This is a genomic window from Paenibacillus spongiae (assembly GCF_024734895.1).
In the GTDB taxonomy this organism is placed as follows: Bacteria; Bacillota; Bacilli; order Paenibacillales; family Paenibacillaceae; genus Paenibacillus_Z; species Paenibacillus_Z spongiae.
Genome location: NZ_CP091430.1, coordinates 1,280,001 through 1,395,343, shown reverse-complemented (window position 1 = coordinate 1,395,343; position 115,343 = coordinate 1,280,001). Strand labels below are relative to the sequence as shown.

Sequence of the window (115,343 nt, the reverse complement as noted above, 5' to 3'; positions counted from 1 at the left end):
AGGTAATCCGTGAAGACGAAGAACGTTCCGCCGAAGACGCGCAAGCCGCCGTGCAAGCTAATGCCGTTCATCGCGCAGGCCATGCCGAATTCACGGACGCCGAAGTAGATGTTACGGCCTTCATAGCTGCCCGGTTTAAATACTGGCAGACCTTTAAGATGCGTCATTGTCGAGCTTTCCAGGTCAGCCGAACCGCCGACAAGGCTAGGGACGTTCTTCGCCAGACCGTTCAATGCATTGCCGGACGCAACACGCGTCGAAACAGCCTTATCCTCAGCCGTGTAAACCGGCAGATCGCGATCCCAGCCTTCCGGCAATTGGCCGCTTACAGCCGCTTCGAATTGCGCTGCAAGCTCCGGATGCGCGGATTTGTAAGAAGCAAGCATGGCATTCCAGTCCGCATTCGCTTTCTCGCCTTTTGCTTTCACTTCTGCAAAATGAGCTCTAACCTCGGCAGGCACATGGAAACCCTCTTCATGCTCCCAGCCATAGAACTCCTTCGTCAGCTTCGTTTCTTCTGCACCAAGCGGGCTGCCGTGCGTTCCGCCATGTCCGCCCTTGCCGCCCTTGTTCGGGCTGCCGTATCCGATGACCGTCTTGACTTCGATCAATGTCGGTTTGGAGATCTCCGCTTGTGCAGCTGCAACCGCCTTGGCGAGGGCGTCCAGATCGTTGCCGTCTTCGACGCGGAGTACTTGCCAGCCATAAGCTTCAAAACGGGCCTGTACATTCTCGGAGAACGACAGATTCAGTTCGCCGTCAAGCGAGATATCGTTGGAATCATACAGCACCACAAGCTTGCCGAGCTTCAAGTGTGCCGCGAGTGAAGCCGCCTCGTTGGACACGCCCTCCATCAAATCCCCATCGCCGCAAATCGCGTACGTATAATGATCGATTACGTTCATGCCTTCTTTATTATATGTCGCGCCAAGCTGAGCTTCTGCCATCGCCATGCCGACTGACATAGCAACGCCTTGACCCAGCGGGCCTGTGGTAGCGTCAACGCCGGCAGTATGTCCAAACTCCGGATGGCCTGGCGTTTTGGAGCCCCACTGACGGAAGTTTTGCAGCTCTTCTATCGGCAGATCGTAGCCTGTAAGGTGCAGCAGGCTGTATAGCAGCATGGAGCCGTGGCCGGCCGACAAGACGAACCGGTCGCGGTTAATCCAGCTTGGGTTCGAAGGGTTATGCTTCATGCTTTTCGTGAATAATTGATAACCCATTGGGGCGGCACCCATCGGCATACCAGGGTGTCCGGAATTCGCTTTATCGATCGAATCGATCGCTAGTGTCCGAATCGTATCAATAGAGAGCTGATCGATGGATTTTTGCGTAACTGTCATTGCGAGAACTCCTCCTATTCCTTACTTCTGATCCTTGTATGTAGCACGCGCATCACGCATTGGCTTTGAAATATTGTACCATTAGCGATGTCGCATTTCCACAGGTAACAAAAAATTATGCCGCTTAATGGCGGTTTACGCGCCTAGCGTCAGAAACGCCGGTCGTTACGCCCCGGAAGACGATCGCCGATGCAGAATCCGTTCTTAAGTATGCCATAAAAAAGCGAGGACTACCCGCATGCTGGACGGTAGTCCTCGATGTTAATGCTATGACAAGCAGCAGCTTTCGATTACGGAAGCGGAACCTCTTCGGCAATTACCATCACGACATTGCCTTGCGCGGTTTCCGCCCGGAATTGCCGCGCCAGCACATACCCGTCCCGGTCCGCCCTAATGATGCAGCCGGATCCTGTAATATCCTCGAAGTTGTGAATACATGTGACCGGATCCCCTTTGCGTACGAACGCCCCGATCGGCACAAGCGGCTCGGAAATGCCGGAAACCGGTGCGGTCACCCAACGGTCGATATCCGTATTCGCAACCAGTAAAGTTCGCTCCCATCCGCTGGGCAGTAGGGACACCCTTTCCCCTGCCAGCATGCCGTGAAGCTTCAAAACATTGTATAGCCCCTCGTAACCCCATCTTACGCCGTCCAGATCGGCCGACTCGCCGTAGCCAAGCTCGGTGCCGATCGTAATTTTACCCATCTTCTCCGCTTCTTCCGTCAACAGGCCCGACCCCATATCGCTGGTGTAGATCATCGTGAACGGTGTGCCGAAGGCAAATGCCGTTTCCACGGACGCTTTGAAGAGGGTGGGATCGGCAATCTGATGAAAGCTTGTGCAGCGAATCGTCTCCAGCTCTCTGCCAGCCGAATGAATATCGATCACGATATCGGACCGCGTCAGCACCTCGTCGGTAACGAACCTGGCAATACGCGAGGTAATGGTTCCCTTGGCATCGCCCGGGAAAGCCCGGTTCATGTTCCCTCCGTCCAGTGGCGATTCTCTCCGTCCTGCCTGGAAGGCGGGCACATTCAACACCGGAATAATAATGACCCTGCCGCTCAGCTCCTTATAATCCAATGACGCGATCAACTTCTTCGCTGCAATCGGCCCTTCGTATTCATTGCCGTGCGTCCCTCCGATGACGGTCAGCGTCTTGCCCGGTTTTTCGCCGCAGATGACGCAAAGCGGTACGCGCACGCGCGCCCAGTTACCGTCGCTCGTAAACGGAACATGATAGGTTCGCTTCCCGGGCTGGTCCCAATCCAGCTTCGATACAGGGGTAACATCCAGAATCAATCCGTTCCCTCCTCCTCTCATTCAATCCCTTGCTTCTTCCGTAAGCTTTAGCCTCTCAACTCCGGCCCATTGCTCTGGAGAATCGCGCAAGCAGTGCCTCAACGCGCGGTCCGAACCTTTCCATATCGATCCCGCTCATCCATTCCCGCTGACCTTCATATTCACGATGAGGGGAAGCGGCGACGCGAAAAGCATGATGCAGCGTCCAGCGGAAATGCCCTTCCGGGTTGTAGCCCCTATGGAGAATGTTCGGATAGTAAAATACGGCGTCGCCCGCTTCGAGCTCCACGACGAGCTCGCCGGGCACGGACCCGCTTGGATTTTGCCGCAACGCCTCGTTCTGCTCCTCCGTCAGCTTCCGCAGATGGCTTCCCGGCACTATAGTCAAATAGCGATCATGGAAGAGCGCCGCGTTCATCTGGCATAAGTCTCTTGCATCGCGCAGCAAATCCGTTACTTCGGAGGGGCTATTCAGCGGAACGAGATCCCGATGCCAATTTTGCACATAGCCTTGTCCGTCACCGCTTGCAAGCATTCCGAAAAGACTGTAGCGGATCGGCTGTTCCAGTATACGTTCAATAATCTCGATAATATTGGAGTGTTCTAACGAATCCGCGAGCTCCTGTTGAAAGTAAGCCGGACTTAGCATATTGCCGATGCGATTCACGATGCCCTTCTCCTTGTTGATCCAGGGAACGTCGATGCCTTCTCCCGATTGAGCGCGATCGATGATTTTCTGAATGCCCTGCTTGATCGTCTCTACCTGATCTGCATTATACAGCTGCCGAACAATGAGGTAGCCCTGTTCATAATACTGCTCCTTATCAGCCGCGGAAATCATAGCTGCACCCCTTTCATTTTTCCGGAAATTCTACCCGAACGAGATTGCAAAACCGCCGGCATACGGCGAGTAGTGATAATAATGATAGCGCTTCCTTATTGCATCGATTTCGTTCCCGCTATCCGCATCGATATTAATCGAGGATTCACACCGCTCCCTTCTTTAGTTCGGCGAAAAGCCGTTTCATCTTGCGATTCCATTATTCCGTGATACGATCATAACAAAAAAGGAATAAATAGCAATATATGTTTATGGCTAAATTTCTATTGGACTCGGCTGAACCTATCGAGGACGCTAAACCTGATGAATAGTTTTGAATTTCATCTCCACCGTCAAGCATTCCAGAACGCACCTGCATCAAATTGCATCAAATCGCATCGACAGGTCTGTTATATGCATGTTTTGATCATCGTTTCCCCCATTCGCCCATCAAAAAAAGACGCGCCGGCCAGGTTTCCCCTCCGACACGTCTTCGCAGCTAATATGGATTTAAAACACGACCGTCTTGTTATTATGAACAAGGATCCGGTCTTCTGCATGCCACTTCACTGCGCGGGCAAGAACGACACGCTCGATTGTCCGGCCAATGCGCTTCAGATCGTCGACGTTGTCGCGATGACTGACACGCTGAACGTCCTGCTCGATAATCGGTCCGCCGTCCAGTTCTTCTGTTACGTAGTGCGCCGTTGCGCCAATGATCTTCACACCGCGCTGGTAGGCTTGCGCATAAGGCTTGCCGCCGACAAATGCGGGAAGGAACGAATGATGGATGTTAATAATCCGGTTCGGGAACTGCTCGATAAATTTCGGCGAAATAATCTGCATGTAGCGTGCGAGCACGATCAGATCCGCTTTATCCGAGACGAGCTCCAGCTGCTTCTTCTCGGCCTCCGCTTTCGTATCCGATGTAACCGGAACATGATGGTACGGGATGCCGAATGATTCGACAAGCTCGCGCATGTCAGGGTGATTGCTGATCACCATGGCAATATCCGCGTCGAGGTCGCCGGCCTGCCACTGCCAGAGCAGCTCAAGCAAGCAGTGATCTTCTTTGGATACGAAGACGGCCAGTCTCTTCTTCCGGCTGGCGCGGAACGTGCTCCACTTCATGGAGAAGCGGTCCGCCACACGACCGAAATCCTCTTGAAGCACGGGCAGTTCCTTCTCGAGGTCGTTCAAATCGAATTCGAAGCGGATAAAGAACATGCCGCCGCCCGGATCCATGGAATATTGGTCGGATTGAATAATATTAGCGCCATGCTCATATAGGAAATGCGATACAGCAGCCACGATACCCGAACGATCCGGACAGGAAATAAGCATTCTAGCGCGGTTCCGTTTGTCAGGCCGCTGCGATGGCTGCTGGTGAAGAGGCGTGCTTTGCATAAATAATAGTCTTCCTTCCTTACGAGATAATAGTACGCCCCTGCAGCAAGTAACCGCTGCAGGGGCAGCATGTGTCAATGTTAACGGCAGGGTACTGCAGATGATGTCATGGGCGGTTAGGCGTTCACGAGCATCGTTCTTCCTGCAAACCACCCGGTGATGCGCTGATTGACAGCCTCTTCCGTCAGTTCAGGGAAAAGGCGGTTTTCGATTACCAGGTCGTACAGCCTGTCCATCGGCTCGCGCGGATCGGCTTTCTTGGCTTTTGCGTCGGTTTTGAGAATATCCCAGGTGGAGAGCACGTAAGCCCGATGGTCGATATCCTGCTTCCCGAAGAAGTGGTGAAGCCGCTCGATATCTTCCATGAACGCAGCGCCAAAACGGGTCGCCGCATCGTCGCGAAGCAGAGCGATCTCTGCTTCGTACATCGGACGCTGCGTCTTATCGCTCTGACCGATCCACGGCGTCTCCAGAATGAACGGACGGCCTTGGAGCGCTTCGTGGTGAACGATATTGCGTATGGCATCGTAGCCCAGCCAGCCTGCTCCTACCGGCGCGTGCCTGTCTTTTCCAGCTCCGCGTGCATTCTTGCTGTCATTCACATGAACGACGGCGACGCGGTCAAGTCCTACAATACGGTCAAACTCTGTAAGCACGCCATCGATGTCGTCGATCAAATCATATCCGGCATCATGCATATGGCAGGTGTCCATGCACACGGTAAGCCGCTCGTTATCGCGGACCTTGTCGATGATGGCGGCAAGCTCCTCGAAGCTGCGGCCGATTTCCGTTCCTTTGCCGGCCATTGTTTCGAGTGCGATGTTTACGTTTGTTTCCTTCGTACCCTCAAGAACCTCATTCAGCCCCTCGGCGATCCGGGCAATGCCGTACTCCGCATCCTTGTCCGTATAAGCGCCCGGGTGGAGAACGATATTGCGCACGCCGATATGATGGGTACGTCTGATTTCCTCCTGCAAAAACCGCACGGCCAGCTCGAAGGTATCTTCCTTGTAAGACCCCAGGTTAACAATATACGGCGCGTGCACGACGATCTCATCGATGCCGGCAGCCTGCATGGCCGCCTTCCCTTCTTCGATGAACAGATCCTCGATTGGTTTGCGGCGGGTGTTTTGCGGAGCTCCCGTGTAGATCATAAACGAGCTCGACCCATAGGATTCAGCCTCTTTAGTAGCCGTTAACAAGCCTTTATCAGAGAATGATACGTGAGATCCAATCTTTAGCAACGTAATTCGCTCCTTTCTATTGTTATATAAGTTAAACCATTGATTGAGCACAGCCCGCTGCGAAGGCAGAATGTCCTTCCGGTCGCTGTATCTTACATCGTTCAACTTATACAGGTCCTTCAAATTGCTCTATCAACCCTTAATGTCCTAAATATGCTTGTTCTCCTATTTTACAGGGAATAATGAAATAAAGCTAGAGATTCCGCCGCTGCAGCATGTTTTCACTATCTTCCATCCACATCGGCTCCTATGCGAAAAACCGATAGTCGGTTGCAGGCATGAATTCGAGTAGCTTATAATAGAAGCAAAATGCTCATGACCGTAATCGGGAAGCCGGACTAAGGCTGAACGAATGAACTGTCCGAGATAAGTTATCCTGTTTAGAGGTGAACGACTACAATGAATAATGCGCCGGATTGGTTTATGTACTTCATCTTGTTCTGGGCGTTTGTCATGATTATATTCATGTCGATCGGCGGTTTTTTCATGTTCCGCAAGTTTTTGAAGGTGCTGCCGAAGAAAGACGGCAAGTCGAAGCTTGACTGGCAGAACTATTGGGTAGAACGAAGCCGGGGCATGTGGCCGGAAGAATCCAAGGAATTTCTGGATAAGCTTGTATCTCCGGTTCCAAGCGCTTTCCGCGATATTGCGAAGCATTCCATCGCCGCCAGGATTGCCCAGGTTGCAGTGGAGAGCGGGGCTAAAGAAGTGAACAAAGAGCATTGCATCGAAGGCTACATCCGCGCAACCCCTAAACGCGATTACCGCAGTCTGGTTACGTTCATGAACAAGCAAGGGATCGATTATACGCCTTATCAACACTTATTGAACAAATAAGAAGCCGCCAATTTGGCGGCTTTTGCTTTTGGATCGGGAATCTCCCTGGGTTAAGAAAAACTGCCATCGGGTAAACATATAGTAAAGACATAAGGTGGTGTTTCTCATGAATCCAAAGCACAAGAGATATTCGTCAAACATAGTCGGCATCCTGATTGTATTCGTAGCCGCACTTGCGCTTTCCGGCTGCGGCAGTAAAGGAACGTGGGCGGTTAACGCGGCTCCCGGGGTACCGGTCGAAGTGTACTCGAACGGAAATGGAGGCAATCTGGCCTTAAACGGGCTGGAATCGGAAGAACCGGTTGTGAGTCCCGATAGCCTTGAACCCACTTCAGCTGAGCCTTCTAATCCGCCTCTAACCAATATACATCCGGTCACGGACGAACGAATACGTACTGACAAGAACGTCGTGGAAGCGAAGCATACACCCCCTGCACCCTCGGCGATCAAAAAACCGGTCGATAAAAAGCCTGCTGAATGGAATGGAAAAGGGCTCTATATCGGCCAAATCGATACGCACTCCGTAGAAATTACGATGAATGAAGGTCCGACCGTCTTTCAAATAAGCCAGTATATTTCAAGCCAGCTGGAGAAAATCCCGGATCGCTCTAACGGTACGCCAGTCGTATTCAAATATACGGAGAAGGAAATTATCTTGAGCGGAGAGAAGTATATAGAACGTTGGTTAACAAGCATTGAACCATCGGAAGGGTAAAGGTCAGGAGGGGCGTAGAATGAAAATTGCGGTAACCGGCGGAACGGGCTTCGTCGGCAGCGATCTGGTGAAAGCATTGCTGCGGCGCGGGGATGACGTATGGGTCATATCCCGGCGGTCTTCCTCATCTGCCGGGAAGACAGCTCCGCACTCCGGAGCGAAGCAGATTTCGTGGGAGGAACTCGAACAGTCCCCGAGCCGTCTGGAGGGCGTGGAGGCGATCGTTAATTTGGCGGGCGAATCGATCAATCAGCGCTGGAACGATGAAGCGAAGAAACGAATTCTGCAATCGCGGATCGATGCGGCGCAGCGCATTGCCAATCTGATTGATGCTCTGGACAGCAAGCCAAGCGTCGTCGTGAATGCTTCGGGCATCTCCATCTACGGAACTTCGGAGACGGACACCTTCAATGAAGAGAGCGACGCCCGATTGACCGACTTTCTTGGAACCGTCGTCGAGAAGTGGGAGGCCGCAGCCGACCGCATTCCCGTACCTCGGCTTGTGAAGCTGCGAGTCAGCGTCGTGCTCGGTCGCAATGGCGGTGCGTTCCCTCTCATGGCCATGCCTTACCGGATGTTTGCGGGAGGAAGAGTCGGGAGCGGAAAACAATGGCTGTCCTGGATCCATATCGAGGACATGACGCGGCTGCTGTTGTTTTGCATCGATAATACGAGCATCCGTGGTGCCGTCAACGCTAGTTCACCGGATCCGGTAACGAATGATCACTTCGGGCGGTCTATCGCCGCTGCCATGGGCAGGCCTCACTGGTTTCCGGTACCGGCATTCATGATGAAGACATTATTCGGCGAAATGTCCACCCTGCTGCTGGAAGGCCAGCGCGTTCTGCCGCACAAAGCATTAACGCAAGGCTTTGAGTTCCGTTATCCGTCAATCGCAGAAGCTGCGGAAGAGCTGGTTGGCAAGAGCAAACATAGCAGCGCATAGCCAAAGGTTCGGCACGATTCGATTCCGTACGCATGCGAAAGAACAGTAAGCTATCGTTTACCAGGCGGCTGGCCAATAAGTCCGCCTTGCGGTCCATTCTCTCGCTTGCAAGCTTTCGCGTCCCATTGGCTCTTCGAGGCGGCGCCGTGCGCGAACGTGATCAGAACGCCCGGAATTCCGATAATGGTCTATTCTATCTTCCGATACGCAAGCATTGCGTATCGTTTTTTTATCCATCCTAACCTATCCCATCCGAAACGCGTACTTCGGTCCTTTCTCGCCTGCCAGCTGGAGCACGTCTCCGCTCGCGATGCGGTAGCCTTTATAGGGAATCATCGTCTGTCCGTTCAAGGTGCTGCCGTTACGCGATCCGATATCCTTGGCGGTCCAACAGTCTTCCCCTGCCGTCAGCTCCAGATGAGCCCGTGAAATGCCTGAAGACGTGTCCACGTATTGCGTCCCTTCAGGCGATCTTCCGATAATGAAACGTTTCTCTTCCAGTCCCACTCGTTCCAACTGCCCGTTCATCTCCCTCTCCAGCCAAGGCTCATTTCCGCCGGGAGAGCCGTTATCCGAGTGTTCAGACTGCTGGCCCAGCAGTACGGTTGCCTGATTATGCCCGGTCTCAACCGGTTTAATCGATGGCAATGAGGCGGAATTGTCCTGATGGAATGAATGACTTGAACGATCCGGTTGCTGTCTCTCCGGTACCTGAGCGGCAAACCTGCCGCCGCTGCGGCACTCTTCCGCGGCTGGGTTAGTATTCACCTCCGAGGATCTTGTCCGAGCCTCCTCGCGACCGGTAGCCGCTCTGGCATTCAGCAAGATAGAGTTGGGAACAAACCCTTCCTCGTACCCGGACGACTCCTGTTCGGAACCGGATTGGACTCTGTCTAGGGAATCTCTTCTCCGCTTCTTCCCCCAGTAAGCAATTGCTCCCGCCGTAGCCAGCATGGTCAACCCCCCGCTTATTAACAGGCTAGTTTGCGACGGCGCCTCCAGATACAAGTAGCGCCATATGAGGGCGACGGCAATAACGTATACGGCTATCGTTATGAATGAATGCCGTCCTGCCGGCTTATTCTCCTCCTCTATATCCAGCTCGATCAGCGGAAGTTCCTCCTTATCCTGTCGGCGGATACCGGAATCTTCAATCGTTGATGCGAAGGAGGAAGGCTGCAGCTCGTTATGATAGGCCGCGGCATATTCATTTGTAATCGGGTTAACCCGCTGCCGTTCCTGACTTTCCAAGCGGGTTTGCTGTGGATGGACGCCGGCATTGGCAGGCGGAACCGGGGTCTGTTCATAACCGGAACGGTCCGGCCCGCTTAGCTGTCGTAGAAGCGTCTGACGCAGGCTGCCCCAAGATACCCGTTCCTCCCGCAAATGTCGGAACACGCTTTGCATTCCGTTCCCGTCAGGCTGAGTGACATAGCCGATCCAGCGAATGGCCAAAGCTAGTACCGCATCGCCAGGCGAGCCGGAACCGAAATGGCTTGTATTCCGGAGAGGAACGTAGCAGAGAGCGATATCATCCAAACGTTCGCCGGCAAAGACCGTCTGGTCCAGCAGCAGAAATCCATCCTCGCGCAGCATGTAATGCTTGCAATCATCAAGCGCTTCGACAACGGCAAGGAGCAGCGCATAATATTCGGTCATCGAAATAGGCTGCATCTGCAGCCGATGTGACAGCATCCTTCTACCTGACAATGGATAGCGGAATTGAATGTTCCCATCCATATTGATCCATTCCACCTTCAGCAGCTTTGGGATCGGCTGCCCTTGCAGCATCTGAAGCTCCACTTCATCCAAGTCTGCCCGGGCAATACCGGTTTCCCGGTCGACGACCAGCTCGTGTCCGCGATTCAGCGCGAAGTCGATGCGCAGCGGTACCAGTGACATGATTAAGCCCCCTCCATTTCGATACGTTCATGAACATCAGCTCCCAATCATTAGCCAAGCCGTCACGGCGCCCGGCACAGCCGCAATCATAAAAGGAAAGCGCAGCGCCTTGCCCGCTTCAAGCCCCGGCAGAGCCATACGACCGGACTGCCGCGGTACAAGCAGCATAACGGCCCATGCCATAACACGCTGACTAAAGCTCCTTCTCATCAGAAGAAGCGCAAGTCCGACCGCCCCCGCATAAAGAATGGCATACATCATCGTTTGCAGAACGGAATAGGAGCCGATCCACGCGCCCAAGGCCGCGAAGAGCTTGACATCGCCGGCCCCTATACCCTTTAACAAATGAAGCACGAAGAAGGGCGCAAACCCGGTGAACGCGCCAACGATCGCATAGACGCTTCCTTCCATTCCTTCAACCGCGAGGTGATAAATCAATCCAGCGGCAAATGCAGGAACGGTCAGCGCATTCGGAATACGCATGGTACGTACATCGCTGACCAAGGCAATCAACAATAGGATGGCCGCCCCGGCATCCGTAACCTGAAACATCAACAGGAATCGACCTCCTCTTCGTATTTCTCAAATCCACCGCTTCTGCTAACCGCCCTCTTCTTACTCAAAATCGGCTTTTCGCTTCTGCACGTCAAAATGCCGCGCCGCCCGCGCTCCGCCTTCCCCTGTCACAATGGCCTCCCATATTCCTGGCGTCGTGTTTCCCGATACCAGCCACGTCCACTCCGCATATCCATTCGCATCGGCGGTCGCGTCACCTAAATTTTTCGCTTTGCTTGTGCCGCTCTTATATTCAATCGATAGTGAAATTTGCCGGCCGGGATCGGTTCTCGCGATCAGCCTTGCCGTTCGGCCGGGATGAAGCGGATCAGGCTCAATGGCGACAATTTGCAGCAGAACCTGTTCTTGATTTCCGTCCGATGCGCCATCTCTGGGAGCAGGGACATGATCGGCAATCCATACCCGCTCTTCCGCCTGCTCTCGAATCAGCAGCGTCTTCTTCATGAATGGCAGGCCAAGCGGGAAGGAATATTCCACTTGTACCCGGATGTAAGGATCGCTGCCGCCGGGCAAGCCGGGCAGTCTTAGATGCAGCAGGCGCAGCCGGTCAGTCGACAATAGCCCTCCTTCCGCAGCCTCGCGGAGGAGCGGTTCCAATGCAGCGCGTCCCGCTTCTGCAGCGGAAGCATTCGCAGCCCCCTGCCAATCTCCCTTGACGGCGGCCGCAAGCAGAGGACCTGCCGGCTGCGGGAGCCAGTTTTCCAGCGCTCCTGCAACGGTCTCTATGCCGGGAAGCGGCTGCATAGCATTCACTCGGGACGGCAAAGACTTGGAGAATTGCTCCGCAGCCAGCGCAACAGGGTACATATGAGACGCTGCCTGACGGGTCACCTGGGAAGCGGCGCCGTGCAGCGCCATCTGAACGGCCGATAGCCGGATGAGCAGGATGAAGAATACGATTGCCATAAGTACGATCGGCATAATAAGCGAAGCTTCAAGAACAATACCGCCTGCCTCGCCGTCGCGTTTACCCGTACGACCATCCGATCGTTTTAGTCGTTTCATAACGGCTGCCCTTTACCTTTCCGCCCAGAATGCCAAACCTCGTAAATCCCTTCATAAGCCCAGGCAAAAACCATAAATTGACCGATGCCTGAAGCTCGCCGGATAATCCCGTAGACGTCGTGGAAAGCGTCATCCCCGTGTTCGATTCGATAACCGCGATCATTCGCGACAGTCTCTGCACTCCGCCCCCATGAAGCAGGAGGAATAGGCGCAAATAGTCCCTATAAGTTACATCGACAGTCGCATACTTGGATAACGGTGTCGCTCCTGTCCGGGCGAGCGTCAACATATCCTCGATCGCTTTCTCCAGGCCATATAGAATCGCAGATGCCAGAACGAGCAGCGGATGCCCCATAGCCCGGCATTCGATCAGCCCTTCCATCGTCCGGATGGCTAACCGGACCGCGAACACTTCTCCGTAAGCAGCGGCAACATTGCCCGCCGGGTCGTGAAGACCGTATAGAATGTACTCCGCTTCCTGATTGTTCAAGCTCAGCGCATTGGCAAATTCGCCGCCGTCATTGTTGTGTATAATGGCTTCGAATTTCCGAGGGTCGAATGTCGCGAACCGATGAACGATATACTCGTTCACATAGAGCGGATCGCGAATTCCTTCGAGCATGTCCGCGATTCCAGTAAATATGGTGCCTACCGATCCCATGGCTTCATCGACAGCATCGCCCGGATCGCCGCTCGATTCAATGCTTTCCCTCGCTTCCACGGCTGTCCGGTTGAAGGTCAAATTCGTTTCATAGAGCCGCTTGGCCTCATTGAACATTTCCTGATGCTCGCGAAGCTGGGGAACGGACGTTATACCGTGAAGCAGCCGCCGGACTTCATTCCACTTCGATTTGGCTTTGGCCTCCTGCTTCTTGCGCTCGGCATCGTTTGCTTGACGCGCTTCCTGCTCGCTCGCACGGGCAGTGATGACCGAGCCCGCCGTCCCATACTGCTGGTCATACTGTTCGAAGGCGATTCTCAGCTGAGCCGCGTCTTCCGCCAGCAGAACCGCCGATCCGCTGCGCGAGAGTGCAATCGATATGCTCGATTGGAAGCTCGCGGTCTCCGAATCGAACGAAGCATAAACGGCGGTTTGCTTGGAAATTTCGTCTCGGTACGCCGCGAATGACTCCGACTGCATCAGAAGCTGCTCGGTCGAAGACGCTGCCTGCCCGATATGGGACAGCTCCTCTTCCTGCAAGGCTCCCGGCTTCCCGCCTGGAATCTTCTGCTTGTTCAACCGGTCATAGCCGCTATTCTGCTGCTCCTGCCGCGACTTCTCGATAACGATTCGCATCTCGTCATTGCATCGCTCGGCATCGAGCACTTCCTTCATCGCTTTGTGCTCCAGCTCTTGATGGCGCCGCAGCGCAGCGCTGCTCTTGCTGCGAAGACCGCTTGACACCGTTCTCGCCATCAATTCGTAAGCGGAAATTTCCTTCGTGTAAACCGGTACAGCGTCCTCGCCCAAATTCGAGTCATGCTCCACCCAAGCCGCATACGATTCATAGCCGCTAATAACGGTCATAACCGTATCTGTTCCGATTGCATCCTGGGCTCGTATCGGTATTAGCGCCGCCGGAGCTGCTGTCGATTGTGCCATTTCCCGCTGCAGGGCAAGCGCTGTCTGCAGATGCTTCTCTCTACGGTCATACAGCTTGCGCAGCTGCTCCAGCATTTCGACCGCTGCGGACGCTTCTTTCATTGCGGAAGCCATCGGGGCGAGCTTGGAGGCGACTTCAAGCGTGAAATCGATCGGCGCTTTATATTTCATCTCTTCGAGCACTTGACGCTTGAACACGTCGTGCCGGCCGAGCGTCTCGTAGGCATTCACATGAGACGCGTCGAGCCGGATGTTCAATACCCGGAACGCATCGTCCTCCCTGGCGTCCCAGTTATTCTTCGCTGCGTGCGCGAATATTTCGTTACGATCCGATCCGCCTGTCCCGAACAAGCCATATCGTTCATACAATGCGCCGTCGAACGCGGATAACGAAGAGCGGATACCGGACTGGGCGGCGAGCTCGACTTGCTTCTGGAAGGCGGCCACCCTTGCATAATCAATAAGCATGCTCGTAAACATGAATATTGCGGCTGTCGAAACGATCAAATAAATCGATACGGCCCCTTCTTGTCCCGTAAGGATACGAAATATCCAGTTCTCCCGCCTCCGTCTCCGTCTCCGCTTCTTGTGATCCTGCAGCAACTGTCCCATCGCCTCCCCCTGAGTTTGAGCTCCACCGTGTAAATTGCCGATCCATCTTTTAAGATGGAGAAGGTGACGTTTGCTCCGCCGCCTTCCTACCGTTTAATATTTCCGCGGCATGCGCACGGCTGGCTCCGCCACTGCCGCTTCCTTGCATAAACTTGGCCGTGTAATAACGGGCCAGATCAACGTTCCGGATGAATTCCACCGGATCAACGATGACGGCGCGGCTGCCTGACTGCGGCTCCGTCCTGCCGAACGCTTCGAGCAGCGGAACGGAAAGCGGCTGCCGCAGCCGGACCTCGATCGACTTCTCGATGAAACCGAAGGCATACCTCATCTGGCCCTCGTACGGAGCAGGGACGCGCGATGCGATAAGGTTCATTTTCTTCACCGGCAAGGAACCGTCATCCCCGTCCTGATCATCGACGCTAGGCTCACCGGGCGTTCCTATAGCGACCGAGCTCCCTCCCTCTTCCGCTCCGCCAAGCTGAAACAAAGATTGAAGCGCCCCGTCGCTTCCCATTCGCCAGTACAGTCCGTCATAGAGGTTCGCCGGCGCCATACCGCTTACCGGATCGCGATGGCTGTTGTCCCAGCGATAGACAGTACGTTCTGCTGAGACGGAAGCGACGTAATACAACGCTACCTTCTGGTAGACATACATGCCCAGCAGCAGCATAGCAAGCAGCGCGACGAACAAGCTTGGGAATATCAGCGAGGATTCCAGCGTAAAGCTCCCCTCCTCGCCGCGATTCCGGTATCGCGCCAAAGCGTTAACTAAATATTTTATCCGCTTGATCATCGGCTTTGCCCATCAGCCGCTCGACCAGATCGATAATCCAGTCCTTGAACAGCAGCGCAAGAATAATAACCACAGCAATAATAAGAATAATTTCCAGCGTTCCCAGACCCTCTTCATCACGCCAAAAGTCACGTACTTTCATCATCCCTTGCTTCATCCTTCTCTCTCCTTTTGAATGCAGATTAATAATGTGCCGTACAAACCTATTTACCTGCTACCATCCCATCATGAGCATCGCCGGCGAAGCGACCAGAATCATAAGCACGATAAAAATGCCGACAAGCGGAAAAACGAGCTTCGATGACGCTTCTTCTCCGCGCGATCGCGCGACGGCCTTCCTCTTCTCCCACAATGTGTAGGTCAGCTCTCTTAACGAAAGGACGAGCTTATCGCCGCCGCGCCGGTAATTAAGCAGCATCGTTGTCGTAAACAACGATACCTCCTGGACGGCGCACCGCCTGCTGAACCCTTCCATCGCGGCAGCAAACGACTCCCCGTTGCGTACGGATTCGTTCGCCCGCCTCAGCTCGTCAAGAAGCGGATGAGACGCCTTCGCACCGGCGCCCTGCCGTTCGACGCAGCGGCTTAATGCCCGCTGCACCGTTTCGCCCGCGCCCAGCAGCAGCATCAGCTTGCTCAGCACATCCGGCAGCAAGAGCAGAATCTCCTGCTTTCTCCGCTCCACTTTACGGGAGACATCCCGGAGCCGGGCCATCGGAATAGCGGCTCCGAGCAGCGCTCCTACATACAGCAGGGCAGGCTCGCTGCTCAGTGCGCTCAGCCAGCATGCGCCGGCCATCGCCGCATAGCCGAATCCGACCGCGGAAGAAGCATACCGCCTTGTTGCTTCAATGGACCAAGCAGATCCATGAAGCACAAGCAGCTTCCCATGTACGTTCGTAAGAAACGATTGGAAACGATCGAATAATCCGTACCGGTCCAGCAAGAACCGGAACGGGAGCGTGATGAAGCGAATCTCCTGCGCATCCTTCGGAAAAGTCACACCTTTACTGCCGGACCCCGTTTCTTGGCGCGCGCTCAAAAAAACCGCGGCTCCCCATACTGCCGTTAACAACAACCCTGCGATAATTGCCATACCATCCCTCATTCATCCGGGCACGCTTACACCCGTATATCCATCACTTTGCCCATCAGCCAATAGCACCCGCCCAGCATGAGCAGAGCTCCCGTCAGCAGGACGTAACCGATACCGCTGTAGAGAGGAGCCATATAATCGGGAGCGGCGAATCCAAGAAAAGCGAGAAAGAGAAAAGGAACGCTCATCATAATGCGGGATTCGAACCGCTTCTGGGCAAGCAAGACGGCGATTTCCTGCTGCACGTCCAGCTTCTCGCCAATCGTCTGCGAGGTGCGCCGGATAACCTCAACCAAGTCGCCGCCCGTACGCTTGCAGGTGACGAATACATCAACGAATTGAGTAATTTCATCGATCGCGGCTCTTCTGCCGAAATCGGCAAGCGACTGCTCCAGCGGCTCCCCGTACGATAAACGCGTCCGGATGATTTCGAATTCAATCAGCACCTCGGCGTTCGGATCGGGATACAGCAGCCGCAAGTCGTCCAATACCGAGATGAATGCATTCTCCACGGAACGTCCCGCTGCCAGCGACGAAGTCAAGGAGTACAGCGCCTCCTTGAACTGAAGCGCCAGACGGGTACGCCGCCGCTCAAGCAGCGATGCCCGATAATAACGGGGGGCGACTACTCCCGCAATCGAGAGCAGCGCGGCAGCCGTAACGGAACGATAGAATAAGAAGGCCGCCGCGAACGCGCAGACGCATCCGACTATCGCAGCCGCACCAAATTGCCGCCTTGTCAGCATATATACCGCATAATCCTGCAGGGCGGCTGCCCGGTTCGCCGGCTGCGGCTTGGCTGCGGGCCATTCCAGCCAAGTCTGCAGCCGGTCAAGCTTCACTCGCAAGCTCATCCCATGCATGCCCTCTCTTCCTTCAGCAATCCGGCCATTCTCAGCTTCCAAATCCGTTCAAGCTGATGACCGGTCGACTTTAGGCCCCCAATGATGCTGCCCTCCCGCTCTTCCTCCTCCTCGAACCGGTATAGCGGCCGAAGCGCTACTTCGCCGTTCAAGACACCGGTAATTTCGGCGATTTCGGTCACGCGCCGGGAGTGGTCGCGCAGCCGCGACAGGTGCACGACAATGTCGATGGCCGACCCAATCTGCTGCCGGATAACGGCAATCGGCAGCTCCGCGCCGCTCAGCACCATCGTTTCCAGTCTGGCCATCATATCGCGCGCGCTGTTGCTATGACCGGTACTCAAGCTACCATCATGTCCGGTATTCATCGCCTGCAGCATGTCGATCGCCTCGCCCCCCCGCACCTCGCCGACAATGATGCGGCTGGGCCGCATCCGCAGCGAGGCGCGAATCAGCTCCCGCATCGTTATTTCCCCTTTGCCCTCCGTATTGGCGTTGCGCGTCTCCAGCGAGACGAGATTCGGTACCGTACGGATCTGCAGCTCCGCGGAATCCTCGATCGTGACAATCCGTTCATCGGGCGGGATATACTGCGACAATGCATTAAGAAAGGTTGTTTTGCCAGATCCCGTTCCCCCGCTAATAAAGATGTTGTACTTGGCGGCTACCAGCTTCCGCAGCAATTCCGCCGCTTCCGCCGATAACGCGCCCAGCCGGATGAGATCTTCCATCTGCAGCGCCTTGTCCGGAAATTTGCGAATGGTCATCGTCGGTCCTTTGAGCGCGATCGGCGGCAGCACGATATGAACGCGCGATCCGTCGCGAAGCCTTGCATCCACAATCGGCGACGATTCGTTGACCACCCGGTTAACCCCCGCTACTACCGCTTGAATCAAATCCTCGAGCCGCTCCCGGCTCTCGAAGGATAATGATATCCGGCTCATGCTCCCGGCCCGCTCAACGAAAATTTCGTCGTAGTTGTTGATCATGACCTCCGTTACCGCTTCGTCTTCGATTAGCGGCTGCAGGATATCGAGACCGCGAAACGCATGATACAGCCTTCTGACCAGCTGCAGCTTGTCGCTTGCCGTCAGCGGCTGGTCGCGGCACCAATGGAATACCGTCTGCTCGATGCGCGCCATGAAATCTTCATCCGACATGGCCCGGTCCAAGTCGAGCTGCTCGCGTATGCTAGCTTTGAGCTGCTGAACCGTTTCTTCCCGCATCGTATCCCCCCCTTTCCAGTAAAGCAAAGCGGCTCATCAAGGCTTCGACCGCTCCCCGGTAAGCTACATAGCCGTTCGCATCCGGCATCTGACGGCCTTCCGACCATTCGGGGACATAGGGGATGCTGCCCTCAATGCGCACTTGAAGGGACTCTTCGTAAGCGAATCCCCCTGCACCATGCGCGAAGGATTCGATAAACCGGAATTTCCTTCTAAACCGCTTGAAGGCTTCACCCCACTTCTGATCCCCGTAACGGAGAGCCAGGCTCGTCTTTCGAATGGCGACAGGTTCGCTCGAGATGAGCCAGATCATGACGTCCGCTACCTCGAAGACGGCCTGATGCACCGGATCCATACCGCTGTCCAAATCCACAATGACGACATCGTATTGGCCCGAATCGGCAATCGCGGCGATAATCTGCTTCGCTTGCTCAGCCGACATCGTCAGCCTCTCCTCGGCATTGCCGCAGGGCGCAATATAATCCACCTTCAGCGCAGGATGCCTTCTGCGCAGCTCGGTGAGCACCGATTGCGTCTTATCCGGGTGAGCCTGCACCGTATAGAGCAGCCGGGAGAAATCGTCCTTCCCTTCTTCGCCGAACCAAACCGAGGTTGCATTCCACTGCTCCAGGTTCAAATAAAAAACGCGCGCTTCTCTCCCGCCAAGCTGCTGGGCCAGCTGGATCGCCAATGTCGTCTTGCCGATCCCACCGACAGCCGCGTATACAGCCGCGATCTTAGCCCGCCCGCAGCTGCGGGCGGCATGCGCAATAACGCCGGAAGAGGCCGCATGAACGGCTTCCAGAGCGTTCAACAGCTGCGGCAAAGGCTGAAACTGCAGCACCTCCGCCCGCTCCGGATACTGCCCGCTCCTCCCGACCAGCAGCGCCGTCGGTATCCCCTGTGCCGAATCCCCGGTCTCCTCCAGCAGAGCGGGATGGATAGCCAGCAGATCGATCGGGTACCCGGCCCGTATGAACTGCCGCAGCGCATTCGAATTCGTGAATGCCGTCAGCTGCCACTGCTCGCCGAACGGGCTCTGACGGATATAATCGGCCAGCCGCTCGATATATCCCGCTTCCCTCACGGCTACGATTAATTGTTGTCTGTTCAAAGCCGACAGCTCCTTCCGGCATCAGAAACGCCATTATTGAAAACAAAAAAAAGCACCGTAAACCGCGCATCATTCATGCGCAATTTACGGTGCTTCCGTAAGTTCATTTGATTTGACCACAATTTACCATACGCGCCCGCAATCCGTCAACAAGCAATTTAGTCAGGAGCATAGAATGCCGCATTTCTGTACTAGATGTGCAGCATTTTATATTCCTTCGGCGAGACGCCGGCAATCTTCTTGAACACGCGGCTGAAATAGGACAGATTCTCGAAGCCGACCAGCGTCGCGATTTCCGTAAACGTGAAATCCTCCATGCGGATCAGCTTTTTCGCCTGATTGATTCTTACGTTCGTGATATATTCAATCGGCGTCTGACCGGTCGCCGCTTTAAATCGGGATATAAAATAATTAAAGTTCAAATTGGTCATTCTCGCCAGCTGCTCCACCGTAATCTTCGTCGAGAAGAAGCGATGGATATATTCCACCGCCTTATTCACATTGACATCGCCGAACTCCGACTCGGAACCGGGGCCGGAAACGATCCGATTCCGGTATACCTCGATAAGAACCGCCTGAAAATATGCGCGCGACGCCATCTCCCAGCCTTCCTTCTCCATCAGCAATTCCTCGATAACCGCATTGATCAGACGGTGAATCAGCTGATGATTGCCGGGCTTCATGACCGTCGGCAGATCCAATAATCGCTCCTCAAGCGTCAAGGCAGAGGACTTCAGCTGGGAATAATCCTGATTGTTGGAGGCTCCAAGATCCAAGCTGGGCATAAGCAAGCGGTAATGAACCCATGTGTAGCCCATCGGCAGCTGGCCCGATTCAATGCGGTGCAGCTTATTCGCAGGGATATGGATAATCGTATCTTTGTCGGCAGGGATCGCTTGACCGTCGATATCGAATATGACCGAGCCCGTCGTTACATAGACCAGATAATCATAAGGCAAGGAACGGTACAGCTTGCGGTTCTCCCCATATTCCGTATGCGTAATATTCCCCAGCTTATACTTCTCAGGAGGAAAGTACCATGCCTCGCTCCTGTATTCCTTGCCCGAATGGTAAATAAAAGGCGCAATAAAGCTCGGATGAATCCGCCCAGCACTTAATTCTACCATGATAAATCTCTCCCGCGTTCGACATCGGCTCCTGGCAACCCACTCCCTTATTGTATGCGACAAGCGCGCTTCCGAACAAGCTTACGGAGCCTGCGCCGACGCTATTTGGATGTTAAGCTATGCGGTCCGCGCGGCCATAAATCCTGCTCGGCCGGCTGCAGATAATCGGTGAGAAACTGCACCGGATTCGCCCGAAACCGCGCGATCGCCCGGTCCATCTCTTCATTGCTTCCCTGATTCTCGAGGTCCAGCTCCAGCAGCCGGTCCATCTCTTGCAGAAACTGGCCGGGAATCGGTCTATTCTCGCTCGTATACTTCCTCATAATCGCCGCCAAATTGGTTTCGCGCAAATGATAGACATACGACAAGACGCGCGTTCGCATAGCTTCCAAATCGCGTAAGCCTTGGGCGAAATCGCCCTTCAGCCGCTCCGGTATGACCGGCTCAAGCTCTCTTCCCAGCCGGATCGCATCCTCTAATTTGGCTGCGGATATATCGCATCGCAGCTGAATATCCTCAAGCAGCCACGCATCCGGCTGCTGATCGTCCGTCTTCATGAAGATCGCTCTCCGAGTCGAATCCCAGCTTGGCGTATGGCACTGCTGGCCCCTGATAAATGCGGCATTCATCGTATGCTTCGGGTCGCACTGCCCCAGCTTCCGCACATACCAGGAGATATCCCAAGGGAACAGCTCCATCGCTTCGGAGCTGACGGACCAGAAGCGGATGACCGATTCACAGCTGTCCGCATAGAGCTCGGCAACAACTGCCATAATTTGATCCTCGGTTTGCTCCGGATTCGCGAAGAACTGCGCAGTTGCCCGCAGACTCGGATCTTCTTTGGACGGCACCAGGCCGAAGTACTCCTTGATCCCGCTAATGCCGGGCAGGCTGTAGATCGCTTGCAGCTGGCGGACGGTCACCTGCGGGAATGCGAGATGGTTCATCGGCTCCAGCTCCTCCGTCGGTCCCCCGAGGAAGCCTTCCACGATAACGGGCAGCCCTCTGCTCTCCGCCAGTCTGCACGCGTTCTTCAGGAAGCGGTCTACCGGCAGAGTAGCCGTAACCTCCGCAATATTCGAGTGCAGCATAACGCCCGTTGTTTGCGGATTCAACCGATTGATTGATTGCAGCACCTGTCCGGCCGAGAGCTCCCATGGCTCCCACCATAACCGCCCGTTTGGATTGCACGCCTGCCAGGCCTCGGCCAGCTTGTGAATAAAGGGAACCACCCGCTCATGCAGCGGAATTCCGCGGCAGCTTTCACACACGCCGAATTCATTGCACAGCCAGGCATCCTGGTCGTACGTATAGATGAGGACGTCGTCTACACCCGGAAACTGCTCGTGGAACATCGTTAACAATCTTACGTAGCGTTCCGGGGTCTTCCCATCGAGCAGACAGTTCTGAAGCTGCAAATCCCGGTATCCGTCGCCGCCGTTATAAGGAGCGCCAAAATGAAACAAGGACCGCAAACCGGCATTCCTCGTCCACTCGATCCGGTTCCGAAGATCATTTCTTCTCCGGTTGAACGCCTCTGGCGTCTGATCCGAAGCAAGGGCGACGCTCTGCCGGAGCAGCGGATCCTGATCGGCAGAAATGTCTACGACATCCTCCAGGTTCAGCGGTTCATCCCCGGGACGGCATCCCCAGGCAATGTTCAATTGAAGCATGTTAAATCCATGGGATTGGATACGCGAAACTTGCTCTTCATTCCAAGGCTCCAGCAGCGATGGACACCCCAGCAAACCTACCTTGTATTGTAATTTCGGATTCATAGGAACGCCTTCCCCTTTCACAATCAATTGAATTCTCCGATTGGAGCGAATGAACCTATGGCTCATTACAATAAATTGTATTATGAAAACCTGCTCATAGATTTGCACTAATCTCACCAATTATTGTCCTAATAACAGCAGCTGCGACCCTCCGGATTATATAAAAAGACGCTCCGCGATTGCCCGCGAAGCGCCTCCGTAGCGGTCACCAATCCAACCCTGGATTGTCCCCGATGAAGAATTTCTTCTTATTCGTTCGGGTGATGGTATTGCTGCCTGTCAGCTGATTATCCTTGATGATGAACGGTCCGCCGTTTGGCCCATCCGCAATGGACAGCGAGGCTGCGGCCGCGGAGAACATATTGCCCTTGATTGTCGTGCTGCGGGACTGATCGATCTTGATTCCTGCGTGATGGACATCGGAAATCACATTGTTGCTGATATTCACATTGCTTGCATTGCTGTTGAATACGATGCCGTACCCGTTATAAGAAATCATATTGTTCGTTATGACCGAATTGGTAACACCTTCGTTCTTCAATGGCGCATGGATGCCGATTCCTTCCTGCTGGTTTTGAGCGGCCGAAATATAATTATCGTCAATGAATACACCGTTTAACGCAAGCCCTTCCGGATCCAGCAGAATGGCCGCTCCCGAGCTTTGGTCCAGCATATTGTTGGAGATATCCACATGCAGAATGGTTTTCAATGTGATCTGCTCGACCCCGGTCAGGATAAAATTATTGCGGCTGATTTTGAGACCTTCCGGTCTCGTGCCAGGCGCCGCGTCGACAAGTATGCCTTTGCCGGTGCTTCCGAAGCCGTTATCGAATATGTTGCTGTTAATATTCAGCTGCGTAGGGAGCGAGGTGACATGAAGCGCATAAGCGGTCGGCTCGTTGTTAATGAAGCCCGAGCTTAAGATTTGGGTGAAGGCGCCGATAAAATAGACCATGTCCGACGTATTTCCGGGGGTATTCGTCATCCGCACATTCTCGATGCTGTGGGACTCGCCGGACGTAAACGAAACAATTCTTCCCGAAGAGCTGTAATTGTTGATCGCCACATCCTTGAATTTAACCAGATAAGAGGACGTCACTTCGAAGACATTACCCGATGCGAGCGTGGCATTGATGTTGGATTGCATCGTCGTGCCGCCGGCGCCTTGAATCGTAATGAAGCCGGCGCCGCCAATATTGATTTGCGACGTTACGTTATAATCCCCTGACGGCAAATAGACGGTCCCTTTCTTGGTCAGAGCCTCGTTGACGGCTTGTTGAATGGCGCTTGTATCGTCATGTACGCCATTGCCAACCGCTCCGTAATCCTTCACGTTCAGCACGGGAACAGATCCCTCCTGGGGCGCATCGGCATAGGACCGATTGCTTGGTATGGATTGACTTCCGATCAGACATCCCAGCAGCACGGCTGCGAAGATACCGAAGCTAAAGCGCTTGCTGATTTTTAGCCTTCCCATTCGTAATTCCTCCTTGTTATACGTCTCCTTCCGGCCTGTAAGCTTGCTGAACCTTCATGGTCTCCTTTCTTTTTTACTGTAATCCGACTCTTCATTATGGAAACTTATGGATAATCCTTGCAGTTAGATTATACAATGTAAGCGCTGTCTTGCGATTTACACAAATCTCAGTATTTCTATTCAAAATATCAGCTTACGAGCCCCTGAGATTAGACCGCGACGATTAATCTAGGCCTCACATTAAAAAGATGTAGAATACCGCAGCCAACGCGAACCGATAGAATGCGAACCATTCCAGCCGCAAACGTTTGATCAAATTCAGGAACGTGACAACCGCGATCATCGCCACAACGAAGGCGGCAATAAATCCGATCAGGAAGAGAAACAAGGCATCCGATGTCAAAAACTCAGCTGTCATACGCAGATTGGGGCAGCCGTCAAACCGGCGCCCGATACTTGGGAAAGGAAGATGGCCGCTGCGCAGAGCAGCTTTTTCCAAATCCCCTCGGTTATCATAACTCGCGGCCGGCGCCCGTAACGATCGATTTCGATGACAATCCCGCTTATTTACATTACAAATCTGTAATCAATCGATTTAAACGGGTCTGCTAACGCGCACGACAAAAAACCTTCGTACGTACGGCAGCAGGTCCGTACAAATACGAAGGTTAAGTTATTGTCCAACTCCCGTCAGCCGAAGGAGAAAGCGATGACGATAACGAACTAATGCAGCGTCTCCGCAGATGGTTCGCCTTGCATAAAGCCCATGATCGGATTCATCGGCAGCTCCTGATCGAAGAACAGGCCAATCTCTCTTCTCGCGCTTTCAGGCGAATCGGAGCCGTGCACGATATTGCTCGCCACATCCATGGCATAGTCTCCGCGAATGGTTCCAGGCGACGCTTCGACCGGGTTGGTCTTGCCGATTAAGGCTCTTGCATTCGCTACGGCATTCGGGCCTTCCCAGATCATCGCGCATACGCTGCCGGACGTCAAATAATCGACAAGCTCGCCGAAGAACGGCTTCATCCGAAGGTCCCTGTAATGCTCCTCCGCAAGCGCGTGATCGATACTCATCAGCTTGATGGCGTTAAGCTTGAAGCCCTTTTGTTCGAAACGGTTAATAATCGACCCGATCACACCGCGTTGAACTCCGTCCGGCTTTACCATGACAAACGTACGTTCCATGCAGACGATTCCCCCTTCTTCAATACGAATTCATATGGATAACTGGCGCATAGCCGCAAAATCGCATCGTCTGCAGCATCTGCCCCTATAGAGAAAAGCATTCCAGTTTTATCCACATTTCATTCATCTACGGAGGAATCCACGCGATCGAGACTGCTATCCGTTCGTCAATTCCAGGAAAGCTTCTACATCCGCTGTCGTTACCGAGACGGCTCCGCGCCAGAAATCCGGCTCGTCAAGACGGACGCCGAGATGCTTCTGGGCAAGCTCCTCCACCGTCATCCGCCCCGTATCGCGAAGCAGTGCGACGTAGCGCTCCGCGAACGAAGGCCCCTCCTTCTTCGCCACCGCATAGATGCCGCAGCTGAACAAGAAGCCGAACGTGTAAGGGAAGTTATAGAACGGAACATCCGTTAAGTAAAAATGCAGCTTCGACGCCCAGAAATGCGGGTGAAGCTTGCCTACGGCGCCGCAGAACGCCTCGTTCTGGGCTTCCTCCATAAGCCGGGACAGCTCTTCGTGGCTGACCATCCCCTTCCTGCGCTGCTCATAGAAGCGCGTCTCGAACAAGAAGCGCGCATGAATGTTCATGAAGAAGGCGGTCGACCGCTGCAGCTTGTCTTCAAGCAGCGCCAGCTTCTCATCCGGGTCAGCGGCGGCCTCCATGGCGGAATCGGACACGATCAGCTCCGCGAACGTCGAAGCCGTCTCCGCCACATTCATCGCATACTCCTGCGCAAGCGGCGGCAGATCGTTCATGACATGCTGATGGTAGGCGTGGCCAAGCTCATGCGCCAGCGTCGAAATATTCGAAGCCGTGCCGGAATAGGTCATGAATATGCGTGTCTGCTCGCTGATCGGAAATGCCGTACAGAAGCCTCCGGGCCGTTTGCCCGGGCGGTCATCGGCCTCGATCCAGCCATCACGGAAGGCGGCTTCGGAGAATTCGGCCAACTCCGGGCTGAAGGCGCGGAACTGCTCGACAATAAAGTCGGCTCCCTCGTCGTAAGGCACCGTCCGCGCTGCCGAGCCGATTGGCGCCTCCACATCATGCCAATCCAGCTTGTCGATTCCAAGCAGCTTGGCCTTCCGGTCCAAATACTTCACGAGGCCGGCTTTGCCTTCATTCACGGCTGCCCACATCGCGTCCAAGGTCGCTTGGCTCATCCGGTTCATCGCAAGCGGCTCCTTCAGAACCGACTGCCAGCCGCGCTTCTCATACAGCTTGAGCCGGAAGCCCGCAATCCGGTTCAGTGCTTCTGCGCACAGCTCGGCCTGCTCGCCCCACTCCCGCTCCCATTCGGCAAAGGCGGCTTCGCGAACCGCTCGTTCCCCGTCGGACAGCCGATTGTGCATCTGTCCCGCCGAGAGCGTCTTCGTTGAACCGTCCGGCTCCTGCGCCTCGAACTTGGCACGGGAGACGACCGTATTATAGAAGTCGCCCCATCCATGATATCCGTCGACGGCAAGCTCGCCGGCCAGTGCTTCAAGGCTCGGCGGCAGCTTCTCCTTGGCCGCCTCTCTGCGTTCACGGAGGGTAAAGGCGACCGGAGCGGTATCTTCTTCCTTGAGCCACTCATTCCAGAGCTCCTCCGGCACTAGTCTTAGCTGCTCATCGTAAGCCGTAAGCGCGCTGTTGAATTTCGCCGCCGTCGTCTTCACCCGTTCATTCAAGCCGAGCGCCGCGGAGTCTTTCACCTGCTGGGCGACCAGACAGGAGACGAACGACTCCGATTGACGGAGACGCAGAATGACGGACTGTACCGTCGCCGTCCAGGCCGACAGCTTCGCAGTCGAGACATGCGAGGTGCTTCCTGCCGAAGTCTCCTCGAGCTCGCGGACAAGGGCATCGATATCCCTCTCCATCCCCGCCAGCTCTGCCGCAAATGCCGGGGAGGCCGACCCTCCTTCATAAAATACGTCTAAGTTCCATTGCTCCGGATACTTTTGTCCCATCGGTTGTTCCTCCTCAAAGTTGTGTGAATGCTTGAGCCTCACGGGTTTTCGCCGCACATGCCTATCCTTCTTAGCTGAACGGTGTAATTCGAACAAATATGCCTCAGAACCGCTATGTACATCTTAGTTGATCTATCTTGGGACGTCTTTCACCGCCGCAGCCTGCCGCTTCGCGTTGCGTATTCCACTGCAGCGGTGTATAACTGAATTATATCGAATCCGAGGTCCTCATTTCCACGTTGTTTAAGATGCGGCGAACCAGCCGACGTATAAAGGAGTGTTCCACGATGTCCAGACCGTTGCAAATATCCCCCGAAACCGCCATAAAGCTTTCCAAAGAGCTCAATGTGCCAATCGAGCATCTCATGCATATGCCCAAGCATATTTTACTGCAGAAGCTCGCCGAGCTGGCTGCCAAGCCGGATCAGACGCCGGAAGCCGATAATGGCACGACGGGTAAAGGAGACGCAAATTAAGTGATTCCGTTCGAACGCACATGGCCTTACGATATTCAAATGAAAGACGTCTATGTCCCCTCCTGCCCTTTCTGCGGACAGGATCACGTGCTTCTATCCCTTACCCCCGCGGAAATCCGCGACATTCAAGAGGGCAGCAAACGTCTGGTCATCTTCCCATGCTGCCGGAATAAAGTGACCGTTGTCGATGCCGACCAAGACTACCTGCTGACCAACACGCGCTTGCGCAAAGGATAGGGCTGGAACGCCGGTTTGTTCAAACGTGAAGAAATAGGGCACAGTAAAGGCATCCTTTTCTACACGTTTTAAGGCAGGTGACTTAACCTTGTTCCAGCTCTGGCGGATTGGCGCTTCAGTCGTTCTTGCAAGCGGGGTATTCGCCCCCGGGCTCCCGGTACCGCCGAGCGAGATCGCGGGCGTCATCGACCGGTTCAAAGAGATCTACAGCATTCCAGGCAAATTGGACGAGCTTAAGGAGCAGTACGTCCAGATGCAGGCCGTCCTTGCCGAGCAGCAGCGGCAGCTCGAGGAAGCCAGGCAGACAGCTCAGCAGTATGCCATGCGCCAGCAGGAGCTGATGGAGCAGAACGAAGCGTACCGCAAGCAGAATGAGCTGCTCCTGCAGCGGATCGACAAGCTGACCCGGGACAAGTCCGAGCAGCGGCGGCTCTTTCGAACCATCGTCCTCTCCGTAACCGTAGTTGCGGGCATGGTACTGCTATATCTCCTTTCTGTCCGTGTCTGGCGGCATTGGTCCTGGTTCAAACACCGTAACGGCGGAGGAGGTGGCCCATGAAGGTGACCGCACCCGCCCCAATCGGCCATGCCCTGGTTCAGCTCGATCATGGGGAAGCCGTTCATCTCCTCCATCCGAAGTCCATTATCGCTTACCAGGGCGCCCCGCATCTGCGGGAGGACCGGTTCATGGACTGGGCCGGTATGTACCGGAAGAAGAAGTGGATCCGGTCGCGCATGCAGGGGCCTTCGCAGTTCATTCTCGGTCTTCCGGCCGGCTGTATGTTAGAGACGATGAATATCGCGCCGGACAGCAATTTGCTGTTCGACTTCCGCCACGTTCTGTTTTATTCGGACGGTATGATGATGAAGAGCCGTATTCAAAAGATCCAGACAATCTGGATTACGCATGAATGGGTACGCATGCGCTTCAGCGGTCCCGGCTCGCTAGGCATACTCTCGGCCGGCGACCTGGGCATACTGCAGCTTGACCCCGTGAAGCCGTTATATGTGGAGAAGGGCTCTCTTATCGCTTATCCGGAACAGGCCCATGTCAATCTTTCTGTCTATGGGAACCAGCTAGCCAGCCAGCATATGCAAATCCAATGGGAGCTAAAAGGGTCAGGCCCGGTTCTGATCCAGACCGGCTCGCGCGATTCGCAGTTGGAAGATCAGCTTCAAGGCGGCGGACTAATCAAACGGATTTTTCGCGAGCTGCTTCCGTTTGGCGGCATCTATATCAAATAACCAGTTATTCTCCGCTGCAGCCTGCCCTGCACGACATAAAAAGGCCTCCAACTCCACCGTGACAGTGATGATGTTGGAGGCTTCTCTTATTTTGTGCTGACTGTCAGCCGTCTTAATGTGCGCTAACCTTAGTGGGACAAGACCACTGCTTCAACGGAGTCAACTAAGCGTATAGTTCGCCCTGCTGCGGATTCGAGTGTACTTCGGGAGCCGACTGCTCCGCCCGAATTAACTGCCATTGTTCACGGCTGGCACGGATCATCGAAGCATCCGCAATCCGCTTGTCGTTCACGACCCTCGAGAACCAGCGCACGGCTTCGTTCTTTTCCCCAACCCGCCGATACAGCTCGCCGATCAGAAACATCAGCTTCGCATTATTGAGGGAGACGCCTTCCGTCTCATAAACCTGAATATAGGAGTCCAGGGCATAGCGCAGAAACCGTTCCTCCTGCTCCGTATTATCCTCATAGCGATAAAGCCACGCAATGTGATGCAGGATGCCGGCTATGACGCGCTCCTTCTCTCCGACAGCCTGTCCGCATAGAAGCGCAAGCTTGTAGCATGTCATCGCTTGCTCAGCGGTCCGGTTCCCGCCATAATCCCGTTTCACCCACTGGGAGCCGATCCGGTCATAATACTGCTTCCGCTTCACATCAGCAAGCTGATCCATACCGTTCTCGGTCGTTGCGAACCCGCAATTCGGACAAACCCGCACGACGTAGAAGTCCGGATTGATGTCCTCCCGGTAATATCCGCAAAAATCGCTGTCCCGCGACAAAGCTTTCTTAAAGCTCGGTCTGACCCGCGAGGTTTGGAAGGTCTGCTCGCAGCAGATGCAAGTAATCGTTGACTGGTAGAGCGGCTCCATAAGGATCACGTCTCCTGTTCGTTAGTAGTGTTGACGAAGTGGCGCGCAGGCCCCGATAGCCTGTCCAGGACGAACTGCTGCAGCTCGCCTGGCAGATCCGTCTCCGCGAGCGCCCGCCTCATACAGTCGAGCCAAGCGTCCGCGTGCGCCGGTGTAATCGGGAATGGCAGGTGACGAGCGCGCATCATCGGATTTCCGTATTCATCAGTATAAAGGGAAGGCCCTCCGAAAAACTGTGATAAAAATTTCATCTGCTTATCCTTGACCGGCTCAATATCCTCTGGAAACAGCGGCGCCAGTAAAGGATGCTTCTGAACGTTAGTATAAAAGACCTCCGTAATTTGTCTTAACCCTTCGAGTCCTCCAACAGCATCATAAGTAGTTCTATAGTTATTCATCGACAGATTGTCCTCCATTTTATAGGTCTTTGGTATTATAAATTTCTTGCAGGGGGAAGGACGCTTCAGATCATGGGCGTTTTCCTTGCCAAATCGCTGCAAACAACAAAAAAATGCCCTTCAAAAGAGGGCATTCTGCGACTATTAGAACAACTCAAGCAGATCCACTAGCTTTCACAATCCTCTTCGCCGGGAGCCAATAGCGACTCACGGATCACGTAAACAAAAGCGCAAACGAGGATGCCGGCAATAATACTCATTAGTGATCACCCCAGCGTCTGAATATAGATCTATTGTATCACAGCTTTGTCGAAAACACATCATTCTTTGCAAGCGTTTTCTCATTTTTTTAATAAAAATTTTTTATAAAGATGCGCTTTCCGGTTAGGCATCATTTTTCCTTCGGGGTACTTGTTTGTCCACCTCCATACATATAGTTATAGAAGATCGACCTTGTTCATGACACTAACCTGTGCGAATGGAGGGGAATTTGTGCAACTCGTCCGATTCTTGTTCCGTCCTGCGGTCATTCCCGCCTGGGCTGCCGCGCTGCTCGTTCTGCTGCTTGCCTTATTTCCCGCAGCGGCCCTGCATGCCTCGGTTCGAGGGCTGTCCATCTGGTGGCAGGTTCTGTTTCCCGCACTGTTCCCATTCTTCGTCATCTCGGAGCTGCTGCTCGGCTTTGGCATCGTTCATTTCTTCGGCACGCTGCTGGACCCGCTCATGCGGCCGTTATTCAGGCTTCCCGGAATCGGCGGTTTCGTCGTCACCATGGGTTACGCGTCCGGTTATCCCGTCGGAGCGAGACTGACGGCTCAGCTGTGGGAGCAGCGGCTTATCACGCGTGCCGAGGGCGAGAGGCTCGTGGCCATTACCACCACCTCCGATCCGATCTTTCTGATCGGAGCCGTTTCCGTCGGATTTTTCAACAATGCGGCACTTGCGCCGCTGCTCGCCGCCGCTCATTACGGCGGAGGCCTCATCATCGGACTTCTCATGCGCTTCCACGACCGGAAGGGTCCCGAATCGTCTCCTCCCCCCGCGCCCGCCCAATCCGGGACGGGCAGGCGTCCAACGCGGCTCAAGCAAGCCATAGTCGCCATGCATCAGGCCCGACTGCTGGACGGGCGCGCGGTCGGCACGCTGCTTCAGGAAGCTGTTCAGGCTGCGCTCCGGCTCATGATCGTGGTCGGCGGGCTTGTCGTTTTCTTCTCCGTCGTTATGGAGCTGCTTACGATGGTCGGCGTAATCGGAATGATCGCCGAGCTATTCCGGATCGTTATGAGCACGTTCGGAATGCCGGCATCGCTCTCGGAAGCGGTCGTGAACGGCCTGTTCGAGGTTACGCTCGGAGCTAGAACGGCAGGGGAGTCAATAAGCAGCGGTCTGGTCCATCAGGCTGCTATCGCCGCTTTCATTCTTTCCTGGGGCGGCTTGTCGGTTCATGCACAGGTGGTCAGCTTGCTTAGCCGTACCGATTTGCGCTATCGCCCGTTTTTGATCGCCCGTCTCGTGCATGGCGTTATCGCGGTTATACTCGTGTATATTCTCTGGAATAGTTTGGCTCCGGCCGGATAACATTGTTTTTACCGGCGTTTTCCGATATGATCGACTTATTATAAGGTACGTAAAGGAGCTTATTTCATTGAACTACGTCGTAGTGGACAGAGGAGATGAGCTGTCCAAGCAGCTAGCTGAGCAATTTCACGAGCTTGCGGCCGCCAGGGGGCTTACGTTTAACGAGGATTCACCGGAGATGGTCGTCTCGATCGGCGGCGACGGAACGCTGCTGCAAGCCTTCCACTCCTACAAGGACCGCTTGGATGACGTTGCTTTTGTCGGCGTGCACACGGGACATCTTGGTTTCTTTGCCGATTGGAAAGCAGGCGAGCTCGAAGAGCTTGTCCGCATGATGACCGAGAGCGAGCCTCATATCGTCCGTTACCCGCTCGCCCAGATCGAGCTGGAGACCGCATCGGGTGTTTCGAATCATATCGCGCTCAATGAATTCACGATTAAAGGCGTGGATAATACCATCGTCGCTCAGATCAACATCAATGACGAATTGTTCGAGATGTTTCGCGGCGACGGCATCGTCGTCTCCACCCCGTTAGGCAGCACAGCTTATAACAAGAGCTTGGGCGGCGCCGTCATTCATCCTTCGATCGAATCGCTGCAAATTGCAGAGATCGCTTCGATTAACAACCGGGTGTACCGGACACTCGGATCTGCAGTCGTGCTGCCGCAGCATCACCATTGCGACATCATCTCGCGCAAGGAGCAGCGGCTGCTGCTGTCGTTCGACCATTTGAATATGACCCGCAGCGATATCCGTTCCATACGCTGCAGCGTAGCAAGCCGTAAAGTAAGCTTCGCCCGGTATCGGCCGTTTCCGTTCTGGAATCGGGTACGGGAAGCATTCCTCGGCTATGATGTCAAATAACGATGAATGCTTTCCGAGCGTACTTAAAGGTCGTTAAGCCCTACCGGTGGATGATCGCTCTTACGCTCTTGATAGGAGCGGTCAAATTTGCCATACCGCTTACGCTTCCGCTCTTCCTCAAATATATCGTCGACGGGGTGCTGCTAGCCCCGATAGCTGCGGAAGTGAAGATCGAGAAGCTGCTCAAGGCAATCGGATGGGCTTTCCTGCTGTTCGTCGTCGTCCGGTATCCGGTGGAGTATTACCGGCAATATTTTGCGCAAATGACGACGAGCCGCATCTTATTTGATTTACGGGGCAAGCTGTACGCCCATCTTCAGAAATTATCGATCCGTTATTTTCAAAACCGGAAATCCGGTGAAATCATATCGCGTATGATGAACGATGCGGAGCAGACCAAGTCGCTGGTCGAGACCGGGCTGATGAACATATGGCTGGATATGTTTACGCTCACCGTCGCGCTGGTCATCATGTTCCAGATGAACACCGTGCTCACGCTCGTCGCGATCGTTATCCTGCCTTTCTACGCCATAGCCGTCAAGAAACTGTACAAACGGCTGCGGAACTATTCGCGTTCCCGGTCGCAGTCGCTTGCCGAGATGCAGGGCTATTTGAACGAGCATGTGAACGGCATTCCCGTCGTCAAGAGCTTCACGCTGGAGACCCATGAGGAGAACCAATTCCGAGACCGGAACTCGACGTTTCTTCAGAAGGCGCTGGCTTTAACGCGCTGGAATGCGCTGACCCAATCCATTATTAACACGCTGACCGAAATCGCGCCTCTCCTTGTGCTTGCATATGGAGGTTATTTGGTTGCTGTCGGAGACCTCTCGATCGGAGCCTTCGTCGCCTTCTACAGCTACCTGGATCGTCTCTACTCCCCGCTTCGCAGGCTCGTCAACGCATCGACCGAGCTGACTCAAGCTTCGGCTTCGCTCGAACGGGTTATGGAGCTGATGCATGAGACGCCGGAAATTCAAGACCAGCCCGGCGCGAAGGAGCTGCGCGATGTGCGCGGAGAAATCGGGTTCCGAGACGTTTCGTTCCGTTATCTTGAGGATGGGGAATGGGTGCTGCGCGATATCGACCTGAGCATACCGGCCGGCCAAACCGTAGCGCTTGTCGGAATGAGCGGCGGCGGCAAATCATCGCTCGTCAGCCTGCTCGCCCGCTTCTACGACATTCAAGAAGGCTCCATTACCATCGATGGGCGCGACATACGTTCGGTGAGCCAGCACAGTCTGCGGGCGCAAATCGGCATGGTTCTGCAGGATAGCATTCTATTTAGCGGAACGGTTCGGGAAAACATCTTGCTCGGCTCCCCTGAAGCCTCGGAAGAATCCATGGTGGACGCCGCCAAGCAGGCCAATGCGCATGAGTTCATCATGTCGCTGCCGGAGGGCTACGATACGGAGATTGGCGAGAGAGGCGTTAAGCTGTCAGGCGGACAGAAGCAGCGGATCTCCATTGCGCGCGTCTTCCTCAAGAACCCGGCTATCCTGGTGCTGGATGAAGCGACTTCAGCGCTTGATTTGGAGTCCGAGCATGCGATACAAGAATCGCTCGGCACGCTCTCGCAGAATCGCACAACGCTCATCGTGGCTCACCGCCTATCCACGATTACGCATGCCGACAGCATCGTCGTCATCGAGCACGGCACGGTCGTCGAACAAGGCTCTCATCACGAACTCATGGCCAAGGATGGCGTATACGCACGGCTTTATAATGTTCAGCATCTCTAAGGCGGATCAGAGCCTATTGTATTGGCCAGCCAGATCCATAAAGGGCAGTCCCTGACGTCATCGAATATGACAGAGGGACTGCCCTTTGTATGTTGCCTGTTCATTCCGGCGCGGCAATACAAAAACCCGAAAGACAAACACTTTATTCAAGTGTACGTCTTTCGGGTCGCAGTTCAAGATTATAAGTCTGCCGATCAACTGCTGCAGAAGAAAGCTCTTCTAGCTCTTGTGGCTGCCGGAATCCTTGCCGCCGCGCGGAGCCTGAGCCGTCGCAGGCGTCTCGGACGCAGCCGCCACGGGAGCCTTGGCAGAAGGGAATTGCTGCTTCTTCGGACGCGCTCCCTGCTGCGGACGATCGCCTCCATGCTGGCGGGGCGGACGTGCGCTCTCCTTGTCGCGATCCTTGTCATGCTCTCGATCGCGATCCTTATGCGCCTTGCGGCCGCCGCTTGCGGTCTCCTTATCCGAATCGCGATTGTGATCCTTCCGGTTCGGGTGCGAACGACCGTAATCCCGCCGCTGCTCGCGATGGTTACGCGGTACGGCCCGGATATGCTCGCGCTTCACAGCCTCTTCGCCTTCCGAAGCCGCAGCTACGGGAGCCGACGCCGCATCGTAAGCGACCTCGCCATCTCCATTCTCGCCTTCCGGCCGGTCAGAGTCCTGGAACTCGGCCGCATCCAGATCGATGTCGTCCTCGCCGCCATCCTGCCTGCCGCCCGGATGCTTCAACAACACGAAATAAGCGCAGCCGAAATTGCAGTATTCGTTAATGTAATCGACCAAACCCGAAATCGTGCTGCCCGGAGTCGCTTTCGGGTGATTATCGCGAAAGAATCCTTTTAGCCGCAGTTGATTATAGCCCCAGTCGCCGATGACGTAATCGTAACGTTCCAGCACGTCGCTGTAACGGTCGCGGAACGCCTCGGGATTCCATCCGTTTTTGTGATCGTGAACAAGTTCATAGGATCTCCCGCCGATATGGATCAAAGCTGCATGTCACCCCTTCTACATAGAAGCCGATTTAGCCTCGCTCGCTGACTGTACCTGCTCATGCGCGTGATAGGAACTGCGGACAAGCGGGCCGGACTCCACGTGGCTGAAGCCGCGCCGCAGTCCTTCTTCTTTCAATTTGGCAAATTCATCCGGATGAACGTATCGATCGATCGCAAGATGATTGCGCGTCGGCTGCAAATATTGACCCAGTGTCAAAATATCGCAGTCCACAGCACGCAAGTCGTCCATCGCTTCCAATATTTCTTCGAAGGTTTCGCCGACGCCAAGCATAATGCTCGACTTGGTCGGAATGTTAGGCTGCATTGCTTTGGCCTGCTTAAGCAGCTCCAGCGAACGATCGTATTTGGCCTTGGCGCGGACGCGATTGGATAGCCGCTTCACGGTTTCGATATTATGGTTCAGTATGTCCGGCTTGGCGTCCATGACCACTTGCAGTGCTTCCCAATTGCCCATGAAATCCGGTATGAGCACCTCAACGCTGCATAATGGCAGTTCTTTGCGAATCGCCTTGATCGTTGCCGCGAAGATCGAAGCTCCGCCGTCCTTCAAGTCATCGCGTGCTACGGACGTGACAACGCAGTGCTGAAGTCCCATCTGCTGCGCCGCTTCCGCAACGCGCTCCGGCTCCTGCAGGTCTAGCTCGGTGGGCATTCCCGTCTTCACCGCACAGAAGCGGCAAGCGCGGGTACAAATATCGCCCAATATCATAAAGGTTGCCGTACGGTTCGCCCAGCATTCGTAAATATTCGGACAGCGGGCTTCCTCGCATACCGTATGCAGCTTCTTCGAACTCATCATATCTTTAATCTCGGCGTAGTTGCCGCCTGTTGTCAGCTTGATTTTGAGCCAGTCCGGTTTGCGTTCCGGCTTCTGCAAGGTCTTCATGATGGCATACCTACTTTCTGTTCATTCCTGCGTCTTATTATAGCACGTTTCGGATAAAAACCAATTATTTTGCGGATGATACAGGTGAACGTTTCTTCCTAGAGGTGACCTGAATGAAATGCACCCATATTCGCCGCACGATGCTTATCGCTTGCACGATCGGCTTGCTGACATCGCTCGGCCTTGGCGCAGAATCCGCTCATGCGCAGGCTCCAGCCAAAGCCAATACCCCCGTTAATCGTGCGTCAGGGAGCGCAAGCACCGGCAATAGCAGCCAGGCGTTCGATAAACGAAGGGAGCTCTTTGACCAGATGAGCGCCATAAGCGGTATCCCCTGGTACAGGCTTGCGGCCATCGATCAATATGAGCGTACGATCACGAAGGCCCGGTCAAAATCGCGGCAGCAGCTTGGGGAATGGATCGGCATCTATATGACGCCGTCCCAATGGACCGGCCTGTTAAACCCCGACGACGAAGATCAATTCCCGCTCTCGATCCGCTGGTTCAGCGGCGCCGGCAAGGACGGCGACGGCGACGGTCTGGCCAAACGCACCAGCGACTCCGACCTGCTCTACGCTGTCGCCAGTCATCTCATGAAATTCGGCCCGTCCGAGGACGACTTCTCAATCGGAGTATGGCAGTATTATCACAATAGCCGGGCAGTCCAGCGAATCCGACAGTTTTCCCGCATCTACGCCGCGTACGGGCAGCTCGACCTGTTCGAGCATGCCTTCCCTGTACCTGTTGGAAACAATTATTCCTATAAGGGAACATGGGGGACCAAACGCAGCTGGGGCGGCTACCGGATTCACGAAGGAACGGACATATTCGCCAATCATGGCGTTCCCGTCCGCAGCACCTGCTACGGCATCGTCGAAGTAAAGGGCTGGAATCCTTACGGCGGCTGGCGGCTGGGAATACGGGACTTGAACAATGTATATCATTATTACGGCCATCTTTCAGGCTATGACAAGAACATCTCCGTAGGCACGATCGTGAAGCCCGGCCAGCCAATCGGCTGGGTTGGAAGCTCAGGTTACGGCAAGCCCGGCACGCAGGGCAAGTTTCCCCCGCATCTTCATTATGGCGTCTACCGCGACCGGGGATTGATCGAGTGGTCCTTCGATCCGTATCCGATGCTCCGGCAATGGGAAAACGAGGAACGGCGCCGCCTCAAACGGCGTTAGACATTCCATCCAGAAAGGAACGGCAGCAAAGCGCAGTACTGTGCTTTGCTGCCGTTTTTTCATTTTACTTCAGACGTATTCGGTTGCTGGATCTCCCCCGATCCTGCCCCCTCATTGCCGCCTTGCTCCTCGGTTCCGGGCTCGGCCGGCTTAACCTCCGCCGGCGGGCTTGTCGTTACGCCGTTCATGCCGGGCTCGATCGGCAGGGAAATGTTCGGCGCTCCCGGAGCCGAATCGCCGACCGGGTTGCCTTTGTTATCGTAATAATACATCGGCACATCGCCTACAACGAGCAAATAGGAAATCGGGATCTCCGTCTCCACCAGCTCAGGCCTTGTGTCGAATGGAATGATGATGGATACCTCCGCCGTGATCCTCATATATACTTCAACCAAGATCATATTGATGCCGGCATCCTTCTGCCTCGTATTCAAATCGACCTTCACCGCCCCGAGCGGTTCGAATTTGACCGGCACACGAGGTCCGAAGGATGTAATAATCGCACTGTTAAGAGCCCGGCCGATCGGAATATGCTCCGGAATGTCGCCCAGCTCGGTCAATGTCCCCTGTACGGTATCGATGGTCTGGGATGTTATTCGCATGTGCTCCGCATAGTTCAGCATAAAGCCGGAGATTTTGCCGCTTGCGTTCGTCTTCCAGTCGATCAGCTTCTCGGCGGCATCCGTCTGGTGTGCGACCTGCTCCGTTATGGATTTATTAATCGCCTGGGTAGCAACCTGTTTTACCCTGATCATCGCAACATGCATCAGCGGCTCGCGCAGGTTCCGTTCGATGAAAATAAAGAATTGGAACAAGAAAAACAAACCGACGAGCGTTATAATTAGAAACACTTTCCCGCGGCTCAGCTTCTTCCCCTTGGGCCGGCGGCGGCTGCGCCATCCTCTTCTACCCCATCTTGACATGCGGCGATCCCCCTTCCACACTTCGTCCGCATCCCCTTTCCAAGCTTATGCAGCGTTCGTCCAAAAAAGAAGAAACACCCTGCGCCAGCGGGTGCTTCGATTCATTCCTATCAAGAAAACGGAGACGGCTTATGAGCCGTCCCCGCATCCGGTTGCAATCTAGCGTCTATATATGTGCAGGTGTATTTATGCCCTTCCCTGCATCCGCGCCGTCATTCTTGTTGTCTTTCTTGTGGAACAGCTTGCGCAGCAGCGGCAGCAGGTAATAGTCGACGCCGAATTTGCCGGCATTGATTCCTCCCGCCAGGACGATTGTCCCGATGAGGACCATCCAAGGATTCGTGCTGATCGTTCCGGCAAACAGGAACATGAAGTTCATAAGCAGTCCGAAGAATGCCGCCGCCGTCGTTAGAGCTCCCAAGATAAGTCCCAGGCCGACCAGCGTCTCACCGATCGGGATGACAATATTGAATATTTTTGCATTCGGCAGCGCGAAGTGTTCAAGAAATCCGGTGAAGGTTGGGTAAACAAGTTCATTCGTCGCTTTGTCCATGACCGGTTTGGCGACTGCTCCCTTCAAATACCCTGTGGCGTCGAATCCGCCCGTCAGCTTGTGGATCCCTGCCGTCATCCATTGCCAGCCCAGATACACCCGAAAGATAAGCAGTACGCCGGCTGCATACACATTTTCTCTCCAAAATTTCATCATGACCATACACTCCTTTGTATTTTAAAAAAGGTGCATTGCTTGCAGGTTGTTCAAGCTGCTTGATTACTTCCTGATCACACTTTCACTATACCCCCTTATCCAAATCATGTATGTGAAATAAATCACATAATATGAAAAACATTTGCGTTATTTTTTCAACCGCACTTTTATGCGGCGCATAACAAAAAGACTCCGGAGATGAATAACCATCTCCGAAGCCTTAAGGTACTTATAGCTCGATCTCAGATCCCGCCGGTCGCGGTCCCGAGCCCGGATTAATCCCATGCCTGCTCAAGGATGGGCCTCACTCCCCGCGAAGGCTGAGGCTGTCGAGCTCCGGATGACCAGCTCCGGCGTTAGAATAGTCCGGGCTTGCTCTTCCGCCGTGGAGTCTCCTTCCAATAAGCGTATCAGCGTTTCTACCGCAATGCTGCCCATCTTCTCGGTCGGCTGCGAAATGGTTGTCAGCGCCGGTTCCGTTACGGATGCCAGAATCGTGTTGTCGAAACCGACGATCGACAGCTGCTCGGGTACCCGAATACCAAGCTCCTTGGCCGCCTGAAGCGTGCCGATGGCAATCAGGTCGTTGCAGCAGAAAATCGCCGAGGGCGGATTAGAACCCGCAAGCAGCTCGAGCGCCCTGCTTTTGCCGTCCTTCAATAAATTCTCCCCGGTCTTCTTCACCATCTCGTCGGGCAGCTCTAAGCCTTGACTCATGATCGCGTCTCTAAATCCGCGGAGTCTTTCCCGGCTGCTGCTTACCTTGGTCGGCTCCGTAATAATCGCCATGCTTCTATGCCGGAGCCCGAGCAGATGCTCGGCCGCTTTCTTCCCGCCTGCATAATCGTCAACGATGACGGTAGGCAGCTGAATGCCCGGCATTTCCCTGGCGATCATGACGATCGGAATCGATTTGTGAAGCAGCGGGGTCAAAAGATCCCGATCCTCGACGCCGGTGCCGATAATGATGCCATCGACGCTCTTCTGCTGCAGCAGCTCCAAATAACCGCTCACCTTCTCGTCCTTGTTGTCCGTACTGCATATGACCAGACTGTACTTGCTGCGGCTGCCGCAATCCTCGACGGCTCTGGCCATCTCCGCAAAGAAGGGATTCGATATATCCGGAATGAGCAGCCCCAGCGTAAACGTGCTCTTGCCGGTTAATGCGGACGCAATGACGCTTGGGCGGTAATTCAGCTCCTCCATAATACGGTAGATCTCTTGCCGCCGCTTGTCGCTGATCTTTCCCTTTCCGTTAATCACTTGCGAGACGGTCGCGATCGACACGCCGGCTTCGCGGGCTATATCATATATCGTTGCATTCGACATCTCATCCACCCGTTCATTAGTCCAAATCTACGTACCTCTCATTATGTGGGGATGGAAGCCAAGTTGCAACCGCCGGTCACCCGCGCGGCTGCATAATCCACGCATGGTCCGGATCATTATGGAATTTCCACGTGCGCGCCGGGCCGGCCATCACGTTCAAATAGTACACTTCATATCCGGGGGGCGCGCTTACCGGATGGTAACCCTTCGGCACCAATACGGTCTCGCCGTCTCTTACAGCTAATGTCTCATCCAGCGTCCGGTCGTCGGTGTAGACGCGCTGGATCGCGAAGCCCTGCCGCGGCTGCACGTGATAATAGTACGTTTCCTCCAGCAGCGACTCGTCCGGCAGCGCGTCCCGGTCATGCTTATGCGGAGGGTAGCTCGACCAGTGGCCTTCCGGCGTGAACACTTCCACCACCAGCAAGCTGTCCGCCTTCTCGCTCTCCGGCAAAATGTTATGAATCCGGCGTTCGATATGGCCGTATCCGCGCATCTCCACGCCAACCGCAGCCGGCGGGATCAGTCGGGCTTCGCCGCCTCCTTGGTTGCCGGGCGCGGCACAAACCGCCAATTCAAGCTCCGTCAAGGCACCCACTTCAAGTCGGTCGCCTGCCGGAACATAGACCGAGTAAGGAGGGATTTTCTCGAATACGTTCATTCGCTGTCCGATGTTGTCCCACTTCTGCGTCTCCGTATGGACGTCCGCCCTGCCGCTTAGCAGAACAAGACAAACCTCCTGTTCGCCGGTTTCCCGCCGGTACGATTGTCCTTCCTGCAGCTTCACCACCTGAAACCCTACATGGCTCCACCCTGCGGATTCCGGCGTTACCGTAAGCACGGTCCCATCCGGGCCTGGGATTGCGGCCGGCTTGACGATTAATTCTGACATGTCGCTCCTCCTAGCTCGCTTAGTTTGACCGGCCGGTTCAACCGGCTGGACAGCTTGGCCGCCAATGCGATCCGTTCCGCCTGCAGCGCATCGCTCCCCGTCACAGGCAGCGGCTTGCCGCTCAGCAGACATTCAATAAACAACCTCGTCTCCCGCACATAGGCATCATTGTACCGCTCCAGAAAGAAGTGCAGCGGCTTGTCCCGCATTATCCCTGAGGACGTGCTGATCTCAGCCGTATTCGGATGATCGTTCGTCACATTCACGCTGCCCTTGGAGCCAAATACCTCAACGCGCTGATCGTAGCCGTAGACCGCCTGACGGCTGTTGTCGATGACGCCTAACGCGCCGCCGCGGAATTTGAGCGTGACGATCGCCGTATCGACATCCTCATGCTCGGCGAAGATCGGATCGATGCGCACCGCTCCTTGGGCATATACCTCTTCAACCTCATCGCCGGTCAGGAACCTGGCCATGTCGAAGTCGTGAATCATCATATCGATAAAGATGCCGCCGGATACTTTGATGTAATCGGGATGCGGCGGATTCGGATCCCGCGACGTAATCTTCACGACATGCGCTTCACCCACCTCACCCGTCTCGACCAGCTCGCGAACGCGCCTAAAATTATGATCGAACCGGCGGTTAAAGCCGACCTGAAGCTGGACGCCCGCTTGTCTGACCGCTTCCAATGCCTCCTCGGTCTGGGCTATATCGAGACTGACCGGCTTCTCGCAGAAGATATGCTTGCCCGCTGCGGCAGCTTGCTTGATTAGCGGCACATGCGTGTCCGTAGAGGAGCAAATAAAGATGGCGTTAATGTCAGGATCGTCTATAATCGAGCCGCTGTCCTTGGTAACCCTGGCTATTCCCCTGGCCTCCGCCCATGCCTCAAGCTCGGGACCCGCATATAGATCGCTGATTGCCGCAACCTCGGCTTCAGGTAAACGAAGTAAATTATCGGCGTGGATTTTCCCGATCCGCCCCGCCCCGATAATCCCTATTTTTATTTTCTTCATGATCCTCTTCCTCCCGTTTGTCCGGTCCTGCCGTGTTGACGCTGCATTACCAGCGGGCGGTCACCATTTTTTTGCGCGTGTAAAATTCGACGCCGTCGCTGCCGTTCGCGTGCAAATCGCCGTAGAAGGATTTCTTCCAGCCGGAGAACGGGAAGAACGCCATTGGCGCCGGGACGCCCAAATTAATGCCGAGCATGCCGGCATCGATCGTCTCGCGGAATTGACGGACGCTGCTTCCATTCGAGGTGAACAGGCAGGCGCCGTTGGCAAATTCCGACCGGTTGGATATTTCGATCGCTTCCTCCAACGAATCCGCTCTGATGACGGACAGGACAGGTGCGAATATTTCATCCTTCCAAATTTTCATATCCGTCTGCACGTGATCGAAGACGGTCGGACCGACGAAATAACCGTCGCCTTGCGAAGCGGAGTCCTTGCGTCCGTCGCGGAGCAGAAGCGCGCCTTCTTTCTCCCCGGTTTCGATGTAGCTGAGCGTCCGCTCTTTATGCGGGCCGCGGATGACAGGACCGAGGAACGTGCCTTCTTCCATGCCGTTCCCGATCGTAATCTTATCGGCAGCTTCCTGCAGCTTCCGTACGAAAGCATCGCCGATATCGCCGACCGTCACGACGACGGAGCAGGCCATGCACCGCTCGCCGGCGGAGCCGAATGCCGCGTTGACGACTTCCTTCACCGCCAAATCCAAATCGGCGTCAGGCATGACGATCGAATGGTTCTTCGCGCCGGCCAGAGCTTGAACGCGTTTGCCATGCGCTGAAGCCGTTGTATATACATACTCCGCCACTGGCTGCGAGCCGACGAACGAGATAACCTTCACGTCAGGATGCGACAGGATCCCATTCACGACTTCGTGCGCGCCGTGGACGATGTTCAGCACGCCGCTCGGCAAGCCCGCTTCATGGAACAGCTCCGCCAGCCGGCACGCGAGCAGCGGCGTACGCTCCGATGGCTTCAGCACGAAGGTATTGCCGCAGGCAATCGCAAGCGGGAACATCCAGCAGGGCACCATCATCGGAAAGTTGAACGGCGTAATCCCGCCGACAACGCCGATCGGGTAACGGTACATGCCCGATTCCAGGTTGGATGCGATATCCGGCAGCTGCTTGCCCATCATGAGGGAAGGCGCGCCCGCGGCGAACTCCACGCATTCGATGCCGCGCTGCACCTCCCCGTGCGCTTCCGCGACGCTTTTGCCATTCTCGCGGGTAATCAGCTTGGCGAGTTCATCCCAGTTGTCGACCAGCAGCTGCTGATATTTAAACAGGATGCGCGCACGTCGTGGAACGGGCGTACGGCTCCATGTGCCGAAGGCCTGCTTCGCCGCTTGAACGGCGCGGTCAACATCCTCCGAAGTGGACAGCGGCACATAGGCCAGAATCTCTTCCGTCGCCGGATTAACGACGGGCTCCGTTCGTTCTGTAGCTGCATCTACCCATGAGCCATCAATCCAGTTTTTCAATACGGTCATTATCGTTCATTCCTCTCTGTAGGTCTGCTTGTCTCATGTTGCCGTAATTTCACCGCGTTCGCAGCGGCGGATATAATCCTCCACCTGCGGGACCGTCGGCATCGCGTCCGAGCAGCTATGGCTCGAGATGACAATGCACGCCGCCGCGCTTCCGAAGGCCATGCTCGACTCGATATCCCAGCCTTGCATAATGCCGTACAGGAAACCGGCCGCATACGAATCGCCCGCTCCGAACGTCTTGACCACTTTAGCCGGATAACTCTCCGCCCGGTGGCTGGCGCCATCCGGCGTATAAGCGATCGAGCCTTCCTTGCCGTGTTTAATAATGACGATCTTGGCGGAATGGTTGAACCACTTCGCAGCCGTGATCCGATCGCTGCGCTCCGGATTTTGCTCGAAGCGCTCCATCATATCGAATTCCTCACGCGTGCCGAGAATGATATCGCACCATTCTGCCGCGAGATTGTAATAGATCGCCGTCTCTTCCGGCGAGATCCACGTATAAGGCCGGTAATCCAGATCGAATGCGATAATTGCTCCGTGCTTGCGCGCGTATTGGAGCGCCTGAAAGACCGCTTCCCGGGAAGGGCTTTGCGCCAGCGCCGTTCCCGAGATCAGGAACACCTTCGCACCGGCGATAATATCTTCGCGCACTTCTTCCGCCGTCAGCTTCAAATCGGCTGCATTATCGCGGTACATCAAGATGCTGCAGTCGGTCGGGCTCTTAATTTCAGTAAAGGCCAGCCCTGTTACCGCTCCTGTCCGGTCCGTCACCACCCCGGCCGTATCGATCCCGTTCTTGTGCAAATAATTCGCAATGAAGCGTCCCATCTGGTCGTCTGCGATTTTGCCGACGAAGGCGGTCTTCATGCCCAACCTTGCCATTCCGATCGTAATATTCGCAGGCGAGCCGCCGACATACTTCGTGAATGTCATCGTCTCTTCCATGGGACGGTTAATTTCATTCGCATTGAGATCGATACATAAGCGGCCGATGGCGGCAAAATCAATCGGTTTATCCGCCGGTATCGTAATCGGGTTCATTCCGCTGCAGCCTCCTTTCCGTCAATAATGGAATCGATAAATTCCAGCGATCGCTTCGCATATTCATAGGCCGGATGCAGCCCGGGATCCTGCTCTCCCTCCAGCATCGCCCATCCGCTATAGCCCCGGCCGAGCAGCTCGGCGAAGATAGGGCCGAAATCGAGGCAGCCGTCTCCGGGTACCGTGAATACCCCTTCCCGGATGCAGGTGACGAAATCTGCGCCGCTTGCACGCGCGCGATCCAAGACATCTTGCCGGATATCTTTCAGGTGAACGTAAGCAATCCGGTCGTAATGCTTGCGGAGCACCGACAACGGATCCGCTCCGCCGTAATACGCATGTCCAGAATCGAACAGCAGATAGACGAGCGACGGGTCCGTTATCTCCATGAGCCGGTCGATTTCTTCCGGACGCTCGATGGCCGTTCCGCCGTGATGATGGTACGTCAGCTTGAGCCCGTATTCGCGCGCAATGGCGCCCGCGGCATTCAAGCCTTCCGCCAGACTGTTCCAGCCCGCCTCGTCAAGCGGTATGATTTCCTTCTCATGGGGCGTTCGTCGAGGGTCAAAGTGAAGCGAGCCCCCGACCTCGCATGTGCTGATGACGGTGCTGCCCATCGATTGAAGAAAAGCCGCATGCTTCCGGTACGCTTCCAGCTCCGCATCGCGGTAAGACGGGTCGGAGAATAAAACCGATTTCCATTGGGACACCAGCTGAATGCCCCGCTTGCCGAGCTCTTCCTTGAGCACGGCAGGATCCTGCGGATATTTGCGCCCCATCTCCGTTCCCGTCAACTCCAGCAAACGGATCTCGTCGAGAATTTGCTCATACGTCGTGTCCGCACCATGCTCTTTCACATCTTCGCCCACCCAGTTGATGGGATGAATACCTAATTGGAAAGGAAGCTTTCTCATTTGAAGGATCCCCTTTCGGCTATTTAAATGAGTGTAGTCGACTTAATCCGCTTATCCATTTCTTCATGAGCCTTGCGCACCTTGTCGGACACGGAGACCTCCGGCACCCCGACATTCCACCACGATTCGTAGCCGTCCGTATTCGTTCCCGGCACGACCGGAATTTCAATGAGCGTCGTGACCGTCTCCCGCTTCGCGGCCTCAAGCGCCTGCTTCAGCTCTTCCGCCGATCGCACCTTGTAGGCGGCCGCCCCGAGGCTGCGCGCATTAGCCGCAAAATCGATCGGCATATATCCGCCGGTCAGCAGCCCGCTGTCTTCCGAGCGGTACCGGAACTCATTGCCGAAGCCGTCGCTTCCGTGGCCCCGCTGCAGGTTGTGAATGCACTGGAAGCCGTGATTGTTGAATAACAGGATCGTGATCTTCCGCTGTTCCTGAAGGCTGGTAACCAGCTCCGAATGCATCATCAAATAGCTGCCGTCGCCGACGAATGTATACACCTCTCGGTCTGGCTCGGCAAGCTTGGCCCCGAAGGAGCCCGCAATCTCGTAGCCCATACAGGAGAACCCGTATTCCATGTGATAGGTCTTCGGCTGAACCGGTCTCCACAGACGGTGCAAGTCGCCGGGAAGACTCCCTGCGGCGCATAGGACGACGGCGGACGGATCGATGCTTTCGTTAATGACGCCGATCGCTCTCGTCTGTGCGATCCCATCCGGATGCTCCGTGGCATACAGACGGTCCACTTCCGCATCCCACTGCTCCTTCAGCCGTGAAACCTCCTGCTCATAGCCGGAACGGTACCCGGCCTTGACCAACAATTCGTGAAGCGCTTTCAATCCTTCCCTGGCATCCGACGTAACCGCAACGCCGCTTAGCTTATAGGAATCGAAACCGCTAATGTTCACGTTCAGAAATTGGACGTCCGGATTCGCAAAAGCCGACTTCGAGGAGGTCGTAAAATCCGAATAACGCGTTCCGACGCCGATAATCAGGTCGGCCTCCTTCGCGAGCAGATTAGCGGCCAGCGATCCTGTTACCCCGATAGCGCCAACTTGAAGCGGATGGTTCCACGGCAGGGACGACTTGCCGGCCTGCGTTTCGGCAACGGGAATGCCGAATGCTTCGGCGAAGGCCGCTAGCTGCTCGGATGCCTCCGAGTAGAGAACGCCGCCGCCAGCAATAATGAGCGGCTTGCGTTTACTTACCATTAGCTCTGCCGCGCGTCGGAGCGAATCTTCCGCAGGCGGGCGCCGGTCTATGTAGTGAACGCGCTCTTCGAAGAAAGCGAGCGGATAATCGTATGCTTCCGCCTGGACGTCTTGAGGCAGAGCCAGCGTAACGGCGCCGGTTTCGGCCGGATCGGTCAGCACCCGCATCGCTTGCTGTGCCGCGGTCATCAGCTGCTCGGGACGAACGATACGGTCCCAGTAGCGGCTGACCTGCTTGAACGGATCGGTCGCCGACACCGTATAATCCGTCACCGATTCCAGCTGCTGCAGGACAGGATCGGGCTGCCTAGACGCAAAATTGTCTCCAGGTAGCAGCAAGACCGGAATCCGGTTTACCGTTGCGGTTGCCGCTGCCGTCACCATATTCAAAGCGCCGGGACCGATGGAGGACGTGCAGGCATAGATTTGTTTCCGGTTCGACTGCTTGGCGAAGGCGGTCGCAGCGTGAACCATTCCTTGCTCATTCTTGCCTTGAATGTAAGTCAATGAGCCCGGGCTCCGCTCCAAGGCCTCCCCGATCCCGGTTACGTTGCCGTGACCGAATATGCCCATAACGCCCTTCACGAACTTTGTTTTCTTCCCGTCCATCGAAATAAACTGATTGTCCAGAAATCGAAGCAAAGCTTGAGCCATCGTTAAACGAACGGTATTCATACAAGCGTTTTCTCCTTCCGTTTGACAAGATAGGTAAAGCGCTTAACCTTAAGACAAATATATGGCGCTCCCATAAGTGAAGCGCTTAACCTGAAGTTTACTATGTCCCCTATGAATATGCAATCTGAATCTTTCTTATTCTCTTCTTTTTCTATTCTACACCTCGTCATATGGGCCCTGACCTTTGATCGGATGCGGCAGCTTCAACGGATGGTGCCACCTACTCTCTTAAGCGCGGTGTCGATACGGAGCTTTCCGTCGAACGGCTTTATGCTACCGTTCTCCAGCCTCTAAAGTCAGCATGTTAGCACTAAACTAAACACGATGCCATTTCGAGCGTCGGAGCTAGTTCTGGACACAGGATCCGCTATTCGCCGAATATCGTCTGATTTCCACTGGTTGCGGACATCAGATCCGTTATTCGCCGAATATCGTCCGATTTCCACTGGTTGCGGACATCAGATCCGTTATTCGCATTAGATTCTTCCATTTTGGCGTGTTCTGGCTTATATAAGGGCTCTCATGTCCGCTACACTCGTAAAATCCCTGAATAGGCTGTATAACGGACTGAATGTCCGTTAGCATGGCAGCGCTGCACGGTGCTGGCTGGGGAGTTACTGGTTACAAAACGACCCTTTGTCTTATGCGACTTTATTCGAAGATGAGTTAGTGTGAACCTAAAAATCTCGATGGTGCTCCATATTTCGGATGAGTTGCTATGAACTTAAAATCCCAGCAAGTCCAATATATAATGAGGGCTGTGAGCCGAATGGATGCGAATCGGATTTATCGCACTGTACCGTCTTGAAGCCGGTACTTGGAATGCAGGTCTCGTCGCGGTCATAAATCGAAGCCAATGAATACTGTCGCCGTTACCGGCTTGGCCAGGCTGTCCCCGACCGCTGCTTGCCGGTCATGCAAATCTGAGGATTCCAACAACATCTACTGCGAACACCAAAACTAAAATTAGTCCGGCGGACGAAAGGTTTATTCTAGAACAATACGATGCCCGCCAATCCGGAGGCAACGATAACCGTTACCGGATGGAGCTTGTATTTAATCATTCCATATAGAGATCCGGCACATATGAGCAGCGTCGCCAGCGTGGACCAGTCCAGCAGCGGCGCGCTTTTCCCCATAAAGCCAAAATGTAGGGCAGCATAGGCGATCAAGCTCGCAATAATCGGTCTTAAGCCGTAAAAAGAGGATTTTACCCATTGGTTATGATGAATGCGGGAGAGGAAGGTGGCAACAATGACGATGATGAAGAATGATGGAAACACGACACCAAGCGTCGACAATACCGCCCCATAAATCCCTCCGATATGATAGCCAATCAGCGTCGCGCTGTTCGTGGCAATGGGGCCTGGCGCCATCCCGGCAATCGACACGATCTCTTGAAACTCCGCCGCTGTCATCCAGTTATGCGATTCGACCTCATATTGAATCATGGCGATCGCGGCATAGCCGCCGCCAAAGGAACTAAATCCGATCTTCAGGAAGGCAACGAACAACTCCCATAGCATGATCAAACGCCCTCCTCCTAAATGTAGTATTCCGGATACATCGGTTCTTCTTCCTTCAGGTGAGGCGGCTGCTTCTCGGTATATACCTTGATCCCAAGCAGCATCTTGATCCTTACGAGAATGATGCCGATGAACAAACCCGACACGATTGCAATTACCGGATTGATTTCCGTTAACAAGAGAACGGCAAGCGCACTGAGTGCAATCGCAACGGTTGTTTTATCGAAAACCGAAGATTTGGCCATCTTGTACGCGGCAATGAGAATCAATGCGATAATCGCCCCGTGAATGCCTTTGAGCGCCGCTTCAAGCTTCGGATGATCTCCGAATTGGACATAAAGGTAGCTGAGCAGAAACACAATCAGGAAGGTGGGCAGCGTAATCCCGATGATCGCCGCAACCGCGCCTGCGATTCCGCCGAGCCGATGTCCGATAAAAGCCGATGCATTCACGCCGACCCCTCCCGGAGCAGAGCCGGCAATCGAGATCAAATCGCTCATTTCCTGCTTATCGATCCACTTTCGCTTCGTAACGGTCTCCCGTTCGATCAGTGGAATCATGGCATATCCGCCCCCGAAGGTTGCAGGTCCGATACGAAAAAAAGTCCAAAATAATTGGAGAAGAATTTGTAATTTATTCGTCGATGATGGCATCATGCTGTTCTCCTCCCTTGTCTTCTCTATTTATTATACCATCTTTATTTCATTTTGGAATTAAGTATTCACGGATACCATCATAAAATTTGTTTATATCCTCATATTCCCAAGAAAACATTTAAAAAACCATATCGAGCATGAAATGTCGAATTTTAAAATACCAAATCGAATTAAAGTTTATGACAGCCCATGTTTCTGGCAATGAAATACGTACTAGGGTATAATGAAACAAAATTTCTTAACTGATTGTTGGACAGCGAGGTAATCGCATGGATAAACGACCGAAAACCATTCCGACGCCCAAGCGGCTCATATATGACCGTATTGCGGAGCAGGGCGTCGTCTCCAAAGCTGAATTATTGTCCGCCTTCTCCATGACCAGCAGCACGCTAACGCGCGTGCTGGAGGAGATGCTGGCGGAACGGCTGCTGCTGGAATCGGGCCTTGGGAATTCGAGCGGCGGCAGAAGACCGATTCTCTATCAAATCAATCCGACATACGGCTACATCTTCGGGCTGGAGATTTCACGGCTGTACTCCTCCTTGGGCTTATTCGATATGCAGATGAACCCGCGCTCCTTCACGCGCTGGCAGATGGATGAGGCTATGACGCCGGACCGGTTCATCGACCATGTCGCCAGCAATATGAAGGCCTTCCTGCGGGACCACCATATCGATCGGGAGCATGTGCTCGGCGTCGGGATCGGTGCGGTAGGACCGCTGAGCCGGGAGAAAGGCATCATTTTGAAGCCGCTTCATTTTCCGGCCAGAGGGTGGACGGACCTGCCGATCTGCGAGCTGATGGAAGCGAGCACCGGCTTCAACTCCTATCTGGAGAACGGTACGAATACCGCGCTTATGGGCGAACAGTGGGCGCACCGGCAAGAGAATGTGCAGCACATGATATATGTCCATGCCGGGGCCGGTCTCCGCTCCGCAATGATGTCTCATGGCCAGATCGTTCACGGAACGGTCGATATGGAAGGCTCCATCGGCCATATGATCATTCAGACCGACGGCCCCAGACTGCATGATTACGGCAATTATGGCGCTCTCGAAGCTTATGCGTCCGTACAGGCGCTGGAGAAGCAGGCCCGTTCGCAGCTCAAGCGCGGAAGAGCCGATCTGCCGGACTATTTGCAGGTGCCGCCGGAGCACCTGAATTTCAGTCTTCTTGTTAAAGCGTTGCATCAAGACGATCCTTTCGCCAGAGAGCTCTTCATTCAATCCGCCACCTATTTCGGGATCGGCCTGGCCAATTTGATCAATGTCTTTCATCCCGAGAAAATCATCGTCGGCGGCGCACTCATCAATTCGCATGATATTTATTACCAGACGGCCATTGAAGTGGCGCAGCGAAATACCTACTATTCCTCCGATTATCAACCGGTCTTCTCGAAGGGCACGCTGAGGGAGGACGCCGTCGCTACCGGGGCTGCCATCATGGTATGGAAGAATCTGAATCTGTAAGAAGCCAAAAAAGACAAGAACCGTCAGCGGTCCTTGTCTTTTTGCTATTCCACGCCCCGGCCGGGACGATCCTATTAACCCACTCTAATGGAGAATCGGCGGGGAACCCCGCGATCGCTTCAATCAAACAGCCGCCTAAGCCACCTGGCCGCCGGCAATATCCCCTCTTGATAGAACCAGCGGAGAGGAGGATGGAAGACATGGCTCCACAACCACGACAGCGGCTTCCAGAACAAATGAACAATCAGCCACACGAAGCCTTTCCACAGCCATCTCAACGCGGCGACGCTAAACTCCGCTACAGGCGTCAGCACCTCGTATACCAGCCAGCGAAGCACATGCTTCCACAGAAAAACAAGCGGGTAATACACGCCGTAACGCAGCAAAGGATAGATGACATAAGACCATAGAAACTTCCCCAGCGGACGGAGGATATGATGCCAGAGTACGCGGAGTGACGGGCTGAAAATGTGGTTCCACAGCCAGAGAAGCGGCTCCACGATAACGTATTGGATAAACGGAATGATGATTTTCTCGAATAAAAAACGGAGAACGGGTTCAATAATATGCTTATACAACCATGACATCACCGGGCGAAGCAGATAGATCCAAATCAAACGAAGCAATTGATAGAGCAGATAAAACGGAAAATAAATGATAAACGCAATGCCGCGCAGCGCATACTTTAACCCTGATTCGAGCACGATCCGGACATCACCCCATTCTCTGATGCAGCTGCCGTTCGCACTTACATCATTTGTAATATATTCATACGGCAGCCGCAATCATATGTCTCCAAATTCAAGGAAGATTTAAACACAAATAAAAAAGCATCAAAATCCTTGCAAGAACAAGGAGCTTGACGCCATCCGGCTGCCTTTTATCCGCTTAAAACATCTCGATATAACTCTTCTATTATCGCAATCTATGTATTCGTATGTGAGTTAAAAGATCAATTGAGATAAAAACAGTCAATTTCAGGCTGTTTTTATAACGTTTTTTAAGACAATTTATAACATCGGTTTAGACAAACCATATATTTTTTATAAGATATTTTTATTATTCCGCTCGTTCATCTAAGTTGATATTAATTGGTTAGCGCAATAACGGTTAGGAACCCCAATTCTTCTGACTGCGGAGCGGACCTAATTTTCAATGACACATACCCCGATTAGATATGATCTCTTCACGAGCTGCCTGTCAGCTACAAGGCGGCTAGGCTCTTAGCTCGACCGGACTATAACAGCTGGTTGTGCCTGACTTGGTTAGACACGCAATAATAAAAAAGAGCTAGCAAAAATACCGCTAACTCTCGTATTGATCAATTGGCCTAATTACAATCTTTGAATCAACCAATAAAATGCCAGCACAAAAATAAGGCAAGACGTTGAAATCATCATTTTACGGTACCACGGGAACCTTTGCAGCCAAATCAAGAGGGGCAGCAATAGGCATAAGACCATCAGTTGACCCGTTTCTACTCCTAAATTGAACGCCAGGAGCGTGCCAATCAGATTGTCCTTTGGAAGTCCTATTTCGGCTAATGCCCCGGCGAAGCCCATACCGTGAATCAGGCCAAATATGGCTGTCATTACCCACCGCCATTTCGCCTTTTGAACAAACATATTTTCCACGGCCACGTAACAGATCGTCACCGCAATCAACGCTTCGACCCAAGACGGGATGACATGAATGCGCCCCGACGCCACCAAGAATAGTGTAATGCTGTGGGCGATTGTAAAAGCAGTAACAATTTTCAATGCATCCTTGAAGCGAGATGCGATTAATACTAAGGATAACAAAAACAGCAAATGATCATAACCTATCAAAATGTGTTCGATTCCAAGCTTAAAGTATTTCCACAAAACAGCGCCAAGCTTAGGCTGGGGAAGGTCCTGTGCTGGGTCCTGTGCTGGGTCTTGGGGAAGGTTGATCAGAAAATCTTTATTCGTTCTATCAATTACTTCCTGCTGGAAATATTCCCCGTCATGAATCATTAGTACACTTGTAAGAGGAGGCGCATCGTCAAACACCACATCGTAATGAAGATTAAATTGTTCGATTTCTTTATCGGCGGTAAAAGTCAGATGAAATTCTATGCCTCTTACGGTACCTTTATTCGCCATGCTCATCGAATCAAATTCCATCGTTAAGGGCTTCGAATCCACTTCTATGCGAAGACCTTTCTGTAGAATGGATTCGATTTCTTGCGAGAACAGTTCCTCGTTCACCAGATTATCCAAGTCAGTACCGAATTGTTGAATCAAGTCTCTTTGATCAATGAAAAGATCATAGAGAATCTCGTTCCCTTCAATGTTTAAATCCGAGTAATTCATACTTAGGGAATGCGCATGTGAAGTTGTGGCAGTCCCAAAAAATAATAAGATCATTAGGATGAACAAGGACAGAAATGAACGCTGCCTCATAGCGGAACCTCTTTTCATGAAATGCTAGTATTACAATCTGCAATATAGTTTATCCGGTTACGAACGTTCATTCTGGAACTTGAATCGGATCAAATAAGCCATTGCCATTGCCGCTGATGATGCCCGCTTTTGCCGCATCCTTTGATTTGATTTGCTGCGTGAGAGCTTGCGCTTGCTATATCCGCAAAATTGCCTTTGGAAGCATCTTTGTCCACTTTAATTAAGTCTACAATACGGGATAAAATAATGACTATTTCTTCACGGCTGATCGTTTTATCCGGTTTGAACGTCCCGTCTCTATATTCGGTAAGCACTCCTGTGCTAGCGAGTTTCTCAATGGCGTCTTTAGCCCAGTGTCTATCAATATCTTCCACAACAACCGACTGGACAACAATTAAGTTAATTTCTACACCGACGGCGCCAGCGACCGTCACATTACATATGAAATATGAGCCTGTATCCCGTTGCAGTATACCTTTGGTACCATTAATCACCCAAATCGATGAGGGGGAGAAAATTGATCTCCCCCCGTTTCATTACCGATCCATCCTAAATTTCGCTAATGTAATGGCATCTGCATTTATTCTCTTGGTTTCAAACACTTGAATTGCTCTACTTTTGTGTCAATAAATATTGAGCGTCCCGCAGCAAATATTGAGCCGCTTTGCTTGAGATGCTCTTCCCGCTTTGAGCTTTCACATCATTCATAAAGCCTTTCAGATTGTTGTTTGCCAATTTTTCCAGCAGATTAGTGGCAACATCGGCTTTAGCGATCTCTTTGTTATTAGCAAAGCGTTTCACCAATGCCTTTAAAGAATCGATGCTGGTTACCGTCGTAAACTGAACGGTCTTGCTTGCCTGGTTGCCGGCCAAGTCGCTGGCGGATACAACAAGCGTATGCTGACCAAGCGGCAGCGTATAAAGCGGGATCGTCGTTCCGATTTGGTAAGATTGCGAATCGAGCGTTACCATCGTCTTGCTGGTATCCACACCCGACAAATTATCGGTCAGCTTAATCTGAGGCGTCAAATCCCCGGAATCTTCATAAATGCTGTTATCTCCCGGTACGGTCACGTCGACCTCAGGAGCCTCCGTATCCACCGGCGCAAAAATTTTCATTTCCGACAAACCGACATTTGGCCCGCTTCCACCGGATACCTGGAATTTGACCCATGTCACCGTCTTGTCAGGGAAAGTTACAGAATAAGCGCTCCCGTCATTCGGGATTCCTGAAACCGTCACAGTACTTCCGTCACTGAAGGTAAGCGTTCCGCCGGGCGCCCAGTCCCCTGGGTTGGGCCGATCATAGAAGACAATCTTGTTGATCGTTTGATTCGTCGTCCAATTCACCTGGATCCATGGATTCTGTTCTCCCTTGGAGGCCCATTCGCCATTAACCGCTTGCCCTATGCCGTCGAAGACTTTGTCGGGAGAATAAGCGTCACTGTAAGTCGATGAAGCGGTAACTGTGGCGGTCGACGCTGGGATCTTATTAACAGTTACTCCAATGCTTGTTGTCAAAGGCACGTTGTTCGGATTTGACACCCCTGTTGGCAAAGATACCGTTCCATTAACAGTGAAGGTCTGCCCTGTCTTTACATTGGGATCATAGTTTGAAGCATCTACATTCCATGTCACATTGGCATCCACGCTGTATGCATCGGTATCCAAGGATACTGTCTTGGGCAATCCAAGAGCGTCCGCTGTCTTTGCCGTTCCGATGTCCACTCCTGTGATGGCTGCCGGCGCTTTGATGCTCACGAGATTCAACGGTAACCCAGCCGGAACAACCCATTTAAATTCCATTTCCGACAAACCGACATTTGTCTTTGCATTACCGGATATCTGAAATTTGACCCATGTCACCTTCCTGGTTGGGAAATGTACAGAATAAGCGCTCCCGTCATTCGGGATTCCTGAAACCGTCAAAGTGCTTCCGTCGCTGAAGGTAAGCGTTCCGCCGGTCGCCCAGTCGACTGTGTTGGGCCGATCATAGAAGGTAATCTTGTTGATCGTTTGATTCGTCGTCCAATCCACCTGGATCCATGGATTCTGTTCTCCCTTGGACGCCCATTCGCTACCCGGATTGCCATCTAACACTTTGTCGGGAGAAGTATTGGCATTGTAATACGATGAAGCGGTAGCTGTAGCTGTAGCGGTCGACACTGAGTACTGATTAACAGTTACTCTAATGCTTGTTGTCAAAGGCACGTCATTGGGATTTGCTACTATAGTCGGCAAAGTTACCGTTCCATTTACAGTGAAGGTCTGTACAGTCTTTACATCGGGATCATAGTTTGAAGCATCTACATCCCATGTCACCCTGGCATCCATCCTGATTGCATCATCGGTGACCAAGGATAATGTCTTTGGCAATCCAAGGGCGTCCGCTGTCTTCGCCGCTCCGAATGGCACATCTGTTACGTCAGAAGGCACAGCGATGCTGTTTAAATTAACATTGTGATCCATAATGTCAATGTCCTGCGACGAACGGTTATACATGGAATCGTCGGCGAATACCCTGATTATATATGGAGTATTTGGCGACAAACCTGTAACCTTATATGTCTTGGATTCCTCGTATGGTTTCTCCATCGGCATCGAAAGGCTGTTAAACGATTTGTCCACTTTCCCGGTGAGCTTGTTGATAAGCTCAATATTATATTCCAAAACGCGCACATTATCAGTTGCTTGCTTTATTGTAAAACCAACTCCGTTGTTATTGAAGTCCAAATAATCGACCTTAATAGAATCCTCATCAAGCTGCGGAGCTATGAGTTCTCTTGTATCGCTCCTGCTATAGGTAAAGGCATCTTTGCCTTCGCCAACGATTTTTACAGTAGGTACGCCTACATATTCATCTGTAGCTAAATTATACTGTTTGATGATCATTTTTGAACCGTAAACCTCTAAGAAATTCACGATCTTAGGTGTGGTAAGATAATTGATATACGAGCCTTCTAAATATCCACCGTATGGACCGTCATCAATATAACTGGAATATGAACTCGCACCGCTGTCGAGAAACGTAGCCGAACCTTGATAGTGAGAACGTTCGTCGGTCGGGTCGTATTGCGTATGACCAGACATATATACCACCTGCGAGAAGTTATTGTTGGCAATAAATTGTCCCATAGCATTACTTGCCCCGCTGCTCCATCTCGATCCCCACACGGTTCCGCTTATAGGGTAGTGAGAAGATACAAAAATAGGTTTGGTTGGATCGTAATCCGCTTCATTTTTAATTTGGTTGAGGAAATTGGTGGCTTTCCCCACCGTAGTGCTGCTGTTAATATTTCCGTCAAAACCCACAAAATTATATCCTTTTACCTTCACCCTATAAGCATCGTTATAGAAATTGTTATCGTATGAATTCGTTGACTCGTTCCACGCGCCCGCCGAACCGACAGGTATAAACTTTTCGGTGCCGGGCACATCATGGTTGCCTCTTACCATATAAAACTTCGTATTGTTCAACAAACCTTCATTTGTAAGCTGAGTGTGTATGGCTTGCATACCTTTCATCAACACATCATCTTCGGCATTCCAACCGGGGGTAACGTCGCCAGGAATAAAGATTACGTCGGCCTGTGGGAATAATCTCAGTTCTGTTCTGTAATGTTCTACTTTGCCCGCGATTGCTTCAGGACTATTACCGACTTCCGGGTCGCTGTCTACAATCACATTTAAACCGGCGGGAGTTAATGTTTTATTGCTTTTTTGATAGATGAATATGGCGTTGCTTAGTTCACGTTCGTAATAATTGACGGTTTCCTGTGTATATAATTTTACGTTTTGCGTTGTTGCAACCGTAGATGCCGTATTCAAAACCTTTTTCAAATAATCAAAATCGGTTTGGCTGAAGCCGTTGCCGAGACCGCCTGCTATTAGTGTATTTGCTTCGTATATTGTGTCGTTAAGCGCGTTCATATCTACTTTATTTACACCGTAACTTTTATAGTTAGCTTGAACTTCATCACTGCTTAATGCGCCTTTCCAAACATTCAGATCAGCGATATCGAATGAATTACCACCATTGCCGCCCACTCCGTCGCTACCTATATTTAATGGGTTCGGTGTATCTAAAGTTCCTACCCCCAGTGAAGTTTCTGTCATTTTGTATCCATCAATATACAACGATCCGAGCATTTTATCTCTGTCTACAACAAATGTCACATAACGCCAATCGGAAGCATTAAACGTGTCGCGCCCAAAATTTACTGATGTGGTCGGGAATCCTAAATTCATATTGACCGAATTGGCTGATGTATAAATCGCCCAGCCTGCGTTAGAGCTCTTTGTAAAATCCTTGTTTGATAATATGACCTGATTCTCCTTAGTGTCGCCCTTATACCAGAAGGATACGGTAAAACTGTCCTCACCAAAAGTCAAGCTATCCGTCGTACCGACATAATTGCCGTCTCCGCTTTCTAAGTGCAGAGCTTTGGTCCCGGTTAATACACCGTCTACATAACTGTAATTCCCATTTGCCGTCAAATTCTCTTGGTTTGCATCGTCCATTAAATTATTATCGAATTTAATCGATGCAATTAGGGGGTTGGCATTGTCGATTTCGACTACGTCACTATCTGCATTTACTGCCGTGTTCGATAACATACCGAATACCATCGTTAATACGAGGGTAAAGGAAAAAATTCTTTTCATTCTTTTCACTACAGAAAACCTCCATACTTGAAGTATTTTAAGAGTCTGTTCAAAAAGCTAAGTGATGCGGCCGCTCATAGAAATACCTTTACGTCCACTAATCACTCCTCAATCCGACGATCACGACGATACAAATGGAAGCGCTTTCCAACATATCGCCATTAGTGTCCCGATCAATTTCCTTTACTCAGAGACAATTCGTACAATGACGAACAGGGCCAAGTAACGACATGATCATACACAGTCTATTGCGATAATTAACGGCCATTTCAATCCGTAAGCAACACCCCCCAAAAAATTGTCTCATCCCTACGGAAACCAATTGCATTTCGAACTCGATCGAGTCTCTAACGCGCATTCGAACGGCTTGCATTTTTGTTCAATATTTTTTTAACAACATCTATATTTTTAGGATAAGGACCGTTTTTCTGTTTATGTACAAAATATACTGTACAATACATCCATTATTAATAGGTTAATTACGTGTAAAACTCAAATGAAGATTGTGTAAAAAGCGAACGTCCCTGCAAGTAATTTACTTGAGTATTGTCATAAATCCAAACCTGAACCTATAAATGGGTATAACGTATCCGGCTGAAAGGGCTTAAGAAACGCTTGCATACGCGACGCCGGCTTCCATGTAAGACAGCGCAAAGTTAAGCAAGGTAAAACTGCAGCCGTACAATACAAACATCAGCACGGACTACCAAAACTGGTGAAGCCGGAGGACAGCTTCATGAAAGTGGTGCCGGATAATTCGGAGACCGTCACCTTCGCATCTTTAAACGAACATTCGCCGGCAAGCGACTCTTCCGCGCCAACGATTCCTATTGTCATGGCAAAGCCTGCGAAATTCCCCATCTGCATATCGCCGTGGTGCCCATTGTTTATTCTCCTTTTTAGTTTCAGCAAGGTAATGGTGGGGTAACGAACATCCCTTAATCCATATTTTATACAATATTTATTGTACATTAGCTTTCCTTTTCGTGTGTCAAATGACTGCTAATAGAGCATCAAGATTATGTAAAGTCTCCTCTTCACTATTCGCCAACTTAATGATTTTGCTATAATAGAAGGAATCGATTCAAGAAATTTTGTACATCTGCAACGAACCTATAAACGGTGATGGGGAAGTGAACAGTCCGGTGTCCCAAGAAGAGGAAAGTCAGCACGCTGAGCGACGGCTTCGCATCAGAAACAATATGATCGAAGCCATAGCGGAAACGATGGATTTATACGGCGGCACACATTCGTCAGGTAAGCTGTATGGCATTATGTTCTTTGAGAACCGGCCAATGACGCTCGACGAGATGAAGACGCAGATGAACATGAGCAAAAGCAACATGAGCTATGCAGTAAGGGCGCTTGTTGAATCCCGGATGGTCAAAAAGCTGGATGAAAAGCAGGAACGAAAAGAGCTGCATGCTGCAGAGGTCGATTTTTTTCTGGCCTTTCGAAATTTCTTCTCGCATAAGCTGCAGCGTGAAGCGGATGTGATGACGGAGGCTATCGATCAGGCTCTTCCCGAGTTGACCGAGCTAATTCTTAAGGAGCATATTACCGACGAGGAACGGAAGCTTGCGCTTCAGGATCTGCATAAGCTCCGGCATGCGAAGAATTATTACGAATGGCTGCAGCAGTTTGTCGATGCCTTGCGCCGAGGGGATTTTTTTAAAGACGGCTCCGCCGAAACATAAGGTAATCTACCACCTAAGTGAAGACCACACTTCCCGTAACGGTTCTCATTTATGGACCGAGCATAAGCAGCGACCGGGTGTTACATTATTCCTAAGCCGATTGTGCGCAAGGATTTCCGGCAATGACAAAAACGGTTCTCCACTCCCTCGGAGCGAAAGAACCGTTTACTTTTTGTTTGGAACTGCATGCGGAAACTCGCTGGTAGCATAGCCTTTGCGTATTCCGCGTCGTCGTTATATGGGCAAGGTCATGCAAAATCGGAAACCATTGCGGTTTCATGGCCGCTATCCGCGTCGCGCTTCGCCTCGATCGTCTGCTTCATGACTTCAGCTCCCCGTTCTACGCGCATCCGGATTTCCCGGGCGATGCACCGCACCGACATCGCGCAAATCAAACCACTTTTTCTCAAGCTTTAAATTCATTTAAATATTCTCCGGTAAGATAATCCGGTTCCCCATCCTGCAAAATGGCAGCAAACCCTTGAATAAACCAAGGACTTTGATGCCATCTGATTGTCTTATTAAATGATATAAACCATCTCAAAAATTCTTATATGTAGTGTTAATTTACGTTATAACTTACATCGTATCATAACCTCACTAGAATGAATATCGCCTCTGACGCAGCGCCTCATACAGCACGACCGTCGCCGCCATCGCGACGTTCAGCGATTCCGATCGCCCGTGCATCGGGATGATAATGCGATCGTCTACCTGCGCGAGCGTTTCTTCCGACAAGCCGCTGGACTCATTGCCTAGCAGCAGCCAGGTCGCCCCGCGCCAATCGTAGCTGTAGCAGGTATCCTCTGCCTGAAGGCTTGTCCCGGCCAGACGGATTCCATGCTCCTTCGCCGCGGGCAGCAGCTGAGCCAGATCGCCTTCCATGACGGGCAGATGAAACAAGGAGCCCATCGTCGAACGGACCGTCTTCGGGTTATAGAGATCGACGCAGCCCTTGCCGAGCACGACAGCATCGGCGCCGACTGCATCCGCGCTGCGGATGATCGTCCCCACATTGCCCGGATCGCGCACGCCATCCAATACGACAACGAGCGAGGAGGCCCCATACAGCGTACCGCTATCCACGTCCTTCTTGGCGACAACGCCGAACACGGGCGGCGGCGTATCGGTCGCCGTACACTTCGCCATCACTTGCGGCGAGGCTTCCACCAGCTCACAGCCGGAGTCTGCGATCAGATGCTCTAATTCGGACGGCATTCCCCGCTCCGCATCGAATACGACAGTCTCCACCGCGGCAGCGGCCATAAGAGCCTCCTGCACGAGGTGAACCCCTTCGATTAGAAACTTCCCGCTTCTGTCCCGGTGCTTCTTCTCCAGAAGTGAAGCGTATGTCTTCACTTTCTCGTTCTGCACGGAATTTATGGTTAAAATACGGTTATTACCCACGATATATGTTCAGCCTTCCGCATAAGTTATTTCTAAATTAGTCAAATCTTCGTTCTTGCCCACGATTACAAGGGTGTCCTGCTCATGGATAATATCCTCCGCATATGGGGAGATGTTCATGGAATCCCCTGTCTTGATCGCCAGAACGTTGCACTTGAATCTAGCCCGTATATCGAGCTGCTTCAAGTTTTTGCCGACCACCTGGGCGGGCGCCTTTATCTCCAGAATACTGTAATCGTCCGAAAGCTCAATGTAATCCAGGATGTTCGGTGAGATCAGATGATGCGCGACACGCAGGCCCATATCACGTTCGGGGTAGACAACCTTATCGGCCCCGATCTTGCTAAGAACTTTGCCGTGCAGCTCATTCTGCGCTTTCACAATCAGCTTCGGCACGCCGAGCTCCTTCAATATAAGCGTCGTTAAAATACTGGCCTGAATATCGGCGCCGATCGCCACCACGACGACGTCGAAATTCCGGACGCCAAGCGCGCGCAGCGCCTCCTCGTCGGTCGTGTCTGCCGATACGGCATGGGTAACGATACTGGCAACCTCCTGGATTTTCTGCTCGTCCGAATCGATGGCCATCACTTCGAAACCAAGGTTCGATAAAGCGGAGGCCACGCTCGAGCCGAAACGTCCCATTCCGATGACTGCATACTGCATCTTCGCCATGCGTCGCACATCCTTTTCTGATTAATCGCAGCTTTAGCTTTGCTTATTATACCACAATTCCGATTGCTCTTTTTCGCGCCCGCCTCGCCGGATGAACGGCCGACAGCAAGGACATATTAAACGCGATAAAACGTGTGATGGAGGGATTTTAAGTTGAACAATCTCGATTTGCGCCAGGCCATCGTCCAGCGCGTACAGAATAAATCCGGCGTCGAGCTCACGGAGGTTATTGAAGACTCCATCGGCAGCGATGAGCGTGCTCTGCCTGGACTCGGTGTGCTGTTTGAAATTATTTGGCAGCACAGCTCTACACCCGATCAGAATAAAATGGTGCATGCGCTGCACAGTCATCTGCACAACGCCGAACCCGCACCGCCAAGCCCAAGCTGACCCGTGCTTGCGCGGCTTCAACGAACGAACGTATATCTTATATCGTTCTCCATATTGTAAACCAAATCCAATCAAAAAACAGCTTGCCCGTGTGGGCAAGCTGTTTAGTCATATTGTTAGGATCTGAAAATGATTCACGTGTATTATTTCGGCTGCGAATCCAATGCCGGCATAGGCGCGGGCCGGTCGCATGTGCTCGCCATCACATAATGCTTGCCGTCACGGGATGCATCATGGAAACCATGCATCGCTTCCAGCACATGGTAGGCCATCTCCCCGCTGGCACGGTGCTCCCGCCCTTCGGCGATCGCGCGCGCCATATCGGCTACCCCGATCCCGCGGTTATTGTCGGTATTGCCGTGCGTGAGCTGAATTTCTTCCCAATCGCCGCCATGTCGGCGCAGCTTCACGACGCCGCCGAAGCCGTTCGGATCCGGCACAAGAAGCGTCCCCGCACTGCCATGAATCTCGATATTCGGCAGCGCCGTGCCAGCCATCGTATCGAAGCTGGTAATAAGCGTTCCTACTGCCCCGTTATGGAAATCAAGCACGCCCGCGATATGGGTTGGCGTCTCTACCGTAATCTTCTTGCCGTGTTTCTTCTCGCTCGTAATGGTCCGCTCCGGATAGGTGATGACGGCCGAACCCGTCACGCGGCGAATTGGTCCGAGCAGGGTTACGAACGCCGTCAGGTAGTACGGCCCCATATCAAACATCGGCCCGCCGCCGACTTCGTAATAAAATTCCGGATCCGGATGCCAGTTCTCGTGACCCCCGCAGAGCATAAAGCCGGATGCCGATACCGGCTGGCCAATGGCTCCTTCATCGATCAGCTTACGGCAGGTTTGTATGCCGCCCCCAAGAAAGGTCTCCGGCGCGCTTGCTACGCGCAGCCCCTTCTCCGCAGCAAGCTTCAAGACCTGCTGTCCTTCCTCGCGGGTGACCACGACCGGTTTCTCCACATAGACATGCTTGCCTGCTTCCAGTGCCTGCAAGCACACGGAAGCATGCGCCTTCGGAATGGTCAGGTTGACGACGATTTCGATTTCCGGATCGGCAAGCAGCTGCTCAACGGTGTAGGCTTTGGCAATACCGAACTCTTCGGCACGCTGCTGAGCGCGTTCGATATCCAGATCCGCGGCGGCTACGAGATCGATCTCCGGGTACTTCTTCAGGTTTGTAAAATAGATGCGGCTAATATTGCCGCAGCCGATAATACCGGTTTTAATAGGCTTCATGGGATACTGTTCCTCCATCTTCACGCAAAATTAGTATAATGAATGCTTAATAATTGACCGCTTTCTTCAGCGGACTCATGTCCCTAGCGTGCAGCCCATAAAAATCCGCGACGCATTAATTCAAGGGTTTGCGGCATCTCGACAATATTCGCCTGATGGCCCAAAGTGTTGTAATACACGCGGCCTTGCCCCCACGTTTTCGTCCAGACGACAGGCATCTTCACTTCACCGAATAAGGTGGTTGCATGCACTTGTATCGCCGGATCGACATGCATGTAATATTGCTCCGAGCGCACCTCGAAATCGCCAATCCCCTTCGTTAACGGATCCTCGGCATCGGTCATATTCACTTCGTACAGCACGCCGTCGTTGCCCGGATGCGCCACCCACTGTCCTCCGACCATGAACTGGTAGTCGACCTCATTCCGGAAGGAATCTCCCATGCCGCCATGGCAGCCTGCAATCCCGCAGCCGGCATGTACCGTATCCAGCAATGGACGCAGCTGGCTCTGTTCGATCGAGCCCATCGTCCACACCGGAACGATCAGATCGAGCTGGGCCATCAGCTCCTTATCGCTGTAGGCATCCAGCGTATTGGATACCGTAACGTCAAAATTCTCCTGACGCAGCGTTTTTTCGAATATCGCAGCCACTTCCTCCGGTTGATGGCCGTCCCATCCGCCCCAAACAATCAATGCTTTTTTCATGCTACACATCGCCCTTCAATAAAGTAGGTTAAACGAAACTCTGAACATAAACCGCCGTGCTGGCGGAATGTTACGATCGGTTATTCAAACTCACGGAGAGAAACCCAGCGGCGTTCTTGAATCGACAACTCAACCGCTTCGAGAACCGCCTGACACCGAACCCCATCCACAAAGTTAGGGACCGGCTGCCTGTCCTCTGCGATAGCCGTCATCAGCTCGTGCACCTCATGCGTAAACGTATGCTCGTAGCCAATGGTATGCCCGGCCGGCCACCACGCATCCATATAAGCATGCGACGGATCGGTCGCGAGCACGCGGCGGAAGCCTTGTACGTCTTCGGCATCATCGGCGAAATAAACCTCGAGCTCGTTCATGCGTTCGAAATCGAACTTGATGCTGCCCTTGCTTCCATTGATCTCGAACGAGTTCGTGCAGCGGTGTCCCGGCGCAAAGCGCGTCGCCTCGATGCTTCCCAATGCGCCGCTCTTGAAGCGGGCCAGAAACAGCGTGGCGTCATCCACAGTTACAGGTCCGCGCGGTGCATTCTCGTCTCCTTTGGCGCTCAATCCTGTCATGGACGAAGGCAGCGGGCGCTCCTTAACGAACGTTTCGCTCATTCCGATAACTTCATCGAACTCGCCGACCAGGAAACGCGCCATGTCGACGACATGCGCGCCAAGATCGCCGTGCGAGCCGGAACCGGCGATTTCCTTCTGGAGGCGCCAGACGAGCGGAAAGCTCGGATCGACGATCCAATCCTGAAGGAAGAAGCCGCGAAAATGATTGATAGTGCCGATCCGGCCTTCCGATATCAGCTTCTTCGCCAGCTGTACGGCAGGCGCAAACCGGTAATTGAAACCGACCATGTGCTTCACGCCCGCTTTCTCGGCGGCTTCGAGCATCTCGACAGAATCGGCATAAGTAAGTGCCAGCGGCTTCTCGCAGAAAATATGCTTGCCTGCTGCCGCTGCCGCCAGCGCGATCTCTTTATGCGCATCGCTTGGAGCATTAATGTCAATTAAGTCGATATCGTCGCGGCCGATCAGCTTCCGCCAATCCGTCTCCGCGCTCTCCCATCCGAATTGCGCGCGTGCCGTCTCGACACCTTGAGGATCGCGGCCGCATATGGCCTTCATCACCGGTCTGTTCACCTGCGGAAAAAACATCGGAAGCGCGCGGTAGGCATTGCTGTGCGCCTTCCCCATAAATTTATAGCCGACCATGCCGATTCGTACATTGCTCATTATGCAGGTTCCACCTTTCAGATCTGATCGAAAATCTCACTTCATTCTGCTTGACTTCATTTCCTTTACACTTCGGACGATGCCCGCGCCACAAGACGCACAGGCAGCTTGACCGTGAACGGAACGGGCGGTTCCGTCTCCGCAAGCGTTCCCAGCAGCCTCGAAGCCGCCTCCGATCCCACTTCATAGAACGGTACGGCGATAGACGTCAGCGGCGGGTCGGTCAGCCGGGCTCCGTCGGAATCATCGCATCCGACAAGCGCATAATCGGCCCCCGCACGAACCCCCTTCTCCTTCAGCCCTTGCAGCAGACCGATCGCCATCCGGTCATTGGCGGCTATGATTGCATCCGCCTGACCGGTGCGAATCAGTTCGGCGAACGCCTCCGCATGGGCGTAACCGCTCTTGCGGCTGTAATTGCCGGCCAGCACCCGGTCCGGATCGAACGTCATGCCGGCCGCTTCAAGCGCCTGACGATAGCCTTCAAGGCGGTCCAAGCTGTTCGAGAACACAGGAGGGCCGTTCAAAAACCAAATACGTTGACATCCCTGCTGCATGAGATGGGTGACAGCGTCGAAGCTTCCCATTCGATGATCGGCATCGACGGTATTGTACGGCTTGCCGTCAAATCGTTGATTAATAAGGCAGAAGGGATGGCCCTCCAACTGAAGCTCTTCAAGCGCATCATAATCGGTAGGGATATTCTGCGCGCCGAGAATAATGCAAGCGTCGACCTTCTGCGTCCGAAACAAATTGGCGTATTCCCGCGGCTCGCCCGGTTCCCGGAACAGCATGAGCAGGTCGTAACCGCTATGTTTGGCCGTATGGCCGATCCCGCTCAGAATCTCGGAGAAGTAGTAGGTGGAGAACACGTTCACCTTCGGGAGCAGCGGCAGGATCACGCCCAGGTTACCGCTCTTCTGACGGGCAAATCGTTGAGCAAGCGCATTGGGCACATAATTCAGCTGCTTCGCAGCTTCCATGACGCGTCTGCGCGTCTCCTCCTTGACCGGTCCGACACCGTTCAGAACGCGGGATACGGTCGCTTCCGACACGCCAGCAAGTTGAGCAACTGCTTTTCTGCGAATAAGTCCTTCCTCCAGCCTGATTCATTCTTAATAGCCATCGTAGTAAACATGCATCATGTACATGCAATATGTACACGCGTACATTTTCTCATGACCGCCCGCCTCTGTCAACGCCGAATAATGTCGAAGAAAGCGGCCTTTTGCAAAGCGGATGCCATACTTTTTACCTAATTTTTATCCAAACATATGGAAATAAGTGTTGTCGAAACAGTCTGGTTCCATTATACTAGAAACGCAAATATGGATCATTTCATGGCAAAAAGGAGACTGTTTCCCACAATGAGCTACAATATCGCAATGAAGAGTCAGCTTGACGCTCGCGAGCTCCTCATTCTCGAGCAAGAAGTAAAGAATAACGGCAAGAACATGGTCGTCGCGTACATCCTCTGGTATTTCCTCGGGCTGTTCGGCGGACACCGCTTCTACATGAAGAAGACCGGATCGGCTGTCGCGCAATTGATTTTGTCGATTACGGTGATCGGCATGATCGTGACCAGCATCTGGTGGCTAGTGGACGCATTTCTTCTTCATACTTGGGTGAAAGAGCGCAACCGCGAAGTAGAAGCTCAGGTCATGAACGAAATTATGTCCCAAAAACATTTTGAAAACGCGATGAATCGCTAGGGCATCGCATATGCTCACGAAACAAGACCTAACCTTAAATGAGCTGATGGTATTCTCATCCGAGATGAGATCGGTGGAGAAATCCACGGCAATCGCCTATTTAATGCTGCTGGGCGGCCATCTCGGTCTGCACCGTTTCTATTTAAAGAGGAAAGGCAGCGGTGCCCTTCAGCTCATTCTCTTTATAGTGGCTACCATCTTCTATGTGTTTACCGCCATCGCATCCTCATTGGAATCCGATGCGCTGACGATTATTTCGGTGCTCTTGTTCGTTCTTCCCGCCATCGCCCTGTTCATCTGGGTCATCGTTGATTTATTCCTGCTGCCAGGCATGATTCGACAGTACAACGGGGCGCTCGAACAAGAGATTCTGCAAGAAATCGTCCGTTATCGCCATATGGAGCAGCTGATGGGCAGAGGCAAGCTTCAGGACAACTAATCACGAGACCTGCTGCATGATCGGCGTTCACGGTTAAACCGCGATCTCTATACGAATCATTCTATAAGCTGACGCATCTGTTACCCACAGACGTCAGCTTGTTTAATTACATACAATAAAGCAGAATATAGTCATAGAACTCATAAGGGGTAATCCGATGAAAAAAGAAAACGTGAAAAGCTTTGCGGACGCCTCGCTCGTGGCGTCCTTCCTCGGAACGCTGGCTGCCTTTCCCTTTCAGCATTCCTTTATCGGTGGCTTATTCTTCTCCGGCTTCAGTGCTGCAACGATCGGCGGCATTGCGGATACGTTCGCGGTCAGCGCCCTCTTCCGCCACCCGCTGCGCATTCCGTGGCCGCGGTTCATGGGAACGCGGATCATTCCCAGAAACCGCGATCGTCTTGTGAATGAACTCGTCTCGATGGTTCAGCATGAGCTTCTGTCCATTCCGAATATTCAGCGAAAGCTGGATCACTACCACGTAGCCGGATTGCTTATGACCTACCTCAAGGAGCGCGGCGGCGAACAGGATATGGAACGGCTGGCGCAGCGCTTCGTATCCGATATCATTCATACGGTCGATGTCCGGGAGATGGCAGAGAGTTTGCAAAACTTTCTTCTCGATCAAGCAGGCGAACTGCAAATCTCCGACTTACTCGCCGACATCGGAGAATGGACCATTTCCAATGGATATGACGATAAACTGATCGAGTTTTTCGTGCACGAACTGGTACGCCTCGTCCAAACCGACGAGTTTCGCGAAATGGCTGAGCGGATCATTAATTCTGCCATCGAAACGTACGAGAATGGCCGGTCAAACCGTAAATTCGTCAATTCGATGGCCGGCATAAGCGGCGATAACCTGAGCCAGATGGTTCAGGAGAAACTCTCCCTATTTCTTCTGGAGATGCTCTCTCCCGAGCATCCGAATCACCTGAAGCTGAAGGAACAAGCCGCCTCCATCGTTCAGCGTCTCCGCAGCGATGAAGCGCTTCGGGCCCGTGTCGAGAAAGCGAAGCTTACGCTTCTTTCCTTTTTGCGGGAACAGTTGGACTTGGGGACCTATCTGGAGAAGTTCGCCCAGGTCTATCGCCAGAAAATCGCGCAGCAGCCGGACGATGCTGTGTTCCCATGGCTTGCGCCAAGCATCCATGCTCTAATCGGCAAGCTTGATAAGAACGAGGCGGCCGTTGACCGGCTGGACGCTTTAATTAAGAAGAATGTCCTCGGATGGATTGAGAATAAGCATGACAGCATCGGCAAGCTCGTACGCGACGGCCTGAATGCCTTCTCGGAAGAGGCGCTCTTGCAATTCGTCCATGACAAGGCAGGGCGCGATCTCCAGTTTATCCGCCTGAACGGAACCTTTGTGGGCGGATTGATCGGGATCATACTCTATTTGGCAACATTCTGGATAGGCAGGTGACGGACAAGTGACGCACAAACGAAGAGCAGACCTTATTTTACTCGCTGTCGCCCTTTGCTTCATCGGATCGTCCATCACTCTTTATCTATATCCGGAAGTCTGGTGGACGCGTCTGTTGTTCTATATGACGGAAGCGGGAGTGGTGGGCGGCTTAGCCGACTGGTATGCCGTCACGGCGCTGTTCCGGCATCCGCTGGGCATTCCCGGCAAGCATACGGCGATCATCCCGCGCAACCGCGTGAAATTGATCGACGGAGTCGTCACAATGGTCGAAACGCAGCTTCTTCCGCCTGAGAGGCTGAAGGAGAAACTCGAAGAAGCCTCTATTATGAATACGGTCATAGAATGGCTCGATGACCGGTTCCCGCGGGGGGCATTGGCTCAGCAGGGCTGGAAGTGGGTCGCCAGTCTGTTGAAGCAGCTTGATTTCTCCAAAACCTCGAGAGATTGGGACGAACAGCTGAAGCAGCTGCTCAAGCGCAAGGACATCACGCCCTATGCAGGAAAAGCGTTACAGGCCGTTCTCGATCACGGCAATATTCACCTCTGGCTGGATCGGCTTGTCGATCAGATCGCCCTGCGGGCAGATACGCCGGCCACCAAAGATTTCATTCTGCAGCTGCTCCGCAATGAGCACGAGAAACAGCTCAACCAAGGGAGTGCCATAACCCGCTTTCTCAAAAAAGCAGCGTCCATCTTCGCGGAAGAATCCGATGCCCTTAATTTGGATGATGCAGCCGAAGTGCTCTATCGCGATTTGGTCCAGCTCGTGAACGATCTGCGCAGCCATGATCATGAGCTGAGGATTCTGCTCATCGATATGCTTCGCCGTCTCGCCGAAGACCTTGGCCAGCGGCCAGACTTATCGGCAACGGTTGAATCATGGAAGCTGGAGGTGCTGGAGCGCGTATCGTTCACTCCTTCGATTGAGGCGCTGCTTGCATCGCTGAACAAGCTGCCGGAAGAAGTGCAGGAAGACGGCACCTTCGGCACAGAAACCGTTAGCTCGGGATTAGCCGGATTACGGGAATGGGTCGGCGGCTTCATTGAGGATTACTGGGAACAGTTCAAGCAGGACGAGAGCAAGAAAGCGTGGATTGAACGGTATATCAAGCTTTTCCTCAATAAAGTGATCGATACCGAGCACCGCCTGATCGGCCAAATTGTCCGGGACACGCTGGATGCATTCACCGAGAAGCGATTGATCGCCTTCATTGAAGATAAGGTAGGCGAGGACTTGAGCCGGATCCGGATCAACGGCTCCTTGGTCGGGGCCGGAATCGGCGCCCTCTTGTACGGGCTGCTGCACGGCATCTACGAGCCGATCCTGCAAGCTTTCGGCCGCTGAGGCGGACTAGCCTGAAGGCGGGCCCGAAAACCCGAAACGTCATCTTCGATGACTTTCGGGATCACTCCTACGGGATGTGGATCGTGATAAAAAACCGTTCTCTCGTAAGTGGAGGTGCACCCCGCCATTACGAAAGGAACGGTTTTTTCATGTAATGAATTTATCTGTTTTTGAGAGCAAGGTGTGTGGTGTGTGATATTCTAGTTTCCTTCTCAACCGTGCCATTAATACAGGCGCTAATTGCCTCTTCGGCTATCAAGCTGTCCCATGTTACGTCCCCTCCGTAAGTCCCATAAACGGCCTTACAACTTTGCGCGCCTCTCCCCGCGATGGTTGCAACGCGTTTTTCGGCGTTACAACGGCGGGGTTGCCATAAAACTCACTCGACAGCTACTGCTGCCGCCGTGGAAGATTGTCGCCATCCGCATCCAGCCTGAGTTTAAAAAGAAAAATGACGCACAAAACTGTTGCCAGTTTGTACGTCATATATGAGTTACGGTGCCATCTCCAAAAACTTGGACGATGGATTCTTCTCCATAGCGGTTCGCATCGCGTACTCGTTCTCGAACAAAGCCACGTAGTTTTCCTTCTTGTCTTTAACAAGCGTGGAGTTAATCCGGTACTTGGTCGGATCGATTTTATCATCTACAATCCAGCGGGCGAATTGGAACGGCATCCGCTGCAATTGGATTTCGACGCCGTACTCGGCGCGCATCCGGTATTCGAATACTTCGAACTGCAGCTGCCCTACAACGCCGAGAATCGTATCGTCGAAGCTCGTCGTGCGGAACACCTGGATCGTGCCTTCCTCGGTCAGCTGATCGATCCCCTTCTGATACTGCTTATGCTTAAGCGCATTCTTCACCGTTACCTTCGCGAACAGCTCAGGCGAGAATGTCGGCAGCTCATCGAAAATAATTTCACTGCCTTGCGCCAGCGAGTCGCCGATCCGGAATATGCCCGGGTCGAACAAACCGACGATGTCGCCTGGATATGCCGATTCGATAATATCGCGATCCTGCGCCAGAAACTGCTGAGGTTGGGACAGCTTGATATCCTTGCCTGCCCGTACATGCTTCACGCTCATTCCCCGGTCGAAACGGCCCGAGCAGATCCGCATAAACGCAATCCGGTCGCGGTGAGCAGGGTTCATGTTCGCTTGGATCTTGAAGATGTAGCCGGAGAACTTCTCGTTCGTCGGCTCGATTTCCCCGTTTATGCTCATGCGGGAAGTCGGCTGCGGCGCAAGCTTGAGAAAGTTCTCAAGGAATGTCTGTACGCCAAAGTTATTCACCGCGCTGCCGAAGAATACCGGACTCAATTCGCCGGCCCGAACTTTATCGAAATCGAACGGATCGCCTGCAACGTCAAGCAGCTCCAAATCTTGAATAAGCTGCTCGTGCAAGTATTCGCCCGCCATCTCGCGAATGATCGGGTCTCTGTAGTCCTCGACCTTGCGTACTTCGATCTTGGAATGGTCGTTGCCCTGGAACAGCTCCACCTGATTGTTCATCCGGTCATATACGCCGCACAGCTCGCGTCCCATACCGATCGGCCAGTTCATCGGAACCGAGCGTATACCGAGCACCTGTTCAATCTCTTCCATCAGCTCGAAAGGGCTGCGTCCTTCACGGTCGAGCTTGTTAATGAAGGTGAAAATAGGGATTCCCCGCTTGCTGCAGACCTGGAACAGCTTGATGGTCTGCGCCTCGACGCCTTTGGCGACGTCGATCAGCATAACCGCGCTATCTGCAGCGGTTAACGTCCGGTACGTGTCTTCACTGAAGTCCTGGTGACCGGGCGTATCCAGAATATTAATGCGGTGTCCGGAATAATCGAACTGCATGACCGATGAAGTAACGGAGATCCCCCGCTGCTTCTCGATCTCCATCCAGTCTGATGTTGCATGACGGCTAGCTTTGCGCGCCTTGACCGAACCCGCCTCGCGGATCGCGCCGCCGAAGAGCAGCAGCTTCTCGGTCAGCGTCGTTTTTCCCGCATCCGGGTGAGAGATGATGGCGAAGGTCCGCCGTTTCTCCACTTCTCGTTTCAGTTCATCTGTTAACGTTTTGCTCATGGTAAAGTCCCTTCGTTAAATGCATGCCTGACGGTTCGGAGCATTCCGACCGCCGCGGCTCATTCGTTTCCTATTAGGATATGCGAAAAGGTGAATATGGATTTACTTACCGTTCCCCGAAATCCAGATCACGTTATCCTCGTCCTGTCCGTTCACCGGCCACCAATGGAAGCCGTCTTCCGCCAGCAGCTCGTCCGTTCTTGCCGGCCCCCATGAACCCGCTGCATAATTATGCAGCTTGGAGCTGTCTTCCCGCCACGCCTCGGCAATACGGTCTACGAACGACCAAGCCTGCGCCACTTCATCCCAGCGGGTGAAGTACGTGGATTCGCCGCGCGCCGCATCGTAGATCAGACGCTCGTACGCTTCCGGTGTATTCAAGCCGATCTGGCAGCTTTGGCAAAATTCCATCGACACTGGCTGTACGATATTGTCCGAGCCCGGCTTCTTGGCATTGATCTTGATATAGATGCCTTCCATCGGGTTAACCCGAATGACGAGCAGATTCGGTGACAAATCGTGACGGTTCGCGAATAGGACGTTATCCGGTACATTCTTGAACTCGATGACGACCTCCGTCGTCTTGACAGGCAGCCGCTTACCCGTACGGAGATAGAACGGAACGCCGGCCCAGCGGAAATTATCCACGAATACGCGTGCCGCAAAATAAGTCTCGGTTACCGAATCCGGAGAAACCGAATCCTCTTGGCGGTAGCCTGGCAGCGGCTTGCCCTTCAGGGAGCCTTCCGTATACTGCCCGCGCACGACGTGCTTCGCTACTTCATCGCTCGTCGGATAAGGACGGAGCGAACGAAGCGCCTTCACCTTCTCGTCGCGGATATCCTCCGGATGCAGGCGGCTAGGCGGCTCCATCGCGATCATGGCAAGCATCTGCAGCATATGATTCTGCGCCATGTCGCGAAGTGCGCCGGATTTATCGTAATAACCGCCGCGTTCTTCGACGCCGACCGTCTCCGATAGCGTGATCTGAACGTTAGCGATATGTTTATTATTCCACAATGGCTCGAAGAAGGCATTCGCAAACCGGATGACTTCAATATTCTGAACCATTTCCTTGCCGAGATAGTGATCGATACGGAAAATCTCATTCTCCTTGAACACTTGGCTAAGCTGCTCGTTCAGCTTGCGCGCGGATTCGAGGTCATAACCGAACGGCTTCTCGATTACCAGGCGCTTCCAGCCACGGCTTTCTAACAGACCGCCGTCGCGGAGATTGAAAGATACAGGGCCGAACAGCTCCGGCGCGAGCGCCAAGTAGAACAGCCGGTTCCCGGGGATGCCGAATTTCGCATCAAGCTCTTCCGTCAGCCGGCTCAGCTCGCGGAAACCGTCTACATTATTAATATCGAGCGACATGTATACGAAGTGCTCGGCGAACTTGTTCCATTGCTCCGCGTCATCCGATTTGTGACGGCTGAACTCGCCGATGGATTCGTATACGTCCGCGCGGAATTGCTCGTTCGTACGGGGTCTGCGGGCAAGTCCGACCACCGCGAAATCCTCCGCCAGTTTGCCTTCCTTATACAAATTGAACAGCGCGGGAAACAGCTTCCGTCGCGCCAGATCACCTGTTGCTCCGAACAAGTAATATACCGCTCCCGCTGCGGCGATCGATTCTTGTTTGCTCACTTGGGTCATTCCCTCATTCTTTCATAATGGATTTGTATAGGTTCGGTATACCCGAATATGCAACAATCATGTTATGTAGTTTAGCATATTGACCGTCCAGATGCTATTCATCGAACCATAAAAAAATCTAATCAAACGGCCAACAATCGCTAATCCTGTTCCAGGTAGTCGCCGGTTATAAGCGGTACCCCGACGATGATTTGAGGCTGCGTGCCGGGGGCTCCGTTCACCCCGGCGATCTGCAGATTGATCCGCTTGCCGCCGCTCATGACGGAGGTCTTCAGCTTCTGGCTCGCATAAGCAATACTGGCCGTATGTCCGTCGTCGTAATCTTCTTGTACAGCAGCGGCAGCCTTCCTTGTAATCCGCTTCGTTGCAGCCTTGTCCTTCGGCTCTCCGCGGACGGCAAAGCTGCCTTCATACTGCGCGTTCGCTCTTCTCACAGCTTGTTCGACCTTCGCCACCGCTTCTTGAATCTGCGATCGCAGACTGCCTTCGGGGAATTGAAGAAGCAGGACGGCGTCACCTGACGGAGAGGTTCCGGCTCCGCCATCCGCGGATTCTGTCCCGCTGTCAATCTGCAGCAACATCCTGAGCGTATAGTCCGCGAGTTCAAGCTCCCCGCGATAGACGGCTTCACCGGAACCGGCAGCATGGTCTTGCGATGGCTCAAGCGTCAGCTCAAGTAGAGCCGCCGCTTCATTGGCCTGTTCCATCGTCCATCGCCCATTGAACCGGAAGGACCAGTCCCCCCGCTCCGAACCGCCTGTCAGCTCCGGCTCCATCCATGTCCATACCGCAGAAAAATCATGCTGAATCGCTGATTCGCCGTCAGAAGGCTCTGTAGTTCCGGTTGTTGTCTTGCCGCTCCACAGCGCGTAACCCGCCAAAGCGAGCAGCATGATGACAGCCAATAAGGTACCCGTCTGCTTCCGGATACGGGGTCTCTTCGTCTCTACTGTCCGAGGCACCGCTCTCCCACCTCAAATCCTTCGTCATTTTACGCGTCAAACAAACGCGAATTGGGTATATATCCATACCCATCCGCCTCTAGGTGAATATATTGCTTACTAGACCATGGAGGAGGTGTCAGCGACGAATGGAACCAATTCCGCTCCAAGAGGAGCATATTCATAATTTTCGCGGCATGCCGGTATGTATCGTTACGAAAGACGGGAATCGACATGTCGGCATCATAACAAGCTGCAGGGATGGACGCGTCTACCTGAACGAAGGCTACGGGGAAGATGAGACCGGCCCCGTAACTTCCGAGTATCAAGGCGAAAAGCCTTATCTGCAAGGCAAGGAAAGCAGGAAAGGGCGTAAGTCCGGGAAGAATTTATCCGTCAAAAAAGCCGAGAAGGCCGAGACGAAAGCATTCCCGTTTAATCCGTTTTTCCCATTCGGCAGAGCGTTTGCAATCGATCTCGCTCTAATCGCATTCTTGTTCCTGCTGATTTAACGTCCGTCGAGCCTGTGCCCCAAGGAATCGTGATCAACGTTCTGCGAGGTGCGGGCTCTTTTCCGCCGGGTGCAGGTCAGCGAGTGCTCATTTTATATACATAAAGGAAGCAAGTATTTAAAATGGAAAATATAGATTCGCGAAAAAGGAGGCAATGATGATGAAGGTTCCCTCCACGACCGGCTTAAGCCGGAACAGCAGGATCGATCGCATTTCTCATGTTGTGCCTTATGCTTATTACCCTTATTTAACGGACGACCCCGAATCGCTCCGGGATGAAAGCTATGGCGGTACGGGCTGCGGCTTGCCCCGGCATGTGTTTCAGACGCTGAAGGAAGCAGCCGATGCGGCTGCGGTCTGGCTCGAGGAAAGCCGGCAGCTAAGACGTGCCGCCGACCGCTTCAAGAATCAGGACCGCCTGGCCCGCAGTACAGGTCAGAAGGGCTCCCCTTTTGAACCGGAGGCGTCTATCCGGACATTGGTCTATCATATGAATCGCTTGCATGCCGCTTATAATGCGGGAGAGGGTGTATTGGATCCATCCTTGAAAAAGGCGGTCGGTCAGGCGCTCAGCCGTATCCGTTACGAGCGCATCGGCTTGTCCGAGCTGCCGGACGGCAGTTGGGCGCTGCATGACGAGTCGTTTCAAGCCGCCTTGGAAGATAGCCCCGATGATATTCGAAGCCTGATTGCGAGCCGGACGGACGGCATTGCCGCCTGCCTCGTTCAGACGCTGGATCGTTACGACCGGATGCCGCTCACCGAATTGTTGAACCCGATGGCCCCAGGCCTCGAAGCGCTTATTTCCTACCGTTCATCTATGGAAGCCTATATGCAGTCGCAGCTCTCCGGCCTTGTCGTCAACCACCGGGCATAAATTTCGGTACGCTCCATGAGATGGGATGCCCGTGTTTATACCGACAAGCGTAACGTTCCTGATGATTCTTAGTATCGTTCAAGAAAACCACGTGCTTAGCGTTTCCTCACAGTAAGCGATTATTAAGAAGAATGACTTCGACCAGCGTTCCGCTTGCCGCACCGCTTGCGCCTGCCGGAATGCGGATAAGCCCGTCAGCGTCAGGTATTGAAGCCATCATGCTCGATTTGCCGAAAGCCAGCGGATCCGCATGGAGGACGCCGCCGTCAACGTAGAGGCGAGTACGCACAAATCGCTCGTGGGGACTGCCTTTATCGAAATCCGCGGCAAGCTTGGCGGTGACCTGAACCGGAAGCGATGCCTCCGCTTCCACGCCCTGCAGCCGCTGCAGGGCTGGACGCACGAACAGCTCGAAGCCGACGAAGCATGCGCCGGGATTGCCCGACAGCGCAAACAGCAGCTTGCCGTTCATGACGGCCGCCGATGTCGGGCTCCCTGGCCGCATAGACACTTTATCGAATAGCGGCTTATTCGCATGCGCTTCGGAGCGGTCCTCACCGATGCCGCGCATGATAGCCGCCATAACGTCATAATCGCCGACAGATACGCCTCCGGTCGTGACGATGACATCGGCATGCCGCATCGCATCCGCAAGCGCGGCCGAGACGGCTGCGGGCTCGTCCTCCAGGCGGCCGAGCAGGATCGGCTGGCCGCCGCACTGCTCAATCAGCGCCGCGACCATGGCGCTGTTGCTGTCGCGGATGCAGCCCGGCGCGAGCGGCGCCTCGACGGGCTGCAGCTCCGCGCCCGTCGCGAGCACCGCGACGCGCGGGCGCGCATACACCGGCACGTCGGCATAGCCGAATGTGCCGAGCAGCGCGGCGTGGCCCGGCCGGAGCAGCGTGCCGGGCGCCGCGATCGCGCTGCCGCGGCGGAATTCCTCGCCGGGCTGCGCGATGTTCTGGCCGGGCAGGGCGGCGCGCTTGACCAGCACCGCCGGCCGCCCGTCCTCAAGGGCCTCTGCGGTCTGCTCCAGCATGACGACCGCATCGGCCCCTCCGGCACCGCCCCGCCGGTCATAATCCGGACGGCCGTGCCGGGCTCTACGGTCGCCTGGGCAAGCTTGCCAGCCGCGACCGTCCCTACAACGCGCAGCATCGCCGGAGTCTTCGGCGATGCTTGCGCCGAATCCGCGCTTCGGATGGCATAGCCGTCCAATCCCGAGCGCGCGAACGGCGGCCAGTCGCTTGTCGCAGACAGCGACTGAGCAAGCCGTCTGCCACTGGCCTGCCCGAGCGGCACCGTCTCTAGGCGGCCGGGCGCAGCCGCCTCAAGAACGAGCCGCTGCGCCTCGTCCACTTTGATCGCACGCCGGTGAAAACGTGATGCCCCTTGCAAATCATCCACGGTCTTTCGTCTCCCTTGCCGGCTGCCTTCAGCGGCACATACCTCCGCGTCAGACAAATTTACCAGCTTCTGTTGCATTTATTGTAACAGATCGCCAGGAGCCGCTCCACATGAAATGCAAGCGGAAATAACATTAATGGTTGAACATTCCTCTCACGCCGGCACCATTTCCCCATACTGCTCACGCTTCTGATAAACCCTAACCCTCCTGCGGCCTCTTATGCAACTTGAGTGATCTTGATTGCCAGTCCTTCTCATTCATCCTGCTGACAGCACACGTTCATCCAACTCGCCCCCGTATGGGCGCCTATCCGAAGAGAGCATCCGCGCAATTATCTATACTTCTACTTACGAGCTCTAACCCTTTCATGTGACTGCTGTTGCGAATGTACGATCAGAACGCTAGTCCTGTCACTAATCTCACTTGCAAACCCATTAATTCGAACACGTTACGGACATTGGATCTCTTATTTGTAAAATTCGCGTCGTTGTCGGATTGTTGCGGACATGAGTTCCGTTATTAGCTAATCATTCAGGGTTTCTGTGTCGTTCAAGCTCAAATAACGGCTGTCATGTCCGCAACATGCACCAGAACCAAAATAATTCATAAATAACGGAACCTATGTCCGTTACCCTGACTTACAATAACCGCTCATTTACATCCGGACTGACTGCAGCTGAAATGTATACTCTTCCCGAGCGACTTACGTCTATAACAGCTGATCAACCACTCATGCCATTATGAGCCTATCAGGCTGTCATCCCCTTTCAAACGCAATGTGATGAAAGAAACATAGGCTGGTGACGGCATTCGTTGTGGCCAGTCGGGCCTATCAGGCCAGTCAGGCCGGTCAGGCCGGTCAGGCCAGTCGGGCCGGTGTGGCCAGTCAGGCCAGTCGGGCCAGTCGGGCCGGTCAGGCCGATCAGGCCAGTCAGGCCGGTCAGGCCGGTCAGGCCGGTCAGGCCGGTCAGGCCGATCAGGCCAGTCGGGCCGGTCAGGCCGGTCAGGCCGGTCAGGCCGGTCAGGCCGGTCAGGCCGGTCAGGCCGATCAGGCCAGTCAGGCCGGTCAGGCCGGTCAGGCCGATCAGGCCAGTCAGGCCGGTCAGGCCGGTCAGGCCGGTCAGGCCAGTCGGGCCTATCAGGCCAGTCGGGCCTATCAGGCCAGTCGCGCCGGTCAGGCCAGTCAGGCCGGTGTGGCCGATCAGGCCGAGCCATTAGCGCAGTTCCGACAAAGACACCTAAAAGACGGCCTCCCGCCAGGAAGGCCGTCTTCTCACTTATTCTACCTTCACGCCCACAGTTACGATCTCACAAGGACCGACCGCCAAGGTCGACGTCTTGCCGTTCGCCTCAAGCGTCTCGCCCTGCAGCTCCAGCAGATCGCTCTTGTAGGTTCCGCCGCTCGCCATTGGCGAGGTTAGCGCAAGCGTCGTCGGCGCCGCGTTCATATTGTACCAGCGCAGCATCACGTCGCCGGAATCGGCGCTTACCTTCAATGAGGAGAATGCGAGCCGGCTGCCTTCCCAGTGAAGCGGCGCATGCAGCGGCTTCAGCTTTCCTTCGTGCAGCTCCGTCTGGCATGTCGTCCATGGCACCTGGAACTGATAAGCTTCCGCGTACGCACCCGACGAGGCGCCGTCGCCGTCATGCGGCACCAGAAGCAGACTCGCCGTCTGCTCGCCGAGGCATTGCGCCTCCGGCGTCGGGAACAAGCCCCAGTCGCCGAGCTCGCCCGTCGAGCGAAGCAGCGTCACCGCGATCGTATTACGTCCGTCACGAAGCACTTCATACTCGTTCAGCCCCAGATTCGCGACCGTCAAGCCGGCGCCGGCGCCACTTACGTCGACGAACGCCTGCTGATGCTGGCAGTTGCTTGGATTCATCCACTCGGCCGACGGCTCGTTGTCGCGTACGGCAACCTCGAAGATCGAGTCGGCGGCATGCGTGCCAGCCGCCAAGTCGGTTGGGAACAAGGCGCGGACGCGATGATCCTTCGCCTGATTATTGAAGGATGTACGAATCTCCACCCCTCGGCCGCTCCGGTTCAGGCTGACCAGCGTACGAATCGTCATCGGCACCGTCCGGCTGACGCGCTGCGCCTTCCGTTCCGGGAAATAGACCAGGTCCCGCTGCTCTTCCGCAAGCAAATCGTCCGCGCCGGCCGGAATCGCCCATTCATGCACGATTTCGAAGGTCGCGCGGTACGGTTTGTTCTCCACGACGCGAATGTCTGCCGTGAGCCCTTTGGTCGTCAGCGCTTCCTCTCCATTCGGCTGCTTGTACATATATTCGTTCCCGATATCCCCGGTATCCTCGTACACGCACAAATCGCGGAACTCGCGGCCGGTCGACTTGTCCGTCAAAGCGAACGAACCGTCATCGGCTATCTCGATCCGGATCCGGTCGTTCTCCATGATGCGGTCGCCATTCAGCAGTGAATAGCTGGCCGAAGCGGAATCCGAGACCGCATTCTCCGCGGCGCCGCTCTCCGCCTTGCGAACCCAGGCGTATGTCCGGTGTCCAAGCGCAGGCACTTGCTCCGCTTCGAACGTCAGGCGCACCCGGCGGGCCTGGTACGGTTGACGGAACTTGTCATCCGGCAGATCATAGCCGAACTGCAGGCCCAAATCCTCCACCGTGCAAGGTATGATCCGGCCGGATTCATCCACCAGCACGCGGCCGGTCAGATCGACCGCCTTCATGCGGCGGTTAATCTCGGGGAGAGGCACGCCGTCGCGGAAGTACAGCCGCTCGGCATCCGCCTCGATCGTAACGACGCCCGTTCTCGCCCAGCCGGTCGTGTTGAATGCGACAACCGGCAGCGCATCGGCCCCGTACGCCGCGAATGCGGTCGTATCGATTGCCGAGGCAATCGCATGCTTGCTGTCGTCCACGATCGTTTCCGCCACATGGCGGCTCTTCTCGAAGCGCGTCACCATCTCGCGGTGCACCTCGTCCACGCTGCAGCCGCAGATACTGTCATGCGGATGGTTCTGCATGAGCGTCTTCCACGCATACGTGAACAGGTGATGCGGATAATCTTCCCCGAGCAGATAAGCGTAAGCTGCAAGCGGCTCGGCCACTTTCTCCAGCAGCGCCTGACCGGCTTGATTCATCTGCTTTAGATAGACGCGAGAGGAAGCGGTATTAACCAGCGTAGACCAGCCGTCCGTCCGCTGGCTGCGCAGCTCGCCCTTGACGACGGACAGCTCCCGACCAAGCGAGCTGCGAACCGATGCCAAATAGTCCGCGAAGTTCGAATGGACGAACTCCGTATCGGGGTAAAGTCTGCGGGCCGTCCGCAGCGCCTCGGCCAAATCCCGCTGAATCGGCTGATGGTCGCAGCCGTTCATGTACAGCAGCTGCCCGGTCGACGCATACTTCTCCGCATCGGCCAGCTTGCGTTCCCAGTACAGCTTCGCTTCCGTCTCGTCCGCCGGAATTTCGTTGCCGTTCGAGTACCAGTTCGCGAACAGGATGCCGAGCACCTGCGAGCCGTCCGGTCCTTCCCAGATCAGCTCGGAGAACGAAGATTCGTATTCGGAATCGGCCACGGTATTATTGAAGCCGGTCGGCTTGACGCCCCTGCCGAATACGGCGTTATCGATGCCCGCCTGGCGCATCATCTGAGGCGCTTGTCCGATATTGCCGAACGTGTCGGGGAAATATCCCACCTTCGCGATCGTCCCATAACGCGACGCGTCCTGATGGCCGATCTGCAAATTCCGCGCGTTCGCTTCGCTGCTCGTCAGGAACGCATCCTGCAAAATATACCACGGTCCGATAAAGATGCGGCCGTCCCGGATTAACCGTTCGAGGCGCTCCCGCTTCTCCGGCCTCACCTGCAAATAGTCCTCCAGGATGATCGTCTGACCGTCCAGATAGAAGCTTCTGTATTCCGGATCGTTCTCCAGCGTGTCGATAAGCGTATCCATCAGCTTCACGAGCAGTACGTGATGCTTCTCATAAGGCAAATACCATTCCCGGTCCCAGTGGGTATGCGAAATAATATGCGCCTTCCGTTGTTTGTTCATGTGCGTGCTGCACTCCTTTCATTAAGCCGCGTTTCTGAAAATAAAAGCCGGCGCCGCCCCTGATCGGCGCCGCCGGCTCTGCCTGAATCAACCTTCATAACGAATTAGTTCACCCGAACGTTAACCTCGCCGGGACGGTACACGGACAGAAGGCGTCCGCTGGCGTCTGTGGCGAACAACACGGAGCGTTCCCGCTCGAGGACGAAGGAATAGGTTGCGCCTGTCTGGCTATCCTTCACTTCGATGTCGGTATCGTAAGCAAATTCAGACACGAACGTGAACAGCGCGCCATCCGCAAATTCAAGCTTCCGCCCGAATACCCCGGACAGCTCACCGCCGCGCAGCCATTCCAGCCCGGAGCCGACGTTCGCCGTTTCCGCCGCGTAGCGGTACAACGACTCAACCGGCTCCGTCCGGTCGTTCAATTCTACAGGAAGCGGACTCCATATCAATCGTCCGCGTCCAAGCGGCACGTCGACGACCGCATCGCCCCGCAGCCCTGCCGCAGCAGCCCCGCCGCTCCGGACTTCTTTAAACACCTGCGCAATCCGCCGGTTTCCATAGGATACCGGAAGCGCCTGTCCGTCGAGCAGCAGTGCCTCTTCGCGAAGCACATTGCGCAGCTCTGCGGAACCGAGGGCATCCTCCAGACGCTCGGCCGGCTTCCAATACGCATCGATGCCAATCGGGCCGGTAATAAGCAATACGGCTCCAGTCCGCTTCACATGATCGATCAGAGCATCGAAAGCCGCATCATCCACATTATGTGCGCTAGGAAGCACGATCAGCTTGGCCGGCTCCCGTTCCAACGCATCCAAATCATATTCGGACACGCCGCGGACCGGCATGTTCAGCCCATAGGTCCATACGCGCACCGACCGGGTCGTTGCGTCGAAGGCCAGCTTGCGATTCGAGAAATCGTTCGAATAAGGATATATAATCGCCGTCTCTTCCAGCTTCCGATCGCGGAACAGGTCGCGAATTTCGGCCATGAACGTACCGAAGTCATAGGAAACGTCCGCTTCCGGCTTCTCCGTTCCGTCGGCGCGAAGCGCACCGATATGGGATTCGTTCGCATTATCCATGTAGAAGTTCGTGTTCCAGATCCACTGAACCGCACCGGCTCCGCCCGTTGCGAAAGCATAGGCGTATTTGCGCTCCAAAATATTCCGAAGCTCCGCTTCCGACCGTTTCGCCCGGCCGTCCGGCGTTTCCACGTACATGATGCCGGTCTCCTGAACCAAAGTAGGCTTATCCAGTGTCTTGGCAAAGACGCTGTCCCATACCAGATGATCGTTCAGCCACCACGAGTGAACGGTCGTATAATCGACAGCTTCCCCATAGAACAATGGAGACGGACGCTGTGCGCCCAGCCCTTCGTCCTGACCGACCGTCACCATATGATCCGGGCATTCGTCCTTGATCGCTTCATAGAGCTGCTTGGCCCAGCGGTTATGCATCTCCATGGAGAACAGGCAGTAATCCAACCAGCGCGTGCCTTTCTTCCCTTGGTGCATATCCTGTACGTCGAAGTTGATCTCGCCTGGCTCCGGCACTTTTACAGCCGCAAACGAAGGCAGCTGCTCCGGCGACATATTCCAGCGCTCCTGAAGAAGCTCGATCGACCCATGCCGCTGCTCCAGCCATTCCTTATAAGCGGCCAGCTCGAACGGATCGCGGCATGAACGCGGCCCATTCGAGAAAATCTGCGGCGGATCGAACATGGACGGTTCGTTGATCAAGTCCCAATCGACGTTCTTCGTGTCTCTATGGCGTGAAACGATGGAACGGACGAACCGCTTCTGCGCTTCCACGCTGCGAGGATCGAGGTAGGGGTTGACCCCTTCCCATGTCTCCGGCGTGAAGGAGAAGAAGGTGAATGTCAGCTGAAGATCATTCTTCTTCGCCGTCATAATAAAAGCGTCGATGGAACGGAGCACTTCTTCCGACGCGTGGCCGTCTACCTGCATCACATTGCGGTACGCCGTCCATATGCCCGTGCGGATCCAGTTGATGCCGGCTTTCCGCATGGCAGCCATATCCCGGTCCCACACATCCGCATTAGGCAGAAATAGAAACTTGCGCGCCACATCCGAAGTCATATACGTCATGCCGACTACAGGCAGCGGACGCCCGTCCTTCTCAAAATAATCCCGGCCGCTGCGGACCGGCGCGCCCTCGCTCAGCAGCTGGCGGTCGATGCCCCAGAAGCCTTGGCGAAGGATGCGGATCTCGCCGTCTTCCGATTCCGCTCTGCATATGAGACGGTAATAGCCGCTCTCTACCTTAACCGGTACCGGAATTCGCACAATGTCGAGCTTGCCGGCAACCTCCATATTCACCTCATGGGACCAGCACGATGACGTATCGCCTTCCTTGGTCAACGCAAGGCTGATCGTCCAACGCTTTGTACCTGCTTGTACCTCCGGCAATCTGCCGGAGCGTGCGAGCGACTGCGCCTGAAGCGTCAGCATCGGACGTTCACCAGGCTCGAACGAAGCATAATTCGGCTTCACCCACAGCTCGGTTACGCCCTGTCCGCAATATTGCGCCCACTCTGCGAGCGCATTCGCCCCGCCGCGTCCCCAGAATTCAGGCGCAAGCGGCACGTTCACGAACAGCCATCTGCCGCCGCCGAACGCGCCGTTAATGTTCTCCCACAGGACGGCAGGAGCCGCCACTTCGCGACCGTCTCCGGACAAACCCTTCAATAACGGGTACAAGCGGGCATCCATCGGACCGGCCGATCCCATCTGAAGAGGCAGATCGCTGGTCTTCGTCACGTGAGGAACGAGATTCCACGTATCCGCGCCGGCCGCAAACAGCGATTCATAACCCGAGAACAGCGGAATATCCGCATGGGCGGCAAGCGTCTCCACACGGCTTCCGTTCACGGGCAGCGCCTCGTGAATGTTCAGCTGCTGATGATATGCGGTCTGCTCCGCCTCGACCAGCCACTGCCCGGCTTCCATGCGGACCGGGCGCTTGAACGGCGCGCCGCCGACGCTAACCAAGCCTCCGCCATTCCGAAGGAAGGCGAGAATGCCTTCCCACGCCGTCTTCGGGAAATAAGGCGCATGCAGGTTAATGAAGCACCCGCTTGCGCCCTCTCCTTGAACGGCCTGCAGCGCATCCGCCAGGCCTGCGGCATCCACTACGGTGCCGATGCTTTCCAGAGCGGATATCGCCGAATCCCCGTAACCTGCACCTGGGAAAGAAGAATCGTGAAATATTATAATCGAACTGCTCATAGTATCCCTTCCTTCATCGCGCGATAGACAAGAAGCGAGAACAAACTATTGGACCATGCGAACCAGCTTCTCGTGAATTTGGCCGGATCATCGGCATGGAAGCCTTCATGCATATATCCCGTATCCGCATCCGTAGACTCGAGCAGTGCGATCATCGCCAGTTTCTCCTCGGCCGTCGATGCCGTCAAGCCCTGCATAGAGAGCGCCATATGCCAGATGTAATCCGGCGGCGTATGCGGGCTGCCGATCCCCTTCGCTTGCGTCCCCTCATAATAGAACGGATTTTGTTTGCTCAGGGCAAACCTTCTCGTATTCTGGTAAATCGGATCGTCAGCGGTCGTATACCCCAAGTACGGAATCGAGATCAGTCCGGGCGTTCCGGCATCGTCCATCAGGCAGTAATTGCCGTACCCATCCGTCTCATAAGCATAGATCGGGCCAAATTCCGGATGGCGGTAAATACCGTACAGTTGAATCCCGTGGTCGACCTCGTCCTCCAGCCGTTTAAGCTCCTTGACGAGCGTCATATCCCGGAATACCCATTCCGCGATTTCACGCATCTGGCGCAGCGATACAACGGCGAACATATTATCCGGAATATTGTAATGGAAGTCGCATGCATCGTCGCTTGAACGGAAGCCCGACCAGATCATTCCCGTATAATTAACCGGCATCCCCAGACCGTTGTTGCGAAGCGAGTCCGTCGGAATGCCGTTGTCGCGCGTAAACCGGTAAGGCGATTGCTCGAAGTGGCTCTGCTCCGTCTTCCACAGCTCGACGATCCGCAGCATGGCGGCCTTGAAGTCGGTATCGAAGATATCCGAACGGCCCGTCTCCTTCCAATAGTGGAAAGCAAGGCGAATGGAGAAGCAGGCCGAGTCCAGCTCGAACTTGCGCTCCCATACCAGCGGAGACATATCGGTCTCGTCATCGGTGTTCCAGTGCCAGTCGTTCGCCGTTTCATTGAACGCATTGGCATACGGATCATGCAGAATGCATTGCATATGCCGCTTGATTAACCCGCCGATAATCCGCTGAAGATCAGCGTCTTCCTTCGCGAGCGGAACGTACTGGATGACCTGCTCCACGGAGTCGCGCAGCCACATGGCCGGAATATCTCCGGTAATGACGAAGGTCGTTCCATCGTCCATGAGCTTGGTCGTCGTCTCCAGCGTATTCGGAAAACAGTTCTTGAACAGCTTCAGCAGCTTTGGACGGTGGGCAAGCTTCGCCTCCGCCTCTGACAGTACATCCTGAACGGCTCGAGGCAGTTCAAGCGGCGGCATCGGAATTTTAGGCAGTCTAAATTGCTCCATGACAGATTGCTCCTTTGTTGGTAATCCTAACATAGCTGTACGCTATATATTTCGATCATCAAACCGGGTTCTCCTACTTAGGCCGTCATTATTCTTTTACAGCGCCGATCGTCAAGCCTTGAACGAAATAACGCTGGAAGAACGGATATGCCAGGATGATCGGCCCTGTGGCCAATACGACCATCGCCATACGCGACGTATCCTGCGGCATATTTTGAAGCAGTCCGGTACTGAGCGAGCTGTTCTGCGAATTTTGCAAAATGAACTGCATGCTCGTTTCAATCCGCATCAGCATCGATTGCAGCGGCACCAGATTCGGATCGTCAATGTACAGAAGCGCATTGAACCAGTCGTTCCAATAGCCCAGCGTGCTGAACAGAGCAATGGTGGCCAGACCCGGCAATGACAGCGGAAGAACGAGCTTCGTGAAGATGCGCAGCTCTCCGGCGCCGTCTATTTTGCCTGACTCGATGAGGGCGTCCGGAACCATCGTGCTGTAGAACGTCCGCATAATCATGATGTAGAACGCATTGACCGCCATCGGGAGGATAAGCGCCCAGATCGAATCCTTCAAGCCGAGCAGCTGCGTAGCCACGATATAAGTCGGCACGAGACCGCCGTTAAAGAGCATCGTGAAGAAGGCGAAGAACGAGAAGAAATTACGGAATTTAAAGCTCTTTCTTGAAATCGCGTAAGAGAACAGCGATATGAAGATCAAGCTGATCACCGTGCCGACAACCGTCGTGAAGATGGTGACGCCATAGGCGCGAAACAGTGAATCGCCCGTTTGAAACACATATTTGTAACCCTCAATGCTCCATTGGTCCGGAATCAGCTCGTAACCGTTTTTGGCCAACGTTTTTTCATCCGTAAAGGAGATGATGGTCACGAAGAGGAAGGGAAATACGCATGCGAATGCGAAAATACCCGCGATAAGATTAAACAATATATTCCATGCCGGCGTTAGCTGGTGGAAATCACGTTTTCTTTTGCGAAACACGGCCCAATCTCCTTTCATGTTGAAATGACGCTTATTTAGAATAGGGCGTTGTCTTTATTGAATCTCCGCACAATATAGTTGGATGTAATGACGAGAATGAAGCCGACGAACGATTGATACAAGCCTGCCGCTGTCGTCATGCCGATTTCACCCGTGACCTTCAAGCCTCTGTATACATACGTATCGATAACGTTGGTTACCGAATACAGCGCACCCGAGTCGCGCGGAACCTGGTAGAAGAGCCCGAAGTCGGCATAGAAAATCCGTCCGATCGCCAGCAGTGTCAGAATCGTCATAATCGGCGCGAGCATCGGAATCGTAATGCGGCGGATTTGCTGCCACTTGTTGGCGCCGTCGATCATAGCCGCTTCGTACAATGATTTGTCGATCCCCATGATGGCTGCCAAATAAACGACGCTGTTATAGCCAATGATCTTCCAGAAATTGATCAGCACCAGAATAAGCGGCCAGTACTTCGCCTCCGAATACCATTGAATCGATTCGAAGCCGAAAAAGTTCAAAATTTGATTCAGCATTCCGCGGTCCATGCTGAGGAATGTGAACGTGAAGTAACCGACGATGACCCAAGACAGGAAGTAAGGCATGAACATGCCGGTCTGATACAGCTTCGCCAGCCGCTTGTTCACGATTTCGGATAAAATAATGGCCATCGCAACCGCCAAAATAAGCCCGAAGATAATAAAGACAATATTGTACAGCAGTGTATTGCGCGTAATGATATACGCGTCCTCGGTCGCGAACAGAAACTTGAAGTTATCGAAGCCGACCCACTTGCTGTTGATAATGCTGTTCAAAAATCCGTCGCTGAACCGGTATTCCTTGAAAGCGATGACGGTCCCGAACATCGGCAGGTAGGAAAAGAAGAGAAACCAAACCGTAGCCGGCAATACGAAGAGCAGCATGGCTCTGTTCTTGATGACGTCTTTCAAAAATCGCCCGATCGCGTTCATAAGGTCCCTCCTAAAAAGTTTCTATCTATGCTAATCCTTCGATAAAGCCTGTGGTAAACTTGCACCCGGACTCTGCCGTGCAATATGGAAGCATACGCTTCACCTGTCATATGCTTCCCAAGGGAGTCACCGCAAGGCGAGAACTCGCTTCGGAAGCATACGCTTCACTTGCCTTTAATTAAGATCAGGCGAATGATGCCATTCGCCCGATCGGTTCATCTTATTACTTCGTTGCTTTCCAAGCGTCCACTTGCTTTTGAGCTTCCGCGATGATTTTGTCCAATCCAGCCGCTTTGAACTTCTCAATGGCCTTCGGCAGATACTGGTCCGGATCCACGCTTCCTGTCATCAGAGCCGACCATACTTCGGCTTTCACGTTCTGAACGGATGCCAGCTCTGTCGTTACCTTCGAGGTGTCGAAGTTGAAGCCCAGCAATGGTGCAGGCTTGCCGGAATCATTGAATTTCTTGAACTCTTCCCACTTGTTCTCCGGATCGCTCGGATTCAAGTAAGTCAGCATGACGTTACCGAGAGCGAATGTAGGCATATCGTAGTTCTTCGATTCAGGCAGGTTCTCCATGACGTTTTCACTAATCTTCTTGTAGTGCGTACCTTCGATGCCCGAGTCGATCATGTTGCGCAGTTTGACATCGGTATTGAGCAGGTTCAGGAATTTCATCGCTTCTTCAGGGTGTTTCGAGTTCGCCGAAATCGCCTGCATGGAGCCCATTACCGACCAGTTATAGATGGTTGGTTCATCAGCCGGCGTCGATACGACCGGATAACCGTAGCTTTGCGACCAAAGATTGTCAGCGAACGGCTGCGTTGAGGCGCGGTCCGCGAACCAAGTGCCGGCAGTTTGCAAATCTGATGTCGATGAGGTAGTAGCCGCTTCAGGCGACACGTAACCCGCTTGATAGTACTTGCGCATCGTCTTCAACGCCGCTTTCAATTCCGGCGATTCAAGAACGTTAACAACCTTCAGATCCGTCGATCCTAATTGAACCGCCATCGGAAGACCTTGAATGACGTAGTCGTACGGAATTAGCGGGCCATAATCTTTATTGATAGCAAATGGCGTAATATTCGGCTCGTTTTCTTTGATTACCTTGAGCAGCGGCTCCAGGCTTTCCAGCGAGTTCACATTCGTAATGTCCAGCTTGTACTTATCTAACAGATTCTTGTTGAAACGCCATACTTCTTGAGCAGGCAGTTCCTTGTTGGCCGGAATGCCGTAGTTATGGCCGTCGACCTTGGATCCTTCCAGGAAGGCAGGATCCAACACTTCCTTGATGCCTTGTCCATGCTTCTCAAGCAATTCGTCAAGCTGCATGAATGCGCCCTTGCGCGCATTCTGAACATAATCGAATGCCCACGACGATGTGAACAGGATGTCCATCGGCTCGCCGGATGCGGCGTTTACTTGCATTTTTTGCGTATAATCGCCGAAATCGAGCATTTTCATTTTGACCGTAACGCCGATCTTTTCTTTCGTATATTTGTTGACCTCTTCCATAACTTTGTCCGTATCCTTTTGAGGAGCGCCAATCGTATACCAGATCAGCTCTACAGGCTCTGCGCCGCCATTACCGCCGGAAGCATTGCTTCCTTTGTCGTTAGCCGCGTCGTTCTTCCCGCCTCCGCAGGCGCTCAGTACGAGCGTAAAGGCTAGCAGCAGCGACAGAACGGATAACATCTTTTTCTTTTGTCTCATGGTCCATCCTCCTTGATGTTTTACGAAGTCAAACCCGCCTCGTATGCGTGCTCTTAATCTTACTGAACCATCATTAAGGGCTATATTTAGATTACCTGAAGAAAACACTTACAAATAGACGAGGAACTAAAGCTATAAGGTACAAAATAAAGAAAAGAAACTGCTCCAATTGAAATTAGAGCAGCCCTTTATAATCCGTAGGAGAGACTCCCACATATTTTTTAAATTGCTTATTGAAATAACCGGATTCCCAATAACCCACCTGCCGCGATATTTCATGCACCTTAAGCCGCGAGTCCTTGAGCAGCTCCTTCGCCTTCTCGATCCGGTATTTATTGATGTATTCCGTGAACGTCTCATTCGTTTCCTTATTGAAGAGCTGACCCAGATAGACAGGATGGATATTATATTCCAGTCCCAAGGCCTTCAATGATAAGCTCTCTGCATAGTGGGCATGAATGTGATGAAGCACCTGCTGGATGACCGGACTTTTGACATCCCGGACCAAGGCGTCGATCGTCATGTCTGCCATTTCTTTGACGGCAGCAGCAAGCTCGTCGATCGTATTGGCGTTCATAACCCGCTCATAGCCCGCTTTAAACATATCGGACTGGTCGGTATGCCGGATCTCCTCCAGCTCCATCTTAAAGCGTACAATCAGCTCAAGCGTGATTTCACGCACTTCACTCGGCGAGACGGCATTCATGCTGCGAAAGCGCGCGTAGTCTTCGTCAATCCGCGTGAATAGCTGCTCCTTATCCTTGGTCACAATCCACTTGGCATATTCCGGCCAATCGATCATAAGGCGGGATATGGCCTCTCCTCTTCCGCTCGGCAAATGGCCATAGTCCATCAGTTCTTTTTCGGGAAAGAGAAAAAAGTATTCCTGAGCCCGCTTGGCGTTCGTATAACTGATCGCCGCGGTTTCCAAAGGCTCGATGCTGCCAATCGAGATTCGTACGGCGGACGGCGTCTGTAGTGCGCTCCTGGCCCGAAGCAGCTTCTCTTCCAGAATCGGCTTCTCTTGTTCCGGATCGTTCATCGTGCAGACCAGAATCAGCTCGCCCTCTACGTTATGAAGCGGAATAACCTCCGGCATGTCCGAGAAGAACCGTTCGACGGCTTCGGCGGCATCGGCTGCTTCCGGATCGGTTCGAACCAGCACCGCCATCATATACGGCTTGGATAAATCGATATTCAGCAGTTCCGCACGCTCGATCATGATGCCCGGAGAAATCTGCCAGGTTAACCACCGGTACAGGACGTTATCGCGGATAATGCGGTTGTCGAACTCAGCCAGTGCCCGCTGCATCTGCAGGGAATTCATCTTCCGCACGGTCCCTTTTAAGGTTTCCCTTAGCTCGTCGATATCAATCGGTTTGAGCAAATAATTTTCAACGCCGAGCGTAATGCCTTCCTTTACATATTTGAAATCGTTATAGCCGCTCAAAATGATGACCTTCAGCTCCGGTAGAAATTTGCGGGCTTCGCGGATCAGCTCGATGCCGTTCATCACCGGCATCGAAATATCGGTGATGAGAATGTCGACCGGCACGGCTTGCAGAGCTTCCACAGCCGCGCGCCCATTCTCGGCATGCCCCGTAATCGTCAGTCCAATATCCGCCCAATCGAGAATATCGTATAGACCCTCGATAATAAACGGCTCGTCATCGACAATAAAGACGTTATACATCGTCGGTTTCATCTCCTTCCGTGGAAGGAAACCAGACGGTAACCGTCGTCCCTTCTCCATCTGTGCTTTGAATATCGATGCCGGCATTACTGCCATACATCAATTTGATCCGTTCTTGAATGCTGCTTAGTCCAAATGATCCGCTCTCCGGATCGGGGTGAATAAAGCTTTTGCGGATGCTTTGGAGCTTTTCCTGCGTTATACCCGAGCCATTGTCCTGCACTTCGAGCCGAAGCATGCCGTCCTCCTCGGTGACGCGGATCGTCACCAAGTTATCCGACCACTCCGAACGGAGGCCATGCACAATATAATTCTCTATGATCGGCTGCAGCGACATGCGCATGATCCGCCGGTCTGCGAGAGCTTCATCCCATATTATTTCGTAAGCGAACTTGTCCTTATACCGGATCCGGAACAGCTCCAGATACAGCCTGCAAGCCTCAAGCTCGTCCTGCAAGGTGTAGACGGAGCGGACCCGGACGTAATTTTTGAACAGGGCGGACAAGCTGTAGATCATTTCCCCGACATCTCTGGCCCCTTGCGAGATCGCCCGCATCCGGATCACTTCCAGCGTATTATACAGAAAGTGCGGGTTGACTCTCGCTTGCAGCGCAGCCAGCTCCGTATGCTTCTGTTTGATCTCGGCCTTGTACACCCGGTCGATATAACGAACCAGATCATCGAGCATTTCATTGAAGCTGCGCGAAATTTGCCCCAGCTCATCTTCACGGTTATCGTGTATCCGGGCGGTCATTTCGCCTGACTTCACCTTGCGCATGAAACGAATGATGTTGTTCGTCCGCTTGGCCAAATTGACGACCAATATAGCGGGCAAAATGATAGCAGCCAGCATGCAGGCGGCGCTGATCAAGAGAATGGTTTGCTTGAGATTATGGTAAGAAGACTCGATTTTACTCTTTGGCGCAACGCCTACAACGATATAGCCCGCTTTGCTCTGCGTAAGCGTCGTGACGTAGGACTCTTCCTCCAGCATAGCCGTTTCGTTCAGCGATTGGATTTTTTCCGCATACGGATAACGGCCGCCGTAATAACGCCCCGATGAATCGAAGATAACCTGTCCATCCGTCGTCATAACCAGGATATAACCCTTGATCGGTTCATCGAATCTTTCAAGCGCTCTCATAATTCCTGCCGAATCAAAGTAGACGACGAGCTGGCCCATATTCTTTAGTGTCCTCATATCGGTAATGGGCGTCCGAATGGAATAAATTTCGGGATTGTTCTGTCCGATCGCCTTGCGAATCCATGGATTCGGCGCCGTTACGCTTCCCATCTCCATGGTCATCACGTCGGGAATATACGAGTGGGCGGCATTCGTTTCGATAAGCCGTGAAGACGAATCCTTCGTATATACGTACATATACTGCTTCTCTGCGCTGTACACCAGCATGTTCTGGATATCGGTATCCTGCTCCATTTTTCTCTGGAAATAATCCAATCCGTTGCTTAGGCTATTCTTGACATCGTCGGAGTAATATTTATCCAGCCGGAATTTGATATAATCCTCAAAGGAGTTTTTGAGCAGGTAGTACACGTTCTGCGATAAAGACGGATCTCGGTAAACATCCCTCACGATCGATTGAACCGATTCATATTTTTCGTTGATGAACGCATCCACGCTTTCCATCGATTGCTTCTGTTTAGCCAGCTCATTCCGGGTTATGGACTCCGCCATATTCTTGTATAGAAAATAGGACAGCGTCAAGATCGTCAGGACCGCAATGCATGCGAACAGCAGAAACAGTTTCATGAACATGTTGTTCTTATAATAGTGCCTGTATAACATCCGTAATTTCATAGCTGCTCCTCCGTAGGTTGCGATACGTCCATCCGAATTGTACCACAAGCGTGCTTCCTTACCACCTGTGATATAATACCTGTTAATGAATATAATGAAGCGACAAGAAGGAGCCGCCGAAATGACAAGAAGAGAAGCGGGACCCTATATATTGCAGATCGTCGGGTATAAGAAGCGCGGAAAAACAACGCTGGTGGCCGCTTTGACGAGACGCCTCAAAGCAGCCGGCTATTCCGTCGGCACGATCAAACATGATGCGCATGACTTTACGATGGATTCCCCGAATACCGATACCTGGAAACATCAGGAAGCCGGCGCCGATATCACCGCGATCAGTTCCTTGAGGCGCAGCGCCTTCATTCGAAGCCGGCCTCAAACGCTGGATGAGCTGCTCGGTTATATGGACGATATAGATATTGTACTCGTCGAAGGGTATAAATACGAGCGCCATCCTAAGCTTGTCCTTATTCGCTTCGAGGAAGACTGGCAGCTGCTTCAGGAGCTGGATTCTCTCCTAGCCGCGGTAGTCTGGCCTGAGATCAATCAAGCTGCCGTGCTTAATCGAACCGGCGATCAGGCACTTTCGGACAACAGCGATGTTCATGGGGATGAGGAGCTTCCTAATTATCTTATCGATGATATCGACGGGCTCGCCGATTTCGTTAACCATCGTCTGCATACACATCGAAAAGCCGCTCCGTTGAAGTCATAACGGAAGCGGCCTTGGGTCTATATAATCCCCTTCATCAAAATAAGGGGCGACGATTGCGCTATTCGGCGATCCCATGCTTGTGTGCGTAGATGGCAGCCTGCGTACGGTCATCTACGCCAAGCTTCGCAAAAATATTCGTCACATGAAACTTGACGGTTTTAATGCCGATGAATAATTCTTCCGCAATTTCCTGGTTGGACAGGCCTCGCGCGACCAGCATAAGCACATCCATCTCCCGCTCCGTCAACTGCTCATGAGGCGCGGCCTTGCGCTCCGTCTTCGGCTGACGGAAACGGTTCATCATCTTCATGGCGACCTGCGATTCCAATACCGATTGTCCGCGTGCCGCCGCCCGGATCGCATCGGCGATTTCCGACGCACGGGATGTTTTGAGCAGATAGCTGAATGCGCCGGCTTCGATGACCGGATACATCTTGCTGTCGTCCAGGTAACTGGTCAGTACGATCACCTTGCAATCCGGATACAGCTCAAGGAGCTTCTTCGTCGTTTCGACGCCGTCCATCCCTTCCATCACCAAGTCCATCAGAACCACATCCGGTTTATAGGCATTGGCAAGCCGGATGCCCTCCATCCCGTTGCTCGCTTCTCCAACGACCTCGATGCCATCTTCCGTATTTAACACTGCGGCTAATCCGATCCGAACCATCTCATGATCATCTACCAGCAATACTTTAATAGGTTGTTCGATTGTTTCCATCAGATCCATTGCCTCCATTCGTACCGGAGTCCCTCCCTTCATGGCTTACTAAAGGTATCCATATATCAATGATAACACCTTGACCGGGGGATGTAATCAATTTCATTGTACCACCCAGCACATTCACGCGCTCATCCATCGTAAGCAATCCATATGAGGTTTGTTTCTTGGCTTCCAAGTCAAAGCCGACGCCATTATCCCGAATCGTAAGCCGTGCATCGTTTCCGTGACGCTGAAAATAAATATCCAAACGGTCAGCCTTGGAATGCCGCAGCGAATTGGACAAAGCCTCTTGAACGATGCGGAACAGATGATCCTCCGCTTCCGTGGCGATCTTGACGGAATCATCCACTTCAAGCGATATATCCATCGGTACCTTCTGTTTCAATTCGTCCACCAGGCTGCGCAATGCTTGAGCTAAGTTTTTCCCGTCCAAATGCACCGGCCGCAAATGCAGCAGCAGCGCCCGCATCTCGGACTGCGCTACCGAAGCCATCTCTTCGATGAGATGCACCTGACGCTTCGCCCGCTCCCAATCCTTCTCCAGCGTGCGGCTAACGGCTGTCGCGGTCATCGAGATGGCAAATAGCTGCTGGCTTACCGCATCATGCAGCTCGCGCGCAAGCCGCTGCCGCTCCTCGATCACGGCGGAGAACCGGACCTGCTCCGTGCGGACATCGTCTTCCACCTTATCGCCCTCAAGCTCAAGCTCCCCTTCGGCGGGCGGCAGCGTGACGCGCTTGTTCCGCCGCTGCTGTTCAGTGAGCCGCTTAATTGCGGCACGCAGCTTAATCCCCTGCAAATAACTATATGCAGCCGCTACCACCAGTGCCCCGGCAATAACAGTGAGTCCGAACGCAGCCGCTTTACTCTGCAGGGCAAAAAGCTTAAAGTAGCCTGTCCCCTGCATGACCAGCACGATCAGTCCGAGTATGACGAGCATCCAGATGACCGTTTCTACCGCATTGCCCCGTTTGGTTTGCTCGCGCTGTGGACCGCCCTGTCCGGACGGGTAACTCGGCAGAGGGGGCAAAGAGTCATCGCCGCGCTTATCGGCTTGCGCTGAAGGCGGCTTCTTGTCCGTTCCAGAAGCCTCTTCGGGCATCGATAGGTTGGCCTCTTCTCCCGAAGCCCGCTCCGAAGACGATCCATATGACATTATTGCACACCCCTCTCATCTGTGTATGTATGTCTACAAACAGCCAGAGGCAGGCGTTAGAAACGCCTGCTGGCTTTCGTGCACGTATTCGTTTGGCGAAAGGCCGCCTCGGCCTTTTGCTGGACCGTTTCGTTTCTTGTTACTCTGCTGCTGGAGGGTTCAGCTTTGCCTTCAAAGCTTGCAGTTGCTCTTCCACTTGCAGCTGCTTCGATGGGTCAACCGATCCGATCGAGGCTGGCTTGTTATAGGATGTGTAAGGAGTACGCATGACATCCGCTTCAGCTTCCAACTGCATGATCTTCTCTTCCATCCGGCCGAAGCCTCGCGAAGCCTTGCCGCTCTCGATGGAATGAACCGAGGTTACCTGCGCCATCTGCTTCTTCGCTTTGGCCATCTGGGCGCGAGCAGCCAGATCGTTGCGCTTGTTGCGCAGCTGGTAGAACTCGTCCTTCATCCCGTGCAGCTGCTGCATCAGCTCTTCAGCTTGCGCTTGTGCTTGACTGTGAAGCTCCGTATACTCCGCAACCTTCTGGTCGAAGTAAATCTTCTCTTCAAGCAGCTTGCGGGCAAGCTCTTCTTGACCGGAACGGATCGCCGTTTCCGCTTTCGCTTCGCGATCGGCGGCGCTGCGAACCGTCTCTTCCAGTCGCTGCTTCATCCGGCGCTCGTTGGCCATTTGCTTGGCAACCGTTACTTCCGCGGTATGAATTTCGCCCTCCATATCGCGAAGATATTGGTTCAGCATTACCACCGGATCTTCCATCTTATCGAGCATTTCATGCACAGAAGCTTTCGTCATATCTTTCATTCGTTTGAAAATATTCATAGTTAAACGTCTCCCTTCTCAAGCTTAGATAGTTTCGCACGAAGTTCTTCAATTTCCTTGCGCAGTGCCTTCTTCTCCAGATCATCCATCATCGAATCCAGGTTCGAAGCCGATTGCCCATGAGCCTGGCCCTGTCCTTGCGCGTTCTGCCAGTTGGTAAAGCTTCCCGTAGGACCCGGCTGCGGCGGCGTATTGGTGTAAGGACCACCATACCCTTGCCCGCCATGAGGAGGCGTTCCAAATCCTCCGTTATAACCGCCGTTATTGTATCCGCCATATCCGCCCGGTCCAAAACCGTTATAAGTCGGCGGTTCCTTCGGTACGACAAGTCCGGCCAAGATATAGACAAGAATCATAGCTCCGCTAGTGAAGACGGTCAAGACGATCAGAAGAATCCGCAGCAGCGTCGCGTCGACATTCAGCATTTCTGCGACGCCGCCGCAGAGGCCAAACAATTTCTTGTCGCGGCGCGACCGATACAGTTTCTTCATGGCGTTTTCCATCCTTCCTGTTGAAGTTTACGTTTGAGCTGTTCCATTTCGCGTTCAATCGCCGATTGTACGGTTGCTCCCGCTTCGGCTAGAAATTCTTGACCGCTGCGGCGAATGTCTCTTAAGCTCTTCGCTTCGAGCTCCATATCGCTGATCCGGTCTTCCAGGCGGCGGAACATTCCCGCCGGCTGATTGGCTTCCGTGCCGATGCCGTTATTCGCATATCTGGCGTTCATGCGCTGCTGCAGCCGGAGCGACTCCATACGGGCCGCATAGTATTCACGCTTATCGTAAACCGCTTGATACTCGCTGCGCAGTTCGCGCAGATGCTCTTCGAGTTCAACGACGTTTTGCCGCGTTTGTTCATAGAGATCGCGATATTGCGCTGACCTCTCCTCGCTGGCTGCCTTTTCGTGCAGGGCGATTCGCGCCATATGCTCTTCACCGGCTTTGAGTGCCGTCATTGCTTGCTGCTCCCGCTTTTCTTTCAACTGCTCAGCCTGCAGCCATTGCGACTTTAAATTATTACCATGGGCGGAGTACTGCTGATACAGGCGCTCAGCTCCGATTATATCTTCTCTCGTTGACCATAAGAATTGATCGATCAGCTTCACGGGATCTTCCGCTTTTTCCAGCCGCTCGTTTAACGTTGCGACCGTAATATCGCGGACCCGACGAATAATACTCATGGCATATCCTCCTTCACCTAATCTGCTTACCTATGTGTATATTAGACACGCTTCTCGCGTTTGAACATGGATACTCCCCATACGATCACGCCGATCGCAACCAGCAGCGTTATAATTCCAGCCACCTTCGGGAGAAGCATAAACGCGCCAATTACAATCATAATGCCGCCAATTACCTTGCTGTTGTTCTTCAGCCCAACCACACCGAGACCGATGAGGATGAAGGGCATCAACAATCCGATGATCCAGCCGAAGCTGACTCCCAGGAATTTCAACACCATCAAACCGCCTAGAACGACTAGCAATGCACCAAGAGCCGATTTACCGTTCATAGTTAAGTCACCGCCTTTCCGTTTCTTCTTCATATCCGTTTGCCGAACCTGCCGTGCTGCAAGTTGTTGATCTCTTGCTTATGTACTTATTGTAGGTCTTTTCAGCGGCTTTCAAAACGGACCCGCGACGGTTTTGGCACCTAGACCTCGGTCTAGTATGCGGCCCACCCCCGGACTGACGGCGGTTTTCCCGTGTTTTTGCCCCCTTTCCGCAAACCATTGAAGGCCCCCTCTTGATAGAGGAGACCTTCGTTATGGATTATGGCTCACCTTAGTCCGAACCTTATTGTGCGCATGACCGCAGACATAATGGAAATCATATTAACGCGAGCGGAAGTGAAATCCACCTTATGATAGCTTGATCAGCTGACCGCCGTCGACGACCAGACAATGACCGGTGATATACCTGGATTCGTCACAAGCCAGAAACAGCGCGGCGTCTGCAATTTCCTCCGGTTGCCCGACCCGTCCCATCGGAATCGTCTTCAAATAAGCTTCAATGGCTTCGGGCTGATCGATGAGCGGTTGGGTCAAGCGCGTTGCGATAAAGCCGGGGCAGAGCGAATTGACCCGGATCCCGTAACGGGCCAGCTCCACGGCCATCGACATCGCGAGGAGGTTCATTCCTCCCTTGCTCGAATTGTAATGGGCCTGATCCGCCTCTCCGGCAAGTCCATTGACGCTCGACATATGAACGAACGTTCCGCCGGTGCCCGCTTTGACCATCTCTTGAGCGGCACGCTGCGATACGAGGAAGGTGCCTTTCAAATTGATGGCCATATGCCGCTCCCATTCCTCTTCCGTAATCTCCAGGAATGGTGCCGGACTGCAGATGCCTGCATTATTGACAACGATATCGATTCTGCCATACTCGGCGATGACCTTATCGATCATTTGATCAACCTGCTGCTTATATTGTACATCAACATTCATCGTTTGAATATGCCCGCCTTGCCCCGCAATACTGGCCTTCGCTTCGTCCAGCGCCTGCTGCCCGCGTCCGGAAATGATAACGGTCGCCCCTTCACGGGCAAACCGGTCCGCGACGGCCAGCCCGATACCTAACGAGCCCCCGGTAATCAACGCCACTTTATCCTTCAGCCGCATACTTATGAACCTCCTGTAGATACGCTAATGATCGATAATGACCGTACAAAGGCTGCGTCCGTACTCCATATGGAATTTCGATTCGTTAGAAGCAGCTATCGCACCTTGTCGGCTCCTTGATTAAACGGTGGCATCGAGAGGATATATCGGTCTTCTCACCTTCTCGTAGGCGAAGTCCGTTATGCTCGAACCGGTACAGCCCGGCGAATCGACGGGAATAATCCGTTTGCAGATCGAGCCGAACGATGTCCGCCAAGCAATCGCCGCTTTGACGACGATCACATGATAGGTCTCGGCTCTAATGCCAAGCGATACGACATGGCCCGGATCCCAAGGAGCCGTCCGCTTCTCGGTCAGCACGACGGTCAGATGGCCCGCTTCGACGACGGCCGTCAATCCCATATCCGCGCGCTGGCCTGTCATATAAGCGCCCATATGCGTATATTTCCCGTCAGATAAGAGTCTGATCTTACCGCTGACGAACACGGGGTCACCATGCAGCCTATCCGATTTGCCGCCTATTGGCGCGGCGAACTGCGCGCCTACGCCTAATTCGTGCGCCAGGGCGGCCGCTTCCTCGTCGCGTATGACAATAAGGCTCTTCTTCGGTGCATGGATCAAGCGCTTCAACACATGCGTAGCATCGGCCGGACTGCCGCCGCCCACATTGTCGGACCCTTCCACCAGGATAACGGGGCCCTCCTCTTCGGCGAACGCAAGACGTACCGCTTTGGCTGGCTGAATATCATTCAGCACCAGACGCTCCCGCCGCTCCCAAGCGGCCGCACGGAGCGCTTCCGCATAATTGCCCGCGAGTTCCCGGTCTCCGTCCGTCGTCACAATGAACGCTATTCCGGCATCGGGCACATCGCTGTATGGAAATCCGCCAATAACGGTGACATTCAATACGCGGGCATCCTGTTCAATTGCGAATGCCAGATCCATCAGCTCCCGGAACGGCCCTTCCGTCTCGGTCACCATTACCTGCGGTACGACCAGCATCCTTGGATGCGCCAACGCCCGTACCGGATTGATTTCCTTGCGGATCGTCCGGATCAAGAGCCCGACCGCTTCAACGGCCCGTTCATACATGTCCACATGCGGGTAAGTATCGTAACCTACGATCACATCGGCATATTCGACCATTTCGGCGCTTACATTCGCGTGCAGGTCAAGCGTCATCGCAATCGGCTTAGACGGTCCGACCGCGCTTCGGACACGCCGCAGGATCTCTCCCTCCATATCGGGGTAACCTTCGGCCACCATCGCACCATGCAGGATCAGCACGATGCCGTCCGCCGCAGGATCCAAAGAAGCGACAAGCGCGTCCATCATGAATTCCGCCGCTTCAGCCGTTACTATTCCGCTTGGTGTCGCAGCCGTATACACCCCGCATGCGAGCTCCGCTCCAGAATCGCGTACCGCATGGATAACCCCGCCCATTGACGTTCGTGTGTGCTCATAGTAATTATGAAAGATTTCACGATCCGAAGCCCATTCCTTATCGCGAAAGTCATCCGTGCCTGTCGTCCCGGGCGCGAAGGAATTCGTCTCATGCAGAATGCCGGCTACCGCTATTCTCATCTTTTTCCCGCTCTCCATCGCCTTCATCCCTTCGCATCTTCAATGCCGCACCAATCCACGATAATTTCCGCATACCAGCGGATGAGCTGCTCATAGCCCTTCAGATCCAGAAACTCATCGGCTGTATGCGCATTCCCGCCGCTCGGTCCAAGTATCAATGCCGGCGTATCGCTGTACAGATTAAACATGAAACCATCGCATGCGAAAGGCGACCCTTGCGGGGGAGCAAGCGGCCGCTCGAGTACATTCGCGCCGCCATTCATAACCGCATGCAAGAACGACTTTCCCTTCTCATCCAGCTTCATCTCGCTGGCGCTCAAGTAGCGGATGAGCGGACGGATTTGCGGCGGACATTGCTTCAGCCGCGGGTAGCGGCTCTCGTGCGCTGCGAGGTACTCGTGCAGCTCCTCCATGATGCTTTCGCCCGTCATGCCGGGGTAGCCTTCGATCCAGAAGTTCAGCTCGCCCGAAGCCGGCGTCTTCTCCTGAATCTCCCTCGTGTGGTCGCCGGAATAGATCGTAAGAAGCGAAGCTTCGGCAAGCCTCCGTCCCTTCCACCAGTGCGGTGCTTCAAGCTTCTCTTTACGCTCGTTATTAAAGGCAAGCAGCATGTTAGCAAATTCAACCGTCGCTTCCAGCGCGCTGACCAGCTCTTCGCCGGCGAAGCCGATTCCGCTCTTGCCTTCGAAGGTCGCCTTCCAAATTCCGCCGCCGAGATGAGCCGGATACAGGACCAAGTTGGAAGGCTCCGGGATAATCGCCATATCGGCGTGAGGCCCGTGCAGCCGTCCGGCTAACGTTCCGTTTGCGCCGCCGTGCTCCTCATCGACGACGCTTTCCACGTAGACGTCGCCTTTCACGGCAACGCCCAGCTCCTTGAGGCATTTGACGGCCATCAAGGCCGCCGCCATTCCGCCTTTCATATCATAGGAGCCGCGCCCATACAGCTTGCCGTCTTCTACCGCTCCCGAGAATGGCGGATGCGTCCAGGTTTCCGTACCTTCGTACACGACGTCTGCATGCCCCGAGAACATAAGCGATTTTCCCGCACCGCCGAAGAATCGTCCGACAACGTTCGGCCTGCCTTCATAATTGCGCGTATTCATGTAGGCCGGATGCTCGGTCAGCCCCGCTACCTCGCTCAGCTCGTAACTCTCCACCTCCGCGCCTTCGCCAGCCATCCACTCCGCAAAAAAACGTTGATACTCCGCTTCGTTCCCGTCAGGCGGATGATTCACGCTGGGGATGCGCACCAGCTGCGAAACAAGCTGCTCCGCTTCCTCCCGATGATCGGCCACCCATCGCTTGATCATGCCGGTCAGCTTCTCTCGATCCATGCTTCCCTTCCTCCCAGCCTCAGCGTATTTAGTTGCCTCTTACCGACTTGCTGTAAGCTACGACGTCGATCTCGACTAAATACGCGCCAAGGTCGCACGGTACGCTCGTTCTCGCGGGGAACGGCTCGTTGAACGATTCCCGGTATGCGGCGTTATAGCCCGGGAAGCTGTCCGCACGTACGTATGCGTTCACCTTGACAACATGGTCAAGCGTCAATCCTTCCGCTTTCAAAATAATCGCGATGTTTCGCAGACACTGCTTCGTCTGTTCTTCAATGGATTCCCCTACGACTTGCCCGGTGGACGGATCGACGCCTACTTGACCGGACACATATACGAAATCCCCCGAACGGATTGCATGAGAGAACGGAAGCGGAAATTGCGGCGCTTGATCGACTTGGATTGCTTTAGACATGGAAGATCCTCACCCTTCAAATAAGATTAAAATAATTTTCATCGGCAACGGTACAACACTCGCTCATTAACGGATTTGTCCTCTGGCATCGACGGTAATCATACGCTCCGCCCGATCTCCGCGCACGCCCTGCAGACGGTCATGCAGGTTCGTCACGGCGCAGCAGTGGTTGGGAAGCAGCATGATCCGGTCTCCCACTTGGAAAGCGAGATTGTCCGGTATGCGGACATTCGCATGCTCCTCGCTCAGCCGCTCGGCATATACCTCCCGATTGTCTTTCATGATGCCGAAGCCGGGCCAATGAGAGCTTGCGTCGCCCGACAATGTCTTGGAGCCGGCATCGATAATGATCGTTCCCTTCCGAGGGGCGCTCACCACCGTCGTAAGCACATGCATCGCACATTCTTCCGGCGTAATGACACCGATGGCCAGCTGGCTTATATCGCCGAATACATAGGCGCCCGGCCGAATCTCGGTCACGCCCTCCAGCTCCCCGATAAACTTGGAAGTCGGCGTGGAGCCAACGCTAATTTCGCGGATTTCGATGCCGGCGTCAGCCAGGAGACGTTTGGTCAGAAGAAGTCCCTCTGCTTCCTGTTTGGCGGCCGCTCTTAAGCCTTCCACCGTTTTCACGCCGTAAGCGTAACCGCCGTGCGTCATCAGGCCGATCACTTCCACGCCGGGCAGCTTGGCAATATTCTTCACCAGCTCGGCGCTCTCTTCCCCCGGCTCCTGACCGCATCGGTTCAAGCCGGTATTGACGTCTACATAGATTTCGATCCGCTTGTTCAACGACTGACCAAGCTCCGACAGTCCCTCGGCGCAGGGCAAATTATCGATACCGACGATAATGCGGGCGCGTTCCAACAGCTTCGCGAGACGGGCCAGCTTAGCCCGCCCCACGATCGGGTAGGCGACAAGAAGATCGTCGATGCCCGCATCGACAAGCACCTCCGCTTCGCCCAGCTTCGCCACCGTCAAGCCGCAGGCGCCGTATCGGAACTGCTCCTTGGCGATCCAAACGCTCTTATGTGTTTTGAAATGCGGGCGCAGCTTTACGTTCGCATCCCGCGCCAACCCTGCGGTTTTTTGCAAATTGCGGTCCAGCACGTCCAGATCGATGATGATAACAGGTGTGTCCAGCTCTGTATAAGCTGTCGAATGCAGCTCTCCCATGCCAATCCCTTCTCCCCTTGTGAAGTAAGTATGATCATTATCATTACAGCCTAAATAAACGGACGAACCTTATAGCATGATTTCCTTGCCCGTTGCGGCAGATTGTACGATCGCGTTAGCCACTTCAATGCCATGTACGGCATCCTGGAACGACGTGTACACAGGATCCGCTCCCCTGCCGATACATTCGCATAGATAATGGAGCTGATCCCGCAGTGCTCCGGCCGCGCTCCCGTTCATCACGCGATGGATGTTTATATCCGGTGTCAGTCTCCCGTTCCGGTCCCAAAGCTCGAGCCCGCTACCCCGGTTGTCGAATTGAGCCGTTCCTTCCGTGCCAATGACCTCAACGGAATCGTTCATGACGATTCCGGCTTGATCGGGCGTCATCCAATTGCTGTTAAAGCATGCGGCCGCCCCGCTCTCAAATTGAAGAAGCGCCCACAGAATATCGGGGGAATCCGCCCCCGTAACCCAATTGCCGACGGCTTTGACGGATTTCACCCGGCTGGATGCGTACCAGATCGCCAGGTCCAGGTCATGCACCGTCGATAGATATGCGGTATGAGTGCGGTTATAAATCTCGAACATGCCCTTGGTCCGGGCTCTCTTGAAATACATACTTTTCGGCTTGCCGATTTTTCCGGATTGAATGCCCTGGTAAATCTCCGCATATCGGGGATCGAACCGGAGCAAGTGCCCGGGCACGACATGCCGTTGATGCCGGTCAGCCGCTTCCAGCATCGCCTTGGCTTCCTGCAGCTTCGTCGATACCGGCTTTTCCACAAGTACATGCATACCGGACCGCAGAGCTTCGAGGGTTGATGCCAAGTGATTCTCTTCAAAGGTGACAACGCTTACTAAATCGATATCGCGCCGCTGCAGCAGTTCCATGCTATCGGTGTATCGGCCTTCGATTCCGAAGCGTTCTCCTACTTGCATCAACTGCTGCGGTCTCGTATCGCATATGGCCACAACGTCAACGCCGGGAATGGAGCGATAAGCTTCCACATGGCATTCTCCCCAACTGCCCAGACCGATCACGGCAACCTTCACTTTCGTCACTTCCGGTCACCTCCCTATCCTTTCTTAAGAGCGGCTAAGAACGGCAATCAAGCTGTCGATATCGTTGGAATCGTTGAAAAGATGAACCGATGCCCGTATGCGGCCGTCCCCCCCCCACAAGTAAATATTATGCTCCTGCAGCAGTCTGTTCGCCGTTTCTTCGCCATTCTCACATACAAAGCTAATGTTGCCCGCCCGATTCTTCTCTTCGACAGGCGTCATGACACTGCGACCGGACTCCAGCAGCCGTTCAATCAAATAGCCGCCCAGCTGCACAATATGCCGCTCGACCTGATCTATTCCCGTTTTCAGCAGCAAACCCGTCGAATACTCCATCGTATAAATGGCCGCATAATTGGGATAACCAAGCTCAAACCTGCGGGCGTCCGGATAATATTCGAAGGAGCTGAAGCGCTCCGGATAGAACAGCTCCGTCACACCGCGCCAGCCGGCAGATCCCGGTAATAATCGTTCGGTACGTGCCGGATTAAGCGCGAGCAGCCCCAGCCCATGAATCGACATGAGCCATTTATAGGAGCTGCACACGACGATATCCGCAGCCTGCAGATCCACCGGCACAGCGCCAAGCGACTGCGTGACATCCAGCAAAAGCAGCGCATTCGTTCGCAGCAGTCTTCTATGCAGTTCTTGATAGTCCAGGCGGGCACCGCTTACAAAGCTAACATGGCTGGCCATCACCAGCTTCGTGCGCTCGTCGACCATAGCCATCATATCGTCAACGGAAACTGTCCAGTCGGTATGCTCCACCAGTCGTACCTCAACACCATGCTCCCTCAGCAGCAGATATGGGAGCACGCCGGATGGAAACTCAAGCGTATTGATGATGACATTATCGCCAGCTTGCAGGCGCAGTGCCTGCACAATCAACGTAATCGCTTCAGAGGCATTCGATACGAGAGCGACATCCTTCGCGCTGCCATTAATAAGCCGGGCGATATTCTCCCTTAGCGATTGCTCAACCTCGCTGTTTCTTTCACGGCCTAGAGGCCCGCCCTCGCGATTTCGCATATATTCTTGGAGCGCTTCGACTGCACCGGCCAGAGGGGGCGTCTCTGCACCGTTATACAGCCATGTGCAGCTATCCAATCCATGAAAGGCTTGCTTGGGCAGTAATGACTCGATAATCAGATTAATCCCTTCTTCCGTCTTCCATAATATGCAGCGCTTACATAATCAATAGGCGCAATGAGTTTAAAACATCTTTTTACATGCAGCCGCCATTATTGACCGTCCCCGCCCGGAGTCATTGCGATTTCAGAGCCGCTTAAGTCGTCCCTTGTCATTGCTCAGTCATCACCGCGGCAGATGAAAGCTAAGAGCCAATTGATAATAAAATTGTGCAGCCCTCTCGACCTCATGCACCGATACCCATTCCTCCTTGGAATGGGCCTGGGCGATCGATCCCGGACCATAGACAATCGTAGGGATGCCTTTACGCTGCAGCTTGCTTGCATCGCTTCCATACGTGACGCCCAGTAAATCAGTCCGAAGCTCCAGCGCCTGTGCCACCTTCTGTGCATGTGCAACGATCTCTGAATCCTGCGGCGTCTCCAGCGCCCAATCCAGCAGCAGCTCCCGGAACGAAATATTCACGTGCAAGCCTTCCGAATCGATATATTCTTGCAGCCTCCGTTCAAAATCTGCAATCGCATCCTCCGGCAGTTCGCCGGGAATGATGCGCCGGTCCAATTCAATAGAGCAGTGTTCCGGTACGATATTGACCTGCGTACCTCCGGCAATCGTGCCCGCCACAATCGTAGGCGAACCGCATAAGGGGTGACGTTGCTTAGCTAACTCCGGCTCCATCACATGCTTGATAAACTGGAGAACGTGCACCATCTGATACACCGCACTGTCGCCCTCCTCGGGCATAGAGCTGTGTGCGGCTTTACCCAATGTCTCTACTGCAAATCTGGCGCAGCCCTTATGCGCCACTACGATTCCCAGCTCGGTCGGTTCGCCGACAACTGCGCCGGCTACAGGCATGTTTCGATCCATAAATACGCGCAGCCCCCGGTATTCATGCTCTTCGTCGACAGCTGCGCAGAGAACAATGTCCGACATTAACCGTTCCGGGTGCTTGGCACATTCCTCGATTGCCCAGATCATACCGGCTAACGAGCCCTTTGCATCGCAGGCGCCGCGGGCATAGAGACGATCCCCCCGGTAGATGGGCGTTACCGCATCCGCCATCGAGCCGATGGAGACCGTGTCCATATGCGTTTCGAACAGGAGAGTAGACTCCGGATGCCCGGTCCTTAATTCGATAAGAAGATTATCCCTGCCGGGAAATACTGGCTGCCTTGTAACCCGCACATTCGTTCCCTGAAAGCGCCGCTCGATATAATCGGCAACCTCGCCCTCCCCGCATGCTCCATTTCCGTAATGCGGATTGACGCTTTGAATAGAGACAAGATCCTCCAAAATTTTCAGCGCGGGATGCTTGCCGTCTTGTTCGGTCATTGACATTCCTCCATCATTCGAAAAAATAATTCAGAATTATTCCCGGCCCAGTAACTACAGTCGGATTGCCTTATCGAAATCAAATTCCATTATATAATATAGATATTTATTAAATTATATATAATTAATGATTATGCGTCAATAAAAACCACTTTTCTGATCGTGCTGTACCGGCAGTCAGTCTCGCCCATCCATCTAAAAAAGAGCTGTCCTTCAAGTAGATGCTCTACTATGGGACAGCTCTTCTTATATAGCGGTAAAATTCATTAAATCCATTCATTCTGGGCAAGGTCCGTGCGGTCAAACATACCAATATCGACGAATTCCCGATAAGAACGATGGATATGCTCCCTCATCACCTGCTCGGCCCGGTCCGGATCTCCTTGTTTCAGCGCATCGATCAGCTCCCAATGCTCCGAAACCTCTCTCTCCTTGCTGAATTTCTTGCCGACAATTCGATTGACCAGCTGAATACGGAAGGAAATGTATTCAAACATGTTTAGCAGCACCGAATGTTTGGACAATTTAAAGATGTAGTGGTGAATATATCCCGAATCCTGCTGTAAGGACGGAATGGAGTCATCCAGCAGCTTCTTCTTCATTTCTTCATAAAACTGCTCCAAATGCCGAATGTCATTAATAGAAGCATTCTGAACCGCAAGCCGGATCGCCATCCCTTCCAAGACGGCGCGGTACGAATAGATTTCAAAAATATCCGCCGCGCTGAATGTTCGCACAAGCGGTCCTTTATTAGGAACAATGGTAACGACACCTTCGCCGGCCAGCTGGCGGATCGCTTCGCGGATCGGAGTCTGGCTGATTTCAAGCTCCCGTGCCAGCCGCGTCTCTACAATTCTATCCCCAGGATTCAGCTCGCCTGCAATAATCTTTTGTTTAATAAGCGATACGATTGTCGTACTTAAGCTGTGCTTATCTGCAGTCTTTACATCTATGGAGCTAAGCATGGTCATTCACCCTTATTTTGTAGTCAAATTCCGATTTTTATATATAATTAAATTTTATTATATATAGAAATACATGTAAGTGTCAACATCGCCTCGCTTCCTTTTTCCTTTTATACAGTTATGCTAACATGAAGATAACTAAACAAAATAATATATAAAAAATGATTTGCTTAGGTTTTTCATATATGGAAGAGGAGTGTATGCGACGTTGGACATCAGGCAACTGCGATATTTTATTGCGATCGTGGAGGAAAGAAACATTTCGGCAGCTGCAAAAAGACTTCATCTCTCTCAACCGCCATTAAGCCAACAATTGAAAGCAATGGAAGAGGAACTCGATACAGCATTAGTGGAAAGAAGCGGAAGGTATTTTGAAGTAACTGAGGCAGGAAAAGCTTTATATCGATATGCTTTGCAAATGGATCGGTTAATGGAAGAGGCCAGAATGGAAGTGAAGGAAGTTGGTAACGGGGTGAACGGTAGACTTACGATAGGCGTAAATACGTTTTCGTTTGCAGAGCTGCCCGAAGTTCTTCATCATTTTCAAAGGCAATACCCTAAGGTGACCTATAAAATTCAGCAAAATGAGTCCGCCCGTCTTTGTCAATTAGTGAAAGACCGGGCAGTCGAACTGGCGATTATTCGACTGCCCCTTGTGCTGGATGACTTCACTGTGCTTCACCTGTATACCGAACCGTTCTACTTCATTACGTCCAACAAACAGCATCCGCTCAATTATGAAGTATCGCTTGCGGATATTCAAAACCAACGGCTTCTATTGCCAAGCACTCCGGGATTAGGCGTGCATTATTTGATTCTGGAAGCATTTTCTCGATTCCATCTGCATCCCAACATTATTGGCGAATGTTCCGACATTTCGCTATTGATGGATTTAATCTCCACCGATTTTTGCGCATCAATCGTTCCGGAAACACTGCTTAAACGATACAAAGGATTTGCGATACACGCATACAAAATATCTCATCCAACTGAGATGTCTGCTCCGGTTGGATTAATATGGCTGAAGGATCACCGCTTATCCCAGGCGGCTCAAAATTTTGTTGATTTATTGCATAAGGAAGCACTGTAGTTGCAATACCATCATGCCTGCATAATGGCGTGGTATGAATAATCCTCTAAAAAGCTGCGGATGACGATTTTCTTTTCAATCCCCTCATCGCCACAAAGCCGCTCACAAGCAGCACGAATGCACCGAACGTATAGGGCAAGCCGATATGGATATCGTATAGAATACCTGCCAGCATCGGTCCGAATATCGTGCCGAGGCTCGTATAGGCATTATTCATCCCTGCTACGAATCCTTGTTCCTCTCCAGCTTCCTTGGACAGCAGGGTATTAATCGTTGGACGCAATATATTACCGAACGTAAAGAAAAGCATCGTTACAAACATGACATAATAGAAATTTCCCGAGAATAGCAAGAACACCAGCGATACAGCCGATAACAAAAGCATTGCGCCAACAATCCGTTTCTCCCCGAATCGTTGCGTGATCCGATTGGTCAGCACAATTTGGTTAAACGTGCCGATTAACGAACATATGGTAAGCAAAATGGCGATTTCACGCGTAGTGAATCCGTAGCTCTGTACGACGAAGAGTGGAAAAATCGCTTCAAAATGCGTAAGACCGAACGTGAGCGCGAAAACAATAAGCAGCAGGATGAAATAGCGAGATTGAACGGAAAGCGCGATTTGACGAAAAATATTATCCTTCTTCTCCAACGCTTGCTGACGCAACTGGCGTACTTCCAGTGACAGCGATTCAGGCAGCATCCACAGGCTGCAGATCATAGCCAGTATCCCGACCAATGCGGATGCATAGAACGGCGCCTTGATGCCCAGCTCTGCAAGCAATCCCCCGGCACCCGGCCCGATAATGAAGCCCGATGTCATCGACGCCCCTAACCAGGACATAGCTTTACTTCGCTGATCATCCGTTGTTATATCGGCTACATAGGCGATAATGGCTGGAATCAAGGCGGCTGAGCCCATTCCGCTGATTAACCGCGAGACGAATAATAACGTTAAGTCGCCTGCTAATGCCGCCATTAAATTGGAGAGCGCGAACAAGAACAAACCAATGATAAACATCGGTTTACGGCCGTATCGATCTGACCAATTACCTGCAAGGGGCGAGAATAGAAACTGTGTCAGACCGAAGCAGGATACCAAATATCCCGCCGCTTGACCGCCTGCCTCATATTCCTTGAGAAGCTCGGGCAATATCGGAATGACAAGACCCATGCTTAGATTTGCGAGAAACATGTTCAGCAGCAATAATGGAAACGCTGACTTGGATAGCATCTATGATCTCCTCTTAGACAAGATAATGAGAAATAGGAAACCACATCTCTATCTCCTATTTACTGTATCTTGTCTATGTTAGCATGTGTCCGTCCCCGTGAAAAATATGAAAATCATTGATGATTTGAATTTTTTTAATATACATGATGGTTATTCCTGTATGAATCTAACTGTGCTATCCTAAGTGTTATAATCGCAATTTATCCCAAATAAAGGTATTCCGGCGTAAATCTAAAGATAGTTGCTCGGATGAACCTTAATATCGAAATGGAGGTATGATTTTGTCTCATCTCGATTTCATTCGCAAAGCGGTACAATTAGCCAACGATAATCCACGCCAATATGGCGGGCCGCATGGAGCGGTTATCGTTAAGAATGGGGAAATTATCAGTATAGGCGTGAACGAAGAGTACCTTTCCAACGATCCTACAGCTCATGCGGAAACATTAGCGGTCCGCAAAGCGTGCCAACATTTGAATACGTCCGATTTATCAGGTTGTGTGATCTATGCAAGCACCGAGCCATGTCCAATGTGTTTAAGCGCGATTACTTATGCAAAGATCGAATCCATTTATTATGCGAATCGCGGCAGCGACAGCATAGAAAACGTATATCGCCGACTCTTAGAACGCGCGGTTGAGATGGTACGGTTGGAGTCTACGGATAGCTAAGTGTCCATTTTTTTTATGTAAAATCCAATCGTATGCTCGCAGGTCTATAACCCTTCGCGTAAATATTCCGTTGAGGCAAGCGATAGTTGAAATTGTTCATTGGAACCAGAGTCCCTGTACGACCAAATGTATATGTTTCGTTTAATAAACGCAAAAACACCGATTGGACGCTGTCCAATCGGTGTTAAAATGTTCGAAATTAGTGGTGCCGGTGAGAGGACTCGAACCTCCACGGTTTCCCTCACGATTTTGAGTCGCGCGCGTCTGCCATTCCGCCACACCGGCAAAGTAAATCTTATGTTTGAACCGATCCGTCCTATAACAGAATCGATAAATGCTGGCGTGCCCTAAGAGATTCGAACTCCTGACCTTTTGATTCGAAGTCAAATGCTCTATCCAGCTGAGCTAAGGGCACTAAAAAATTTGTGGAGGCGCCACCCAGACTCGAACTGGGGGTAAAGCTTTTGCAGAGCTCTGCCTTACCACTTGGCTATGGCGCCACATCATATGGAGCGGAAGACGGGAATCGAACCCGCGACCCTCGCCTTGGCAAGGCGATGCTCTACCGCTGAGCCACTTCCGCATATAAATGGCTGGGGATCCAGGGATCGAACCTGGGAATGACGGAGTCAAAGTCCGTTGCCTTACCGCTTGGCTAATCCCCAACAATTAATGGGGCGATCGAGGGGAATTGAACCCCCGAATGTCGGAATCACAATCCGATGCGTTAACCACTTCGCCACGACCGCCATATTTAGATACTTGGCAGGGGCAGCAGGAATTGAACCCACACTAACGGTTTTGGAGACCGCTGTTCTACCTTTAAACTATGCCCCTAAAAACTGGTGGAGGATGATGGATTCGAACCACCGAACTCGTCAGAGAACAGATTTACAGTCTGCTGCGTTTGGCCACTTCGCTAATCCTCCATGGATGGTGCCGTCGAGAGGACTTGAACCCCCAACCTACTGATTACAAGTCAGTTGCTCTACCAATTGAGCTACAACGGCATATTCAATTGAATGATGGTGGCTCGGGACGGAATCGAACCGCCGACACGAGGATTTTCAGTCCTCTGCTCTACCGACTGAGCTACCGAGCCTTGTTTGGGTTATAATGGCGGAGCCGACGGGATTCGAACCCGCGGTCTCCTGCGTGACAGGCAGGCATGTTAGGCCTCTACACCACGGCTCCACATTATAAGTTCTCGGAAACATTCCGAAGGTAAAGTTGGTTGCGGGGGCAGGATTTGAACCTGCGGCCTTCGGGTTATGAGCCCGACGAGCTACCGGGCTGCTCCACCCCGCGTCATATTGAATCTATGGTGGAGGCTGACGGGATCGAACCGCCGACCCTCTGCTTGTAAGGCAGATGCTCTCCCAGCTGAGCTAAGCCTCCGTATTAGCGACAGACAAGTTATAGTATAACTCAGTATCCATCGTTATTGCAAGTGTTTTTTTAGAAAAAAATTGGTGACCCGTAGGGGATTCGAACCCCTGTTACCTCCGTGAAAGGGAGGTGTCTTAACCCCTTGACCAACGGGCCATATCTGGCGGAGAGCGAGGGATTCGAACCCTCGATACGCGGTTAACGTATACACGATTTCCAATCGTGCTCCTTCGACCACTCGGACAGCTCTCCAGATGGCTCCCCGAACAGGACTCGAACCTGTGACAACTCGATTAACAGTCGAGTGCTCTACCAACTGAGCTATCAGGGAATATTTTATTCAGGTGTTGGTTACACCCTGAAAACTGGATACGAGTTTGCGCAACTCTTTAGCTGATTTTTATCTGGGGTCCCCGCAAAGTACTCGGAATCAGCTTCGAAGCCGTTCGTCACTTTTTGGGGTATTTTTAGGATAAGCCCTCGACCGATTAGTATTCGTCAGCTGCATGCATTACTACACTTCCACCCCGAACCTATCAACCTGGTCGTCTTCCAGGGGTCTTACTAAATTGGGAAATCTCATCTTGAGGGGGGCTTCGCGCTTAGATGCTTTCAGCGCTTATCCCGTCCGTACATAGCTACCCAGCGGTGCTCCTGGCGGAACAACTGGTACACCAGCGGTACGTCCATCCCGGTCCTCTCGTACTAAGGACAGCTCCTCTCAAATTTCCTACGCCCACGACAGATAGGGACCGAACTGTCTCACGACGTTCTGAACCCAGCTCGCGTACCGCTTTAATGGGCGAACAGCCCAACCCTTGGGACCTACTTCAGCCCCAGGATGCGATGAGCCGACATCGAGGTGCCAAACCTCCCCGTCGATGTGGACTCTTGGGGGAGATAAGCCTGTTATCCCCAGGGTAGCTTTTATCCGTTGAGCGATGGCCCTTCCATGCGGTACCACCGGATCACTAAGCCCGACTTTCGTCCCTGCTCGACTTGTAGGTCTCGCAGTCAAGCTCCCTTATGCCTTTGCACGCTACGAATGATTTCCAACCATTCTGAGGGAACCTTTGGGCGCCTCCGTTACTTTTTAGGAGGCGACCGCCCCAGTCAAACTGCCCGCCTGACACGGTCCCTCCACCCGATTCAGGGTGGCAGGTTAGAACTCCGATACGATCAGGGTGGTATCCCAACGGTGCCTCCACCGAAGCTGGCGCTCCGGCTTCCTAGGCTCCCACCTATCCTGTACAGATCGTACCAAAGTCCAATATCAAGCTGCAGTAAAGCTCCATGGGGTCTTTCCGTCTTGTCGCGGGTAACCTGCATCTTCACAGGTATTAAAATTTCACCGGATCTCTCGTTGAGACAGCGCCCAAGTCGTTACGCCATTCGTGCGGGTCAGAATTTACCTGACAAGGAATTTCGCTACCTTAGGACCGTTATAGTTACGGCCGCCGTTTACTGGGGCTTCGGTTCACAGCTTCGGGTTACCCCTAACCGCTCCCCTTAACCTTCCAGCACCGGGCAGGCGTCAGCCCGTATACTTCGCCTTACGGCTTCGCACAGACCTGTGTTTTTGCTAAACAGTCGCTTGGGCCTTTTCACTGCGGCCCCCTCGGGCTATTCACCCTACCGAGGCACCCCTTCTCCCGAAGTTACGGGGTCATTTTGCCGAGTTCCTTAACGAGAGTTCTTCCGCGCGCCTTAGCATGCTCTGCTCGCCTACCTGTGTCGGTTTGCGGTACGGGCACCTTCACCTGGCTAGAGGCTTTTCTTGGCAGCGGGAACTCATGACCTTCGGTACTATAATTTTCCCTCCCCGTCACAGCTCAGCCTTATCGATGGGCGGATTTGCCAACCCATCAGCCTTGCTGCTTGGACGGACTATTCCATCAGTCCGCGTCACTATCCTTCTGCGTCACCCCATTGCTCATAACGGTTTACGGTGGTACAGGAATTTC

At 53.4% G+C, this 115,343-nt stretch carries 99 protein-coding genes, 16 tRNA genes, 1 rRNA gene and 1 pseudogene (2 of these 117 cut by a window edge); 23 read left to right on the top strand and 94 right to left on the bottom strand.

Annotation, left to right across the window (positions count from 1 at the left end; translation table 11 throughout):
* The 5 genes from tkt to L1F29_RS06320 all read right to left on the bottom strand — a co-directional run.
* Nucleotides 1–1,343: the 5' portion of a transketolase gene (gene tkt / locus L1F29_RS06340; protein WP_258387495.1), read on the bottom strand. 676 nt of this gene lie to the left of the window's left edge; only the first 1,343 of its 2,019 coding nucleotides appear in the window; it begins with the start codon at nucleotides 1,341–1,343; its stop codon lies beyond the left edge, outside the window.
* A gap of 290 nt (nucleotides 1,344–1,633) precedes the next feature.
* Nucleotides 1,634–2,647, bottom strand: a complete 1,014-nt coding sequence (locus tag L1F29_RS06335) for a succinylglutamate desuccinylase/aspartoacylase family protein (protein WP_258387494.1) — start codon at nucleotides 2,645–2,647, stop codon at nucleotides 1,634–1,636.
* A 55-nt stretch (nucleotides 2,648–2,702) separates the two neighbouring features.
* Nucleotides 2,703–3,488: a phytanoyl-CoA dioxygenase family protein gene (locus L1F29_RS06330; protein ID WP_258387493.1), complete on the bottom strand. Its 786-nt coding sequence runs from the start codon at nucleotides 3,486–3,488 to the stop codon at nucleotides 2,703–2,705.
* Between the two features lie 489 nt (nucleotides 3,489–3,977).
* Nucleotides 3,978–4,874, bottom strand: coding sequence for a formyltetrahydrofolate deformylase (gene purU, locus L1F29_RS06325; RefSeq protein WP_258387492.1), 897 nt, complete (start codon nucleotides 4,872–4,874; stop codon nucleotides 3,978–3,980).
* A gap of 116 nt (nucleotides 4,875–4,990) precedes the next feature.
* Nucleotides 4,991–6,118: a deoxyribonuclease IV gene (locus L1F29_RS06320; RefSeq protein WP_258387491.1), complete on the bottom strand. Its 1,128-nt coding sequence runs from the start codon at nucleotides 6,116–6,118 to the stop codon at nucleotides 4,991–4,993.
* 399 nt (nucleotides 6,119–6,517) lie between these two features.
* On the opposite strand from L1F29_RS06320, the gene L1F29_RS06315 reads away from it, so the two are divergent.
* The 3 genes from L1F29_RS06315 (at nucleotide 6,518) to L1F29_RS06305 (ending at nucleotide 8,616) form a co-directional block, all read left to right on the top strand.
* The gene (locus tag L1F29_RS06315) at nucleotides 6,518–6,955 is read left to right on the top strand and encodes a DUF2621 family protein (protein ID WP_258387490.1); all 438 of its coding nucleotides are present in this window, start codon (nucleotides 6,518–6,520) and stop codon (nucleotides 6,953–6,955) included.
* A 106-nt stretch (nucleotides 6,956–7,061) separates the two neighbouring features.
* Entirely contained in the window at nucleotides 7,062–7,670 is a 609-nt protein-coding gene (locus tag L1F29_RS06310; protein WP_258387489.1) for a LytA/YqiH family protein, read from the top strand.
* Nucleotides 7,671–7,689: 19 nt separating this feature from the next.
* On the top strand, nucleotides 7,690–8,616 hold the full coding sequence (locus L1F29_RS06305; protein WP_258387488.1) for a TIGR01777 family oxidoreductase: 927 nt from the start codon (nucleotides 7,690–7,692) through the stop codon (nucleotides 8,614–8,616).
* 243 nt (nucleotides 8,617–8,859) lie between these two features.
* Here L1F29_RS06305 and L1F29_RS06300 read toward each other — a convergent pair whose 3' ends face one another.
* The 16 genes from L1F29_RS06300 to L1F29_RS06225 form a co-directional block, all read right to left on the bottom strand.
* The gene (locus tag L1F29_RS06300; RefSeq protein WP_258387487.1) at nucleotides 8,860–10,518 is read right to left on the bottom strand and encodes a DUF6382 and FHA domain-containing protein; all 1,659 of its coding nucleotides are present in this window, start codon (nucleotides 10,516–10,518) and stop codon (nucleotides 8,860–8,862) included.
* Between the two features lie 36 nt (nucleotides 10,519–10,554).
* The gene (locus L1F29_RS06295) at nucleotides 10,555–11,070 is read right to left on the bottom strand and encodes an A24 family peptidase (protein ID WP_258389622.1); all 516 of its coding nucleotides are present in this window, start codon (nucleotides 11,068–11,070) and stop codon (nucleotides 10,555–10,557) included.
* Nucleotides 11,071–11,133: 63 nt separating this feature from the next.
* Nucleotides 11,134–12,099 (bottom strand): hypothetical protein, encoded by a 966-nt coding sequence (locus tag L1F29_RS06290; RefSeq protein WP_258387486.1) that lies wholly within the window; start codon nucleotides 12,097–12,099, stop codon nucleotides 11,134–11,136.
* On the bottom strand, nucleotides 12,062–14,314 hold the full coding sequence (locus L1F29_RS06285) for a hypothetical protein (RefSeq protein WP_258387485.1): 2,253 nt from the start codon (nucleotides 14,312–14,314) through the stop codon (nucleotides 12,062–12,064). Before L1F29_RS06285 ends, L1F29_RS06290 begins: the two co-directional genes overlap by 38 nt.
* Nucleotides 14,315–14,363: 49 nt before the next feature.
* Nucleotides 14,364–15,110 carry a TadE/TadG family type IV pilus assembly protein gene (locus L1F29_RS06280; protein ID WP_258387484.1) on the bottom strand — a complete coding sequence of 249 codons (747 nt, stop codon included), beginning with the start codon at nucleotides 15,108–15,110 and terminating at the stop codon, nucleotides 14,364–14,366.
* Nucleotides 15,082–15,267 (bottom strand): Flp1 family type IVb pilin, encoded by a 186-nt coding sequence (locus tag L1F29_RS06275; protein ID WP_258387483.1) that lies wholly within the window; start codon nucleotides 15,265–15,267, stop codon nucleotides 15,082–15,084. The genes L1F29_RS06280 and L1F29_RS06275 overlap by 29 nt, the downstream gene beginning before the upstream one ends.
* A 57-nt stretch (nucleotides 15,268–15,324) precedes the next feature.
* Nucleotides 15,325–16,206, bottom strand: a complete 882-nt coding sequence (locus L1F29_RS06270; protein WP_258387482.1) for a type II secretion system F family protein — start codon at nucleotides 16,204–16,206, stop codon at nucleotides 15,325–15,327.
* A 26-nt stretch (nucleotides 16,207–16,232) separates the two neighbouring features.
* The gene (locus tag L1F29_RS06265; RefSeq protein ID WP_258387481.1) at nucleotides 16,233–17,060 is read right to left on the bottom strand and encodes a type II secretion system F family protein; all 828 of its coding nucleotides are present in this window, start codon (nucleotides 17,058–17,060) and stop codon (nucleotides 16,233–16,235) included.
* Nucleotides 17,057–18,295: a TadA family conjugal transfer-associated ATPase gene (locus tag L1F29_RS06260; protein ID WP_258387480.1), complete on the bottom strand. Its 1,239-nt coding sequence runs from the start codon at nucleotides 18,293–18,295 to the stop codon at nucleotides 17,057–17,059. Before L1F29_RS06260 ends, L1F29_RS06265 begins: the two co-directional genes overlap by 4 nt.
* A complete protein-coding gene (locus tag L1F29_RS06255; RefSeq protein WP_258387479.1) occupies nucleotides 18,261–19,409 on the bottom strand; it encodes an AAA family ATPase in 1,149 nt (382 codons plus the stop codon). Before L1F29_RS06255 ends, L1F29_RS06260 begins: the two co-directional genes overlap by 35 nt.
* A gap of 191 nt (nucleotides 19,410–19,600) precedes the next feature.
* Nucleotides 19,601–20,536: an AraC family transcriptional regulator gene (locus tag L1F29_RS06250; protein ID WP_258387478.1), complete on the bottom strand. Its 936-nt coding sequence runs from the start codon at nucleotides 20,534–20,536 to the stop codon at nucleotides 19,601–19,603.
* A 101-nt stretch (nucleotides 20,537–20,637) separates the two neighbouring features.
* Nucleotides 20,638–22,314, bottom strand: a complete 1,677-nt coding sequence (locus tag L1F29_RS06245; RefSeq protein WP_258387477.1) for a hypothetical protein — start codon at nucleotides 22,312–22,314, stop codon at nucleotides 20,638–20,640.
* A gap of 205 nt (nucleotides 22,315–22,519) precedes the next feature.
* Nucleotides 22,520–23,791, bottom strand: a complete 1,272-nt coding sequence (locus L1F29_RS06240) for a right-handed parallel beta-helix repeat-containing protein (RefSeq protein WP_258387476.1) — start codon at nucleotides 23,789–23,791, stop codon at nucleotides 22,520–22,522.
* 235 nt (nucleotides 23,792–24,026) lie between these two features.
* The gene (locus L1F29_RS06235; protein ID WP_309252382.1) at nucleotides 24,027–24,290 is read right to left on the bottom strand and encodes an undecaprenyl-diphosphate phosphatase; all 264 of its coding nucleotides are present in this window, start codon (nucleotides 24,288–24,290) and stop codon (nucleotides 24,027–24,029) included.
* Nucleotides 24,291–24,514: 224 nt separating this feature from the next.
* Nucleotides 24,515–24,979 carry a nucleoside-diphosphate kinase gene (ndk, locus tag L1F29_RS06230; RefSeq protein ID WP_258387475.1) on the bottom strand — a complete coding sequence of 155 codons (465 nt, stop codon included), beginning with the start codon at nucleotides 24,977–24,979 and terminating at the stop codon, nucleotides 24,515–24,517.
* Between the two features lie 156 nt (nucleotides 24,980–25,135).
* Nucleotides 25,136–26,935 (bottom strand): M3 family oligoendopeptidase, encoded by a 1,800-nt coding sequence (locus L1F29_RS06225; protein ID WP_258387474.1) that lies wholly within the window; start codon nucleotides 26,933–26,935, stop codon nucleotides 25,136–25,138.
* Nucleotides 26,936–27,222: 287 nt separating this feature from the next.
* Between L1F29_RS06225 and L1F29_RS06220 the strand changes: the two genes are divergently transcribed.
* From L1F29_RS06220 to L1F29_RS06205, 4 genes are all read left to right on the top strand, one after another.
* Entirely contained in the window at nucleotides 27,223–27,411 is a 189-nt protein-coding gene (locus L1F29_RS06220; protein WP_258387473.1) for a YycC family protein, read from the top strand.
* Nucleotides 27,412–27,648 (top strand): hypothetical protein, encoded by a 237-nt coding sequence (locus L1F29_RS06215; RefSeq protein WP_258387472.1) that lies wholly within the window; start codon nucleotides 27,412–27,414, stop codon nucleotides 27,646–27,648.
* An 88-nt stretch (nucleotides 27,649–27,736) separates the two neighbouring features.
* Nucleotides 27,737–28,207 carry a hypothetical protein gene (locus L1F29_RS06210; protein WP_258387471.1) on the top strand — a complete coding sequence of 157 codons (471 nt, stop codon included), beginning with the start codon at nucleotides 27,737–27,739 and terminating at the stop codon, nucleotides 28,205–28,207.
* A complete protein-coding gene (locus L1F29_RS06205; RefSeq protein WP_258387470.1) occupies nucleotides 28,204–28,893 on the top strand; it encodes an AIM24 family protein in 690 nt (229 codons plus the stop codon). The genes L1F29_RS06210 and L1F29_RS06205 overlap by 4 nt, the downstream gene beginning before the upstream one ends.
* 163 nt (nucleotides 28,894–29,056) lie before the next feature.
* On the opposite strand, the gene L1F29_RS06200 is transcribed toward L1F29_RS06205, so the two are convergent.
* Complete coding sequence (locus L1F29_RS06200) at nucleotides 29,057–29,761, bottom strand: DUF2225 domain-containing protein (RefSeq protein ID WP_258387469.1); 705 nt, start codon at nucleotides 29,759–29,761, stop codon at nucleotides 29,057–29,059.
* Between the two features lie 5 nt (nucleotides 29,762–29,766).
* On the bottom strand, nucleotides 29,767–30,159 hold the full coding sequence (locus tag L1F29_RS06195; RefSeq protein WP_258387468.1) for a globin domain-containing protein: 393 nt from the start codon (nucleotides 30,157–30,159) through the stop codon (nucleotides 29,767–29,769).
* Between the two features lie 492 nt (nucleotides 30,160–30,651).
* Between L1F29_RS06195 and spoVV the strand changes: the two genes are divergently transcribed.
* From spoVV to L1F29_RS06180, 3 genes are all read left to right on the top strand, one after another.
* Nucleotides 30,652–31,737 (top strand): dipicolinic acid transporter SpoVV, encoded by a 1,086-nt coding sequence (spoVV, locus tag L1F29_RS06190; RefSeq protein WP_258387467.1) that lies wholly within the window; start codon nucleotides 30,652–30,654, stop codon nucleotides 31,735–31,737.
* A gap of 67 nt (nucleotides 31,738–31,804) precedes the next feature.
* Entirely contained in the window at nucleotides 31,805–32,602 is a 798-nt protein-coding gene (locus tag L1F29_RS06185; RefSeq protein ID WP_258387466.1) for an NAD kinase, read from the top strand.
* Between the two features lie 2 nt (nucleotides 32,603–32,604).
* On the top strand, nucleotides 32,605–34,344 hold the full coding sequence (locus L1F29_RS06180; RefSeq protein WP_258387465.1) for an ABC transporter ATP-binding protein: 1,740 nt from the start codon (nucleotides 32,605–32,607) through the stop codon (nucleotides 34,342–34,344).
* A 219-nt stretch (nucleotides 34,345–34,563) separates the two neighbouring features.
* Here L1F29_RS06180 and L1F29_RS06175 read toward each other — a convergent pair whose 3' ends face one another.
* Nucleotides 34,564–35,334, bottom strand: a complete 771-nt coding sequence (locus tag L1F29_RS06175; protein ID WP_258387464.1) for a YutD family protein — start codon at nucleotides 35,332–35,334, stop codon at nucleotides 34,564–34,566.
* 18 nt (nucleotides 35,335–35,352) lie between these two features.
* A complete protein-coding gene (lipA, locus tag L1F29_RS06170) occupies nucleotides 35,353–36,246 on the bottom strand; it encodes a lipoyl synthase (protein WP_258387463.1) in 894 nt (297 codons plus the stop codon).
* A gap of 113 nt (nucleotides 36,247–36,359) precedes the next feature.
* On the opposite strand from lipA, the gene L1F29_RS06165 reads away from it, so the two are divergent.
* Complete coding sequence (locus tag L1F29_RS06165; RefSeq protein ID WP_258387462.1) at nucleotides 36,360–37,433, top strand: M23 family metallopeptidase; 1,074 nt, start codon at nucleotides 36,360–36,362, stop codon at nucleotides 37,431–37,433.
* Between the two features lie 59 nt (nucleotides 37,434–37,492).
* Here the strand turns inward: L1F29_RS06165 and yunB are convergent, their stop codons facing one another.
* The 11 genes from yunB to L1F29_RS06110 form a co-directional block, all read right to left on the bottom strand.
* Nucleotides 37,493–38,356 (bottom strand): sporulation protein YunB, encoded by an 864-nt coding sequence (gene yunB, locus L1F29_RS06160; protein ID WP_258387461.1) that lies wholly within the window; start codon nucleotides 38,354–38,356, stop codon nucleotides 37,493–37,495.
* Nucleotides 38,357–38,522: 166 nt separating this feature from the next.
* Nucleotides 38,523–39,065, bottom strand: a complete 543-nt coding sequence (locus tag L1F29_RS06155) for a DoxX family membrane protein (RefSeq protein WP_258387460.1) — start codon at nucleotides 39,063–39,065, stop codon at nucleotides 38,523–38,525.
* 291 nt (nucleotides 39,066–39,356) lie between these two features.
* Nucleotides 39,357–40,394 carry a LacI family DNA-binding transcriptional regulator gene (locus tag L1F29_RS06150; RefSeq protein ID WP_258387459.1) on the bottom strand — a complete coding sequence of 346 codons (1,038 nt, stop codon included), beginning with the start codon at nucleotides 40,392–40,394 and terminating at the stop codon, nucleotides 39,357–39,359.
* A gap of 76 nt (nucleotides 40,395–40,470) precedes the next feature.
* On the bottom strand, nucleotides 40,471–41,286 hold the full coding sequence (gene iolB / locus L1F29_RS06145; RefSeq protein WP_258387458.1) for a 5-deoxy-glucuronate isomerase: 816 nt from the start codon (nucleotides 41,284–41,286) through the stop codon (nucleotides 40,471–40,473).
* Nucleotides 41,274–42,305 carry an inositol 2-dehydrogenase gene (gene iolG / locus L1F29_RS06140; RefSeq protein ID WP_258387457.1) on the bottom strand — a complete coding sequence of 344 codons (1,032 nt, stop codon included), beginning with the start codon at nucleotides 42,303–42,305 and terminating at the stop codon, nucleotides 41,274–41,276. Before iolG ends, iolB begins: the two co-directional genes overlap by 13 nt.
* A 46-nt stretch (nucleotides 42,306–42,351) precedes the next feature.
* Nucleotides 42,352–43,794, bottom strand: coding sequence for a CoA-acylating methylmalonate-semialdehyde dehydrogenase (locus tag L1F29_RS06135; protein ID WP_258387456.1), 1,443 nt, complete (start codon nucleotides 43,792–43,794; stop codon nucleotides 42,352–42,354).
* A gap of 33 nt (nucleotides 43,795–43,827) precedes the next feature.
* The gene (gene iolC / locus L1F29_RS06130) at nucleotides 43,828–44,838 is read right to left on the bottom strand and encodes a 5-dehydro-2-deoxygluconokinase (RefSeq protein WP_258387455.1); all 1,011 of its coding nucleotides are present in this window, start codon (nucleotides 44,836–44,838) and stop codon (nucleotides 43,828–43,830) included.
* Nucleotides 44,835–45,752 carry a myo-inosose-2 dehydratase gene (gene iolE, locus L1F29_RS06125; RefSeq protein WP_258387454.1) on the bottom strand — a complete coding sequence of 306 codons (918 nt, stop codon included), beginning with the start codon at nucleotides 45,750–45,752 and terminating at the stop codon, nucleotides 44,835–44,837. The genes iolC and iolE overlap by 4 nt, the downstream gene beginning before the upstream one ends.
* 23 nt (nucleotides 45,753–45,775) lie before the next feature.
* Nucleotides 45,776–47,638 (bottom strand): 3D-(3,5/4)-trihydroxycyclohexane-1,2-dione acylhydrolase (decyclizing), encoded by a 1,863-nt coding sequence (iolD, locus tag L1F29_RS06120; RefSeq protein ID WP_258387453.1) that lies wholly within the window; start codon nucleotides 47,636–47,638, stop codon nucleotides 45,776–45,778.
* Nucleotides 47,639–48,630: 992 nt separating this feature from the next.
* Entirely contained in the window at nucleotides 48,631–49,164 is a 534-nt protein-coding gene (locus L1F29_RS06115; protein ID WP_258389621.1) for a chromate transporter, read from the bottom strand.
* 17 nt (nucleotides 49,165–49,181) lie between these two features.
* Nucleotides 49,182–49,820, bottom strand: coding sequence for a chromate transporter (locus L1F29_RS06110; RefSeq protein WP_258387452.1), 639 nt, complete (start codon nucleotides 49,818–49,820; stop codon nucleotides 49,182–49,184).
* A gap of 269 nt (nucleotides 49,821–50,089) precedes the next feature.
* Between L1F29_RS06110 and L1F29_RS06105 the strand changes: the two genes are divergently transcribed.
* Nucleotides 50,090–51,289 (top strand): ROK family protein, encoded by a 1,200-nt coding sequence (locus L1F29_RS06105; protein ID WP_258387451.1) that lies wholly within the window; start codon nucleotides 50,090–50,092, stop codon nucleotides 51,287–51,289.
* A gap of 119 nt (nucleotides 51,290–51,408) precedes the next feature.
* Here the strand turns inward: L1F29_RS06105 and L1F29_RS06100 are convergent, their stop codons facing one another.
* The 5 genes from L1F29_RS06100 to L1F29_RS06080 form a co-directional block, all read right to left on the bottom strand.
* On the bottom strand, nucleotides 51,409–52,074 hold the full coding sequence (locus tag L1F29_RS06100) for a hypothetical protein (RefSeq protein ID WP_258387450.1): 666 nt from the start codon (nucleotides 52,072–52,074) through the stop codon (nucleotides 51,409–51,411).
* A gap of 549 nt (nucleotides 52,075–52,623) precedes the next feature.
* The gene (locus L1F29_RS06095) at nucleotides 52,624–53,715 is read right to left on the bottom strand and encodes a HupE/UreJ family protein (RefSeq protein ID WP_258387449.1); all 1,092 of its coding nucleotides are present in this window, start codon (nucleotides 53,713–53,715) and stop codon (nucleotides 52,624–52,626) included.
* Nucleotides 53,716–53,804: 89 nt separating this feature from the next.
* Nucleotides 53,805–54,089 (bottom strand): S-layer homology domain-containing protein, encoded by a 285-nt coding sequence (locus L1F29_RS06090; protein ID WP_258387448.1) that lies wholly within the window; start codon nucleotides 54,087–54,089, stop codon nucleotides 53,805–53,807.
* Between the two features lie 238 nt (nucleotides 54,090–54,327).
* Nucleotides 54,328–58,380, bottom strand: a complete 4,053-nt coding sequence (locus L1F29_RS06085; RefSeq protein WP_258389620.1) for a DUF7402 domain-containing protein — start codon at nucleotides 58,378–58,380, stop codon at nucleotides 54,328–54,330.
* Between the two features lie 693 nt (nucleotides 58,381–59,073).
* Entirely contained in the window at nucleotides 59,074–59,352 is a 279-nt protein-coding gene (locus L1F29_RS06080) for a hypothetical protein (RefSeq protein ID WP_258387447.1), read from the bottom strand.
* 230 nt (nucleotides 59,353–59,582) lie between these two features.
* On the opposite strand from L1F29_RS06080, the gene L1F29_RS06075 reads away from it, so the two are divergent.
* On the top strand, nucleotides 59,583–60,077 hold the full coding sequence (locus L1F29_RS06075; protein WP_258389619.1) for a GbsR/MarR family transcriptional regulator: 495 nt from the start codon (nucleotides 59,583–59,585) through the stop codon (nucleotides 60,075–60,077).
* A 248-nt stretch (nucleotides 60,078–60,325) separates the two neighbouring features.
* Here L1F29_RS06075 and L1F29_RS06070 read toward each other — a convergent pair whose 3' ends face one another.
* From L1F29_RS06070 to L1F29_RS06060, 3 genes are all read right to left on the bottom strand, one after another.
* Nucleotides 60,326–60,460 carry a hypothetical protein gene (locus tag L1F29_RS06070; protein WP_258387446.1) on the bottom strand — a complete coding sequence of 45 codons (135 nt, stop codon included), beginning with the start codon at nucleotides 60,458–60,460 and terminating at the stop codon, nucleotides 60,326–60,328.
* 217 nt (nucleotides 60,461–60,677) lie between these two features.
* Nucleotides 60,678–61,484 (bottom strand): TrmH family RNA methyltransferase, encoded by an 807-nt coding sequence (locus L1F29_RS06065; RefSeq protein WP_258387445.1) that lies wholly within the window; start codon nucleotides 61,482–61,484, stop codon nucleotides 60,678–60,680.
* Nucleotides 61,485–61,493: 9 nt separating this feature from the next.
* A complete protein-coding gene (locus L1F29_RS06060; protein ID WP_258387444.1) occupies nucleotides 61,494–62,159 on the bottom strand; it encodes a potassium channel family protein in 666 nt (221 codons plus the stop codon).
* A 153-nt stretch (nucleotides 62,160–62,312) separates the two neighbouring features.
* Between L1F29_RS06060 and sspI the strand changes: the two genes are divergently transcribed.
* A complete protein-coding gene (sspI, locus tag L1F29_RS06055; protein WP_258387443.1) occupies nucleotides 62,313–62,549 on the top strand; it encodes a small acid-soluble spore protein SspI in 237 nt (78 codons plus the stop codon).
* Nucleotides 62,550–62,692: 143 nt separating this feature from the next.
* On the opposite strand, the gene L1F29_RS06050 is transcribed toward sspI, so the two are convergent.
* From L1F29_RS06050 to L1F29_RS06035, 4 genes are all read right to left on the bottom strand, one after another.
* Entirely contained in the window at nucleotides 62,693–63,787 is a 1,095-nt protein-coding gene (locus L1F29_RS06050; protein ID WP_258387442.1) for a Gfo/Idh/MocA family protein, read from the bottom strand.
* An 83-nt stretch (nucleotides 63,788–63,870) separates the two neighbouring features.
* A complete protein-coding gene (locus L1F29_RS06045; protein ID WP_258387441.1) occupies nucleotides 63,871–64,494 on the bottom strand; it encodes a ThuA domain-containing protein in 624 nt (207 codons plus the stop codon).
* A gap of 80 nt (nucleotides 64,495–64,574) precedes the next feature.
* On the bottom strand, nucleotides 64,575–65,738 hold the full coding sequence (locus L1F29_RS06040; protein WP_258387440.1) for a Gfo/Idh/MocA family protein: 1,164 nt from the start codon (nucleotides 65,736–65,738) through the stop codon (nucleotides 64,575–64,577).
* A 65-nt stretch (nucleotides 65,739–65,803) separates the two neighbouring features.
* Nucleotides 65,804–66,841, bottom strand: a complete 1,038-nt coding sequence (locus tag L1F29_RS06035) for a LacI family DNA-binding transcriptional regulator (RefSeq protein ID WP_373876528.1) — start codon at nucleotides 66,839–66,841, stop codon at nucleotides 65,804–65,806.
* Between the two features lie 264 nt (nucleotides 66,842–67,105).
* On the opposite strand from L1F29_RS06035, the gene L1F29_RS06030 reads away from it, so the two are divergent.
* From L1F29_RS06030 to L1F29_RS06015, 4 genes are all read left to right on the top strand, one after another.
* On the top strand, nucleotides 67,106–67,450 hold the full coding sequence (locus L1F29_RS06030) for a TM2 domain-containing protein (RefSeq protein WP_258387439.1): 345 nt from the start codon (nucleotides 67,106–67,108) through the stop codon (nucleotides 67,448–67,450).
* A 10-nt stretch (nucleotides 67,451–67,460) separates the two neighbouring features.
* Entirely contained in the window at nucleotides 67,461–67,889 is a 429-nt protein-coding gene (locus L1F29_RS06025) for an NINE protein (protein WP_258387438.1), read from the top strand.
* A 157-nt stretch (nucleotides 67,890–68,046) separates the two neighbouring features.
* Nucleotides 68,047–69,315, top strand: coding sequence for a DUF445 domain-containing protein (locus tag L1F29_RS06020; RefSeq protein WP_258387437.1), 1,269 nt, complete (start codon nucleotides 68,047–68,049; stop codon nucleotides 69,313–69,315).
* Nucleotides 69,316–69,322: 7 nt separating this feature from the next.
* A complete protein-coding gene (locus L1F29_RS06015; RefSeq protein ID WP_258387436.1) occupies nucleotides 69,323–70,663 on the top strand; it encodes a DUF445 domain-containing protein in 1,341 nt (446 codons plus the stop codon).
* Nucleotides 70,664–71,156: 493 nt separating this feature from the next.
* On the opposite strand, the gene L1F29_RS06010 is transcribed toward L1F29_RS06015, so the two are convergent.
* From L1F29_RS06010 to L1F29_RS06000, 3 genes are all read right to left on the bottom strand, one after another.
* Entirely contained in the window at nucleotides 71,157–72,740 is a 1,584-nt protein-coding gene (locus L1F29_RS06010; protein ID WP_258387435.1) for a peptide chain release factor 3, read from the bottom strand.
* A 102-nt stretch (nucleotides 72,741–72,842) separates the two neighbouring features.
* Entirely contained in the window at nucleotides 72,843–74,399 is a 1,557-nt protein-coding gene (gene zwf / locus L1F29_RS06005; protein ID WP_373876478.1) for a glucose-6-phosphate dehydrogenase, read from the bottom strand.
* Between the two features lie 140 nt (nucleotides 74,400–74,539).
* The gene (locus L1F29_RS06000; protein WP_258387433.1) at nucleotides 74,540–75,361 is read right to left on the bottom strand and encodes a YwmB family TATA-box binding protein; all 822 of its coding nucleotides are present in this window, start codon (nucleotides 75,359–75,361) and stop codon (nucleotides 74,540–74,542) included.
* 128 nt (nucleotides 75,362–75,489) lie between these two features.
* On the opposite strand from L1F29_RS06000, the gene L1F29_RS05995 reads away from it, so the two are divergent.
* Both L1F29_RS05995 and L1F29_RS05990 read left to right on the top strand, forming a co-directional pair.
* Nucleotides 75,490–75,852 (top strand): hypothetical protein, encoded by a 363-nt coding sequence (locus L1F29_RS05995; RefSeq protein ID WP_258387432.1) that lies wholly within the window; start codon nucleotides 75,490–75,492, stop codon nucleotides 75,850–75,852.
* Between the two features lie 160 nt (nucleotides 75,853–76,012).
* A complete protein-coding gene (locus L1F29_RS05990) occupies nucleotides 76,013–76,729 on the top strand; it encodes a hypothetical protein (RefSeq protein WP_258387431.1) in 717 nt (238 codons plus the stop codon).
* Between the two features lie 106 nt (nucleotides 76,730–76,835).
* Here L1F29_RS05990 and L1F29_RS05985 read toward each other — a convergent pair whose 3' ends face one another.
* From L1F29_RS05985 to L1F29_RS05940, 10 genes and pseudogenes are all read right to left on the bottom strand, one after another.
* Nucleotides 76,836–77,579, bottom strand: coding sequence for a molybdopterin molybdotransferase MoeA (locus tag L1F29_RS05985; protein WP_258389617.1), 744 nt, complete (start codon nucleotides 77,577–77,579; stop codon nucleotides 76,836–76,838).
* 69 nt (nucleotides 77,580–77,648) lie between these two features.
* A pseudogene (locus L1F29_RS05980) lies at nucleotides 77,649–78,214 on the bottom strand (hypothetical protein); the annotation flags it as partial.
* Between the two features lie 1,200 nt (nucleotides 78,215–79,414).
* Nucleotides 79,415–82,171, bottom strand: a complete 2,757-nt coding sequence (locus tag L1F29_RS05975) for an alpha-mannosidase (protein WP_258387430.1) — start codon at nucleotides 82,169–82,171, stop codon at nucleotides 79,415–79,417.
* A 104-nt stretch (nucleotides 82,172–82,275) separates the two neighbouring features.
* Nucleotides 82,276–85,422 (bottom strand): beta-galactosidase, encoded by a 3,147-nt coding sequence (locus L1F29_RS05970; protein WP_258387429.1) that lies wholly within the window; start codon nucleotides 85,420–85,422, stop codon nucleotides 82,276–82,278.
* The gene (locus tag L1F29_RS05965; protein WP_258387428.1) at nucleotides 85,419–86,738 is read right to left on the bottom strand and encodes a glycoside hydrolase family 125 protein; all 1,320 of its coding nucleotides are present in this window, start codon (nucleotides 86,736–86,738) and stop codon (nucleotides 85,419–85,421) included. Before L1F29_RS05965 ends, L1F29_RS05970 begins: the two co-directional genes overlap by 4 nt.
* Before the next feature lie 88 nt (nucleotides 86,739–86,826).
* On the bottom strand, nucleotides 86,827–87,756 hold the full coding sequence (locus tag L1F29_RS05960; RefSeq protein ID WP_258387427.1) for a carbohydrate ABC transporter permease: 930 nt from the start codon (nucleotides 87,754–87,756) through the stop codon (nucleotides 86,827–86,829).
* Between the two features lie 17 nt (nucleotides 87,757–87,773).
* On the bottom strand, nucleotides 87,774–88,709 hold the full coding sequence (locus tag L1F29_RS05955; protein WP_258387426.1) for an ABC transporter permease: 936 nt from the start codon (nucleotides 88,707–88,709) through the stop codon (nucleotides 87,774–87,776).
* 223 nt (nucleotides 88,710–88,932) lie between these two features.
* A complete protein-coding gene (locus L1F29_RS05950; protein ID WP_258387425.1) occupies nucleotides 88,933–90,423 on the bottom strand; it encodes an ABC transporter substrate-binding protein in 1,491 nt (496 codons plus the stop codon).
* Nucleotides 90,424–90,598: 175 nt separating this feature from the next.
* A complete protein-coding gene (locus L1F29_RS05945) occupies nucleotides 90,599–92,116 on the bottom strand; it encodes a response regulator transcription factor (RefSeq protein ID WP_258387424.1) in 1,518 nt (505 codons plus the stop codon).
* A complete protein-coding gene (locus L1F29_RS05940) occupies nucleotides 92,109–93,935 on the bottom strand; it encodes a sensor histidine kinase (protein WP_258387423.1) in 1,827 nt (608 codons plus the stop codon). The genes L1F29_RS05945 and L1F29_RS05940 overlap by 8 nt, the downstream gene beginning before the upstream one ends.
* A 121-nt stretch (nucleotides 93,936–94,056) precedes the next feature.
* On the opposite strand from L1F29_RS05940, the gene mobB reads away from it, so the two are divergent.
* Nucleotides 94,057–94,647 carry a molybdopterin-guanine dinucleotide biosynthesis protein B gene (mobB, locus tag L1F29_RS05935; RefSeq protein ID WP_258387422.1) on the top strand — a complete coding sequence of 197 codons (591 nt, stop codon included), beginning with the start codon at nucleotides 94,057–94,059 and terminating at the stop codon, nucleotides 94,645–94,647.
* 58 nt (nucleotides 94,648–94,705) lie between these two features.
* On the opposite strand, the gene L1F29_RS05930 is transcribed toward mobB, so the two are convergent.
* From L1F29_RS05930 to L1F29_RS05860, 15 genes are all read right to left on the bottom strand, one after another.
* Complete coding sequence (locus L1F29_RS05930) at nucleotides 94,706–95,365, bottom strand: response regulator transcription factor (RefSeq protein ID WP_258387421.1); 660 nt, start codon at nucleotides 95,363–95,365, stop codon at nucleotides 94,706–94,708.
* Nucleotides 95,340–96,524 carry a sensor histidine kinase gene (locus L1F29_RS05925; RefSeq protein ID WP_258387420.1) on the bottom strand — a complete coding sequence of 395 codons (1,185 nt, stop codon included), beginning with the start codon at nucleotides 96,522–96,524 and terminating at the stop codon, nucleotides 95,340–95,342. Before L1F29_RS05925 ends, L1F29_RS05930 begins: the two co-directional genes overlap by 26 nt.
* Nucleotides 96,525–96,663: 139 nt before the next feature.
* Nucleotides 96,664–97,350, bottom strand: coding sequence for a PspA/IM30 family protein (locus L1F29_RS05920; protein ID WP_258387419.1), 687 nt, complete (start codon nucleotides 97,348–97,350; stop codon nucleotides 96,664–96,666).
* Between the two features lie 2 nt (nucleotides 97,351–97,352).
* A complete protein-coding gene (locus tag L1F29_RS05915) occupies nucleotides 97,353–97,841 on the bottom strand; it encodes a PspC domain-containing protein (RefSeq protein WP_258387418.1) in 489 nt (162 codons plus the stop codon).
* Entirely contained in the window at nucleotides 97,838–98,530 is a 693-nt protein-coding gene (locus L1F29_RS05910; RefSeq protein ID WP_258387417.1) for a PspA/IM30 family protein, read from the bottom strand. The genes L1F29_RS05915 and L1F29_RS05910 overlap by 4 nt, the downstream gene beginning before the upstream one ends.
* 41 nt (nucleotides 98,531–98,571) lie before the next feature.
* Complete coding sequence (locus tag L1F29_RS05905) at nucleotides 98,572–98,862, bottom strand: LiaF transmembrane domain-containing protein (protein WP_258387416.1); 291 nt, start codon at nucleotides 98,860–98,862, stop codon at nucleotides 98,572–98,574.
* A gap of 348 nt (nucleotides 98,863–99,210) precedes the next feature.
* Nucleotides 99,211–99,969, bottom strand: a complete 759-nt coding sequence (locus L1F29_RS05900) for an SDR family NAD(P)-dependent oxidoreductase (RefSeq protein ID WP_258387415.1) — start codon at nucleotides 99,967–99,969, stop codon at nucleotides 99,211–99,213.
* Nucleotides 99,970–100,089: 120 nt separating this feature from the next.
* Nucleotides 100,090–101,571 carry a M81 family metallopeptidase gene (locus L1F29_RS05895; RefSeq protein ID WP_258387414.1) on the bottom strand — a complete coding sequence of 494 codons (1,482 nt, stop codon included), beginning with the start codon at nucleotides 101,569–101,571 and terminating at the stop codon, nucleotides 100,090–100,092.
* A 5-nt stretch (nucleotides 101,572–101,576) separates the two neighbouring features.
* Nucleotides 101,577–102,890 (bottom strand): M20 family metallopeptidase, encoded by a 1,314-nt coding sequence (locus L1F29_RS05890; RefSeq protein ID WP_258387413.1) that lies wholly within the window; start codon nucleotides 102,888–102,890, stop codon nucleotides 101,577–101,579.
* Between the two features lie 28 nt (nucleotides 102,891–102,918).
* Complete coding sequence (locus tag L1F29_RS05885; RefSeq protein ID WP_258387412.1) at nucleotides 102,919–103,305, bottom strand: RidA family protein; 387 nt, start codon at nucleotides 103,303–103,305, stop codon at nucleotides 102,919–102,921.
* Between the two features lie 66 nt (nucleotides 103,306–103,371).
* Nucleotides 103,372–104,481, bottom strand: a complete 1,110-nt coding sequence (locus tag L1F29_RS05880; RefSeq protein ID WP_258387411.1) for an alanine racemase — start codon at nucleotides 104,479–104,481, stop codon at nucleotides 103,372–103,374.
* Between the two features lie 69 nt (nucleotides 104,482–104,550).
* Complete coding sequence (locus L1F29_RS05875) at nucleotides 104,551–105,546, bottom strand: Gfo/Idh/MocA family protein (RefSeq protein ID WP_258387410.1); 996 nt, start codon at nucleotides 105,544–105,546, stop codon at nucleotides 104,551–104,553.
* A 24-nt stretch (nucleotides 105,547–105,570) separates the two neighbouring features.
* Entirely contained in the window at nucleotides 105,571–106,653 is a 1,083-nt protein-coding gene (locus L1F29_RS05870; protein WP_258387409.1) for an aminotransferase class V-fold PLP-dependent enzyme, read from the bottom strand.
* A 207-nt stretch (nucleotides 106,654–106,860) separates the two neighbouring features.
* The gene (locus L1F29_RS05865; protein ID WP_258387408.1) at nucleotides 106,861–108,030 is read right to left on the bottom strand and encodes a M20 family metallopeptidase; all 1,170 of its coding nucleotides are present in this window, start codon (nucleotides 108,028–108,030) and stop codon (nucleotides 106,861–106,863) included.
* A 266-nt stretch (nucleotides 108,031–108,296) separates the two neighbouring features.
* Nucleotides 108,297–108,995: a GntR family transcriptional regulator gene (locus L1F29_RS05860; RefSeq protein WP_258387407.1), complete on the bottom strand. Its 699-nt coding sequence runs from the start codon at nucleotides 108,993–108,995 to the stop codon at nucleotides 108,297–108,299.
* A 208-nt stretch (nucleotides 108,996–109,203) separates the two neighbouring features.
* Between L1F29_RS05860 and L1F29_RS05855 the strand changes: the two genes are divergently transcribed.
* A complete protein-coding gene (locus tag L1F29_RS05855) occupies nucleotides 109,204–110,085 on the top strand; it encodes a LysR family transcriptional regulator (protein ID WP_258387406.1) in 882 nt (293 codons plus the stop codon).
* A gap of 46 nt (nucleotides 110,086–110,131) precedes the next feature.
* Here L1F29_RS05855 and L1F29_RS05850 read toward each other — a convergent pair whose 3' ends face one another.
* Nucleotides 110,132–111,319: an MFS transporter gene (locus L1F29_RS05850; protein WP_258387405.1), complete on the bottom strand. Its 1,188-nt coding sequence runs from the start codon at nucleotides 111,317–111,319 to the stop codon at nucleotides 110,132–110,134.
* 281 nt (nucleotides 111,320–111,600) lie between these two features.
* Here L1F29_RS05850 and L1F29_RS05845 point away from each other — a divergent pair, with 281 nt between their 5' ends.
* On the top strand, nucleotides 111,601–111,990 hold the full coding sequence (locus tag L1F29_RS05845) for a nucleoside deaminase (protein ID WP_258387404.1): 390 nt from the start codon (nucleotides 111,601–111,603) through the stop codon (nucleotides 111,988–111,990).
* A gap of 203 nt (nucleotides 111,991–112,193) precedes the next feature.
* Here the strand turns inward: L1F29_RS05845 and L1F29_RS05840 are convergent.
* From L1F29_RS05840 to L1F29_RS05760, 17 genes are all read right to left on the bottom strand, one after another.
* Nucleotides 112,194–112,275: transfer RNA gene (locus tag L1F29_RS05840), tRNA-Leu, on the bottom strand.
* 53 nt (nucleotides 112,276–112,328) lie between these two features.
* A tRNA-Arg gene (locus L1F29_RS05835) sits at nucleotides 112,329–112,405 on the bottom strand.
* An 11-nt stretch (nucleotides 112,406–112,416) separates the two neighbouring features.
* Nucleotides 112,417–112,490: transfer RNA gene (locus tag L1F29_RS05830), tRNA-Cys, on the bottom strand.
* Between the two features lie 8 nt (nucleotides 112,491–112,498).
* Nucleotides 112,499–112,573: transfer RNA gene (locus tag L1F29_RS05825), tRNA-Gly, on the bottom strand.
* A 7-nt stretch (nucleotides 112,574–112,580) separates the two neighbouring features.
* A tRNA-Gln gene (locus L1F29_RS05820) sits at nucleotides 112,581–112,655 on the bottom strand.
* Nucleotides 112,656–112,663: 8 nt separating this feature from the next.
* Nucleotides 112,664–112,739 (bottom strand) — tRNA-His (locus L1F29_RS05815).
* 14 nt (nucleotides 112,740–112,753) lie between these two features.
* Nucleotides 112,754–112,827: transfer RNA gene (locus L1F29_RS05810), tRNA-Trp, on the bottom strand.
* A gap of 6 nt (nucleotides 112,828–112,833) precedes the next feature.
* Nucleotides 112,834–112,919 (bottom strand) — tRNA-Tyr (locus tag L1F29_RS05805).
* Nucleotides 112,920–112,924: 5 nt separating this feature from the next.
* Nucleotides 112,925–113,000 (bottom strand) — tRNA-Thr (locus tag L1F29_RS05800).
* 16 nt (nucleotides 113,001–113,016) lie between these two features.
* Nucleotides 113,017–113,092: transfer RNA gene (locus L1F29_RS05795), tRNA-Phe, on the bottom strand.
* A gap of 15 nt (nucleotides 113,093–113,107) precedes the next feature.
* A tRNA-Asp gene (locus tag L1F29_RS05790) sits at nucleotides 113,108–113,184 on the bottom strand.
* Between the two features lie 37 nt (nucleotides 113,185–113,221).
* Nucleotides 113,222–113,298 (bottom strand) — tRNA-Met (locus tag L1F29_RS05785).
* Between the two features lie 14 nt (nucleotides 113,299–113,312).
* Nucleotides 113,313–113,388: transfer RNA gene (locus L1F29_RS05780), tRNA-Val, on the bottom strand.
* A 72-nt stretch (nucleotides 113,389–113,460) separates the two neighbouring features.
* Nucleotides 113,461–113,535: transfer RNA gene (locus L1F29_RS05775), tRNA-Glu, on the bottom strand.
* A 5-nt stretch (nucleotides 113,536–113,540) separates the two neighbouring features.
* Nucleotides 113,541–113,631 (bottom strand) — tRNA-Ser (locus L1F29_RS05770).
* A gap of 3 nt (nucleotides 113,632–113,634) precedes the next feature.
* A tRNA-Asn gene (locus tag L1F29_RS05765) sits at nucleotides 113,635–113,710 on the bottom strand.
* A 137-nt stretch (nucleotides 113,711–113,847) separates the two neighbouring features.
* Nucleotides 113,848–115,343: ribosomal RNA gene (locus L1F29_RS05760) — 23S ribosomal RNA — on the bottom strand (it continues 1,436 nt past the right edge of the window).

Bases quoted from the DNA above. Each gene is read 5' to 3' on its own strand.
- L1F29_RS05940 (WP_258387423.1), bottom strand. From the start codon at position 93,935: ATGAAATTACGGATGTTATACAGGCACTATTATAAGAACAACATGTTC.
- purU (WP_258387492.1), bottom strand. From the start codon at position 4,874: ATGCAAAGCACGCCTCTTCACCAGCAGCCATCGCAGCGGCCTGACAAA.
- iolE (WP_258387454.1), bottom strand. From the start codon at position 45,752: ATGAGAAAGCTTCCTTTCCAATTAGGTATTCATCCCATCAACTGGGTG.
- L1F29_RS06275 (WP_258387483.1), bottom strand. From the start codon at position 15,267: ATGAAGCAAGGGATGATGAAAGTACGTGACTTTTGGCGTGATGAAGAG.
- L1F29_RS06095 (WP_258387449.1), bottom strand. From the start codon at position 53,715: ATGAGGCAGCGTTCATTTCTGTCCTTGTTCATCCTAATGATCTTATTA.
- L1F29_RS06290 (WP_258387486.1), bottom strand. From the start codon at position 12,099: ATGAAACGACTAAAACGATCGGATGGTCGTACGGGTAAACGCGACGGC.
- iolG (WP_258387457.1), bottom strand. From the start codon at position 42,305: ATGAAGAAAATAAAAATAGGGATTATCGGGGCGGGGCGGATCGGGAAA.
- L1F29_RS06260 (WP_258387480.1), bottom strand. From the start codon at position 18,295: ATGCGGGAAGAAACGGTTCAGCAGCTCAAAGCTAGCATACGCGAGCAG.
- L1F29_RS06245 (WP_258387477.1), bottom strand. From the start codon at position 22,314: ATGAATCCGAAATTACAATACAAGGTAGGTTTGCTGGGGTGTCCATCG.
- L1F29_RS05995 (WP_258387432.1), top strand. From the start codon at position 75,490: ATGGAACCAATTCCGCTCCAAGAGGAGCATATTCATAATTTTCGCGGC.
- L1F29_RS06045 (WP_258387441.1), bottom strand. From the start codon at position 64,494: ATGAAAAAAGCATTGATTGTTTGGGGCGGATGGGACGGCCATCAACCG.
- L1F29_RS06050 (WP_258387442.1), bottom strand. From the start codon at position 63,787: ATGAAGCCTATTAAAACCGGTATTATCGGCTGCGGCAATATTAGCCGC.
- L1F29_RS06010 (WP_258387435.1), bottom strand. From the start codon at position 72,740: ATGAGCAAAACGTTAACAGATGAACTGAAACGAGAAGTGGAGAAACGG.
- L1F29_RS06025 (WP_258387438.1), top strand. From the start codon at position 67,461: ATGCTCACGAAACAAGACCTAACCTTAAATGAGCTGATGGTATTCTCA.
- L1F29_RS05890 (WP_258387413.1), bottom strand. From the start codon at position 102,890: ATGGATCGAGAGAAGCTGACCGGCATGATCAAGCGATGGGTGGCCGAT.
- L1F29_RS06150 (WP_258387459.1), bottom strand. From the start codon at position 40,394: ATGTCGAATGCAACGATATATGATATAGCCCGCGAAGCCGGCGTGTCG.
- iolB (WP_258387458.1), bottom strand. From the start codon at position 41,286: ATGTCAGAATTAATCGTCAAGCCGGCCGCAATCCCAGGCCCGGATGGG.
- ndk (WP_258387475.1), bottom strand. From the start codon at position 24,979: ATGGAACGTACGTTTGTCATGGTAAAGCCGGACGGAGTTCAACGCGGT.
- L1F29_RS06155 (WP_258387460.1), bottom strand. From the start codon at position 39,065: ATGATGAAATTTTGGAGAGAAAATGTGTATGCAGCCGGCGTACTGCTT.
- L1F29_RS05915 (WP_258387418.1), bottom strand. From the start codon at position 97,841: ATGAAGAAACTGTATCGGTCGCGCCGCGACAAGAAATTGTTTGGCCTC.
- L1F29_RS05910 (WP_258387417.1), bottom strand. From the start codon at position 98,530: ATGAGTATTATTCGTCGGGTCCGCGATATTACGGTCGCAACGTTAAAC.
- iolC (WP_258387455.1), bottom strand. From the start codon at position 44,838: ATGAACCCGATTACGATACCGGCGGATAAACCGATTGATTTTGCCGCC.
- L1F29_RS05930 (WP_258387421.1), bottom strand. From the start codon at position 95,365: ATGGAAACAATCGAACAACCTATTAAAGTATTGCTGGTAGATGATCAT.
- L1F29_RS06270 (WP_258387482.1), bottom strand. From the start codon at position 16,206: ATGGCAATTATCGCAGGGTTGTTGTTAACGGCAGTATGGGGAGCCGCG.
- L1F29_RS06250 (WP_258387478.1), bottom strand. From the start codon at position 20,536: ATGGTAGAATTAAGTGCTGGGCGGATTCATCCGAGCTTTATTGCGCCT.
- L1F29_RS05955 (WP_258387426.1), bottom strand. From the start codon at position 88,709: ATGAACGCGATCGGGCGATTTTTGAAAGACGTCATCAAGAACAGAGCC.
- L1F29_RS05895 (WP_258387414.1), bottom strand. From the start codon at position 101,571: ATGGAGAGCGGGAAAAAGATGAGAATAGCGGTAGCCGGCATTCTGCAT.
- L1F29_RS06135 (WP_258387456.1), bottom strand. From the start codon at position 43,794: ATGACCGTATTGAAAAACTGGATTGATGGCTCATGGGTAGATGCAGCT.
- L1F29_RS06200 (WP_258387469.1), bottom strand. From the start codon at position 29,761: ATGGAGCCGCTCTACCAGTCAACGATTACTTGCATCTGCTGCGAGCAG.
- L1F29_RS06040 (WP_258387440.1), bottom strand. From the start codon at position 65,738: ATGAGCAATGTACGAATCGGCATGGTCGGCTATAAATTTATGGGGAAG.
- iolD (WP_258387453.1), bottom strand. From the start codon at position 47,638: ATGAATACCGTTCGTTTAACGATGGCTCAAGCTTTGCTTCGATTTCTG.
- L1F29_RS05950 (WP_258387425.1), bottom strand. From the start codon at position 90,423: ATGAGACAAAAGAAAAAGATGTTATCCGTTCTGTCGCTGCTGCTAGCC.
- L1F29_RS06225 (WP_258387474.1), bottom strand. From the start codon at position 26,935: ATGGGACAAAAGTATCCGGAGCAATGGAACTTAGACGTATTTTATGAA.
- mobB (WP_258387422.1), top strand. From the start codon at position 94,057: ATGACAAGAAGAGAAGCGGGACCCTATATATTGCAGATCGTCGGGTAT.
- L1F29_RS05945 (WP_258387424.1), bottom strand. From the start codon at position 92,116: ATGTATAACGTCTTTATTGTCGATGACGAGCCGTTTATTATCGAGGGT.
- L1F29_RS06315 (WP_258387490.1), top strand. From the start codon at position 6,518: ATGAATAATGCGCCGGATTGGTTTATGTACTTCATCTTGTTCTGGGCG.
- L1F29_RS05850 (WP_258387405.1), bottom strand. From the start codon at position 111,319: ATGCTATCCAAGTCAGCGTTTCCATTATTGCTGCTGAACATGTTTCTC.
- L1F29_RS06020 (WP_258387437.1), top strand. From the start codon at position 68,047: ATGAAAAAAGAAAACGTGAAAAGCTTTGCGGACGCCTCGCTCGTGGCG.
- L1F29_RS05905 (WP_258387416.1), bottom strand. From the start codon at position 98,862: ATGAACGGTAAATCGGCTCTTGGTGCATTGCTAGTCGTTCTAGGCGGT.
- lipA (WP_258387463.1), bottom strand. From the start codon at position 36,246: ATGAAGACCTTGCAGAAGCCGGAACGCAAACCGGACTGGCTCAAAATC.
- L1F29_RS05900 (WP_258387415.1), bottom strand. From the start codon at position 99,969: ATGCGGCTGAAGGATAAAGTGGCGTTGATTACCGGGGGCTCGTTAGGT.
- L1F29_RS06220 (WP_258387473.1), top strand. From the start codon at position 27,223: ATGTCCAGACCGTTGCAAATATCCCCCGAAACCGCCATAAAGCTTTCC.
- L1F29_RS05925 (WP_258387420.1), bottom strand. From the start codon at position 96,524: ATGTCATATGGATCGTCTTCGGAGCGGGCTTCGGGAGAAGAGGCCAAC.
- L1F29_RS06195 (WP_258387468.1), bottom strand. From the start codon at position 30,159: ATGAATAACTATAGAACTACTTATGATGCTGTTGGAGGACTCGAAGGG.
- L1F29_RS05975 (WP_258387430.1), bottom strand. From the start codon at position 82,171: ATGAACAAACAACGGAAGGCGCATATTATTTCGCATACCCACTGGGAC.
- L1F29_RS06310 (WP_258387489.1), top strand. From the start codon at position 7,062: ATGAATCCAAAGCACAAGAGATATTCGTCAAACATAGTCGGCATCCTG.
- L1F29_RS06280 (WP_258387484.1), bottom strand. From the start codon at position 15,110: ATGATCAAGCGGATAAAATATTTAGTTAACGCTTTGGCGCGATACCGG.
- L1F29_RS05965 (WP_258387428.1), bottom strand. From the start codon at position 86,738: ATGGAGCAATTTAGACTGCCTAAAATTCCGATGCCGCCGCTTGAACTG.
- L1F29_RS06060 (WP_258387444.1), bottom strand. From the start codon at position 62,159: ATGGCGAAGATGCAGTATGCAGTCATCGGAATGGGACGTTTCGGCTCG.
- L1F29_RS06305 (WP_258387488.1), top strand. From the start codon at position 7,690: ATGAAAATTGCGGTAACCGGCGGAACGGGCTTCGTCGGCAGCGATCTG.
- L1F29_RS06265 (WP_258387481.1), bottom strand. From the start codon at position 17,060: ATGAGCTTGCGAGTGAAGCTTGACCGGCTGCAGACTTGGCTGGAATGG.
- L1F29_RS06115 (WP_258389621.1), bottom strand. From the start codon at position 49,164: ATGCTATGGGAGTTGTTCGTTGCCTTCCTGAAGATCGGATTTAGTTCC.
- L1F29_RS05960 (WP_258387427.1), bottom strand. From the start codon at position 87,756: ATGAAAGGAGATTGGGCCGTGTTTCGCAAAAGAAAACGTGATTTCCAC.
- L1F29_RS06295 (WP_258389622.1), bottom strand. From the start codon at position 11,070: ATGTTTCAGGTTACGGATGCCGGGGCGGCCATCCTATTGTTGATTGCC.
- L1F29_RS05970 (WP_258387429.1), bottom strand. From the start codon at position 85,422: ATGAGCAGTTCGATTATAATATTTCACGATTCTTCTTTCCCAGGTGCA.
- L1F29_RS06205 (WP_258387470.1), top strand. From the start codon at position 28,204: ATGAAGGTGACCGCACCCGCCCCAATCGGCCATGCCCTGGTTCAGCTC.
- L1F29_RS06180 (WP_258387465.1), top strand. From the start codon at position 32,605: ATGAATGCTTTCCGAGCGTACTTAAAGGTCGTTAAGCCCTACCGGTGG.
- L1F29_RS05865 (WP_258387408.1), bottom strand. From the start codon at position 108,030: ATGACCGAACAAGACGGCAAGCATCCCGCGCTGAAAATTTTGGAGGAT.
- L1F29_RS06285 (WP_258387485.1), bottom strand. From the start codon at position 14,314: ATGGGACAGTTGCTGCAGGATCACAAGAAGCGGAGACGGAGACGGAGG.
- L1F29_RS06330 (WP_258387493.1), bottom strand. From the start codon at position 3,488: ATGATTTCCGCGGCTGATAAGGAGCAGTATTATGAACAGGGCTACCTC.
- L1F29_RS06030 (WP_258387439.1), top strand. From the start codon at position 67,106: ATGAGCTACAATATCGCAATGAAGAGTCAGCTTGACGCTCGCGAGCTC.
- L1F29_RS05860 (WP_258387407.1), bottom strand. From the start codon at position 108,995: ATGCTTAGCTCCATAGATGTAAAGACTGCAGATAAGCACAGCTTAAGT.
- L1F29_RS06240 (WP_258387476.1), bottom strand. From the start codon at position 23,791: ATGGGAAGGCTAAAAATCAGCAAGCGCTTTAGCTTCGGTATCTTCGCA.
- L1F29_RS05920 (WP_258387419.1), bottom strand. From the start codon at position 97,350: ATGAATATTTTCAAACGAATGAAAGATATGACGAAAGCTTCTGTGCAT.
- L1F29_RS06085 (WP_258389620.1), bottom strand. From the start codon at position 58,380: ATGAAAAGAATTTTTTCCTTTACCCTCGTATTAACGATGGTATTCGGT.
- L1F29_RS06300 (WP_258387487.1), bottom strand. From the start codon at position 10,518: ATGTCACTGGTACCGCTGCGCATCGACTTCGCGCTGAATCGCGGACAC.
- L1F29_RS05885 (WP_258387412.1), bottom strand. From the start codon at position 103,305: ATGTCTAAAGCAATCCAAGTCGATCAAGCGCCGCAATTTCCGCTTCCG.
- zwf (WP_373876478.1), bottom strand. From the start codon at position 74,399: ATGACCCAAGTGAGCAAACAAGAATCGATCGCCGCAGCGGGAGCGGTA.
- L1F29_RS06165 (WP_258387462.1), top strand. From the start codon at position 36,360: ATGAAATGCACCCATATTCGCCGCACGATGCTTATCGCTTGCACGATC.
- L1F29_RS06080 (WP_258387447.1), bottom strand. From the start codon at position 59,352: ATGTACAATAAATATTGTATAAAATATGGATTAAGGGATGTTCGTTAC.
- yunB (WP_258387461.1), bottom strand. From the start codon at position 38,356: ATGTCAAGATGGGGTAGAAGAGGATGGCGCAGCCGCCGCCGGCCCAAG.
- L1F29_RS06105 (WP_258387451.1), top strand. From the start codon at position 50,090: ATGGATAAACGACCGAAAACCATTCCGACGCCCAAGCGGCTCATATAT.
- L1F29_RS06075 (WP_258389619.1), top strand. From the start codon at position 59,583: ATGATCGAAGCCATAGCGGAAACGATGGATTTATACGGCGGCACACAT.
- L1F29_RS05880 (WP_258387411.1), bottom strand. From the start codon at position 104,481: ATGGGAGAGCTGCATTCGACAGCTTATACAGAGCTGGACACACCTGTT.
- L1F29_RS05990 (WP_258387431.1), top strand. From the start codon at position 76,013: ATGAAGGTTCCCTCCACGACCGGCTTAAGCCGGAACAGCAGGATCGAT.
- L1F29_RS06070 (WP_258387446.1), bottom strand. From the start codon at position 60,460: ATGTCGGTGCGGTGCATCGCCCGGGAAATCCGGATGCGCGTAGAACGG.
- L1F29_RS06110 (WP_258387452.1), bottom strand. From the start codon at position 49,820: ATGATGCCATCATCGACGAATAAATTACAAATTCTTCTCCAATTATTT.